The organism is Deinococcus arcticus (assembly GCF_003028415.1).
In the GTDB taxonomy this organism is placed as follows: Bacteria; Deinococcota; Deinococci; order Deinococcales; family Deinococcaceae; genus Deinococcus; species Deinococcus arcticus.
Window position 1 is genome coordinate 1 of record NZ_PYSV01000011.1, and the last position, 112,060, is coordinate 112,060.

Annotated in this window: 107 protein-coding genes and 3 tRNA genes (1 of these 110 cut by a window edge); 47 read left to right on the forward strand and 63 right to left on the reverse strand. The window is 66.8% G+C overall.

The features are described 5' to 3' along the window. Positions 1–487: 487 nt before the first annotated feature. Together prfB and C8263_RS11740 are read left to right on the forward strand one after the other, a co-directional pair. Positions 488–1,583 (forward strand): peptide chain release factor 2 gene (gene prfB / locus C8263_RS11735; RefSeq protein WP_107138322.1). Its coding sequence is split into 2 segments (ribosomal slippage): positions 488–532 and positions 534–1,583, totalling 1,095 coding nucleotides; the frame shifts between segments, so codons are not numbered across the junction. 110 nt (positions 1,584–1,693) lie between these two features. After that, positions 1,694–2,677: a serine/threonine-protein kinase gene (locus tag C8263_RS11740; protein ID WP_107138323.1), complete on the forward strand. Its 984-nt coding sequence runs from the start codon at positions 1,694–1,696 to the stop codon at positions 2,675–2,677. A 6-nt stretch (positions 2,678–2,683) separates the two neighbouring features. Here C8263_RS11740 and C8263_RS11745 read toward each other — a convergent pair whose 3' ends face one another. Together C8263_RS11745 and C8263_RS11750 are read right to left on the reverse strand one after the other, a co-directional pair. Beyond that, complete coding sequence (locus C8263_RS11745) at positions 2,684–3,628, reverse strand: GNAT family N-acetyltransferase (protein ID WP_107138324.1); 945 nt, start codon at positions 3,626–3,628, stop codon at positions 2,684–2,686. Next, a complete protein-coding gene (locus C8263_RS11750) occupies positions 3,625–4,143 on the reverse strand; it encodes a hypothetical protein (protein WP_107138325.1) in 519 nt (172 codons plus the stop codon). The genes C8263_RS11745 and C8263_RS11750 overlap by 4 nt, the downstream gene beginning before the upstream one ends. A 142-nt stretch (positions 4,144–4,285) precedes the next feature. On the opposite strand from C8263_RS11750, the gene rpsF reads away from it, so the two are divergent. The 5 genes from rpsF (at position 4,286) to C8263_RS11775 (ending at position 7,129) form a co-directional block, all read left to right on the forward strand. After that, positions 4,286–4,594: a 30S ribosomal protein S6 gene (gene rpsF, locus C8263_RS11755; protein ID WP_107138326.1), complete on the forward strand. Its 309-nt coding sequence runs from the start codon at positions 4,286–4,288 to the stop codon at positions 4,592–4,594. Between the two features lie 122 nt (positions 4,595–4,716). Then, positions 4,717–5,613 (forward strand): single-stranded DNA-binding protein, encoded by an 897-nt coding sequence (locus C8263_RS11760; protein ID WP_107138327.1) that lies wholly within the window; start codon positions 4,717–4,719, stop codon positions 5,611–5,613. Positions 5,614–5,765: 152 nt separating this feature from the next. Then, positions 5,766–6,041 (forward strand): 30S ribosomal protein S18, encoded by a 276-nt coding sequence (rpsR, locus tag C8263_RS11765; RefSeq protein ID WP_107138328.1) that lies wholly within the window; start codon positions 5,766–5,768, stop codon positions 6,039–6,041. Between the two features lie 11 nt (positions 6,042–6,052). Continuing rightward, positions 6,053–6,493: a 50S ribosomal protein L9 gene (gene rplI / locus C8263_RS11770; protein ID WP_107138329.1), complete on the forward strand. Its 441-nt coding sequence runs from the start codon at positions 6,053–6,055 to the stop codon at positions 6,491–6,493. Positions 6,494–6,607: 114 nt separating this feature from the next. Then, entirely contained in the window at positions 6,608–7,129 is a 522-nt protein-coding gene (locus tag C8263_RS11775; RefSeq protein ID WP_107138330.1) for a DUF4384 domain-containing protein, read from the forward strand. A gap of 13 nt (positions 7,130–7,142) precedes the next feature. Here the strand turns inward: C8263_RS11775 and C8263_RS11780 are convergent, their stop codons facing one another. Further along, a complete protein-coding gene (locus tag C8263_RS11780) occupies positions 7,143–7,982 on the reverse strand; it encodes a DUF1963 domain-containing protein (RefSeq protein WP_107138331.1) in 840 nt (279 codons plus the stop codon). 180 nt (positions 7,983–8,162) lie between these two features. On the opposite strand from C8263_RS11780, the gene rny reads away from it, so the two are divergent. Continuing rightward, positions 8,163–9,860 carry a ribonuclease Y gene (gene rny / locus C8263_RS11785; protein WP_107138332.1) on the forward strand — a complete coding sequence of 566 codons (1,698 nt, stop codon included), beginning with the start codon at positions 8,163–8,165 and terminating at the stop codon, positions 9,858–9,860. A 376-nt stretch (positions 9,861–10,236) separates the two neighbouring features. Here rny and C8263_RS11790 read toward each other — a convergent pair whose 3' ends face one another. Genes C8263_RS11790 through C8263_RS11800 form a run of 3 tightly spaced genes read right to left on the reverse strand, consistent with a single transcriptional unit; the run spans position 10,237 to position 12,040 of the window. Next, positions 10,237–10,926, reverse strand: coding sequence for a tRNA (adenine(22)-N(1))-methyltransferase TrmK (locus C8263_RS11790; RefSeq protein WP_199188394.1), 690 nt, complete (start codon positions 10,924–10,926; stop codon positions 10,237–10,239). Continuing rightward, on the reverse strand, positions 10,923–11,471 hold the full coding sequence (locus tag C8263_RS11795) for a YqhA family protein (protein ID WP_107138334.1): 549 nt from the start codon (positions 11,469–11,471) through the stop codon (positions 10,923–10,925). The genes C8263_RS11790 and C8263_RS11795 overlap by 4 nt, the downstream gene beginning before the upstream one ends. After that, entirely contained in the window at positions 11,468–12,040 is a 573-nt protein-coding gene (locus tag C8263_RS11800) for an MOSC domain-containing protein (protein ID WP_107138335.1), read from the reverse strand. The genes C8263_RS11795 and C8263_RS11800 overlap by 4 nt, the downstream gene beginning before the upstream one ends. A 192-nt stretch (positions 12,041–12,232) precedes the next feature. On the opposite strand from C8263_RS11800, the gene tyrS reads away from it, so the two are divergent. After that, positions 12,233–13,480, forward strand: coding sequence for a tyrosine--tRNA ligase (gene tyrS, locus C8263_RS11805; RefSeq protein WP_107138336.1), 1,248 nt, complete (start codon positions 12,233–12,235; stop codon positions 13,478–13,480). Between the two features lie 487 nt (positions 13,481–13,967). On the opposite strand, the gene pyk is transcribed toward tyrS, so the two are convergent. From pyk to C8263_RS11875, 14 genes are all read right to left on the reverse strand, one after another. After that, complete coding sequence (gene pyk, locus C8263_RS11810) at positions 13,968–15,410, reverse strand: pyruvate kinase (protein WP_107138446.1); 1,443 nt, start codon at positions 15,408–15,410, stop codon at positions 13,968–13,970. Positions 15,411–15,486: 76 nt separating this feature from the next. Beyond that, on the reverse strand, positions 15,487–16,755 hold the full coding sequence (gene eno / locus C8263_RS11815) for a phosphopyruvate hydratase (protein WP_107138337.1): 1,269 nt from the start codon (positions 16,753–16,755) through the stop codon (positions 15,487–15,489). A gap of 140 nt (positions 16,756–16,895) precedes the next feature. Next, the gene (gene dnaN / locus C8263_RS11820; RefSeq protein WP_107138338.1) at positions 16,896–17,978 is read right to left on the reverse strand and encodes a DNA polymerase III subunit beta; all 1,083 of its coding nucleotides are present in this window, start codon (positions 17,976–17,978) and stop codon (positions 16,896–16,898) included. 360 nt (positions 17,979–18,338) lie between these two features. Further along, a complete protein-coding gene (gene dnaA, locus C8263_RS11825) occupies positions 18,339–19,712 on the reverse strand; it encodes a chromosomal replication initiator protein DnaA (RefSeq protein WP_107138447.1) in 1,374 nt (457 codons plus the stop codon). A gap of 87 nt (positions 19,713–19,799) precedes the next feature. Further along, positions 19,800–20,771 carry an NAD-dependent epimerase/dehydratase family protein gene (locus C8263_RS11830; protein WP_107138339.1) on the reverse strand — a complete coding sequence of 324 codons (972 nt, stop codon included), beginning with the start codon at positions 20,769–20,771 and terminating at the stop codon, positions 19,800–19,802. Between the two features lie 57 nt (positions 20,772–20,828). Further along, a complete protein-coding gene (gene dprA / locus C8263_RS11835) occupies positions 20,829–21,956 on the reverse strand; it encodes a DNA-processing protein DprA (RefSeq protein WP_408608057.1) in 1,128 nt (375 codons plus the stop codon). 55 nt (positions 21,957–22,011) lie between these two features. Then, a complete protein-coding gene (locus C8263_RS11840; protein WP_107138341.1) occupies positions 22,012–23,421 on the reverse strand; it encodes a sensor histidine kinase in 1,410 nt (469 codons plus the stop codon). A 150-nt stretch (positions 23,422–23,571) separates the two neighbouring features. Then, complete coding sequence (locus C8263_RS11845) at positions 23,572–24,231, reverse strand: response regulator transcription factor (RefSeq protein WP_107138342.1); 660 nt, start codon at positions 24,229–24,231, stop codon at positions 23,572–23,574. Positions 24,232–24,345: 114 nt separating this feature from the next. Continuing rightward, a complete protein-coding gene (locus C8263_RS11850) occupies positions 24,346–24,735 on the reverse strand; it encodes a hypothetical protein (protein ID WP_107138343.1) in 390 nt (129 codons plus the stop codon). 200 nt (positions 24,736–24,935) lie between these two features. Further along, positions 24,936–26,474, reverse strand: a complete 1,539-nt coding sequence (locus C8263_RS11855) for a dihydrolipoamide acetyltransferase family protein (protein ID WP_107138344.1) — start codon at positions 26,472–26,474, stop codon at positions 24,936–24,938. Positions 26,475–26,544: 70 nt separating this feature from the next. Then, positions 26,545–26,787, reverse strand: a complete 243-nt coding sequence (locus C8263_RS11860) for a hypothetical protein (protein ID WP_107138345.1) — start codon at positions 26,785–26,787, stop codon at positions 26,545–26,547. A 1-nt stretch (position 26,788) separates the two neighbouring features. Then, positions 26,789–27,808, reverse strand: a complete 1,020-nt coding sequence (locus C8263_RS11865) for an alpha-ketoacid dehydrogenase subunit beta (RefSeq protein WP_107138346.1) — start codon at positions 27,806–27,808, stop codon at positions 26,789–26,791. After that, positions 27,805–28,914 carry a thiamine pyrophosphate-dependent dehydrogenase E1 component subunit alpha gene (locus tag C8263_RS11870; RefSeq protein WP_107138347.1) on the reverse strand — a complete coding sequence of 370 codons (1,110 nt, stop codon included), beginning with the start codon at positions 28,912–28,914 and terminating at the stop codon, positions 27,805–27,807. Before C8263_RS11870 ends, C8263_RS11865 begins: the two co-directional genes overlap by 4 nt. A 397-nt stretch (positions 28,915–29,311) precedes the next feature. Next, complete coding sequence (locus tag C8263_RS11875) at positions 29,312–30,913, reverse strand: aminotransferase class V-fold PLP-dependent enzyme (RefSeq protein ID WP_107138348.1); 1,602 nt, start codon at positions 30,911–30,913, stop codon at positions 29,312–29,314. Between the two features lie 98 nt (positions 30,914–31,011). On the opposite strand from C8263_RS11875, the gene mnmG reads away from it, so the two are divergent. From mnmG to C8263_RS11900, 5 genes are all read left to right on the forward strand, one after another. After that, positions 31,012–32,817 (forward strand): tRNA uridine-5-carboxymethylaminomethyl(34) synthesis enzyme MnmG, encoded by a 1,806-nt coding sequence (gene mnmG, locus C8263_RS11880; protein ID WP_107138349.1) that lies wholly within the window; start codon positions 31,012–31,014, stop codon positions 32,815–32,817. 106 nt (positions 32,818–32,923) lie between these two features. Further along, positions 32,924–33,244, forward strand: a complete 321-nt coding sequence (locus C8263_RS11885; RefSeq protein ID WP_199188388.1) for a hypothetical protein — start codon at positions 32,924–32,926, stop codon at positions 33,242–33,244. Then, a complete protein-coding gene (gene rsmG, locus C8263_RS11890; RefSeq protein ID WP_107138351.1) occupies positions 33,241–33,975 on the forward strand; it encodes a 16S rRNA (guanine(527)-N(7))-methyltransferase RsmG in 735 nt (244 codons plus the stop codon). The genes C8263_RS11885 and rsmG overlap by 4 nt, the downstream gene beginning before the upstream one ends. A gap of 37 nt (positions 33,976–34,012) precedes the next feature. Beyond that, positions 34,013–34,762, forward strand: a complete 750-nt coding sequence (locus C8263_RS11895) for a ParA family protein (RefSeq protein WP_107138352.1) — start codon at positions 34,013–34,015, stop codon at positions 34,760–34,762. After that, positions 34,746–35,591, forward strand: a complete 846-nt coding sequence (locus C8263_RS11900; RefSeq protein ID WP_107138353.1) for a ParB/RepB/Spo0J family partition protein — start codon at positions 34,746–34,748, stop codon at positions 35,589–35,591. Before C8263_RS11895 ends, C8263_RS11900 begins: the two co-directional genes overlap by 17 nt. A 58-nt stretch (positions 35,592–35,649) precedes the next feature. On the opposite strand, the gene C8263_RS11905 is transcribed toward C8263_RS11900, so the two are convergent. The 10 genes from C8263_RS11905 to C8263_RS11950 form a co-directional block, all read right to left on the reverse strand. After that, on the reverse strand, positions 35,650–37,029 hold the full coding sequence (locus tag C8263_RS11905) for a VanW family protein (RefSeq protein WP_107138354.1): 1,380 nt from the start codon (positions 37,027–37,029) through the stop codon (positions 35,650–35,652). Between the two features lie 147 nt (positions 37,030–37,176). Beyond that, on the reverse strand, positions 37,177–38,178 hold the full coding sequence (locus C8263_RS11910) for a YpdA family putative bacillithiol disulfide reductase (protein ID WP_107138448.1): 1,002 nt from the start codon (positions 38,176–38,178) through the stop codon (positions 37,177–37,179). A gap of 28 nt (positions 38,179–38,206) precedes the next feature. Next, entirely contained in the window at positions 38,207–38,731 is a 525-nt protein-coding gene (locus C8263_RS11915) for a dihydrofolate reductase (protein WP_107138355.1), read from the reverse strand. Further along, positions 38,728–38,970, reverse strand: coding sequence for a deaminase (locus C8263_RS11920; protein ID WP_199188389.1), 243 nt, complete (start codon positions 38,968–38,970; stop codon positions 38,728–38,730). The genes C8263_RS11915 and C8263_RS11920 overlap by 4 nt, the downstream gene beginning before the upstream one ends. Beyond that, entirely contained in the window at positions 38,954–39,370 is a 417-nt protein-coding gene (locus C8263_RS11925; protein WP_107138357.1) for a deaminase, read from the reverse strand. Before C8263_RS11925 ends, C8263_RS11920 begins: the two co-directional genes overlap by 17 nt. Further along, complete coding sequence (locus C8263_RS11930; protein WP_107138358.1) at positions 39,294–40,418, reverse strand: GIY-YIG nuclease family protein; 1,125 nt, start codon at positions 40,416–40,418, stop codon at positions 39,294–39,296. The genes C8263_RS11925 and C8263_RS11930 overlap by 77 nt, the downstream gene beginning before the upstream one ends. 4 nt (positions 40,419–40,422) lie before the next feature. Then, positions 40,423–40,545 carry a hypothetical protein gene (locus C8263_RS19825; RefSeq protein WP_269845137.1) on the reverse strand — a complete coding sequence of 41 codons (123 nt, stop codon included), beginning with the start codon at positions 40,543–40,545 and terminating at the stop codon, positions 40,423–40,425. A gap of 149 nt (positions 40,546–40,694) precedes the next feature. After that, a complete protein-coding gene (locus C8263_RS11940; protein ID WP_107138359.1) occupies positions 40,695–41,522 on the reverse strand; it encodes an NUMOD3 domain-containing DNA-binding protein in 828 nt (275 codons plus the stop codon). 49 nt (positions 41,523–41,571) lie between these two features. Further along, positions 41,572–42,366, reverse strand: a complete 795-nt coding sequence (locus C8263_RS11945; RefSeq protein WP_107138360.1) for a thymidylate synthase — start codon at positions 42,364–42,366, stop codon at positions 41,572–41,574. Positions 42,367–42,508: 142 nt separating this feature from the next. Then, entirely contained in the window at positions 42,509–42,727 is a 219-nt protein-coding gene (locus tag C8263_RS11950) for a hypothetical protein (RefSeq protein WP_107138361.1), read from the reverse strand. 358 nt (positions 42,728–43,085) lie between these two features. On the opposite strand from C8263_RS11950, the gene fumC reads away from it, so the two are divergent. Further along, positions 43,086–44,480 carry a class II fumarate hydratase gene (gene fumC, locus C8263_RS11955; protein ID WP_107138362.1) on the forward strand — a complete coding sequence of 465 codons (1,395 nt, stop codon included), beginning with the start codon at positions 43,086–43,088 and terminating at the stop codon, positions 44,478–44,480. A gap of 96 nt (positions 44,481–44,576) precedes the next feature. After that, positions 44,577–44,897 (forward strand): hypothetical protein, encoded by a 321-nt coding sequence (locus C8263_RS11960; protein WP_107138363.1) that lies wholly within the window; start codon positions 44,577–44,579, stop codon positions 44,895–44,897. A 3-nt stretch (positions 44,898–44,900) separates the two neighbouring features. Here the strand turns inward: C8263_RS11960 and C8263_RS11965 are convergent, their stop codons facing one another. From C8263_RS11965 to C8263_RS11975, 3 genes are all read right to left on the reverse strand, one after another. Then, complete coding sequence (locus tag C8263_RS11965; protein ID WP_107138364.1) at positions 44,901–45,221, reverse strand: hypothetical protein; 321 nt, start codon at positions 45,219–45,221, stop codon at positions 44,901–44,903. Beyond that, positions 45,218–45,841 carry a hypothetical protein gene (locus tag C8263_RS11970; RefSeq protein ID WP_107138365.1) on the reverse strand — a complete coding sequence of 208 codons (624 nt, stop codon included), beginning with the start codon at positions 45,839–45,841 and terminating at the stop codon, positions 45,218–45,220. The genes C8263_RS11965 and C8263_RS11970 overlap by 4 nt, the downstream gene beginning before the upstream one ends. An 81-nt stretch (positions 45,842–45,922) precedes the next feature. Then, entirely contained in the window at positions 45,923–48,469 is a 2,547-nt protein-coding gene (locus C8263_RS11975) for an AfsR/SARP family transcriptional regulator (RefSeq protein ID WP_107138366.1), read from the reverse strand. Between the two features lie 237 nt (positions 48,470–48,706). On the opposite strand from C8263_RS11975, the gene C8263_RS11980 reads away from it, so the two are divergent. Next, complete coding sequence (locus tag C8263_RS11980) at positions 48,707–50,878, forward strand: hypothetical protein (protein WP_107138367.1); 2,172 nt, start codon at positions 48,707–48,709, stop codon at positions 50,876–50,878. Between the two features lie 392 nt (positions 50,879–51,270). Here the strand turns inward: C8263_RS11980 and C8263_RS11985 are convergent, their stop codons facing one another. After that, a complete protein-coding gene (locus C8263_RS11985; RefSeq protein ID WP_107138368.1) occupies positions 51,271–52,083 on the reverse strand; it encodes a phospholipase A2 in 813 nt (270 codons plus the stop codon). A gap of 164 nt (positions 52,084–52,247) precedes the next feature. Between C8263_RS11985 and C8263_RS11990 the strand changes: the two genes are divergently transcribed. After that, the gene (locus C8263_RS11990) at positions 52,248–52,436 is read left to right on the forward strand and encodes a hypothetical protein (protein ID WP_107138369.1); all 189 of its coding nucleotides are present in this window, start codon (positions 52,248–52,250) and stop codon (positions 52,434–52,436) included. 4 nt (positions 52,437–52,440) lie between these two features. Next, complete coding sequence (locus C8263_RS11995; protein WP_107138370.1) at positions 52,441–53,166, forward strand: monofunctional DNA glycosylase; 726 nt, start codon at positions 52,441–52,443, stop codon at positions 53,164–53,166. Positions 53,167–53,498: 332 nt separating this feature from the next. On the opposite strand, the gene C8263_RS12000 is transcribed toward C8263_RS11995, so the two are convergent. The 3 genes from C8263_RS12000 to def are packed head-to-tail and all read right to left on the reverse strand — an operon-like array spanning position 53,499 to position 55,727. Beyond that, positions 53,499–54,113 carry a hypothetical protein gene (locus tag C8263_RS12000; RefSeq protein WP_107138371.1) on the reverse strand — a complete coding sequence of 205 codons (615 nt, stop codon included), beginning with the start codon at positions 54,111–54,113 and terminating at the stop codon, positions 53,499–53,501. Positions 54,114–54,129: 16 nt separating this feature from the next. After that, entirely contained in the window at positions 54,130–55,083 is a 954-nt protein-coding gene (fmt, locus tag C8263_RS12005; RefSeq protein ID WP_107138372.1) for a methionyl-tRNA formyltransferase, read from the reverse strand. After that, positions 55,080–55,727 carry a peptide deformylase gene (gene def / locus C8263_RS12010; RefSeq protein WP_199188390.1) on the reverse strand — a complete coding sequence of 216 codons (648 nt, stop codon included), beginning with the start codon at positions 55,725–55,727 and terminating at the stop codon, positions 55,080–55,082. Before def ends, fmt begins: the two co-directional genes overlap by 4 nt. A 783-nt stretch (positions 55,728–56,510) precedes the next feature. Here def and C8263_RS12015 point away from each other — a divergent pair. Together C8263_RS12015 and surE are read left to right on the forward strand one after the other, a co-directional pair. After that, positions 56,511–56,705, forward strand: coding sequence for a hypothetical protein (locus C8263_RS12015; protein ID WP_107138374.1), 195 nt, complete (start codon positions 56,511–56,513; stop codon positions 56,703–56,705). Positions 56,706–56,915: 210 nt separating this feature from the next. Next, positions 56,916–57,707, forward strand: coding sequence for a 5'/3'-nucleotidase SurE (surE, locus tag C8263_RS12020; RefSeq protein WP_107138375.1), 792 nt, complete (start codon positions 56,916–56,918; stop codon positions 57,705–57,707). A 16-nt stretch (positions 57,708–57,723) separates the two neighbouring features. Here the strand turns inward: surE and C8263_RS12025 are convergent, their stop codons facing one another. Further along, positions 57,724–58,335 (reverse strand): DUF1989 domain-containing protein, encoded by a 612-nt coding sequence (locus C8263_RS12025; RefSeq protein ID WP_107138376.1) that lies wholly within the window; start codon positions 58,333–58,335, stop codon positions 57,724–57,726. Between the two features lie 76 nt (positions 58,336–58,411). Next, positions 58,412–59,215 (reverse strand): guanitoxin biosynthesis heme-dependent pre-guanitoxin N-hydroxylase GntA, encoded by an 804-nt coding sequence (gene gntA / locus C8263_RS12030; protein ID WP_107138377.1) that lies wholly within the window; start codon positions 59,213–59,215, stop codon positions 58,412–58,414. A gap of 496 nt (positions 59,216–59,711) precedes the next feature. Between gntA and C8263_RS19305 the strand changes: the two genes are divergently transcribed. Beyond that, positions 59,712–59,867, forward strand: coding sequence for a hypothetical protein (locus C8263_RS19305; RefSeq protein WP_158263792.1), 156 nt, complete (start codon positions 59,712–59,714; stop codon positions 59,865–59,867). 150 nt (positions 59,868–60,017) lie between these two features. Here the strand turns inward: C8263_RS19305 and C8263_RS12035 are convergent, their stop codons facing one another. The 4 genes from C8263_RS12035 to C8263_RS12050 form a co-directional block, all read right to left on the reverse strand. After that, positions 60,018–61,316 carry a permease prefix domain 1-containing protein gene (locus C8263_RS12035; protein WP_107138378.1) on the reverse strand — a complete coding sequence of 433 codons (1,299 nt, stop codon included), beginning with the start codon at positions 61,314–61,316 and terminating at the stop codon, positions 60,018–60,020. Beyond that, on the reverse strand, positions 61,313–61,642 hold the full coding sequence (locus C8263_RS12040; RefSeq protein ID WP_107138379.1) for a PadR family transcriptional regulator: 330 nt from the start codon (positions 61,640–61,642) through the stop codon (positions 61,313–61,315). Before C8263_RS12040 ends, C8263_RS12035 begins: the two co-directional genes overlap by 4 nt. A gap of 155 nt (positions 61,643–61,797) precedes the next feature. After that, entirely contained in the window at positions 61,798–62,034 is a 237-nt protein-coding gene (locus C8263_RS12045; RefSeq protein WP_107138380.1) for an antibiotic biosynthesis monooxygenase family protein, read from the reverse strand. Beyond that, a complete protein-coding gene (locus C8263_RS12050; protein ID WP_233218787.1) occupies positions 62,031–62,870 on the reverse strand; it encodes a M23 family metallopeptidase in 840 nt (279 codons plus the stop codon). The genes C8263_RS12045 and C8263_RS12050 overlap by 4 nt, the downstream gene beginning before the upstream one ends. Positions 62,871–62,936: 66 nt before the next feature. Here C8263_RS12050 and truA point away from each other — a divergent pair, with 66 nt between their 5' ends. Next, a complete protein-coding gene (gene truA, locus C8263_RS12055) occupies positions 62,937–63,761 on the forward strand; it encodes a tRNA pseudouridine(38-40) synthase TruA (protein WP_107138381.1) in 825 nt (274 codons plus the stop codon). Here the strand turns inward: truA and C8263_RS12060 are convergent. After that, positions 63,731–64,390: a class I SAM-dependent methyltransferase gene (locus tag C8263_RS12060; protein WP_107138382.1), complete on the reverse strand. Its 660-nt coding sequence runs from the start codon at positions 64,388–64,390 to the stop codon at positions 63,731–63,733. The two genes, truA and C8263_RS12060, sit on opposite strands and share 31 nt — an antisense overlap. A gap of 102 nt (positions 64,391–64,492) precedes the next feature. Here C8263_RS12060 and C8263_RS12065 point away from each other — a divergent pair, with 102 nt between their 5' ends. The 4 genes from C8263_RS12065 (at position 64,493) to C8263_RS18935 (ending at position 68,380) form a co-directional block, all read left to right on the forward strand. After that, positions 64,493–65,023, forward strand: coding sequence for a hypothetical protein (locus tag C8263_RS12065; RefSeq protein WP_107138383.1), 531 nt, complete (start codon positions 64,493–64,495; stop codon positions 65,021–65,023). Positions 65,024–65,421: 398 nt separating this feature from the next. After that, complete coding sequence (locus C8263_RS12070; RefSeq protein ID WP_107138384.1) at positions 65,422–65,691, forward strand: hypothetical protein; 270 nt, start codon at positions 65,422–65,424, stop codon at positions 65,689–65,691. Positions 65,692–65,780: 89 nt separating this feature from the next. After that, positions 65,781–67,730, forward strand: a complete 1,950-nt coding sequence (locus C8263_RS12075; RefSeq protein WP_107138385.1) for a GmrSD restriction endonuclease domain-containing protein — start codon at positions 65,781–65,783, stop codon at positions 67,728–67,730. Between the two features lie 164 nt (positions 67,731–67,894). Further along, positions 67,895–68,380 (forward strand): ribonuclease H family protein, encoded by a 486-nt coding sequence (locus C8263_RS18935; RefSeq protein ID WP_146160665.1) that lies wholly within the window; start codon positions 67,895–67,897, stop codon positions 68,378–68,380. A 92-nt stretch (positions 68,381–68,472) separates the two neighbouring features. Here C8263_RS18935 and C8263_RS12080 read toward each other — a convergent pair whose 3' ends face one another. Together C8263_RS12080 and C8263_RS18940 are read right to left on the reverse strand one after the other, a co-directional pair. Continuing rightward, positions 68,473–68,787, reverse strand: coding sequence for a hypothetical protein (locus C8263_RS12080; RefSeq protein ID WP_146160666.1), 315 nt, complete (start codon positions 68,785–68,787; stop codon positions 68,473–68,475). An 11-nt stretch (positions 68,788–68,798) separates the two neighbouring features. Further along, positions 68,799–69,101 (reverse strand): hypothetical protein, encoded by a 303-nt coding sequence (locus C8263_RS18940; protein WP_146160667.1) that lies wholly within the window; start codon positions 69,099–69,101, stop codon positions 68,799–68,801. A 487-nt stretch (positions 69,102–69,588) separates the two neighbouring features. Here C8263_RS18940 and C8263_RS12090 point away from each other — a divergent pair, with 487 nt between their 5' ends. From C8263_RS12090 to C8263_RS18945, 8 genes are all read left to right on the forward strand, one after another. Further along, complete coding sequence (locus tag C8263_RS12090) at positions 69,589–72,930, forward strand: helicase-related protein (protein WP_107138388.1); 3,342 nt, start codon at positions 69,589–69,591, stop codon at positions 72,928–72,930. Beyond that, positions 72,927–74,114: a phospholipase D-like domain-containing protein gene (locus C8263_RS12095; protein ID WP_107138389.1), complete on the forward strand. Its 1,188-nt coding sequence runs from the start codon at positions 72,927–72,929 to the stop codon at positions 74,112–74,114. The genes C8263_RS12090 and C8263_RS12095 overlap by 4 nt, the downstream gene beginning before the upstream one ends. Positions 74,115–74,136: 22 nt before the next feature. After that, on the forward strand, positions 74,137–75,840 hold the full coding sequence (locus tag C8263_RS12100) for an ATP-binding protein (RefSeq protein ID WP_107138390.1): 1,704 nt from the start codon (positions 74,137–74,139) through the stop codon (positions 75,838–75,840). Between the two features lie 296 nt (positions 75,841–76,136). After that, the gene (locus tag C8263_RS12105) at positions 76,137–76,430 is read left to right on the forward strand and encodes a hypothetical protein (RefSeq protein WP_107138391.1); all 294 of its coding nucleotides are present in this window, start codon (positions 76,137–76,139) and stop codon (positions 76,428–76,430) included. A 130-nt stretch (positions 76,431–76,560) separates the two neighbouring features. Continuing rightward, complete coding sequence (locus tag C8263_RS12110) at positions 76,561–79,350, forward strand: DUF1156 domain-containing protein (protein WP_107138392.1); 2,790 nt, start codon at positions 76,561–76,563, stop codon at positions 79,348–79,350. After that, positions 79,347–82,586, forward strand: coding sequence for a DUF499 family protein (locus C8263_RS12115; RefSeq protein ID WP_107138393.1), 3,240 nt, complete (start codon positions 79,347–79,349; stop codon positions 82,584–82,586). The genes C8263_RS12110 and C8263_RS12115 overlap by 4 nt, the downstream gene beginning before the upstream one ends. Positions 82,587–82,883: 297 nt before the next feature. Further along, on the forward strand, positions 82,884–84,323 hold the full coding sequence (locus C8263_RS12120) for a hypothetical protein (protein WP_146160668.1): 1,440 nt from the start codon (positions 82,884–82,886) through the stop codon (positions 84,321–84,323). Between the two features lie 708 nt (positions 84,324–85,031). Then, entirely contained in the window at positions 85,032–85,580 is a 549-nt protein-coding gene (locus tag C8263_RS18945) for a helix-turn-helix domain-containing protein (protein ID WP_146160669.1), read from the forward strand. A gap of 498 nt (positions 85,581–86,078) precedes the next feature. Here the strand turns inward: C8263_RS18945 and C8263_RS12135 are convergent, their stop codons facing one another. The 7 genes from C8263_RS12135 to C8263_RS12165 form a co-directional block, all read right to left on the reverse strand. Further along, positions 86,079–86,999: a tyrosine-type recombinase/integrase gene (locus C8263_RS12135; RefSeq protein ID WP_158263793.1), complete on the reverse strand. Its 921-nt coding sequence runs from the start codon at positions 86,997–86,999 to the stop codon at positions 86,079–86,081. 168 nt (positions 87,000–87,167) lie between these two features. Beyond that, positions 87,168–87,243 (reverse strand) — tRNA-Phe (locus C8263_RS12140). A gap of 5 nt (positions 87,244–87,248) precedes the next feature. Further along, a tRNA-Asp gene (locus C8263_RS12145) sits at positions 87,249–87,324 on the reverse strand. 76 nt (positions 87,325–87,400) lie between these two features. Then, a complete protein-coding gene (locus tag C8263_RS12150; protein WP_107138398.1) occupies positions 87,401–88,162 on the reverse strand; it encodes a metallophosphoesterase in 762 nt (253 codons plus the stop codon). A 202-nt stretch (positions 88,163–88,364) separates the two neighbouring features. Then, positions 88,365–88,964, reverse strand: a complete 600-nt coding sequence (locus C8263_RS12155) for a single-stranded DNA-binding protein (protein ID WP_107138399.1) — start codon at positions 88,962–88,964, stop codon at positions 88,365–88,367. Between the two features lie 51 nt (positions 88,965–89,015). Further along, complete coding sequence (locus C8263_RS12160; protein ID WP_107138400.1) at positions 89,016–91,382, reverse strand: penicillin acylase family protein; 2,367 nt, start codon at positions 91,380–91,382, stop codon at positions 89,016–89,018. Positions 91,383–91,466: 84 nt separating this feature from the next. Next, positions 91,467–91,844: a hypothetical protein gene (locus tag C8263_RS12165; protein WP_107138401.1), complete on the reverse strand. Its 378-nt coding sequence runs from the start codon at positions 91,842–91,844 to the stop codon at positions 91,467–91,469. 222 nt (positions 91,845–92,066) lie between these two features. Between C8263_RS12165 and C8263_RS12170 the strand changes: the two genes are divergently transcribed. Then, positions 92,067–93,209: an MFS transporter gene (locus C8263_RS12170; protein ID WP_107138402.1), complete on the forward strand. Its 1,143-nt coding sequence runs from the start codon at positions 92,067–92,069 to the stop codon at positions 93,207–93,209. Positions 93,210–93,255: 46 nt separating this feature from the next. On the opposite strand, the gene C8263_RS12175 is transcribed toward C8263_RS12170, so the two are convergent. Genes C8263_RS12175 through C8263_RS12195 form a run of 5 tightly spaced genes read right to left on the reverse strand, consistent with a single transcriptional unit; the run spans position 93,256 to position 98,030 of the window. Next, positions 93,256–94,110 (reverse strand): 4-(cytidine 5'-diphospho)-2-C-methyl-D-erythritol kinase, encoded by an 855-nt coding sequence (locus C8263_RS12175; protein WP_107138403.1) that lies wholly within the window; start codon positions 94,108–94,110, stop codon positions 93,256–93,258. Beyond that, entirely contained in the window at positions 94,107–94,769 is a 663-nt protein-coding gene (gene ispD / locus C8263_RS12180; RefSeq protein WP_107138404.1) for a 2-C-methyl-D-erythritol 4-phosphate cytidylyltransferase, read from the reverse strand. Before ispD ends, C8263_RS12175 begins: the two co-directional genes overlap by 4 nt. Further along, positions 94,766–95,332 (reverse strand): UbiX family flavin prenyltransferase, encoded by a 567-nt coding sequence (locus C8263_RS12185; RefSeq protein WP_107138405.1) that lies wholly within the window; start codon positions 95,330–95,332, stop codon positions 94,766–94,768. Before C8263_RS12185 ends, ispD begins: the two co-directional genes overlap by 4 nt. Then, positions 95,329–97,446, reverse strand: a complete 2,118-nt coding sequence (locus C8263_RS12190; RefSeq protein WP_233218788.1) for a hypothetical protein — start codon at positions 97,444–97,446, stop codon at positions 95,329–95,331. Before C8263_RS12190 ends, C8263_RS12185 begins: the two co-directional genes overlap by 4 nt. Then, entirely contained in the window at positions 97,443–98,030 is a 588-nt protein-coding gene (locus C8263_RS12195) for a glycerol-3-phosphate acyltransferase (RefSeq protein ID WP_107138406.1), read from the reverse strand. The genes C8263_RS12190 and C8263_RS12195 overlap by 4 nt, the downstream gene beginning before the upstream one ends. Before the next feature lie 43 nt (positions 98,031–98,073). On the opposite strand from C8263_RS12195, the gene C8263_RS12200 reads away from it, so the two are divergent. The 9 genes from C8263_RS12200 (at position 98,074) to C8263_RS12235 (ending at position 105,492) form a co-directional block, all read left to right on the forward strand. Further along, on the forward strand, positions 98,074–98,814 hold the full coding sequence (locus C8263_RS12200; protein ID WP_107138407.1) for a HesA/MoeB/ThiF family protein: 741 nt from the start codon (positions 98,074–98,076) through the stop codon (positions 98,812–98,814). Positions 98,815–98,980: 166 nt separating this feature from the next. Continuing rightward, the gene (locus C8263_RS12205; RefSeq protein WP_107138408.1) at positions 98,981–99,379 is read left to right on the forward strand and encodes an HU family DNA-binding protein; all 399 of its coding nucleotides are present in this window, start codon (positions 98,981–98,983) and stop codon (positions 99,377–99,379) included. Positions 99,380–99,504: 125 nt separating this feature from the next. Further along, positions 99,505–99,735 (forward strand): hypothetical protein, encoded by a 231-nt coding sequence (locus C8263_RS18950; protein WP_146160670.1) that lies wholly within the window; start codon positions 99,505–99,507, stop codon positions 99,733–99,735. Positions 99,736–99,885: 150 nt separating this feature from the next. Beyond that, positions 99,886–100,317 carry a hypothetical protein gene (locus C8263_RS12210; protein WP_107138409.1) on the forward strand — a complete coding sequence of 144 codons (432 nt, stop codon included), beginning with the start codon at positions 99,886–99,888 and terminating at the stop codon, positions 100,315–100,317. A gap of 80 nt (positions 100,318–100,397) precedes the next feature. Continuing rightward, the gene (gene gmk / locus C8263_RS12215) at positions 100,398–101,114 is read left to right on the forward strand and encodes a guanylate kinase (RefSeq protein WP_107138410.1); all 717 of its coding nucleotides are present in this window, start codon (positions 100,398–100,400) and stop codon (positions 101,112–101,114) included. Positions 101,115–101,165: 51 nt separating this feature from the next. Further along, positions 101,166–101,690: a macro domain-containing protein gene (locus C8263_RS12220; protein ID WP_107138411.1), complete on the forward strand. Its 525-nt coding sequence runs from the start codon at positions 101,166–101,168 to the stop codon at positions 101,688–101,690. 694 nt (positions 101,691–102,384) lie between these two features. Next, on the forward strand, positions 102,385–103,080 hold the full coding sequence (gene ddrC / locus C8263_RS12225) for a DNA damage response protein DdrC (protein ID WP_107138412.1): 696 nt from the start codon (positions 102,385–102,387) through the stop codon (positions 103,078–103,080). 274 nt (positions 103,081–103,354) lie between these two features. Continuing rightward, entirely contained in the window at positions 103,355–104,401 is a 1,047-nt protein-coding gene (locus tag C8263_RS12230) for an LptF/LptG family permease (protein ID WP_107138413.1), read from the forward strand. Next, positions 104,398–105,492: an LptF/LptG family permease gene (locus C8263_RS12235; RefSeq protein ID WP_107138414.1), complete on the forward strand. Its 1,095-nt coding sequence runs from the start codon at positions 104,398–104,400 to the stop codon at positions 105,490–105,492. Before C8263_RS12230 ends, C8263_RS12235 begins: the two co-directional genes overlap by 4 nt. Here the strand turns inward: C8263_RS12235 and C8263_RS12240 are convergent. Further along, positions 105,476–105,856: a winged helix-turn-helix transcriptional regulator gene (locus tag C8263_RS12240; RefSeq protein ID WP_233218789.1), complete on the reverse strand. Its 381-nt coding sequence runs from the start codon at positions 105,854–105,856 to the stop codon at positions 105,476–105,478. The two genes, C8263_RS12235 and C8263_RS12240, sit on opposite strands and share 17 nt — an antisense overlap. Before the next feature lie 143 nt (positions 105,857–105,999). Here C8263_RS12240 and C8263_RS12245 point away from each other — a divergent pair, with 143 nt between their 5' ends. Together C8263_RS12245 and C8263_RS12250 are read left to right on the forward strand one after the other, a co-directional pair. Beyond that, positions 106,000–106,620, forward strand: coding sequence for an NAD(P)-dependent oxidoreductase (locus C8263_RS12245; protein ID WP_107138415.1), 621 nt, complete (start codon positions 106,000–106,002; stop codon positions 106,618–106,620). A gap of 21 nt (positions 106,621–106,641) precedes the next feature. Continuing rightward, the gene (locus C8263_RS12250) at positions 106,642–107,607 is read left to right on the forward strand and encodes an NADP-dependent oxidoreductase (RefSeq protein WP_107138416.1); all 966 of its coding nucleotides are present in this window, start codon (positions 106,642–106,644) and stop codon (positions 107,605–107,607) included. 132 nt (positions 107,608–107,739) lie between these two features. Here the strand turns inward: C8263_RS12250 and C8263_RS12255 are convergent, their stop codons facing one another. The 4 genes from C8263_RS12255 to pta form a co-directional block, all read right to left on the reverse strand. Beyond that, positions 107,740–108,522 carry a hypothetical protein gene (locus C8263_RS12255; RefSeq protein ID WP_107138417.1) on the reverse strand — a complete coding sequence of 261 codons (783 nt, stop codon included), beginning with the start codon at positions 108,520–108,522 and terminating at the stop codon, positions 107,740–107,742. Beyond that, complete coding sequence (locus tag C8263_RS12260) at positions 108,519–109,778, reverse strand: SDR family NAD(P)-dependent oxidoreductase (protein ID WP_107138418.1); 1,260 nt, start codon at positions 109,776–109,778, stop codon at positions 108,519–108,521. Before C8263_RS12260 ends, C8263_RS12255 begins: the two co-directional genes overlap by 4 nt. Before the next feature lie 214 nt (positions 109,779–109,992). Next, positions 109,993–110,064, reverse strand: a tRNA-Ala gene (locus C8263_RS12270). Positions 110,065–110,072: 8 nt separating this feature from the next. Further along, positions 110,073–112,060 carry the 3' portion of a phosphate acetyltransferase gene (gene pta, locus C8263_RS12275; protein ID WP_107138419.1) on the reverse strand. 118 nt of this gene lie beyond the right edge of the window, so 1,988 of the gene's 2,106 nt are visible here — the last part of the coding sequence; the start codon falls outside the window, past its right edge; the stop codon is at positions 110,073–110,075.

The following is a 112,060-nucleotide window of genomic DNA, read 5'->3' on the forward strand; positions in this document are numbered from 1 at the left end:
CCGCCAGCGTTCACCCTGAGCCAGGATCAAACTCTCCAAGAAATGGTTATCACTGACCGAAGTCAATTGATACAGTCTGATGCCTCGCTTGCGCTTGGCTTGCCCTCTCGGGCTTCTTTTCGCAGTCCGCGAGCGGACTGCTCTTCGTGAATCTGGAGACATCCGGGGGGATGTCTGCTCACACGATCCTGTCGGATCGCCCTGTACGCTCTTCTTCTGCCTTGTCATGCACCTCGCCTCGCTTGAGGCTCAGAAAAGATACAGGGCTTTCCTGAACTTGTCAACACCTCAGGCTTGCGCCGCGCTTGGCCTTCGCCCGAGCCACCATTCCGCGGCTTCCCAACCGCACCTTCGTCAGAGGCTGGCGGTCTTTATCTCACCCTTCTGATTCAGAGGCCAGGGTCCTGGCGAACGTTTGGCTTCTATACTGGGCTCTTGAAACCCGCCCCCCGGCCAACGGGACCAGGGCGGAAGGGAGGCACGCCACATGCAGGAACTGCTCGAAAAACTGGCGTCGCTCCGGGAGTACCTTTGACATTCCCGGCAAAACGCGGCGCCTGAACGAATTAGACCGAGAACTCAGCGACCCGGAACTCTGGAACGACGCCGCGCGCGCCCGCAAGGTCACGCAGGAAGCCGGCACCTTACGGCGGGTGGTCGAGAGTTACAGCACCCTGAGCTCCGACGCCCAGGGCCTCTCGGAAATGCTGGAGATGGCCAGCGCTGAGGAACGCGAGATGCTGCAAGAAGAGCAGCAGTCACTGGAAACGCGCGTGGACGAGCTGTACAAGGAAACGCTCTTTACCATGAAGCACGCCGAGACCGCCGCCATCGTGCGGGTGAAAAGCGGCGCGGGCGGCACCGAGTCCATGGACTGGGCCGGCATGCTCTCGCGGATGTACATGCGCTGGGCCGAGCGCCGGGGCTTCAAGGTCGAGATGATTGACCAGGTGGACGGCGACCAGGCGGGCGTGGTCAGCAGCGAATTCATCATTCGCGGCGAAAAGGCGTTTGGCATGATGGCCCCCGAACACGGGGTTCACCGGCTGGTGCGGGTGTCGCCCTTCGATTCCAACAACCGCCGCCACACCTCGTTTGCTTCGGTGGACGTGGTGCCGGAGGTGCCGGAAGAGGAGATCAACATTCACATTCCCGACTCCGACCTGCGCCGCGACGTGTTCCGCTCGCAGGGCGCGGGTGGGCAGGGCGTGAACACCACCGACTCGGCCGTGCGCCTGACCCACTTGCCCACCGGGATTGCCGTGGCTTCGCAGCAGACCCGTTCTCAGATCAAGAACCACGAGATCGCCCTGCAGATTCTCAAGCAGCGCCTTTACGACATTGAGATGCGCAAGCGGGAAGAGGAAGAAGCCCGGGCGCGCGGTGAGCAGAAGAAGATTGAGTGGGGCTCGCAGATCCGCTCGTATGTGCTGGACAAGCAGTACATCAAGGATCACCGCACGGGCGTGATGAAACACAACCCCGACGACGTTCTGGACGGCGATCTGGCCGACCTGCAGTGGGCGGGCCTGGAGTGGCTGGCCGGCAAACGGGTGGCCGAGGACAGCGCCGAGGACGAATAATTCTGGTCAAGCCTCTCGGCCGGCTTTGCAAGGGCGCTCGTCAGACGGGCGCCCTTTGCGCTAAGGTGCAGCCATCAACCTTGCAGGCCACTGGAGTGCCCCACCTGCCCATGTCTGAAGACCGCACCATTCCTGGCTACACCCTGCACCGTGTGATCGGGCGCGGGAACACTTCCCTGGTCTGGCTGGCCACCGACGCGCGTAAGAAAGAAGTGGCCCTGAAGGTGCCGCTGCCCGAAACACTGCGCGTGCAGGAGGCCGCCGAGCGCTTTGGCAACGAGGTGCGCCTGACCCTGAAGTTCCGCCACCCTCACATCGTGCCGGGCTATGCGGGCACGGCCTTTGGGCCCAAAGCCTTTCTGGCCATTCCCTATTACCCACGCGGCGCGCTCAGCGACCTGCTGCCCCAGCTGCCCGGCGGCACCCTGCCGCTGCCCGACGCCCTGAGAATCCTGGCTGACGTGGCCTCGGCGCTTACCTATCTTCACCATCAGGGCGCGGTGCATCAGGACGTCAAGCCGCAGAACGTGTATGTAAATGAGGAGGGGCGCGCGGCCCTGGCTGACCTGGGCAGCGCCTATTTCACGGCGCAGGGGGGGCAGACCAGCGGCAGCCCCTTTTACATGTCCCCGGAGATTTACCACGGCGAGAGCAGCAGCGCCGCCAGCGACGTGTACAGCCTGGGCATCATGATGTATGAGCTGCTGGGCGGCGAGCGCCCCTACCACGGCCACACCTACGAGGAACTGATGGTGGCGCACCTGACCCGCTTTCCCCCGCCGCTGCTGAGCCTGAACCCCAGCGTGTCGCGCCGCGTGGCCCGGCTGGCCGAACTGGCCCTGGCCAAGCGGCCCCACGACCGCCCTACGGCCGACGCAGTCCGCCGGGCCCTGCTGAGTGCGCTGGGCGAAACCCCCGCCGACGAGGTGTACGAGGACCCTGAGGGGGCCCAGGAAACTGCGCCTGTCTCTGCCCGGCAAATGGGCCGCCACGGGCCACAGGCCGAGGGGCGCCCCACAGAGGCGACCCCCACCCCGGAGGCCCCCGGCCCCAGCAAGGAGAGCCGCTGGAGCCTGTTCAAACGGCGGAAGTAACGCGGGTCATAGCGTGAAATGCACCTCGAAGCGGCCAGTGCGGGACTGATACCCCAGGCGCTGGTTCACGGCCAGCATGGGGGCGTTGCCGGAATGGTTGTTGGTGCGCAGCATGGGAAAGCCGGCCGCCTGTGCCCGGGCAATCACCTGCAGTTTGAGCGGCAGGGCCAGGCCGCGCCCCCGCGCTTCGGGCGCCGTCGCCGTCAGACTGTTGTAGCCAAAGTTCTGGCGGTGAAACCCTTCCAGAATGGAGGTGCCGAGCCACTCGCCCTGCGGGCCCACCGCCAGCACCCACCAGTCGGGGCGGGCCACTGCGTTTAACCGGAGCAGCCGCCTCACCTCGGCCAGGGGCCAGCGGGGATGGCCGCGCAGGTCGGGCGTTTCGGTCAGGCGGTCGGCCACAAAGTTTACAAACCGCTCAACCTCTTCCTCTCCGGCCCCTCCAAGGTCCTTGAAAGTCACCCCCTGCGCCGCAGCCTGATCCAGCCTGGATTGAAACGGCGCCGCGTCAAAGGTCGTGAGGTCCAGCTCCGAGGCAAAGCGGTGCACCCTCGTCACCGCGCCGCGCCGCGTCCCCCAGGCCAGGGAACCGGGATCATCGTCGGCCACATCCAGCGTCAGACCGCTGGCCTGCGCTTCTCGCCCGGCCTGCACCACATCGGCCCACAGCTGCCGCCCGGCGCCCTGCTGGCGCAAGCGGGGCTCCACGACCACCTGAGCCTGCAGGAAGCCGGGCGGCGCGAAGGCAAAGGTCTGAAGCTGCGAGGCGCCTACCGCCTCACCAGCCGCGTCCACCAGTAGACGGCGGCGCAGCGTGTGGGTGGGATCACGCCGGGCGTCCGTCGCCTGAATGCCCTCAGCCGTCACCCCCGGGCGGCTGCACGACCACAGCGCAGCCAGAGCGGGAAAGTCCTCAGGTGTGACTGGCCGCAGGCTCCAGCCCGCGCTCAAAGCAGCTCCTTGACCAGCTGCCGGATGGCCCCCAGGTGATAGGCCACGTGGGCCACGCCGCCCGTCAGTCCGCCGGTGGCGTCCCCGGTTACGGGCTGGTCCTGCTGGCTGTGTGTAAACGCCACCAGGGCGTCATAGGCGGCGCGCACCCGCTGGCGCTGCGCGGCCCAGCCCGCCTCATCCACCTGCACCGGCTGAAAGCTGCCCTGCCAGTCAAAGGGACCCCGGTCACTGTCGCGTTCCCAGCGCACGATCACCTCCATGTGAAAGGCGGTGTGGGCGGTGTGCGCGGCCACGGTGGTGCCCAGAACCTCGCGGCTGGCCTGCTCGGCGTTCAGGGCCTCCAGCGTGGCCAGCAGGCCGTGGTTGCCGCTGCCGTCGGCACCCGTGCCGTCCAGAAAGGCGGTGGGTTGGCCGGGCCGCCCGCCCTCCACCGTTTCACGCAGAATGTCCAGGATGCCGTCTAAGGGGTGCTGGGCAGGCGGTGCGGTCTGGGCCTCCGGGGTCTGGGTCATGCCCCAGCCTAAGGGCCGTGTGGAGCCAGAGCCTATCCGCCGCGCGGCTCTGGTCAGCGCGGGTTCCGTCTGGTATGCTTGCCAATTGCGCTGCCCGGCGAGGCCCGAGCCTGCCAGAGAGCGGCGACAGAGGAGGTGAACCATGAACCAGTACGACCTGAACCTGATCCTGAACCCCAACCTCAGCGCGGAGCAGGTGGGCATCGAGAAGGACTACATCGAAACCACCCTGAAAAGTGCGGGCGCGGAAATCAGCACCCTGGACGAGCCCGGCAACCGCCGCCTCGCCTACGCCGTGAACAAGGACCGCGAGGGCTACTACCTGATGTACACCATCAAGGCCGCCGGCAACCCCGAAAAGGACATTGCCAGCACCCTGCGTCTGCGCGACCACGTGCGCCGCGTCCTGGTGGTCAAGGACCGCCCGGAGTGGAAGACCAAGAAAGCCTGAGCGTTTTACGCCATTGACGTAAAAGCTTGGGCTTGTTATCGTATGGTCAACCCGCAAGGGCCAAGACAGCCAGCCAGACCTAAACCCCAGTACTGTTCGCCAGCAAGCAAGGAGACCCTGTTATGGCCCGAGGCATGAACCACGTTTACCTGATCGGCGCACTCGCCCGCGATCCCGAACTGCGGTACACCCCCAGCGGCACCGCCGTGTTTGAAGCCACCGTGGCCGGTGAAGACCACATCGTGGGCAACGACGGCCGCGAACGTAAACTCCCCTGGTATCACCGCGTGTCCATTCTGGGCAAGCCCGCCGAGTGGCAGGCCGAGCGCAACCTCAAGGGCGGCGACGCCGTGCTGGTTGAAGGCAGCCTGGAATACAGCCAGTGGGAAGCGCCCGAGGGCGGCAAACGCAGCATGGTGCGCGTCAAGGCGCTGCGCATGGAACAGCTCGGCACCCAGCCTGAACTGGTCCAGGACGCCGGAGGCGGCGTTCGCATGGGCAGCGGCATGAACGAAGTGGTGCTCATCGGCAATGTCACCCGTGACCCCGAACTGCGCTACACCCCCGCCGGCGACGCCGTGCTTGGACTCGGCCTGGCCGTGAACGAGACCTGGAACGACCGTCAGGGGCAGAAGCAGGAAAAGACCCACTGGATTGACGTAACGCTGTGGCGTGAGCTGGCCGAGAGCATGAAGGACCTGCGCAAGGGCGACCCTGTGCTGGTGCGCGGCCGACTGGTGAACGAAGCGTGGACCGACCGCGATGGCAACAAACGCAACTCGACCAAAGTAGAGGCGACGCGAGTCGAAGCCCTGTCCCGAGGCGCGGCCAGCCCCACTTCCGGGTATGCCGCAGCCACCCCCGCCGGACCTCGCACGCAGACCGCGAGCAGTGCGGCGCGCCCGCAGAGCGCTGGCTCACAGCGCCCCGCAGCGAACACGGGGAACCGTTCGGGCGGCTTGGATATTGATCAAGGTCTCGACGACTTCCCGCCGGATGAGGAAGACCTGCCGTTTTAAGGCACGCCTGAGGGCGTGATGTCTAAGGGTTAAAAGGTCCAAGCGGCTAAGAAAATCCAGTTTCTGTGTTTCTTAGACCCTTTGACTCTTTGACCCTTAGACCCCCACAGAGCGGCCCCTTTCTCGCCGGCAGCTTTAGAGGAATCCCCACAATGACCCAGGCAAACAACGCCGAGCGCAAGCCGCGCGGCAAGGGGCCCAAGCGCCCCCGCAAGCCCAAGGTGGACCCGTTCTCCATTGGGGAACTGGAAATCACCGACTACAAAGACGTGAAGATGCTGCGCCGGTTCGTTTCGGACACCGGCAAGATTCTTCCCCGCCGCCGCACCGGCCTCTCGGCCAAGCACCAGCGCCGCATTGCGCAGACGATTAAAATCGCCCGCCAGCTGGCCCTGCTGCCCTACACCGAGAAACTGGTCCGGAAGTAAGGAGAATACCGATGCAAGTTATTCTTCTTGAACCCGGCAAGCTGGGCAAAACCGGCGACGTCGTGAACGTCAAAGACGGTTACGCCCGCAACTGGCTGATTCCCCAGGGCATCGCCGCGCCCGCCACCAGCTCGAACATGAAGAGCCTGGAAGCGCGCGTGCGTGCCCGCCAGAAGATCCTGGCTGCCGAAAAGGCCAGCGCCGAGGACCTCGCCAGCCGCCTGAACGGTGTGGCCGTGGAACTCAGCGTGCGTGCCGGCGAAGGCAAGATCTACGGCGCCGTGACCCACGCCGACGTGGCTGGCGCCCTGGACCAGCTGGGCTTTGACGTGGACAAGCGCCGCATTGACATGCCGAAGACCGTCAAGGAAATCGGCGAGTACGACATCGCTTACCGCGCCCATCCCGAAGTGACCATTCCCATGAAGCTCGTGGTGCACGCCACGAAGTAAAGACTGTTCAGTCTTTGGCCCCCGCTGAGTAGGCGGGGGTTTTTGCATGGGCCACAGGTGCATTGGCCATAGGTGCGGTCTCGCGCCAGTGCCAGAGTATCTATCCTGAGCCAGATGCGTTCCTTCCTGCTTGTCGTGTTCCTTGGTGCCGTCCTGACCGCCTGTACCCCACCCACTGCGCCCACCCCCGACCCGGCCCGGGACCCCAGTGCGTCAGTGCTTCCGGCCACGCCGCGTGTGGGGCAGAATCTGACCTTTGATCTGCAGGCCAACGGGATGCAGGGCCACGTGGCCCTGTTCGTGGAGGCCCCGGATGGCTCGGTGCAGCAGCTGTTGCCCAACCGCCTGCCGGGCGGGGCGGTGGAGCTGGCCCACAGCGGCCGCACCAGCTTCCCTGCGGCCGACAGCGCCTTCCGACTGGTGGCTTCTGCACCCACTGGGGACCATCAGGTGCTTGTCTACCTCAGCGCCGCGCCCCTGAATCTGGCGGGCATCAGTGCCTATGCCAATGCCAACTCGGCCTTTGCCACGGTGCAGACGCAGGGGGCGGGCGCGCTGGTGACCACGCTGCTCCCCAAGCTCACGGCGCAGAATCCTGGCCGTGCCGGTCTAGGCACCTTTACCGTGCTGCCCTGAGCGCCCGGCAGAGTCAATCCACGCTCAGCTCATAGTGGGCCCGGTGGAAATGCCGGGCCCGCAGATCGCTGCGGCGCAGGATGAACTCCGGGGTGTAGATGTGATTGTCGCCGGTATCCTCCAGCACGTCGTCGCCCAGGTGCGCGACAGACCACAGGCGCAGGAGGTTCACCACCGGATCATGCAGGGTCCAGTCGCAGAGCTCCCTGGGCAATGCACTCTCGGCCCAGGACAGGTACGAGGCCCGGTCCACGTGACCGAACAGAGTCACGCCGCCAAACTCAAATGCCCCGGATTGACTCAATTGAGCCCACAGCCCGCGAAAACGGTCGTGCTCTTCCCCACCCAGGCCACTGGGAACGGACAGGTCCACAAGACTGAGGGTGCGGCGGGCAAGCACCTGTCGGGGCCGGTAGGCGTAGCCGCCTGGAGGCAGGCTGGGTCGCCGCTGCAGCCCGTCCAACTGGGGCCACCACTCAACAATCAACTGCTCATCTGGGTGAAACAGCCAGAAAAACGACAGCAGGCCGTGCGGCGGCTCGTCGTCGTCGGGCGTGCGGCCCGGTAACTGGTCGAGCCGCAACTGGCACAGAAAACGCAGGGGTCCCCCAGCGGGGCTGCGGGGCCATGTCCAGCCCGGGGGCACATCCGGCTGCCCGCCGAATTTGCTGTGGGCGACTGGAAGCTGTTCATCCGGGACTTCTTCAAATTCCAGGTGATAGCAGGGGCGCACTGCCTGGTGCAGCGCTGCCTCAGTGGGGGTGCCAGGGGGCTGCCCCATCTGGGCCAGTTGCTGCCGAATCCAGACATGAACTTCAGCGAGGGACGCGGCGGCTGGAAGCCTGTGGACCATGCGGCAGGCTACTCCTGGCGCGCCTCTCTCCCCTGCCGGACCTTTGGAGCTACACTGCGTGGCGAACGTTCCTCCCAAAGTTCAGCAGCGGCAGGCGGCGTTCGCTTTTCATCACCCTATGCGGGGCGCGGCCAGCCCAAGGCCCACGCGCCCCATGCAACACACCGAAAGGAGCGCACCATGACGATGATCTGGGTCATTGTGGCGCTGCTGCTCGGATTGGTCGGGGGCTTTCTGGGGGGACAGACACGCGGCGCGCGCAGGCGGGCCGAGGTGGATGACCGACTTCAGCAAGAAGCCCTGCAGGAAGCGCAGCGCATCCGCGCGCAGGCCGAAGAGGCCGCGCGGGCGCTGCGGGCAGAGGCCGACCAGGCCAGGCAGGAGGCCACGCGACGAACGCAGGAAGCCGCGCAACGCGAAGAGCAGCTCACCCGCCAGGGCGCGCAGCTGGACGCCCAGCGCGAACAGGTGCTGGGACTGCGCACGCAACTGGAAACCGAGCGCACCCAGGCCAAGCAGGAGGTGGCCCGCGAGCGCGAGGCCCTGGCCACCGACCGCCAGGAAACCCGGCGAGAGCGCGAGGAACTCAAGCGCGAGATTGAGCGCCTCAACCGCCGCGCCGAGCAACTGGACGCCCGGGGCGAGAAGCTCGACACCTTAGAAGAGCGTCTGGAAGACCGCAGCCGCGCCCTGGGCACCCAGGAAACCGAGCTGGCCGAGCGGGGCCGCCTCGTGGACCTGCGGCTGTACGAGGTGGCCAACCTGTCGCCCGAAGCGGCCCGCGCCGAGATTCTGGAACGGCTGGAGGCCGAACTGGAAGAGGAAAAGGCCATCCGCATCAAGGCCATGCAGGAGCGCGCCACAGCGGAGGCGCGGCGCACCGCGCGCCATGTCGTGGCCCAGGCCATTCAGCGCAGCGCTTCGGAAACGAGTGCTGCGCTGAGCGTTTCGGTGGTGCCCATTCCCAATGACGCCATGAAGGGCCGCCTGATTGGCCGTGAGGGACGCAACATCCGCGCCTTTGAGGCCCTGACCGGTGTGGACCTGATTATTGACGACACCCCAGAGGCGGTGATTCTGTCCAGCTTCAACCCGGTGCGCCGCGAGGTGGCCCGGCATGTGCTGGACGCCCTGGTGGCCGACGGCCGCATTCACCCCACGCGCATTGAGGAGATGGTTCACAAGGCGCAGGACGAGATGAAAACCTACATGCACACCCAGGGCGAGGAAGCGGCCATTGAGGCGGGCGTGATGGGAGTCAAGCCGGGGCTGGTGCAGTTGCTGGGCCGCATGTATTTCCGCACCAGCTACGGCCAGAATGTCCTGAAGCACTCCATTCAGGTGGCGCACCTGACCGGTATCATGGCGGGCGAACTGGGCCTGGACGCCGCCCTGGCGCGGCGCGCGGGCCTGATGCACGACGTGGGCAAGAGCATTGACCGTGAGATTGACGGCACACATGTGGAAATCGGCATCAACCTCGCCAAACGCTTTGGCGAGCCGCCCGAGGTGATTGACGCCATTGCCCACCACCACGACCCCGAAAACGGCCAGACGCTGTATTCGGTGCTGGTGGCCGCCGCCGACGCGATCAGCGCGGCCCGCCCCGGCGCGCGGCGTGAGGAACTGGAATCCTATGTGCGCCGCCTGGAACAGCTGGAACAGATTGCCGTGTCGTTTCCTGGCGTGCAGCAGGCGTACGCCATTCAGGCCGGGCGCGAGGTGCGCGTGATCGTGCAGCCGGAAAAGGTCACCGATGCCCAGGCCACCCTGCTGGCCCGCGAGATTGCCGGCCGGGTGGAGCAGGATATGGAATACCCCGGTCAGGTGCAGGTGACTGTGGTGCGCGAAAGCCGCGCGGTGGAAGTGGCGCGGTAGAGGAAGCAGGACGCGGGGGGCAGTGCGCAGGAAGAGCGCCTGCCCCCACCTCTGTTTTACTTGCAGCGCGGTCTTTTAAGCATCCATGCGCATAAGTTGACATGGCCTGTATTCTGGGCTATCCTGTTTTCATCACCGCCAAAGAAGGCGGCTTTTTTATTGCCTCCTGGATTTGTGGGCACCCTGGGCAAAGGTGGGCCGCCCGCCGCAGGGGTGGACCCCATGCGGGCTCTGAGGCTATGCACGCCCTCCTGTGAACCGCAGCGAGATCATGCGTTCCAGACAGGGTTTTCCCGGTCGCCCGGCTGGGCTTGACCCGGGCTGCATACCGCGCTATCTTGTTCTTATCACCGCCGACGAAGGCGGGTTTTTTGTTTCAGAGCCCCTGCAACCACGCCCAGGCGGCCAGGGCCATCTCCAGCTCGGTCTGGGCGACGCGGCCCGGGGCGGCCAGGGGGGTCAGGCGGCGGAGGTCAGCCTGCACCTGGGCACGCAACAAGGGGTCTTGACCCCGCAGGAGGGCCGGGCCATAGCGCAGCGCGGCTGCCTCGGGCAGGCCGTCGTAGGCCGGGTCCGGGCCGGGTGCGCGGTCCAGGCGCAGTACCGGGTAGGCCCAGTAGCCGGGCACCAGCAGATCGGCGCGCAGGTGGTAGCCAGCGGCCCGGGCCCAGCGGCGCAGGGATTCGGCGCTGTCGTTGGGCTGCAGCACCAGGGTGGGCGGCAGGCGCCCCGGCTCGCGCCGCAGCATCCCCAGGATGGTGAAGGCGCCCATTCCTGTGACGCTCGCGCTGGCCACCTCGCCGGGGGCCAGGGGAGCAAAGCCGTCGCCCGCGCGCACCTCCAGCTGGCCCGCCAGCCCGGCGCGCGCCACGTTCTGCCGGGCGTGGGCCAGGGGGCCGGGATTCAGTTCCACGATCACACCGCGCTGGATGCGGCCCGCGCGCAGCAGCCGGATGGGCAGCTTGGCATGGTCGCTGCCAATATCAGCGTGAACATCGGCCCGCACCTGGGCCAGAACGGCTTCCAGGCGGGCGTCCAGTGCGGGTCCATCGGCTGCCCGGGTCACGCGGGCGGCTCCCCGGGGGGCGCGGCAGACCGGCCGCCCTGCCGGGTGAGAATGACCGAGTAGGCCCCCACAGCCAGAATCACGGCGGCGATGGCCAGCCCGTACGCCAGGATGTCGCCGCCGGTCCATTTCAGCGCCACGCTGAAGAAATTCACACCCAGCGCCAGAATCACAATCCCGATCAGTTTCTGCTTGAGATCGTCGAAGGAATCAATGTGCAGCCAGGGGGGCACGTTCTGCAGCCGGCCCACAAACAGCGCCTGCAGGCCAAACGAGATGATCAGCAGCGCCATGCCGATCAGGAGGGTGTCGGCCTGTTCCACCGCCGCCACGATCAGGCTTTTGGTGGTGTCGGGCTCGCCCAGCCGGGTGAATGCCGCGCGAATGGTCACGTACGCCTGGGCGATGGCCGCCACGAACAGCGCCAGACTGAAGGCAAAGGAACTCAGCACCCCCAGTTCCACGATCAGCCGGGCGAAACCGAAAGCCCCAGCCAGAGTGACGCGGCGGGCGGGGCCCAGCCGGGCAGGAGGCCGGGCCTTCATTCCGGGCCCCCGGAGAGCAGGGGCCGCACCTCGTCGCCCTCGCGGATCCAGCCACCGCGAATGACCCGGGCCGTCAGGCCGCCGTGGCCGCGGACCGCGTTGTAGCCGCCCGGCCCCAGCATTTCTTCCATGCGCGAGCAGGGGTGGCACTCGCCTGTGCCCTCCAGCACCACCTCGCCCACCTGAAAGCGGGCGTCTTTGAGGGCCAGGAGGGGCAGGCCGCTGACCACGAGGTTGCGCCGCAGCAGGTCCGGGGTCACCTGCGCGCGGCCACACAGCGCGGCGATCACCGGCAGGTGCTCGGCCTGAATGAGGGTGACCTGCCGCCGACCCGGGCCACCGGGGACGGGCGGCGCCGCGCCGGGCTGGGCGGCTTCACCCACCTCGCCGGTCAGAGCGGTCAGGCGGGGCGGGGCCCCCTTGCCGTGGTCGCCAATCAGGCCCACCAGCGGGTGCGCCTCCACCTGCGCCCAGCGCACCACAGGCACCCGGCGGGCGGGGCGCAGGCCAAGCCACTCCACCCGGCCCGGCTGCGGGAAGGTGGCGCGCAGTTCGTGGATGGTCTTCACGCCCTGAATGCTACCTGCACAGACCGGGGGCCGCCGGGTGCAGCGCGGGCCTCTGCTATGCTGCGGGGCATGAGGCGTCTGACCCGACGTGCGTATCTGCCCCGCCGCAAGGTGGGGGTCAGCTAGCCTGAAATCCAATCCTGAAGCGGCGAACTTGTCACGAGTTCGCCGCTTTCTTCCTGGGGGTCCTTCATGAATGAAATTCGGCGGAATGTACCGGTGGACGAGCAACTGCAGATCCTGAGGCGCGGCGTGGTGGACCTGGTGTCTGAAGACGACCTGCGCCGCAAACTGGAGCGCAGCCTGGAGACCGGCGTGCCCCTGCGCGTGAAGCTGGGCGCCGACCCCACCCGACCGGACCTGCACCTGGGCCACGCGGTGATTCTGCGCAAGATGCGGCAGTTTCAGGATCTGGGCCACAAGGTGATCATGCTGATTGGCGACTTTACCGCCATGATCGGCGACCCCAGCGGCAAGAGCAAAACGCGCCCACCGCTGACCCTGGAACAGACCCGCCAGAACGCCGGCAGCTACCTGGAACAGTGCCGGCTGGTGCTGCGCCAGGAGCCTGAAGTGCTGGAAATTCGCTACAACGGCGAGTGGCTCGAACCCATGGGTTACGCCGATGTGATCCGGCTGGCCAGCCGCTACACGGTCGCGCGCATCATGGAGCGCGACGATTTCAAAAAGCGCTTTGAGGGCGGCGTGCCCATCGCCATGCACGAACTGCTTTACCCGCTGACCCAGGGCTATGACTCGGTGGCGCTGGAAGCGGACGTGGAGCTGGGCGGCACGGACCAGCTGTTCAACAATCTTGTGGGCCGGGCGCTGCAGCGCGACTACAGCCAGGAACCGCAGGTGGTCATGACCCTGCCGCTGCTGGTGGGCCTGGACGGCACGGAAAAGATGTCCAAGAGCCTGGACAACTACATTGGCCTGACCGACGAGCCGCACGCCATGTTCGCGGGGCTGATGAAGGTGCCCGATCCCCTGCTGGACAACTACTTCACCCTGCTCACCGACCTGAGGCGCGAGCGCATTGATGAGCTGCTGGCCGGACATCCGGTGGCCGCTCACCGTGAACTGGCCCGCGAGGTGGTGCGCGCCTTTTACCCGGACGCGGACCTGGACGCGGCCGAAGCGCGCTTCAGGGCCGTGGCCAGGGGCGGCATCCCCGAGAACCTCCCCGAGGTCACGGTGCCGGGCAGTGAACTGGGCGAGGACGGGCGCGTCAGCATGGCAAAACTGGTGGTGCTGGCTGGACTGGAGCCCAGCAACGGCGCCGCGCGCAAGCTGATGCAGAACCGGGGCCTGAAGCTCAACGGTGAGCCCTTCACCGACCCCCAGGGTGCCCTGAGCCGGGACCAGCTCTCGGCAGAGGGCGGCGCGGTGCTTCAGAAGGGCAAGGACAAGTTCGCGCGCCTGCGCCTGGGGTCCTAGGCCACCCCGGCCCTTCATGGGGCCTTCATGGACCTGTCAGCGGCCCGGCGCGCAGCCCGCGCAACAGGGCCGCGCCCGGAAGTTATACACAGGGCGTTGTGGAGAACTCCGAGGGGCTGTGGACAACGCCCTGCACGCGCAAAAGCCTGTAGGCAGCAGTGGACTTATCCACAGGAAGAGTGTGGAAAAACCCCGTGCCTGTGGATAAAAAGGTGACGCCGCCCTGACACAACCGGGCCTGAATCAGACGGCCGGCGCCGTCTGAGAACAATCCGGAGGTTGAACGTGGCCTGCGCTCAGGCCAACAAGAACTGAAGGGGCCGCTTGCTGGCCCCTCCAGTCTTTGTTGCCTGCTGAAGGTATACGGGACTCCTCTAATGGCAAAGCATAGTGGCAGGAGCGCAAATATGCTTTTCCATCGCCTTAGTCCCGTGTTTTCTCGTGTTCGCTCCGCTCAGGTTCGCCTTCGGCTCACCTGAGGCCTATATCAGAAGCGCAGCTGGTCCTCGCGCAGGCGCTCCACGCGCAGCATGTTGGTGGTGCCGCGCACGCCGAAGGGCACGCCCGCCGTGATCACGTAGCGGTCGCCCACATCGGCCAGGCCACTGCGGCGCAGTTCGTCGTTGGCAATGCGCACCATGTCGTCGGTGTTGCGCGGGTCTTCGCTGAGCACCGGCACCACGCCCCACGACAGGGCCAGCTGATTGCGGGTCTGTTCGTTGGGGGTCAGCGCCAGAATGGCCAGCGGGGGGCGGTTCTTGGCAATGCGTGAGGCCGCGCCGCCCGTGCTGGTGAACGTCACAATGGCCGGCGAATCCAGCTTCTCGCCAATGTTGCAGGCAGCGGAGGCAATCGCGTCCTGGGCCAGTTCGGTGTCAATCACCAGCTGGCGCTGCAGCATCTTGTAATGCTCGCTGTCCTCGGCTTCATGGGCAATGCGGGCCATCATGGCCACCGATTCCACCGGATACAGGCCCGCCGCCGACTCGGCCGAGAGCATCACGGCGTCGGTGCCGTCGTAAATGGCGTTGGCCACATCCGAGGCCTCGGCGCGGGTGGGCCGGGGCAGGTTGATCATGCTCTCCAGCATCTGGGTCGCGGTGATCACCGGCTTGCCCGCTTCCCGGCACAGGCGAATCAGGCGCTTCTGGATGGTGGGCACCTGCTCGGGGCGCATCTCCACGCCCAGGTCGCCGCGCGCCACCATTACGCCGTCCACCTCTTTCAGAATGTCCTCGAAACGGTCCACGGCCTGGGGCTTTTCGATCTTGGCCATCAGCTTGGCGCGGCTGCCAAAGCGCGACAGGTAGTGCCGGGCCAGCAGCAGATCATCGCGTGAACGCACGAAGCTCAGGGCCACCCAGTCCACGCCCAGTTCGGCGCCGAACTCCATGTCCTGCACGTCCTTTTCAGACAGCGCCGGCACGCTCAGGTCCGCCTCGGGCACGTTGATGCCCTTGTTGTTCTTCAGCACGCCGCCGATCACCACCTTGGTGATCACGTCCTGGCCGCGCACGCTCTCCACCTGCAGGGCCATGTTGCCGTCGTCCAGCAGGAGTGCCATCCCTTGCCGCACGTCATGCACCAGGCCCTTGTAGGTACTGGAGACCCGCTCGGCGTCCCCCTCAATGTCGTCCATGGTGATGGTGAAGGTATCGCCGGGGCTGAGGGTCACGGCGCCGTCCTTGAAGCGGCCCACGCGGATCTTCGGGCCCTGCAGGTCTTGCAGGATGCCGATGGCCACACCCTTTTTCTCGGCCAGTTCACGCACCATCTGCACGGTCTGGCGGTGGTCTTCGCGGTCGCCGTGGCTGAAGTTCATGCGCACCACGTTCATGCCCGCGTCAATCATGCGGCCCAGTACCTCGGGCGAACGGCTGGCGGGGCCCACGGTGGCCACGATCTTGGTGGCGCGGTCAATGTCTTTCATGTGCATGGTGGAATCCTTTCCATGAGGCCAGTGGCAGCGGGCGGCGGAGATGGCCCCCACCGCCCGCTCACAGGATTTAGCGCAGCGCCTTGCGGCCCGGATAGACCGCGCGGTCGCCCAGGCTGTCTTCAATGCGCAGCAGCTGGTTGTATTTGGCAATGCGGTCCGAGCGGCTGGCCGAGCCCGTTTTGATCTGCCCGGCGTTGGTGGCCACCGCAAGGTCCGCGATGAAGTGGTCTTCAGACTCGCCGCTGCGGTGCGAGATCACGGTGCCGTAATGGTGTCGCTTGGCCAGCTCAATGGCGTCCATGCTCTCGGTCAGGGACCCAATCTGGTTGACCTTCACCAGAATGGCGTTGCCCACCCCCGTGTCAATGCCGCGCTGCAGGCGCTCGGGGTTGGTCACGAACAGGTCGTCCCCCACCAGCTGCACCTGCCCCCCAATCCGGGCAGTCAGGGCGGCCCAGCCGTCCCAGTCGTCCTCGGCCAGACCGTCTTCAATGCTGACAATCGGGTAGCGGCTGGCCCAGTCGGCCCAGAAGTCCACCATCTCGGCGGTGGAGAGGCTGCGCCCCTCGCTCTCCAGGTGGTACTGGCCGTCCTTGTACAGCTCGGTCACGGCGGGGTCCAGTGCGATGGCGATGTCCTTGCCGGGCTCGTAACCGGCCTTCTCGATAGCTTCAAGCAGCACGTTCAGCGCTTCCTCGTTGCTTTTCAGGTCCGGGGCGAAGCCGCCCTCGTCGCCCACGTTGGTGTTGTAGCCCTTGCTGGCCAGCACCTTTTTCAGAGTGTGGAAGGTCTCGGCGCCGTAGCGCAGCGCCTCGCGGAAGGTCGGCGCGCCCACCGGCATCACCATGAATTCCTGAAAGTCCACCGAGTTGTCGGCGTGCGCCCCGCCGTTGATGAGGTTCATCATGGGCACCGGCAGCGTCCTGGCGTTGCTGCCGCCCAGGTAGCGGTACAGGGGAATGTTCAACTCGGCCGCCGCTGCGCGCGCCGTGGCGAGGCTGACAGCCAGAATGGCGTTGCCGCCCAGCTGGCCCTTGTTGGGGGTGCCGTCCACGGCCATCAGGGCAGCGTCAATGGCGGCCTGCTCGCTGGCCTCCAGGCCCACCACGGCGGGCCCCAGCGCCTCGTTGACGTTCTTCACGGCCGTCCGCACGCCCTTGCCCAGGTAGCGGCTGCCGCCGTCACGCAGTTCCAGCGCCTCGTGGGTGCCGGTGCTGGCCCCGCTGGGCACGATGGCGCGGCCCAACAGGCCACTGTCGAGGTGAACTTCAGCTTCCACGGTGGGGTTCCCGCGCGAGTCCAGGACTTCACGGGCGATCACTTTCTGAATCTTCATTCCTGTTTTCCTCCCCAATTCACGGCCCTTCCGCCGGGCGGAAGGTGTACTTCAGACACTATAAGCGGGGGCGGCGGGTGCCGGATAAACCCGGTCTAACGTTCCCGGGGACATGGCCAGCGCCGCCCCGGAAACGGCCCTTAAACGCGCAGCGTGACCATAACCGCCATGTACCCCCCACCGCCCGCCGCGCGGAAGATGGCGGGGCTGGTAGAGCCCGAGAACAGCAGTTCGGCTTCCCCCTCGATGGGGCCCAGGGCGTCGAGTACATGCCGGGCGTTGAAGGCCAGGCTCATGGCCGGTTCGGTGCCGCCCTGCACCACGTCCAGGGTGTCCTGGGCGCGGCCATAGTCCCCCTCAGCGGCCAGGCGCAGCTTGCCTTCAGACACCAGAAATTCCACCCGGTTGTTGGCGTTCTTGTCAGCCAGCACGGCCACGCGGTTCACGGCTTCTTTCAGCGCAGTGGCGGGCAGCGTCACCTGGAGCTTGATTTCCTTGGGAATCACGCGTTCGTAATCCGGGAAGTCGCCGTCCAGCAGCTTCAGGTTCATGCGCACGCGGTCGGTGGTCACGCTCAGCAGACCCTCGCCGTAGGTGAAACGGGCCTCGCCGTCCTTGAGCACGCGGATCAGCTCGTCCACGCTGCGCGCCGGGATGATCAGGTTGCGGCCGTCTCCGCTGGCCGGAAAGTCACGAATGGCCACCCGGTACCCGTCCGAGGCCACCACGCGCGCACTCTCGGGGCGGTGCTCCAGCTTGATGCCCCGGAACACGGCCTGAAACGCCTCGTTGCTGGCGGCGTAGCGCACGCTGGCAAAGGCGCGGGCCAGTTCGCCCGCGTCCAGGCTCACATCGGCCTGGGCAGGGAAACTCAGGGGCGGGTAGGCGTCGGTGTCGCCGGTCTGCAGCTTGAAGTCCGATCCACCGGAGCGCACGGACAATTCCTGTCCGCTGAGTTCCAGTTCCACCAGCTCGCCGCCCAGGTTGCGCACAATCTGCGCGAACAGGTGGGCCGGCACCACGAAGTTGCGGGGGGATTTCACCTCGGCGGGCACAAAACAGGAGAGGTCAATTTCCAGGTTTGTACCGCTCAGGGTCAGGCCCGCCTCACTGGCCTCCACCTTCAGGGACGTGAGCAGGGGGTTACTGCTGCGACTGGGGATCACCCGCTCCAGCAGGCCCAGGCCCTCGCTCAGAATTTTTTTGGTGACTTGTACGTTCATGCCTTGCCTCACTGTCTGGTCCCTATCTTTTTCCTGTTTTTAAACTTAAAAAAGATAGTAGTAGTAGTAATAGGGCCTGTGGAAACTGTGGAAAAGTGCCCTAGGGGTGCGCCCAGCGCCACTTTGCCCTGTGGACAAAAATGTGGATAACTGGCACTTTCCTGTGGAAAACCTGTGGATAACTTTGGGGGTTATCCACAGCCTCCCGAAAGGGCCCAGTTATCCACAAAGTTATCCACAGAAAAAACGGGGTTATCCACAGGTTATCCACAGGTTTATCCACAGCTTGTGAAACCGTGCACACCGTTTTGGAACGGATTTTGGAACATATTCTGAACAGGGCAGAAGAAGTAGCGACCATTATGCCTCTGCCTCTTCATCATCCAAGCCCTGCATCCGGCGGCGCAGGGTGTCCACTGAGCCAGTCAGTTCGGCGTCTTTGCCCAGTGCCTCCGTGACCTTGCTGATGGCGTGCATCACGGTGGAGTGGTCTCGCCCAAAAAATTGCCCAATCTCGGGGAGCGAGTGGTCGGTCAGCTCACGGATCAGGTACTGGGCCACCTGCCGGGCCGTGACCACCTCGCGCACGCGCCCGGCGCCGCGAATCACCTCGGCAGGCATGTTGTAGTGCACGGCCACCTGCCGCAGCACGTCCATCATCTCCACCTTGACTTCCTGCGGGGCAAAGACGTTGCTCAGGGCCTTGGCGGCCACCGCGCGCGAAAAGGGCACGTTGTTCAGGCTGGAAAAAGCCACCACCCGCATCAGGGCACCTTCAAGTTCACGGATGTTGCTGGTGACCTGCCGGGCGATGAGTTCCAGCACTTCCTGCGGAATGTTGATGCGGTTGTGCTCGGCATTCATCTTCAGGATCGCCACCCGCGTCTCGAATTCCGGGGACTGGATGTCGGTGATCAGGCCCCATTCAAAGCGGCTGCGCAGACGCCCTTCCAGGGTCTGGATATCCTTGGGCGGCCGGTCCGAACTCAGGATGATCTGCTTGTGGTTCTCGTACAGCGCGTTGAAGGTGTGGAAGAACTCCTCCTGCGTGCGCTCCTTGCCGGCCAGGAACTGAATATCGTCCACCAGCAGCAGGTCCACCGAGCGGTAGCGGTTGCGAAACAGCGTCATCTTGTCGTCGCGGATGGCGTTGATCAGGTCGTTGGTGAACGACTCGGTGGAGACGTATTCAATGCGCTTGCCCGGAAACCGCTCGGTCATGTAGTGGCCCACGGCGTGCATCAGGTGGGTCTTGCCCAGGCCCACGTCCCCGTAGATAAAGAGGGGGTTGTACGCCTTGCCCGGCGACTCGGCCACCGCCAGGGCGGCGGCGTGCGCGAGGTTGTTGTTGGGCCCCACCACGAAGTTCTCGAAGGTGTACTTGGGATTGAGCACCTTGCGGTTTTCCGGCAGAGGGGTGCTGGGCGCCCGGCCCGTGTGAATGGGGGGCGCGGGCGGCGGGTCGGTGGGCAGCAGCAGGGCGTCTTGCGCGGCGGGCAGCACCTGAAAGGTGACCTGTGGGTTCTGCGCGCCCAGTGAGCGCAGCGCGTCTTCCAGCAGTTCCAGGTAGTGCTTGCGAAACCACTCCTGGGCAAACGAGTTGCGCACGCCCAGCACCAGCGAGCCTTCCTGCACGCCCAGGTTTTTGACCGGCGCGAACCAAGTGTGGTACTCGACTTCCGAAATGTTCTTGCGGACGTACCCCAGCACGTCCGCCCAGATTTCCTGCGAGATAAGGCGCACCTCCCTTGCGGCACTCTTGATGCGCCGGCCAGCATAGCACCCGCGCTTTCGCTTCTCTCTGGAGAAAGGCCGGAGGGCTCAGTTCTCTCTTTCTCGGTTCTCGCGCAGCACCTCCGCCTCGCGTTCGGGAGTCAGGGCGTACGTCAGGGCCGCCGACTGGCTCCAGGCCCGGGTGTCACAGGCGGTTCCCTCAGGGGGCGTGAGGGTCAGGCCAGCGGCAATGGCCCGCTCGGCGCTGATGTCCATCAGGCCCCCCTGAGGCGCATGTTCGGGAATGAACAGCGGTAATTCGGCAAAGCCCAGGTGCCAGTGCTCCAGCGCGTCCTGACCTATCCACACCGGCTGCGCTATGCCCAGCACCCGCGCGAACTCGGCCCAGCTCAGGCGGGGCCCGGCGAGGTTGAACACGCCGCCGATCCCCTGCTCAATCACCCGCACGGTAAAGCGGGCGAGGTCCCGCGCGTCAATCACCTGCACGTGGTCGGTGCCGTCGCCGGGCAGCAGGGTCTCCCCTCCCCTGCTCGCCCGGTCGGGCCAGTACGGGTAGCGGGCGGTGTGGTCGTAGGGCCCCGCCACGATCTGGGGCCGCAGGAGGGTGGCCCGCTCGCCGTAGGCCGCCTGCACGAGCTGTTCACAGGTGACCTTGAGGGGACCGTAGGTCTCGCCGGTGATCTCGGTGACGGCCTCGGCGGCGGGGGGCAGCAGGGGGTCGTCCTCGCGCACGGGGTGCCGGTCCGGCTCAGCGTAAACGCTGGCAGTACTGATGAACACGTAGCGCCCCACCTGGGTCTGCAGGGCCTCGGCGCTGGCGCGCACCTGCCCGGGCGTGTACCCGCTGACATCCACGCAGGCGGCCCAGCTGCGCCCGGCCAGGGCGCTCAGGCCCGCCGCGCCAGCATTGCGGTCTCCCTGCAGGCGCTCCACCTCGGCCGGCAGCTCATCGCGGCTCTGACCACGCGTGAGCACGCTGACCCGGTGCCCGGCTGCCAGCAACGCCAGCACGATGTGCCGCCCCACAAACTTGGTGCCGCCCAGAACCAGAATGTCCATGCGGCCATCCTGGCATCTGGGAGGGCCGGGCGTCGAACCTCAGACGGAAGGGCCGGCTCAGCGGCGCACCCACCGCCCGCCCACCTCCTGGGTCAGGCCCAGCAGGTGCAGCAGCACCAGGGCCGTCTGCAACTCGGGCAGCGGCAGGCGCGTGATGGCCTGCAGGTCGTCCAGGGTGCGGGGTTCGTGCAGCGCGGCCAACACCTGGGCCTGTTCGGGGGGCAGGTCTGGCTGGGGGGCGGGTGGGGCGGCGCCCCAGCCCAATTCGTTCAGCACGTCGGCGGCGTTCTCGGTCAGCACTGCGCCGTCGCGCAGCAGCTGGTGGGGGCCGGCGGCCCGGGGATCGCCCGCGCGGCCCGGCACCGCGAACACGGTGCGGCCACATTCCAGGGCGTGGGTGGCGGTAATCAGTGAGCCGGACCGGCGCTCGCCTTCTACCACCACCGTGCCGGCCGACAGCGCCGCAATCAGTCGGTTGCGCACCGGAAAGAGGTGCTGGGCCGGCCGGGTGCCCAGTGGCGACTCGCTGATCAGGGTCAGCTGCGCGGCCAGGGCGCGGTTCTCACCCGGGTAAATCACGTCCACCGCGCTGCCCAGTACCCCGATGCTCAGGCCCCCCGCCCCCACGGCCGCCTCGTGGGCCGCCGTATCAATGCCGCGCGCCAGGCCGCTGACCACCACCACGCCCGCGCGGGCCAGGTCGGCGGCCAGCATGCGGGTAAAGGCCGCCGCGTGGGGACTGGCGGCCCGCGTGCCCACCATGCCAATCGCCCGGGGTACCTCGGGCAGCTCTGGCAGGCTGCCGCGTACCCACAGCACGGCCGGCGGGTCGCCCAGGGCGTTCAGGGCGGCCGGGTAACCCGGCAGGCCACGAAACAGCAGCGTCACTCCTTCCACCTGGGTACGCGTCAACTCGGCCTGGGCGCGGGTGCGGGCCTGCCCCTGGGTCTGGGTGCCGGTCAGGGCGGCCACACTGCGGCTGTCCAGGCCTGGAACCTCGCGCAGGGCACGCGGCGGGGCCTGCAGGGCCGCCAGCGCGCTGCCGAAGTGGCGCCGCAACTCTTCAATCCGGCGCGGCCCCAGCTGGGTGGTGAAGCGCAGGGCCAGCAGTGCCAGCCGCTCATCGGCCAGAGGGGCCGGCGCGGGGTCAAACAGAGGGGGGCCAGGCAGCGTGGGGCCAGTCACCGGGTCAGCATACGGGGCCTGGGGCCGCGCAGCAGGCGAACTTGCCCGGGGCCGTTCAGGAGACTGCTGGCACGGGGTCTTCCTCGACGGCTTCGTCCTCTTCATCACCCAGGGCAGCCCCGGGAATGGTCAGGGTGAACAGGGCGCCGCCGCGGGGGTGGGTGGTGCCGCTCAGTTCGCCGCCGTGCAACCGGGCAATCTGGCGGGCCACGCTGAGCCCCAGGCCGCTGCTGCCTGCGCCGCTCACGAAGGGCTCGAAAATGCGCTCGCCCAGGTCGTCGGGCAGGCCGGGGCCACTGTCATGCACGGTGAAGGTCAGCCGCTCGGGGCTCTCAGCCAGGGTCAGGGTCACGGTGCCGGCGGCCCCGGCGGCCCGGCGGCCGTTGGCCAGCAGGTTGCGCAGCGCCTGGGTCAGGCGGTCAGGGTCGCAGAGAATGCCGCCGCCCCAGTCGCCCACAAAGGTGGTTCCAGGCACCAGCCGGTCCAGCCGGCCCTGCAAGGTGCGCGCCGGAATGTAGTGCCACGCCAGTTTCAGTTCCAGCTGACCGCGCGCCAGCTGCATCAGGTCCTGGGTGGTGAAGGTCAGTTCATCGGCCACCAGGGCGGCGCGGGCCACCTCGGGGTCGTGGGTGCGTTCCTCGGCACGCTGCAGGCTGGCTTTCAGAACGGTGAGCGGCGCGCCCAGTTCATGCACGATCTGGCCCAGCAGCTGCTTTTCCCGGGCCTGCCCGGCTTCGATGCGCACCAGCAGGCGGTTGATGGCGGCCAGCAGACGGTGCACCTCATCTTCGCGCCCGGGCAGCGGCAGCGTCTCCAGGCTGTGGGTGGGGTCAATGCGGTCAGCGAGGTTGGCGGCACTCTCCAGGCCGGCCAGGGCCCGCCGCCCCACGAACCAGCCGGTCAGCAGCAGCACGGCCGGCGAGACGATCAGCGCCAGCAGCAGGGCACTCAGGGCACTCTGGCGGGCCGCCAGCAGGTCATCTTCGGGCAGGCCCACCCACAGGGTGCCGAAGTTGCCCGCCTTGCGCTTGACCACGCGCACCGTGGTGTTCTGTACCGGCACCCGCGACAGGTCGCCAAAGGGGTAGGGGGAATCAATGTATTCGCGCAGCGCGGAACTGGCGCTGCTCACCTGGCCGTCAAAGCCAATCAGCATCGTGTAGGCGCTGGCGCTGCCTGCCGCCCGCCCCAGGCTGCCCGGATCGCTGAAGGCCTGGGCCAGGGTGTCGGCGCGCTCGTTCAGGCGGTCCACGAACTGCCGCTCCATACTGCCCAGCAGCAGCGTGACCACCCCCAGCGTAATCAGGGTGATGAGGCCCAGGGCCAGCAGACTGTAGGTCAGGGCCAGCCGGAAGCGCAGGGAGTGGCGCCACGCCACGCGCGCCGAGTGCAGCCCCGCACCCGGGGTCAGGCGGGCGGCCCGGCGCCATCCACGCGGAAGGGAACCGGGCCGCTGCGGCGTCATGCCCTCACGCCTCATACGGACTGCCGTCCATTTCCAGAACATCCGGGAAAGAGCCGGATGTTCCCCCAATTCCCGGAAATCCGCATTTGTTCCTTCTCCCTCCGGTCGAAAAAATTCCGTAATGTGTTACGGAATCTTTCGGAATCCGTATCAGACCTGCAGCACGTAGCCGACATTGCGGATCGTGCGGATGCGCAGGTCACTGCCCGCATGTTCCAGCTTCTTGCGCAGTTGCGAGATGCGCACCTCAACGGAGTTGCTGTTCGGCGTTTCCCAGCCGTACAGGTGAGACTCAATGTCTGCCCGGGAAAACACGCGCTCGGGGGTTCGCATCATCAGTTCCAGAATGCGGGCCTCGTGCTCGGTGAGGTTCACGTGCTTGTCGCCCACCGTCAGCAGCAGCGAACTGGTGCTGAGGCTGGTGTTGCCCAGATTCACGCCGGTGCCAGCCGCCGTGCGCCGCAGCAGCGCGGTGATGCGCGCGTCCAGTTCGGGCATGGCAAAGGGCTTGGTCAGGTAGTCGTCGGCGCCGGCATTCAGGCCCGCCACCCGCTCCTGCACCCCACTGCGCGCCGAGAGTACCAGCACGGGCGTACTGGAATACTGCCGCAGCGCCGATACAAGGTCCAGGCCGTCGCCGTCGGGCAGATTCAGGTCCAGCAAGATCAGCTGGGCGGTGTGGGTGCCCAGCCACGCCTGGGCGTCCCTGAGCGTGGCCGCGTGCTGCACCTGATAATCGGCCGACAGGTATTCCTTGAGCAGCGGCCCGAGGTGCGGGTCGTCTTCCACAATGAGGATCTGAGCCAGCATGCGTCTCCTTCGGGCCCCTGCTGCGCTTGGCAGCGGCGCCCTTTGGTCCTGTGATCGTAATGCCGCCGTGGTGCGCTGCGCTTGAGCAAACCTGCGCGCTTTGTTGGCCCAGCGTTATTTATTCGGGTTGCCGGTGTTACGCAGGCCCGGCAGGCTGACCGGCTGCCCGGCGCGCTGCAATCCCACCGACAGCTTGAAGGGCGTCAGCAACCGGGCCAGGGACACGCCGCCTTCCAGCAGCAACTGGCCGTCGTTCAGGGTGCCGGTATAGCGGCTTTTCAGGCCCCCAAAAGCGCCCCGGGCGCGCTCGTCCTCGCTGGGGGCGAACAGCACCACCACGGGCCCGTCGTAATCGTCCACCAGCCGCACGGTCATGCGCCCGCCGCTGCTCTCACCGCTGCCCAGCTTGATGTTCATCTCGCGGTCCCACACGATCAGCTGCAGGGCCCCGGCGGGCGCGGTCAGGGTCAGGAGGGTCAGCAGGGCAATGAGCAGTCTGGTCATGGTGTTCGGGGGACTCCGTGTGTGGTCTGGGGGTGGGGGGTTGGCCCGGCGCCCACGGGTGAGCTGGGCTTATGACTACCCAGCGTACCCTGTTCGCCTGACGCGCGGCTGAAGTTCGGGCCACATTGCTGAGCGGCCACATCGCTGAACGCGGCCTGCCCCAGTGTTCAGGCAGGCCGCGCACAGAATCCTGACGGACCCTACATCGCTTCCAGCATCAGGCGGTCGGGGTTTTCCAGCAGGCGAATGACCTCCTTGCAGAAGCGCGCGGCCTCGGCGCCGTCCACGAGGCGGTGGTCAAAGGACAGCGAGAGGTACATCATGTGCGCCACCACGATCTCGTCGTACTCGTTGACAATGGGGCGCTTCTGGATGGAATGCACGCCCAGAATGGCGGCGTCGGGCACGTTGATGATGGGGAACGAGAACAGCGCGCCGATAGACCCGATGTTCGTGACGCTGAAGGTGCTGCCTGCCAGTTCGTCGGCCTGCAGCTTGCCCGCCTGGGCGCGGCCCGCCAGATCGGTGACCTCGCGCGCCAGATCAAAGACGCTCTTGTGATTCACGTCTTTCAGCACCGGCACCGTAAGGCCCGCATCGGTGGCCACCGCCATGCCGATGTTGTAGTAACGCTTGTGCACGATCTCCTGCGTGGCCTCGTCAAAGGAGGTGTTCAGGCTGGGGAACTTGCGCAGGGCCACCGCCACGGCCTTGAAGATAAAGGGCAGGTACGAGAGCTTGACCCCAGCGGCGGCGGCGTCCGCCTTGACCCGGCTACGGAACTCGACCAGTTTGCTGAGGTTCACCTCGTCCACCGTCAGGGTACGCACGGTGTAGAGGTGAGAAGCCACCATCTGGTTGCTGATGGCCCGGCGCATGCCGCGCAGGGGCGCGCGCTCTTCCAGGTGCTCGTAGCCCTTGGGCGTGCGGTACTGCACCGGGGGCACGGTCATGCCGCCGCTCCCTGCTTTCTGGGCGGGAGCCGGCGCGGCGGCCTGTGCCGCAGCCGGCTGGGGGGCCGCTGCCTGGGGCGCGGGGGCCGCCTGTCCCTGCTGGCTGTGGGCCAGCACGTCCGAGACGCGGATGCGGCCGTTGGGGCCGCTGCCGGGCACCTGGGTCAGGTCCAGGCCCAGTTCGCGGGCCAGCTGCCGCGCGGCGGGCACAGCCAGCACCCGGCCATCGGCGCGGCCGGCGGGGGCGGGCTCGCGGTTCAGAATGCTGCCCACGCCGCCCGTGTAGGTGCCCGGCGCGCCGCTGCCCGCCAGATTCTCGCCGGCCCGGTTGGTCAGGCCCTGCACCTGAATCTTCTCGTCCGAGGCAAAGGCCTTGAAGAGACTGGTGGAATCGTCGTCGGCGCCTTTTTTCAGGTGCCCGGCTTCCACGATGCTGCCCACCTGCTCGCGCTCCTCCTGGGCCTGGGGGGGCAGGGCGCTGCCGGGGGCGGCCGGGCTGCCCGCGCTGTTCTGAATGCCCTGAGCCGGGCTGGGGGCACTTGCCGCGCTCCCCCCCTCGTCAATCAGGGCAATGGCGGCGTGCACCGCCACCACGTCACCCTCGCCGGCCAGGCGCTTGTGCAGCACGCCGGCCACCGGGCTGGGCAGTTCCACCGTTACCTTGTCGGTCATCACTTCGCACAGGGGCTGTTCCAGGGCGATGGTGTCGCCCTCCTGGACCAGCCACTTCAGGATTTCGCCCTCCACCACACTTTCAGCCAGTTCGGGCAGCAGCACTTCTTTCATGGAATACCTCGTCGGTTGGGAAACTTGATTGGCTCGGCGCTCAGCCGGGGCAGGCGGCCTGGACGGGTCCTCAGCGCAGCACCAGGGCGCGCAGGAGGCCGTAGATCAGCAGCACCAGGGCCAGCACCTGAATCCAGCGCTCGCCCTGGGCATAGACCCAGGCGCTCAGCCCCAGCAGCGCGAACAGGCCGCCAATGGCCACACTCTGCCAGGGTTCGGCCAGCCGCCCCACCAGGGCGTACAGGCCAAACCCGATCAGCAGCCCCAGGGTGCCCAGCAGCGGGCGCAGGAAATCAGGCTTCACGGCCCCCATCTTAATAGTTCAGCGCCTGCACGCAGGCCGCCACGATGCGGTTGGGGCCTGGCAGATACACCTTGTCCTGCACGTAGGGATACGGCGTATCGAAGCCCGCCACCTGCCCCACGGGCGCGGTCAGGAAGTCGAAGGCCTGCTCCTGAATCACGTAGGCCACCTCGCCCATGAAATTCGAGATGCGCGGCGCCTCGCTGACCAGCACGGCGCGGCCGGTCTTCTGCACGCTGCTCAGCACGCGGTCGCGGTCCCAGGGCACCAGCGAGCGCAGGTCGATGACCTCCACGCTGACCCCCTCGGCGCCCAGCGCGTCGGCGGCCTTTTCCAGGTCGGGCATCACGCCGCCGTAGCCGATCAGGCTGAGGTCGGTGCCCTCACGGCGCACGGCGGCCTCGCCCAGCTTGACCACGTAATCGTGGTCCGGCACCTCGCCCTTGGCGGCGCGGTAGAGCCGTTTGGGCTCAAAGTAAATGACCGGGTCCTCGCCGCGCAGCGCGGCCTTGAGCAGCCCCTTGGCGTCGTAGGGGGTGCTGGGCATGACCACCTTCAGGCCCGGGGTGTGGGTGTAGTAGCTTTCGGGGCTCTGGCTGTGGTGGTGCCCGCCCTTCACGCCGCCGCCCGAGGGTGTACGGATCACCATGGGCGCCGTGAACTGCCCCGCGCTGCGGTAGCGGATCTTGGCGGCCTGGGAAATGATCTGGTCAAAGCCCGGGCCCATGTAGTCGGCAAACTGAATCTCGGCAATGGGGCGCAGGCCGCGCACGGCCATGCCCACGGCGGCGCCCACGATGCTGGCCTCGCTCAGGGGCGTATCGAACACGCGCTGCTTGCCAAAGCGCTCCTGCAGGCCGGCGGTGGCCATGAACACGCCGCCGCGCGCGCCCACGTCCTCGCCGAACAGCACCACGCGGCTGTCGCGCTCCATCTCCTCGGCAATCGCCTCGGTCACGGCCTGGATGAGGTTGATGGTCCGCTTTCCACTCACGGCACTCTTCTCCTGACGGTCCTGGGTGGCGGTCATGCGCGCCCCCCGCCCTGCTCGGCGCGCAGGAAGGCTTCCTGCTGGCGCAGGTGGTCCGGCACGTCCGCGTAGACGTCTTCAAAGATGATGCGCCAGTCGGGCTGCCCGGTGGCCTCGGCACGCAGCACCTGCTCGTCCACCTCGCGGTGGGTCCTGGCAATCAGCTCGGCGCGTTCCTCGGCGCTGACCGGGTGGCCCAACTTCTCCAGCAGCTTCTCCACGCGCGTGATGGGATCGCGGCCCAGCCACTCCTCCACTTCCTCGCGGGTGCGGTAGTGCTTCTCGGCGTCGGCGTCGGCGTTGGAGTGAGAGCCCACGCGGTAGGTCAGGCACTCCACCAGCGCGGGGCCCTGCCCGGCCCGCACCCCCTCGGCCACCGCCGTCATGACCTCCATGACCGCCACGATGTCGTTGCCGTCCACGTAGTAGCCGGGCATGCCATACGCCTTGGCCTTGATATGGATGGTCTCGCTGGCCGTCTGCTCGCGGATGGACGTGCTGATGGCCCACTGGTTGTTCTCACAGACGAACAGGGCCGGGGCCTGCGCCGCGCCCGCCATGTTCAGGCCTGCGTGCCAGTCGCCCTCGCTGGTGGCGCCGTCCCCGAAGGTGCAGACCGTGATCTCGTCCACGCCCAGGTACTTCTGCGCCATGGCGTTGCCGGCGGCCGGCGGCACCTGCGAGGCAATAGAGCTGGAAATGGACACGAAGTTCTGCGCCTGCGCGGCAAAGTGGTGCGGCATCTGGCGGCCCCGGCAGGTGTCAGAGTTGGTGCCCAGACACTGGCTGATCAGCTCGAACATGGGCACGCCCATGGCCAGCCCCAGCGTGTGGTCGCGGTAGTACGGCCACACCCAGTCGTGCCCCACGCGAATGGAGCGCGCCAGGCCCACCTGGGTGGCTTCCATGCCGCTGGACTGCGCGTAGAAGGTGGTGCGGCCCTGGCGCAGCAGGGTAATCAGCTTGCGGTCGAACTCGCGGGCCTGAAGCATCAGGCGGTGCAGTTCGCGCAGCAGCTCCGGCGTGTACCGCGCCGGCAGCGGCTGCACAGGGGTCCCGTCTTCCGCGACGTAGCGGATGGGTTCCGGCGTGAAGGGTTGAATCATGACCTGGGGCCTCCTGGCGTCGGGGCGGGCGCGGGTGTTACCCTGGCCCCCACCCAAACGGAAATCTGTCTAGCAAACGCTCGTTAGGTATTTTAGACCCTTTGACCGTGAGGGAAGGCCGGGCGCCAGGAAGGTGGGCGGGCGCAGGCTGGTCGCCAACGACGGGAAGATTGGATTTCGTCCGTGTAGCAGAGACAGCCCGGAGATGGGGCCAAGGGGTGTGAAGTTGGGAGCGGCAGCTGTAGAGGTCGCAACTGCGCCAGATTGCTGGCTCACCCTGCCGAGAGGCATGCTGCTCTGAAAGCTCCCCTCAACCGTTGAGCTGCTTTCTTTCCCAATCAGGGCAGGAGCCTTCTTCACGCTGCGTCGCCTCTTTCTCGCGGCCCACCCTGTCCCCTCAATGCACGAAGAACACCAGATCGGCGGGGACGTGGGGCGGGATCGGTCTCCCCTCCCCCATCGGGGCGAGCCCCTTGGCCAGAGCGTGGGCCTGGGCCAGATACTCGGCATACGGCACAGGGCCCGTGGCCTGCGCCGGCCGCTCTGCCCCGAACAGGTCCAGCGGCGCGCGGTCGGCCAGGTGGTGCCACGCGCCCGTGGTCCAGTCAAAGCTGTAGAGCGGGACGAAGCGTTCGCCGTATTCGGCCACGAATTCCAGCGCCGACAGCAAAAAGTCCACCTCTTCATCGGTGGCCCAGGGCGCCAGATTCAGGCGGGTCCAGCCGGGCTTGACGCCATCCACATGGTCCAGCACGCACTGCAGGTAGCGTTCGCTGGTCTGGTCGTCCACATTCAGGAGGGCGTGGCCGTAAGGTCCGGCGCAGGCGCAGCCCCCCCGGGCCTGAATACCGAACAGGTCGTTGAGCAGCCGCACCACCAGCCGGGGGTGCAGCTGCCGCCCGTCCGAGGTGAGGGTGAGAAAGGACAGAAAGGCCAGCCGGGGGGCGTCCAGATTGCCCAGCAGGCGCAGGCGGGGGTTGGGGCGCAGCCGGGCCAGGGCGCGGCCAAACAGCTCGTGTTCGCGCGCGGTCATCGCCGCCGGGCCCAGGGCCGCTTTCACCCCAAAGGCCAGGGCGGTGCGAATCTTGCCCAGGATGGCGGGGGTGCCGGCGTCCTCGCGCGCCTCAATGTCATCTATGTAGATCTGCCGGGTGCGGTTGACAAAGCTGACGGTGCCGCCGCCCGCCGTGCTGGGCACGGTCAGGCGGTACAGCTCCTGGCGGAAACACAGCAGGCCCGGTGTGCCGGGGCCGCCCACGAACTTGTGGGGGCTCAGGAACACGGCGTCGTAGCCGTCGGGCTTGCCCGGCTTCATGTCGATGGCCACATAGGGCGCGCTGGCGGCAAAGTCGAAAAAGGCGTAGGCGCCGTGGGCGTGCAGGATGCGGGCCACCGTGCGGGTATCGGTGAGCAGGCCGGTGACATTGCTGGCCGCGCTGAACGAGCCGATCTTGGGGCGCCCGGCGTACCGGGGGTCTTTCAGCGCGCGCACCAGGGCGTCCAGGTCCAGGTTGCCCCGCTCGCACAGCGGCAGCTCCACCACCTCGGCCAGGGTTTCGCGCCAGCTGATCTCGTTGCTGTGGTGCTCGTAGGGGCCGACGAACACCACTGGGCGGTCACGCTCTGGCAGTGCCGCCAGCAGAGTCTGGCGGTGGTGGGCGCTGGCGGCAATCCCCAGGATGTCCTGCATGCGCCGCACCGCCGCCGTGCTGCCCGACCCGCAGAACACCACCTTGCAGCCCTCGTCGCCGCCCAGCTGCGCGCGGATGTAGTTGGTGGCCTGGTGGGTGAGGTGGGTGCAGTGGGCGCCGGTGGCGCTGTCTTCAGTGTGGGTGTTGGCGTACAGCGGCAGGGCCAGCGAAGCCACCCGCTCCTCCACGCTGCGCAGCGCCCGGCCCGAGGCCACATAATCGGCGTAGGTGAGGCGCCGCGCCCCGAACGGGGTACGAATCACGGTGTCTCCTCCGATCAGGTCGGCGCGCAGCGTGGCAAAGTCCATACCCCATGGTAGGAGCCCAGCCCCCCCGCCCTCAATGCCCCTGATCAGCGAAACGGATCACCCTGCGCCGCGTACAGGCCCGGTACACTGCGGCCCTGATGAGCGGCTGGAATGTACTGGTGATTGGCGGGGGCCACGCGGGCCTGGAAGCGGCGTGGGCAGCCGCCAAATATGCCCGGGTGGCGCTGCTGATTGGCAATCCGGCCACGGTGGGCCGCATGCCCTGCAACCCGGCCGTGGGCGGCCCGGGCAAGAGCCAGCTGGTGTTTGAGGTGCAGGCGATGGGCGGCCTGATGGGGCGGCTGGCCGATGACACGGCCATTCACACCCGGGTGCTGAACGCCAGCAAGGGCCCGGCGGTGCAGTCCCTGCGGGTGCAGAACGAGCGCGACGCCTACGCCGAGCGCGCCCAGGATGTGATCTTCGGCCACCCGGGCATTGAAATTCTGCGCGGCGAGGCTGCCGATCTGGAGAGCGACGGGCGCGGCGGCTGGTTCGTGGTGACCACCGATGGCCGCCGGTTGAGCGCGCGCTCGGTGGTGCTTGCCGCCGGCACCTTCATGCGCGGCGTGACGTGGTACGGGCGCCAGTCGCGGGCCGAGGGCCGCCAGGGTGAACCGCCGTCGCGCTTTCTGTCGGCGCCGCTGGCCCTCGCCGGGCACGTGCTCAAGCGGTATAAAACCGGCACACCCCCCCGGGTGCGCGCCGACGCGGTGGACTTCGCGGCCCTGCTGGAAATTCCGGCTGACCCCCAGCCGCGTGGTTTTACCGGCACCCCCGGCCCCCGCGCCGCCGAATCGCCCACGTGGCAAACCCACACCACCCCGGAAACGCACCGCCTGATTCAGGAGAACCTGCACGAGTCGCCCATGTTTGCCGGCGACATCGAGGGTCTGGGGCCGCGCTACTGCCCCAGCATTGAGGACAAGGTGGTGCGTTTTGCCCACCACGACCGCCACCTGCTGTTTGTGGAGCCCGACGGCGTGCAGACCAGCGAGGTGTACCTGCAGGGCTTCAGTTCCTCGCTGCCGCCACACCTGCAAGACGCCCTGGTGCGCACCCTGCCCGGCTTTGAGCGCGCCGTGATTCAGCGCTACGCCTACGCTGTGGAGTACGACGTGGTGGACTCGCAGGAACTCACCCTGAATCTGGAATCGAAGCTGCTGCCAGGCGTCTTTACTGCTGGCCAGATCAACGGGACCAGCGGGTACGAGGAAGCGGCGGCGCAGGGGCTGGTGGCCGGCACAGCGGCGGCCCGCCGCGCTCTGGGGGAAGAGGAAGTGTTGATTGGCCGCGAAACGGGCTATCTGGGCGTGTTGCTGGACGAACTGGTGTTCAAGGGCAGCAACGAGCCCTATCGCATGATGACCAGCCGCGTAGAGCACCGCCTGCTGGTGCGCCAGGACAACGCCGACGAGCGGATGACGCCGCTGGCCCATGAACTGGGACTGGTGGACAGCGCTGAACTGGAACGTGTGCAGGCCAAATACGCCCGGGTACAGGCTGGGGTGAACGCGCTGGAAGGGCAGCGCGTGCAGGGCCAGACCGGGGATGCGTGGCTGCGCCGCCCCGAGTTCTCGCTGGCGGATGTGGAGGCGCTGGGGGTGACGCTGCCGGTCCTGTCGGCAGCCGAACGCGAAGCGGTGGAAATCCGCGTGAAATACGCCGGCTACATTCGCCGCGCGGCCCAGCAACTGCGCGCCGAGGACCGTTCGCGCGAGCTGAGTCTGGCAGGCGTGGATTTTGCTGCTGTGCCGGCCCTGTCCAATGAGGCCCGAGAGAAACTGGGCCGGGCCCAGCCACGCACCGTGGATCAGGCCAGCCGCATCTCGGGGGTGCGCCACGCCGACATCAGCGCGCTGCTCGTGCATCTGAAAGGACAGGCTGTTTCACGGGAAACCTGACGGTGAAACAAGGCGGTGGTTGAAGACCGGGGCGCATGCCCTGGTTTTTTCTTGACGCCAGTTCTGTTTCACGGGAAACTTGACGGTGAAACAAGGAGGAACAGCTGTGAACGCATTTGAACAGGGCCTGCTGGTGGGCGTCCTGATTGGCGAGGGCCACTTTGGTGGCGACGGCAAACAACCCCAGGTGACCCTGCGGATGCACACCCGGCACCAGCGGCTGTTTGAAACCCTGCTGCGGCTATGTCCCGGCTCCAAGCTCTACGGGCCGTATGCCCACGGGGGCCGGCAGTATTTTCAGTGGATGGCGCGCGGACAGGTGCTGCGCGAAACGGTGTTGCCGCTACTGGACAGCCTGCCGCTGGAGGAACTGGATGAGCATGTACACGAGAGGTATCAGGACATGAAAACGAGGTACGGACTATGACGCCGGAAGGCGAAGCGCTGCTGCGGCGGGGCGCGGCTGAACTGGGGCTGCAGGTGGACGCCCAGATTCCTGCGTTTGTACAGCTGATGGCCCTGTTGCAGGAGGCCAACCGCAAGGTCAATCTGACTGCGCTGAAAACCGAGACCGACATTGTGCTCAAGCATTTTGTGGATTCGCTGAGCTGTCTGCGCGGTGAGCATCTGGACGGCGCGCAGCAGGTACTGGACCTGGGCACGGGCGCGGGGTTTCCTGCCCTGCCGCTGGCACTGCTGCGCCCAGAGATTCCCTTCGTGCCACTGGATTCCATTCGCAAGAAGATTGACTTTGTGCGCGCGGCAGCCGAGGCACTGGGGCTGAACAATGTGCAGCCGCAGGTGGGCCGCGCCGAGACCCTGGGGCGCGACCCGGCGCACCGTGAAAGCTACGACCGCGTGGTGTGCCGCGCGGTGGCGGCGCTGCCGGTGCTGGCCGAACTGGCACTGCCCCTGCTGAAGCCCGGGGGGCGGCTGGTGGCCCAGAAAGGCCCCATCAGCGAAGAGGAGTTGCAAGCAGGGCGCCGCGCCGCTGGTGAACTGGGGGGCCGGGTGACCGAGGTGGACGCCTTTACCCTGCCTGTGCTGGGCGACGCCCGCACCCTGATCGTGGTGGAGAAGGTGGGCCGCACGCCGAAGAAGTACCCCCGGCGCGAGGGCGTGCCGGCCGCGCAGCCGCTATTCTGGGCGGCACGGTGAACAGGATGCAGACGGCGAACAACGCGCGGGGCCCGGAATGAAGGTCCTGGGCGTCGTGAATCAGAAGGGGGGGGTGGGCAAGACCACCACCGCCGTGAACCTGGGGGCGTATCTGGCGGCGGGTGGCAAGCGCGTGCTGCTGCTGGACATGGATCCCCAGGGCAACGCCACGAGTGGCCTGGGCGAACGTGGGGCCACCCAGGGGCTGTACGAGGCGCTGGGAGAACCGGCCCGCGCTGGGGAATTTACCCGTGAGACAGCGCAGAAGGGCCTCTTTCTGCTGCCCGCCACGCCCGATCTGGCAGGGGCTGGCGTGGAACTGGCCGAGGACCCCGACGCCCTGACACGGCTGCTGGCCTCCATTCAGGGCTACGACGTGGTCCTCATTGATGCGCCGCCCAGCCTGGGTCCCCTGACGGTCAACGTGCTGGCCGCCGCCGACGCGCTGCTGATTCCGCTGCAGGCCGAGTACTACGCGCTGGAGGGGCTGGCTGGCCTGATGGAAACGGTGGAGCGGGTGCAGGGCGGCCTGAACCCCCGCCTGAAGGTGCTGGGCGTGGTGCTCACCATGTTTGACGGCCGGACCAATCTCTCGCAGGAGGTGGAGAGCATGGTGCGCGCCCATTTTGGGGAACTGGTGTTCTGGTCGGTGGTGCCGCGCAACGTGCGCCTGTCCGAGGCGCCCAGCTTTGCCAAACCCATCAACGCCTTTGCGCCGCTGTCGTCGGGCGCGGCGGCCTACAAGCGCCTGAGCGAGGAGGTGATGCAGCGTGTCGAAAAAATCTAGCCTGGGCCGTGGCCTGGACGCGCTGCTGGGCAAGCCTGCCGAGGCCGGGAAAGCAGAGGGGCCGCAGGTGCAGACCCTGGCGCTGGACCGGATTGTGCAGGCGGCGTACCAGCCCCGGCAGGTCTTTGCCGCCGAGGGACTGGCAGAACTGGCGCAGAGCATCCGAGACAAGGGCGTGTTGCAGCCGCTGCTGGTGCGCCCCCGCGCTGAGCACTTCGAGATCGTGGCCGGAGAGCGCCGCTGGCGGGCCAGTCAGCTGGCCGGACTGAGCGAGGTGCCGGTGATCATTCGCGATCTGGGGGACCGCGAGGCGCTGGAAATTGCCATCGTGGAAAACCTGCAGCGCGAGGACCTGGGCCCCCTGGAGGAGGCGCGCGCCTACCAGGCCCTGCAGGAACAGGGGCTGAACCAGGAAGGTGTGGCGCAGGCGGTGGGCAAGAGCCGCTCGGCGGTGGCCAACGCCCTGCGCCTGCTGACGCTGCCCGAGGCCGCCCTGCGCGCCCTGGACGCCGGGCAGATCAGTGCCGGGCACGCCCGCGCCATCCTGGCCCAGCCCGAAGGCGACCGCGCCTGGGCGCTGGACCAGATCACGGCGCGCAGCCTCAGCGTGCGCGAGGCCGAGGCCCTGAAGCGCGAGAAGCGTGCCGGCAGCGAGCCCATCAAGGTGAACCCGCCGCGCGCTTTCCGGCAGCTGGAACTGGATCTGAGCCGCCGCACCGGCACCCGCGTGCGCATTACCGGCGAGGATAAGGGCCGCGTGGAGCTGAATTACGGCTCACGCGAGGAACTCGACCGCATCCTGAACCTGCTGGGCTACGCCGAGGAGTAGAGGAACACACGGAAGGGGGCGAGCCCGGTGCGGCTCGCCCCCTCTGGCCTGCTGTGTTTTACCGGGTGCCCACCAGGAAAATGTTCGGCCAGGGGCGGTAGGTGCTTTTCAGAGTGTCCTGCTTGAACACCACGCCGCCGCGCACAAATTTGCGCGTGACCTCAATCACGGCGCCCGGCGCGGCCCAGTCTACCTGCTGGCGCTGCCCGGCATTCAGGCTGGCGTCGCGGATGATACGGTCCGGGGGCGGCGGGGTGGTGCTGAGGGTGCGGGGGGCGTCAATCTGCACCGTGAAGTCGCGCGCCTTGCCGAAGACGCTGATGCTCAGGCGGGCTTCCTCATCGTTCCACTCGCTCTGGAACCACAGGGCGCCGCCGGTGTCGTTGGCAAATTTCAGGTCCAGGCTGGGCTGGTAGATGGTGGCGTCCAGGCCCTGGGGGTCGTAGTAGCGCACCTGATACGAGTGGTTGCGGCGCTCCAGGATGGGCAGGCCCGCGCTGTACAGGGTGCGGAACACCGTGGTGCTGACCTGGCAGATGCCGCCGCCAATGCCGTTGGCGGTGCGCTCGCCCGAGATGACCAGACCAGTCACGAAGCCCGCCCGGAGGTTGATGGGCCCCACCATCTGGTTGAACGACACGGTTTTGCCCTCAAACAGCACGTCCCGGAACCGGCTGGCCCCCACGTGGATGTTCTTCACGCGGGCGTCGCTGGAGCCGTAGTAGTTCGTCTCGCCCGTGCCCAGGTGCGCGGTGATGCCGCGCGACAGGAAGTAGCTCAGGGTGCGCCCCGGTGCCGTCTGGCTGCCCAGGGCCACGTTCACCTTCACGCCCTTGGGGTCTTTCAGCGCGGCCAGCAGATTGGCGCGGGTCTTGTCCAGGTTTACCTTGAGGCCGTTGCGCTGCACCACGGCCCAGCCGTTCCACAGCTGCTCAAAGCGGGCGTCCTGTGGGGTGGTGGGCAGGGCCCTCAGGAAGGTCTGCAGATCGGCGTCCAGGCTCTGGGTGATGACGCCGCGCTGCCGCAGGACCGCCACCCGCTTGCCCGGAATGGTGAGGGTGCGGGTAAAGGGCACGGTGGTTTTCTTGCCGTCCACCAGCGCCGGCCACGCGGCGCTCACGGTGATCAGCAGCGGCGCCGTGATCTTCGCGGCGGGCGTGGTCACCCTGGGCGTGGGTGGGGTGGGGGCCGGCTGCGCCGGAGGAGCCGGGACCGGCTCGGGCGGCGTGGGCGCAGGGTCGGCGGGTGGGGCCGGGGGTTCGGGGGTGGGCTGGGTGGGCGGCGCCGGGTCAGGCGGCAGCGGCGCTGGCGGCACCGGCGGAATCGCCGGCACGGTTTGCGCCGGGGGCTGGGGCGGAGCCGTCTGGGCCGGAGCGCTGGGGACGGCCGCCAGCAGCAGGGCGCTCAGCACGCACGTGCGCCGAAAGGGGCTGAACATGGCGCGAGTATTTCACGCCCCTTCACCAGTCCGGTGAAGGCGAATCTTCACGCACAGGGGAGAGGTGGGGGCAGGAGCGGCGGCAGCAAAAGCGCCGGGAACCCTTGCCCCGGCGCTGGTGAAGGTTTCTGACGGGGTCTGTGGGCCTCAGCCCAGGGCCAGATGCCCGGTGCCCGCCAGCTGGCGCTCGATCTCGGCCACGGCGGCCACGGCGTGGTGGCGGCCATTCTCAATGAACACCTGATTCGTTTTGCCCGCAAAGCCCGCGCTGCCCACCACGAACAGCCCAGGCACGCTGCTCTGATAATGCTCGTCCAGCACGAGGCACTCGTCGGGGTGCTGCGCCAGCCCCAGGCCCGACAGGAAGGACAGGTCCGGGCGGTAGCCGGTCAGGGCGAAGGTGAAGTGGGTGGGCAGGGCCCAGGTGGTGCCGTCCGCGCGCTGCACGACCACATGTTCGGGGTGAATCTCGACCACCTGCGACTCAAAGTGCGCCGCGATGCTGCCCTCCTTGATGCGGTTTTCCAGATCCGGGCGCACCCAGTACTTGATCGTGGATTTCAGTTCCGGGGCGCGCACGACCATGGTGACGTTCACGCCGCTGCGCCACAGGTCCAGTGCGGCGTCGGCGGCGCTGTTGCCCGCGCCAATCACGGTGACATTCAGGCCCATGAACGGGTGGGCTTCGGTGTAGTAGTGGCTGACGTTCTCCGAGTGCTCGCCGGGAATGCCCAGAACATGCGGGTTGTCGTAGTAGCCAGTGGCCACCACCACCCGCCGCGCCTCAACCACACCGGGCGTGCCGTCGCGCCGCTCCACGGCCAGCGTGAAGCCCGCCGGCGCGGCGTGCACCCGCGTCACCTCGGTGTATGGCTCCACGTTCAGCGCCTCGCGCTGGGCCACCAGCCGGTAGTACATCAGCGCGTCGCGGCGATCCGGCTTGTCATGGCCGGTCACCATGGGGTGATTACCAATTTCCAGCTCGGGGGCCGTGGTGAAAAAGGTCATGTAGGTGGGGTACTCGAAAATGGCGTTCACCACGCAGCCCTTTTCCAGCACCACGTAACTCAGGCCCGCGCGCTTGCAGGCAATGGCGGCGGCCAGCCCCACCGGCCCGGCCCCAACAATGGCAACGTCTACCAGACTCATGTCCGGCATTGTGCCAGCCTGGGCCGCTTCAGGACTGCAGGCGCGGCACGGTAGAGCCGGCCCGGACCAGCGTCTGGAACGTGAGGTCGTGCGGGTTGCGCTCGTCGGCGGGCCGCACTGTCTCCTGCGTCACCTGCCACCCGGCCGGCAGCTCGGGAAAGAAGGTGTCGCCCTGCACTTCGGCGTGCACCAGGGTCAGCTCAATGCGGCTCAGCTGCGGCAGGTAGAGGCGGTAAACCTCCTCCCCGCCGATGATCGCCACGCGGGGCGCGTCTCTGGCCGCCGCCAGGGCCTCTTCGGGGGTGTGGACCACCGTGGCCCCGGGTGCCGTGAGTGCGCGGTTCCGTGTGAGCACGATGTTGGCCCGGCCCGGCAGCGCCCGGCCCCCCAGCGAATCCCAGACCTTGCGGCCCATCACGTTCGGCACCCCCAGGCTGTGCCGCCGGAAGTGCGCCAGATCGGCGGGCAAGCGCCAGGGCAGGGTGCCGCCCTTGCCAATCACCCGCCCCGGCGTCATGGCCACGATGGCGAACAGTTCCGGCGCGGAACTCACGGTGCCGTCCCGGCGGACTGCACCTCAATGCCCGCCGCCCGCAGAATGGCCTCGCCGCTAGGGAGGCCAGCCCCCACCCGCACCGTCTCGCGGTAATTGATTTCATACAGGACGCGGCTGATCCGGCGGGAATTGACAATCAGGCGAGCACAGGCGGCGCAGGGTTCGTGGGTGACATATAGGGTATGGCCCTCGCGGTTCCAGCTGGCGGCCAGCAGGGCATTACGAGAGATGAACAACCTCCACCCCGCCTTCCACCAGCTCATTGATTCCTGTGTTGTCACGGTAGGCCGTGCCATAGACCACCCGTTTGATCGGGACATTCAAAATCAAGGCGGCGCACACCGCGCAGGGTGAGTGGGTGACGTAAAGGGTGTACGACTTTTCACCTTGCCAGGATGCGCGCGCCAGCGCATTCATTTCAGCGTGTGCGCATCCTGATTTTCCTGGCTCATCTGAAAGCCGTACATTGGGCCGGCCACGCCCACGCCCGTTGATGCCGATAGAAATGATGGAGCCGTTTGCCTGGTCAACCACCACAGCGCCGACTTTGAGCGCGGGATCATGAGAATGACTGGCGAACAACTGCGCGGTCTGCAGGTAAGTTCTGTCCCACTCCTGCTGTTTCTTGGTCGTCATAGATACACCTCCAGCGGTGATGATGATTTCTCCTGCCCCTGGCCACTTCGACAAGGGTGGGTGCGTTCAGACCGTGCTGCGCGGCGAACCCCGAAAGGTTGGCTGTGCGGTGGACCTCGCCCGTTGGACTCGTCAGAAGGTAGCGCCTGACCTTGCCCCGGCCACGCCTGGGAACCAGCAGGTCGGATTCGCCCTGATAATCATTCTTCCAGCGGATCACCCAACCCCCGCAGTGGGCATTTCGGCGGGCGGCGACGTTGCGCAGCCCTTCTTCGCTCAACCCCGTCTGCCGGGCGAAGGCGGCGAGGCCCACACCCTCAAGGGTCCTTCCATCCGGCGCGCGGGCGATAAAAGCTTTCTGATTGCGCCACCCCCTGGGATTGGTGGGCAGGACGGGCAGGCTTCCGGTGCGGCGGCCCAGACCAGAACGCGACGGTCGGAGCTCTTCCACCCTCCACCCTTTGAAGTCTTTCTTGCTGCTGTGACCACGGGCGAGAGCCAGCATTCGAGTAGAAGACAGACCCCGCTCTTTGCAAAAGCGCGTCATGCCCTCCACTTCCATCACCTCGCCGGCTGGCGAAGTCACGCGGTACAAGCCGCTGTTGCGCTTTCGAATGACGTCTTTCTGGGCGGGATCGGCAAAGCGCCGCTTTTGGGCCTCGCGGTGTTTGGCCCTGAAGACGGGGTCGGCATAGGCCGCGATGACCCGCTGCCGCATCGCCTCGACCACTTCCGGCCGGTGCTTGGTGCCCAGCGGACTGCGCGCCGTAGGAGAGGAGTTGTATTTCTCGGCCTCAGGCGTGGAGTCGAGGTATGTCTGCTCCAGCGCGAGCAGCTCCGGGGTAGCGCACTGCTCCAGCACGCGCCACTCAAAAGTCAGGGGGCCATATTTTTTCCAGGCTCTTTGCAGCTGGACGGCGTGGTGGGTGCCATCCTGAAGCTGCTTCCTGTGCAGCCTCCAGCGGCTGGCAATATCCACAGCACTTCCGATATAAACTTTCCCACTTTCCCGGTGGACGATGGCGTAAATCCCGCTGACCTTCGCCATAGGCTTATTGCCCACCGCAGGCCGAATGAATAAGGCCGCTGTCCACCTGGACCTTGGTGTCCGCGCTGCGGGTGGCCCACAGCCGGGCGGTGGCGAGGCCCAGATCGTCAAAGGTAGGGCGTTTCACACCGCCACCGGGGCCTTGATGGCGGGCAAAAAATTCTGTGGAGATGCTCGGTGGTCCATACTGGTCAACTTTTTCCTCGCTCTGTGTGGTTCAACTTTCCCATACGCTTTACGGTCTCGGCCCACCGTGGGCCGCAAGATGGGGCGCCGTCAAGACGCTGACTGCTCTGCCTGGCCCTGCGGGGCGGTTGCAGCGTAGGAGTAGGCGTACTTCGGGGATTTAATGCGGTAAATCACCAGAGCAGACGGAATACCCAGGTGACGAGCCGCGTCCTTGACTGAGCGGTACTGCAGGCCGTCTGCCACAACGGCCCGAACGTTCGTTGGTTGGCTGCCACATCGGCCTGCTGCCAGCTTGTCCTTGGTGGCCTGGCTGTGACTTTTGCCATAGAAAGGATTCTTCTGCCCAAGCCGTGCTGAGGCGATCTTGAAGAGTTTCGCCCGTGTTGTGGCGGAACGCTTGAGCCCAAAGCTGGGATGCTCCACGCCGCGCTTGACCATGCGCCGTATGGTTTCGGACATCTGCCGCCGTGACGCTTCTGTATGTCGGCGGCCATACATCCCGTTCTGTTCTCCAGCCCGGCCATACAGGCGCACACGTTCCTGGAGGGTCAGGCTGGCCATCCGGCGCCGCGCCCCTTCGCTTCGGCGGGCAAGGATCTGCTCACGCTCAGGATGCTGCGAGACCAGGTCGCCGCCACCTGAGAAGCGGCTCACGTTATACGGCCGCTCGTCACCACTTTGCAGCCGCGCGGTTTCAAGTTGAATTGCTGCTTCAAGATCACATTCGGCCACCGCGACAAACTCGAATGCCTCCTCACCATATTTGGTCCAGGCGCGTCGGAGATAGAGGCGATGATGGCGTCCATGTCCGAGTTTGTAACGATGCTGATTGAAACGCATTCGAAAGCATTCTGCACGTCCAATGTAGTATTTGCCGTTTACTGTATTTCGAATCTCGTAGATTCCACCGCTCATGGGCCTCCAACACGCAGAGCCTGTGTTCCGCCGATGCAGACTGAAGTGCTTAAACAGAAACCGCCATCTTGATATGTGAGTGCGAGACGTAGTTCTCTAGGCGGAAGTCCTCATAGCGAAATGCAAACAGGTCTTTGACGTCTGGATTCAGCCACATCGTCGGCAGTGGGTGGGGTTCTCTTGCCAGCTGAAGCCGAATCTGGTCCAAGTGATTGAGATAGATGTGCGCGTCGCCGGAAGTGTGGATAAATTCGCCGGGTTTCAGCCCGCAGACCTGAGCAACCATCAGGGTCAGCAGCGCGTAGGACGCGATGTTGAAGGGCAAACCAAGTCCGCAATCAACAGATCTCTGGTACAGCTGGCAGCTCAGGCGGCCGTCCGCCACATAGAACTGAAACAGAGCGTGGCAGGGGGGCAGCGCCATCTGGTCAATCTGCGCCACGTTCCAGGCTGAGACGATGAGGCGGCGGGAGTCGGGATTGGTTTTGATCTGCTGCACCACCTGAGCAATCTGGTCAATGTGGCCCCCGTCTGGTGCAGGCCAGCTTCTCCATTGCACCCCGTAGACGGGCCCCAGTTCGCCGTGCGTGTCGGCCCACTCGTCCCAGATGCTCACGCCGTTCTCTTGCAAATAGGCCACGTTCGAGTCGCCCCTCAGGAACCACAGCAGCTCGTAAATCACGCTTTTCAGGTGCACCTTTTTTGTGGTGACCAGCGGAAAGCCTTCCTGCAGGTCAAAGCGCATCTGGTGGCCAAACACGGAAAGGGTGCCGGTGCCGGTGCGGTCGGTTTTGGGGGTGCCAGAGTCCAGCACGTGTTGCAGCAGGTCGAGATACTGGCGCATTGGCTTCACTTTAGAGGGCCGCCCGGCGCAGGGCGTGAAGCGGCGCTGGACAGCCAGACGAGCGTAGGTCGTGGCAGGGTGGACACTTCATATTTGTCCATCACATAGAACTGGACCACCGTATGGCGGTCCAGTTACGACATCAGGCAATGAAGTTGGCCATCATCTCTTGGAGGAGCTGCTTGCCTCCCAACCCAGCTAGGAAGCCCAGTAGCAGACCGAAGGCCATGAGAGCGGCGGCCTCCCGACTGTTGTTCTCCAGCAAGCGGAACAGGGCATCTATGGGCAGTTGAATGCCCAAGGCGACCAGAGTGAAGGCAAAAGCGATGAGGGCGAAAACAGCGAGCTGGATGGAATCCATCGTAAATTCTTCCTTGAATGGCTATCCCCAGTGAGGGGTGAGGTAAACTCACTGGGAACGGCTGAGGCCAGCGCCCGAGAGGGCACAGGAAAGAGGCTGTTTGCGCGAAGGGGCGACTTCATGCTGTGGCGGCTGGGTCGTCCTTCTCTTTTGCTCGTTGAGCCTGCAATGGAGGGTCCAGATCTCCGGAATAAACGTCAGGGGAAGCCTTGCAGCTAGGCGCTCCTGCTCACCTGAGGTCACTGTACATGCACCCGACAATTGGGGCGTGAAGAGGCGCTGGACAGCCGGGGCCGTCCACCTTCCGCCCCTCGTTCCCCCACCCGTAACAGCCCCCGCCCCGTACACTCAGCCCTGTATGACGACCTACCGCAAAGAGTCGGACACCATGGGCACGCTGGATGTGGACGCCAGCCGCTACTGGGGCGCGCAGACCGAGCGCTCCATTCACAATTTCCCCATTGGCCGCGACACGTTTGTCTGGGGCCGCCCGATCATCCGGGCCCTGGGCATTCTGAAAAAGGGCGCCGCGCAGGCCAATGCCGAGCTGGGCGAACTGCCGCGCGAGGTGGCCGATCTGATCGTGCAGGCGGCCGATGAGGTAATTGCGGGCCGCTTGGACGAGCACTTTCCCCTGGTGGTGTTCCAGACGGGCAGCGGCACCCAGAGCAACATGAACGCCAACGAGGTGATTTCCAACCGCGCCATTGAAATTGCGGGCGGCGAGATGGGCAGCAAAAAGCCTGTGCACCCCAACGACCACGTGAACCGGGGCCAGAGCAGCAACGACACCTTTCCCACCGCCATGCACATTGCCGTGGTACTGGAACTGAATGAGCGGCTGTACGGCGCCGTGGGCCAGCTGCGGGCCACGCTGGACGCCAAGGCCAGGGAGCACGCCGGGCTGGTGAAGGTGGGCCGCACCCACCTGCAGGACGCCACGCCCATCACCCTGGGCCAGGAAATCGGCGGCTGGGTGGCGCAGCTGGACTACGCGCTGGCGGAAGTGAAACACGCCGAGCAGGGCCTGTACGACCTCGCCATCGGCGGCACGGCGGTGGGCACCGGCCTGAACGCGCACCCGCAGTTCGGGGACCTTGCGGCGCAGAAGTACCGTGAGGAAACCGGTTACCCCTTCCGCAGCGCCGAGAACAAGTTCGCGGCCCTCTCGGCCCACGACGCCCTGGTGCAGACCAGCGCGGCCCTGCGCACCCTGAGCGGCGCCCTGATGAAGATGGCCAACGACGTGCGCTGGCTGGCCAGTGGGCCGCGCAACGGCATTGGCGAGATCACCATTCCGGAAAACGAGCCCGGCAGCTCCATCATGCCCGGCAAGGTGAACCCCACGCAGAGCGAGGCCCTGACCATGGTGGCCACCCGCGTGTTCGGCAACGACGCCACCGTGGCCTTTGCCGGCTCGCAGGGCAACTTTCAGCTGAACGTGTTCAAGCCCGTGATGGTACACGCGGTGCTGGAAAGCATTCGCCTGATTGCCGACGCCAGCCTCGCCTTCAACGACAACTGCGCCGTGGGCATTGAACCCAACCTTGAGAAGATCGAGCACAACCTGGGCATCAACCTGATGCAGGTGACGGCGCTGAACAAGCACATCGGCTACGACAAGGCCGCCGCCATTGCCAAGAAGGCGCACAAGGACGGCAGCAGCCTGAAAGAGGCCGCGCTGGCCCTGGGGTACGTGACCGAAGACGAGTTCACGCAGTGGGTCGTGCCGCTGGACATGACGCACAGCTGAGCTGAAGCACTGGTCTGGGGGCCGCGCCTGTTGTGGGGGCGCGGCCCCCAGTCACTTTGGGCAACGGGCGCCCGCCGGGCCGCGTAAGGTCACGGTATGAACACCAACATCAACACAGGCGCTGGCTTTGAAGTGGCCCTGCTGGCCGCCGGGGCCATCTTCGCCTACGGCGTGTGGATGGGGCGGCGCGACCTGGGCTTCCGCGCCGCGCTGGGCGTGCTGGGGGCCAGCCTCTGGAGCCTGCTCCCCGTGGGACTGTGGTTCCTGAGCGCTGGGGGGCGGTCGACCCCCGGCGGTGCGCTGCCCTTCCTGATTGGCCTGAGCTGGGTGTTGTCTTTCGCCCTGAGCTTTTTGCCGGTGTACGTGGCGGTCAACTGGCTGGAGGTGATTCGCTGGGAAACGCGGCCACGCGAGTAACCTTCACTCCGCCAGCGCCTCGCAGGTGGCTTCGGCCACCCGCCGGAAGTGGCCCTGCACCCCTTCCAGCCGGGCGCGGCAGGTCACGGTGGCGGGGAGGTTCAGGCCAGCGGTCAGGGCGTCCAGGGCCGCCAGATCGTCCAGCGCCACATGCTCGCGTTGCCACGCGCGGCGCAACTGGTTCACCAGATGCAGGGCCTGGGCGCGCTGCCCGGCGGTCCAGGTGCTCGTGAGGTCATGGGCGGCAAAGGTGCCGTGCAGTTCGTCCAGCAGGCCGCCCACGCTGGGGGCCAGCGCCTGCCACTGGGCGCGGGCGGGGTTCATGGCTGGTCGCGCAGGGCCCACAGGGTCAGCACCTGGGTGCCCAGAGGCAGGGGGTCGGCCACGTGGTCGCTGCGCAACATGCGCCACCCGGGGCCAAACTCGTCCGTGCACTGTTCATGGCCCTGGGCCTCGGTCTGCACGGCCCCGGCCGGCACAGGCTTGGTAAAGGCAATGCGCCCGCCCGTCCAGACGTTGTGGGCCGTGCCGGGTGAAAAGGGCGGCGAGGACAGGATGAGGGGCGGCACCAGCGCCGGGCGGTTTTTGCTGACGTGATCAAAACAGGTCACGGGCAGTTCTTCCAGCAGCGGTGCTCGCTGCAGGTTCACCTCCCACAGGGTGCGGCCACTGCTGCGCGCCTCGGCCGCCACGGCCTGTGGCGCGGCCCACTCGGGGGCGGCCTCAGGGTTCAGACCCTCGCTGCCCGACGCCAGCAGGTCGGCCGGCGGGATCTGCCACACCCAGCCGGCCTGCACCGTGATGCTGGGGCGCCCGCACGACGGGCAGATGTCCTCGTTCAGGGTGCGCAGGCCAGCAGGCTGGGGAACAGGGGCCACGCCGCCGCAGGAGGCGAGCAGGCCAGCGAGGGTCAGGGGCAGCAGGGCACGCAGGGTCTGGGTCATGGGGGGTCCTCTGGGGTGCAGGATGCCGCGTGCCCAGGGAACGATCAGGGAACGCTGGGGGAGGGAACCCGGGAAATAAGCTCAGCGCGCCGCCTGTGGCAGCAGGGCCTGAAAGGCGGGTGGGAGCCCCTCGCCGTATTCCTCGCGCAGCACCCGGGCGTAGGTGTGCAGGGCCTGGCGAACCGCTGCGTCGTCGCTCTGGGCCTGCAGAGCCAGAATCAGGCCCTCGTGGGCGGGGCACAGCAGGGGGTCGGCGCCCAGCAGGGCGCGGCAGGTCTGGGCCGCCTGGGGCGGGGCAGAGGCCGCCGCCTGGGCCAGCAGCGCCGCCACCGCGCGCTGGGCCTGCGCCTGCCTGTAATGGGCGACCCATTCGCTGTCTACGCCCGGCAGGAAGGGCTTCAGGGCGCCCAGGTCTGGAGGTGCCTGCAGGTCCAGCATCACCGTCAGGGCCCCGTCCAGGCGGTAGCGGCCATCGGCGTAGGGCAGCGGGTCCAGGCCAGCGGGCAGGTGCTCGCGCAGCGCGGCGCGCAGGCGGCGCACCGTCACCCGGAAGTATTCAATGTGCCGCTCCTCGGCCGAGCCGTCCCACAGCGCCGTGACCAGTTCGTCGCGCGAGCCCGAACCGTGCAGGGCCAGCCACACCAGCAGTTCGCGCGCCTTGGCCAGCCCCAGCTTGACCGGCTGCCCGTTCACGGCGGCGCGGCAGTCGCCCAGCGTGGTCAGGCTCAGGCGGTAGGGAGCAGGGTCGGCGGCAGGCGCCGGCACCTGGGGAGCGGGGGCCGGCCGCGCAGCGTCCCGCAGCACCTCGGCCAGGGCCCCGGTCAGGCCGCTGCCCTGGGGGTCTATGCCAGCTTCCTGCGCGGCCTGCAGCGCCCGGCGCAGCGTGGCCTCGGCGCTGTCTTTCTGGCCCAGGCGCCCCTGCACGGTGCCCAGCAGGCGCAGGCGGCGCACCTGGGCCACGGCGGCCCCGGCGGGCAGCCGCCCTTCCAGCGCGCCCAGCGTCACAGCCAGCACCTCGCTGGCGGCCCCGCCCTGCACTGAAAGGTCCAGTTCGTCCAGGTGCACGGCCGCCGCCCGGCCCTGCCAGCCCAGCGCCTCGTAGGCGGCGCGGGCCTGGGCCAGGGCCTGCGCGGCCTCCTGCGCGGGGCGGGTGCGGCGCCACACCAGCGCGCGCAGTTGCCACGCCTCGGCCTGCCGCACCGGGTCGGCGCCTGCCCGCGCCCACGCCCAGAAGTCCTCGGCGGCCTGCTCGGCCTGGGCGCTGTGGCCCAGGCGCAGCGCGGCCTGTACAAACGGCCAGAACAGCGCGGGCACCGGCGGGCCGCCCAGGGCCAGCCCCTGCCGGGCCAGTTCGTACTGCGCGGCGGTGTCGCCCTGGCGCCCACGCACCATGGCCAGCGACGCCAGCCCCGAGGCGCTGAGGGCCCCCGCCCCGCGCAGGGCTTCCAGGGTGGCCTCGCCGCTGGGCGCCGCGCCCGTTTCAATCTGGGCCCAGGCCAGGCGCTCACGCAGGGCCGGGTTCAGCTGGTCCGGGGCAAAACGCTCCAGCAGCGCGCGGGTCAGGCGGTGTTCGCCCCGGTCGCGGTACAGCGGCACCAGGGTCTGGGCCAGCCGCAGGGCCTCTGCGGGGGCCCCGGCGTCCAGATACAGCGCGGCGGCCTGCTCGGCGTCGCCGCGCGCCTCGGTCTGTTCAGCGGCGGCGCGGCGGGCCCCGCGCGCCCGCGCCGGGTCACGGCCCAGCTCGGTGTTCAGGGCGCCGGTCAGCAGACGGTGCGGGCGGTAGGCGCCGCCCCCCAGCGGCGTGACCGGCAGCCCCGCGCGCTGCACCGCCTGCAGCCAGCCCGCCGACAACTCGGGGGCCAGCGCGGCGGCCCCGGCCTCGGTCCAGACCTCCAGTGGGGCCAGGGCGCACAGGTGCGCGCGCACCGGGGGCGGCAGGGTGCCCAGGGCGTCGTGCACCAGATCGTCCGCGCTGGCGTGGCGCGCTACGCCGTGGGCCGAGAGCGCCAGCCCGGCGGGCCAGCCGCCCAGGTGGGCCAGTTCAGGTGCGGCCACGGCGCTGCCGCGCTCGCTCAGGTACGCTGCGCTCTCTTCAGGACTGAAGGCCAGGTCGGTGGCGTCCAGCACCAGGGCCCGGCCCTCGGCCAGCCGCCGGGCCAGGCGCAGGCCGGCGGTGCTGTAGGTGCTGAGCAGCAGGCGGTGCCCCTCTTCCAGCCGGTCGGCCAGATCGGCCAGCCAGGCGCGCTGGGGGTCGTCGTCCACGTTGTCCACGATCAGGTCCACGCCCTCGTTCAGGGCGTCCAGGCCAGCGGCCAGCCCCTCGGCCAGCGCGCCCGGCGGCGTGCGCGGATCGGGGCTGTGCAGGGCCGAGAGTTCCGGCAGCCCCGAGGCGAGGCGGGCGCTGAGGGTGGCGGGCCCCTCCTGGGCGCTGGCCCGGCACCACGCCACGCGGCGCGGGGTGGCGCGGGCGTACTGCGCCAGCAGCGTGGTCTTGCCGTACCCCGCCGGAGCCGCCAGCACGATCAGCGGCACGTCCACCGTATCGGACAGCTGCAGCAGCAGCCCGGTGCGGGGCCGCTCGAACCGCGCGGCGCGCGGCACCGCCGAACGTCTGGGCAGGGGGGTCATGGGTGGGGGCAGTCTACCGCGCGCCCGGTCTGGGCCGGGTCAGGGGCGGGCCCCAGCGCGCCTGTGTCCTGCGCGCACCCGGGGCGGCGTTCCCTGGGCGGCGCTCCCACGATTCCCTAAGCGTTCCACCCCCCCGGGCCACGCTGAAGGCATGAAACCGGCGCCCTGGTGGCCCCTGGGTTTCCCCTTCACCGTTCGCCCCCCGCTCTGCGCCCCCCTTCCCCCTGAGGTCCTGCCATGAAACACCTGTCCCTGCCCGTCCTGTCCCTGTCCCTTCTGCTCGCCGCCTGTGGGTCCCAGCCGGCGCCCACCCCCACGGCCACGGCGACCGCCGCGGGCCCCGCCCTGCAGAAGCCTGCCGATCTGGCTCTGGCGGCCGGACGGGCCCGCAACCTCAGCACCCTGAATGTCAGCGAGGCGTGGCGCGGCATGACGTGGCGGGTGCTGGACGCCGAGGGCGACGTGGTGCGGGTGGGCGCCGACGAGGCCACCAACCCCTACCAGGGCGACACGGCCGCCACCGCCGAGCTGCCCCTGCTGTGCCTGAACGCCGATGGCCGCCCGGCCCCCGAGAGCCTGAAGCTGGACTTCTACAACGGCTGGGCGGGCGGCGAGGTGCGCCTGACCCCACCTGTAGCCGGCAGCACCCTGACGTCCCGCGCAGTGGCCGATCTGCTGTGCGCCACCGAATTCGGGCAGGGCTGGCGCATGGCCGAATTCCATGATGGGCAGGCCGACGGCCAGAAGGGCGGCTGGCGCTTCTATGCCAACGGCGCCCTGAACCCCGAGAGCCGCTTCTGGGTGGCCATTGACGACCAGAATGCCAACCCCTGGAATTCCGACGGCGTGCGCCCCGACGCCGTGGTGCCCGACACCACCCGGGTGCTGGGTGCCCAGGACCGCAGCGGGCTCCTGAAAGCCTCTGAAGACGGCCGCGAACTGGTGTTCCGCAGCGACAGCCCGCTGCTGGCCACGCTGAAAGAAGGCATGGTGCTGGCCAGCCGCCCCACCGGGGCCGCCCCGGCCGGGTTGCTGGGCCGCGTGAAGGCCATTGAGGTGCAGGGCGAGACGACCACCGTGTACACCGGCGAGGTCACGCTGGAAGAGGTCATTCAGGACGGCGATCTGGACGCGGCGGTGGCGCTGGACGAGGGCAACATTGATTACGAGAAGTCCGGCGAGATGATCCGGGCGCAGCGGGCCCAGAGCCAGGGGAACCTGGGCGCCCAGCGCGATTTCCGCCTCTTTACCTTCAACAGGTCGCCTTTCTGCCTCTACGACCACGCGCAACGCGACCTGAGCTGCGACGACGGCGCCGCGGGCGGTCTGCGCAGCCGCGTGCCAAGCACCAACTACGCCACCTTCGACGGCCAGCTGAATGCCCAGGCCGACGCCTTTATCAATGTCAGCATCCGCTGGTTCAGCCTGCGGCACTTTGACGCCGGGGTGAAGCTCACGCAGTCGGCCCGCGCCGTTGTGGAAGCCAAGGGCTCGTACAGCTGGAACGAGGCCAGGGACCTGAGCCAGTGGCAGGTGGTGTTCTCGCCCATCACCTTCATGATCGGGCCGGTGCCGGTGGTGATCACGCCCATTCTGGTGCCCACGGTGGGCACGAACGGCCAGATCAGCGCCACGCTGCGCTACGAGGTCTCGCAGAGCTTCAATGGCCGCTACGGCGTGGAATACAACCGGGGCAACGGCTGGAGCGGCATCAGCCAGCACAGCGCGAATGTGAACAGCCAGCCCGCCACGGTCAGCGGCACCGGCCATGCCCACGCCTACGTGGGGGCCAAGGGCATTCTGGCGCTCTACAGCGCGTCCACCAGCGGCCCGCAGGTGTTCGTGCATGCCAAGCCCTTCGCTGAGGCCGATGCCCGCGCCACCGTCGTGGTGGGCCAAGGCGCCAGCTTCGAGATCTGCCCGGCGGTGGGCGTGCGCGCCGATGCCGGGGTGGCCTTTCCCCTGATCACCTCCAGCACGTGGCAGGCGCAGGTGCTGGACTGGAAGCGCCCCCTGCCCTGCTGGACCGGCGGCCAGCCCGGTCCCAGCAACCCCGGCACGCCCTACACCGATCTGAACCTGAACTTCACCAGCGTGACGGGCGACGTGGAGGTGGACAAGATTGACCCGGTCAGCGGCGCGGTCACCCGCATCGGCAATCTGGGCGGCAACGGGACCCTGAACATCGTGAACGACCTGAACGCTACGGGCGACACGATCATCCGCGTCAGCAGCATCTCGCGCCGCTCCTCGGGCATTTTCGGCAGCTACCGGCGCAACATCGATCTGGCCGTGACCGCTGGTGGGCGCACGGTGTACGATCCCGCCGGCACCGGCTGCACCAGCTGCCACTCCGCGGAGGTCTACCGCTTCACCGTGAACAAGGCCAGCGGCACGATTCGCTGGTAAGCCACCGACGAACGACCCAGCTGTTGCCCCACCCCCGGTTCCCAGCGAGCCGGGGGCGGTTGTCTGTGGGGTCAGGCGGCTGGGGCGCGGCGTCTGTGTGGTGCGGGCAGGGAAGGAAGGAGCTGGGGGCCAGGGTCCCCTGGGGTCAGCGGGCCCCCGTGGTGCCCAGCTCCCGCCGCACCTTTTCGGGCTCCCGGTGCAGGGAGCACACCGACGTGGGCGAGAACCCGCAGGCGTTCTGTCTGACACTGGGCTGCGGCCTGCGCCGGCGGGGGGGCTGGGGCAGGGCGGTCTGGAACCCCGCGCAGGCCCAGCAACGCCGCTGCCCGACCTGAGCCCACAGCAAAGGCGGCCACGGAACACGAGGTCCTGTGGCCGCCGGGCAGGGCTGCTTATTCTTCCCAGGTGAAGTTCCAGACTGCCCAGCTCGACCCACCGTAGGACCGCACCGCCGAGGCGAAGGTCCTGGCCCAGTTGTTGCACGAACCGCGCACGATCCAGGCCTTGCCAGCGCAGATGTCCAGCATGTTGCTGAGAAACAGGTCGTCTACCTCGCGGCGCAGCGAAACGTGGTCCACCTGATCGCGCTGGCCGCTGGCCACCTGCGCCTCGTTGGCCAGGCGGGGAATGTTGCGGTAGGCGAAGTCGTGCAGGCGGCAGGCCGGGCCAAAGGTCTGGCTGTACAGCGCGGTCATGCCCAGGGTCAGGATGTTGGTCAGCGTGGTGGTGGAGCACCCGTCCTGGCTCCAGTTCAGGCCCGCGTGGGGCGTGGCCTGGGCCTGCACCGCCGCCCAGTCGGTGGGGGTCTGGTCTACCAGGGCCTTTTGCGCGGGGTAGTGCTGGGCGCGCGCCTGGTCCAGCGCGCTGGCGCTGCCCCGGGTCAGGTTCACGGCAAAGGCGGCCCGCGCGTCAATGGTGGCCACCTGCGCCAGGGTCCAGTAGCGGTAGAACGAGGTGCCCCCGCCGCCCGGATCCACCGGGCACTCAATGGCGAAGGGATCGCAGCTGGGGTCCTCGGGAACGATGAACTGCGGCTGTACGGTGGGCGCCCTTGGTGCTGCGGAGGTGGGTGCCGGGGCAGCGGTCTCTGGGGGCGCCGCGCCCCCGCAGGCAGCCAGGCTCAGCGCCAGCGTGAGGGCGCCAGCGGCGCGGCGAAGGGGTGCGGTCTGCGCCGCAAGGCGGGGAAAGAACAGCAGGTCGGCCATGGGTCTCCGGTGCGGGCCGCGTGAACTTCGCTGCCGCGAGTCGGCCCGCAGACAGGGGCAGTGTGGCCCGCCGCCCGGGAACGTCCAGGGAACGCCCCCCGGGGTAAACCTTCCTTTATTCCCCTCTTGTGTGGGCGCCGGGGCCCGGCGCGCAAGCTGGGCCCATGACCGACTCCAAGACCAGCTACGACCCCGCCAACCAGACCCCCGCCGAGGGCGGCTCGCCGCAGGGCCAGGGTGAAAGCCAGGGGCAGGCGCCCAACGTGGACCCCGCCGCCAAGTCTGGCCCCGCCGAGGGTGGCCGCGAAGAGATTGAGGACAGCGAGGCCCCCGAAGCCGCCGGCCGCTCCTGAGGCCATGACGCCCGAGCCCACCCTGAATGCGGCCCGCCCGGAGAACGAGCGGGCCGAACTGCTGGTCTGGATGAAAGAGCAGGTGCGGGAAGCCTACGGTGAGAAGCCACTTTCTCCACGCCGGGACCCCCTGCACGAACTGATCAGCACCATCCTCTCGCAGCGCACGAACTGGCGCGACGAGGACGCCGCCTACCAGGAACTGCGCACCCTGGGCGACTGGGACGCCATTATTGCCGCTCCCACCGAGCAGGTGGCCCACGCCATTCGCCGCAGCAACTACCCCGAGAGCAAGGCGCCGCGCATTCAGCAGACCCTGGTGGCCATCCGCGATTCACCGGGCGGCTACAACCTGGATTTTCTGAGGGAGCTGCCGGTGAAAGACGCCCTGAGCTGGCTGACCGACCTGCCTGGGGTGGGGGTCAAGACCGCCAGTCTGGTGCTGCTGTTCAATTACGCGCGCCCGGTGTTTCCGGTGGACACCCATGTGCACCGCGTCACCACCCGGGTGGGGGCGATTCCCAAGATGGGCGAGCAGGCGGCGCACAGGGCGCTGCTGAAGCTGCTGCCACCGGACCCGCCCTTTCTGTACGAGCTGCACATCAACCTGCTCACGCATGGGCAGCGGGTGTGTTCGTGGCATCACCCGAAATGCAGGGTGTGTGTGCTGCGGGCGCGGTGTGATGCGTTTGCGGTATTTGGGGAACGGGTGCCGAGTTGGAAGGGGTAAGGCGGGGGCGTTTGCTACGGGAGCCCCACCCCCCAGCCCCGGAGGGGCAGGGGGAGCAGACGTTCGCACTGGGCAAGAGTTTTTACTGACGTTGGCGGACTTGCCCTCTCCGGTCATGTGTCCGGCTCCGACGCCATCTTCCGCCCCACCGCAATGGCCCGCGCGCTGCGCGCACGACGGCCTCGTCTGGACCCGGGCGGTAAGGGGGCTCGCGGTCTTGGTGCCAACCAGAAGGTTCTCCTTTTCAAAAGTCCAGAGAAAAAAGCCGAGGGCATGGAAGCCACTCGCCCTCTTCTTTTCCCACAACCGACAACCCACTCCCCACAACCGCCTTACCCCCTTTCCCGCTCGCGCAGCACCAGCTGCACCAGACCCAGCAGCACCAGTTCGCTGTCCCCGGTGTCGTCGGGGCGCAGGGTGTCCACAGTGAAGCGGCGCGAGAACAGGCTGCGTTTCTTGTGCACGCGGTAGCGGGGCTGCCCAGCGGCGTCTGAGACGGTGTAGGTGGGGTTCACCAGATAGTCAAAGCCCATGGCAATCAGGTCACCAATCAGGGGAATCGCTCCAATCAGGCCCTCCAGCACGTTCAGCCAGGGGTGATCATCGCGAATGGTAAAGCGCAGGTCGCCTTCCGGGCCCAGCAGTTCGTATACGGCGCCCCACAGGGTCCGCATGCCCTGGGCCTGCAGCGCGCCCACAGGTGTGCCGTCCACGCGGCGAATCAGGCGCCGGGCCTTCCAGTCCAGGGCGCCGGCCAGAAAGCCCTCGGCGCGGATGCCGTGGGTCTGCTGGGTGCGGGCCTCATCGGCGTACACGCGCACCTCGTCGCGCACGCTGAAGGTCTTTTCCTTGACCACTGCTGCCAGCGCGCCCGAGGCGTCGGTCACCCGCAGTTCGGTCAGCAGACTGAATTTGAAGGTCAGGGTCAGGGGAAACTGAAGGCTCACGCCCCAGGGTACGGGGTCAGGGCCCAGCCGGTTGCCACAGGTCAAAGCGGGTGCCGGGCCGCACCCCGGCCGCCTGGGCCCACAGCGCGGCAGGCTGGGCCTTGCGGGCCTCGGGCTGCACGGTGGCCACGGTCACGGCACCCTCGCCGCAGGCCACGGTCAGGCCGCCTTCATCCACGCGCAGCACCTCGCCGGGCTGGCCCTGGCCGCCTTCCTGGACCCGCAGCCCCCCCAGCTTCAGGCGCGCGCCGCCCAGAAAGGCGGTGGTCTGCGGCCACGCCGCCACGCCCCGGAACCGGTTCACCACGGCTCCGGCGCTGTCGGCCCAGCGCACAAAGCCGTCTTCCTTGACCAGCATGGGCGCGTGGGTGGCCTGTGCGTGGTCCTGCGGGACAGGGGAGAGGCGCCCCAGTTCGGCCAGGGCCTGCACGATCAGGCGCGCGGCCTGGGTGCTCAGGGCGTCCGCCAGTTCTGCGCTCGTCCAGTGCGGGGCGATGGGCAGCGCCTCCTGCAGCAGGACGGGGCCGGTGTCCATGCCCTCGTCGGTCTGCATGATGGTCGTGCCGGTGACGGTCTCGCCGCGAATCAGGGCCCACTGAATGGGTGCCGCGCCCCGGTAGGCGGGCAGCAGGCTGGTGTGGGTGTTCAGAAACCCGAAGCGGGGCACGGCCAGCAGGGAGCCCGGCAGCAGCTTGCCGTAAGCGCAGGTGACCGCCACATCTGCCCCCGAGTCCCGCAGCTGCGTTTCAAAGGCCGCGTTGTTCCGCAGTTTCCGGGGCTGGGCCAGTGGCAGCTCCAGCCCGGCGGCGTGGGCGGCCACCGGGGGCGGGGTGAGCTTCAGGCCCCGGCCCACGGGCTTGTCGGGCTGGGCCACCACCAGCACCACCTCGAACTGGGCGCGGATGGCCTCCAGCACCGGCAGCGCAAAGGCGGGCGAGCCGAAAAAGGCCACGCGGGGCCGGAGGCTCAACGCCCTTCCCCGGCGCTCAGCGGGCCCTGCGCCAGCCGGTTCAGAAACGCCTTGGATTTCTGTTGCAGCGCCAGGAGCTCCTTGCGGTAGTCCTCGGTCACCTCGGCGGGCAGGCGGTCCAGAAACAGCACGCCGTCCAGGTGATCGGTTTCGTGCTGAAACACCCGCGCCAGATAATCGTCGGCCTCCAGCACGCGGGCCACGCCGTCCAGATCGGTGTAGCTCACCTGCACGGCGCGGGCGCGGGCCACGCCTTCCTCGTAGATGCCCGGAATGCTCAGGCAGCCTTCCTGGTACGAGCGGTCCTTTTTCTTGTCGGTGACGCGCAGCACCGGGTTGAGCATCACGTACTCGCGCAGCACCCGGGACTTCAGGGGCTCGTCGCCGCCCTCTTCCTCGTCGTCCTCGTACTCCACGGCCACAAACAGGCGCACCGGCAGGCCAATCTGGGGCGCGGCCAGCCCCACGCCCCGGGCTTCAAACATGGTTTCCAGCATGGTGTCGGCCACCTGCCGCACCGTCTGGGGGGAAAAGCCGGGCACCGTCAGCCGGTCGGTGTGCTGCAGCGGCTTGGCCTTGCGGCGCAGCACCGGGTCGCCGTACAGGCGCAGCGGGTACACGCGGGGGGAAGAAGCGTCAGTCACAATGCTCTGTTTTACCAGACGCCGCCACCGGAAAAAGAGGCCGCAGAGGCCAGACGAGGGGCGCCCAGGGGGCAGGAAACAGTGAAGTGGCCCTCACACCCGCCGGTCCTGGCAGGCCTGCCGGCTGAACTCTGAACTCTCCCCACACGAACCCTGATACGGACGCTCATGGAAGCATGACGGCCTGGCGGCCACCCAGTCCATGCTGACGCTGGATGACCTGATCGCCGCCCCGGTTGCCCCTGCACGCGCTGATCGCCTTTCCTGTCGCCACCGCCGCCGAATGGGCGGGCGCCGAGGCTGGGTTCTGGACCGCTGCTGCGCAGAACCCCGGTCCGGCAAGGCGTGGCTGGGCCGCGTGCGCTTTGAGGCGGAGAACCTGTCTGGCAGGCAGCAGGCTTCGGTGCCGCCGTCCCCCTGGACCCCGACGACCGGAGTAGTTCGGCTCAGCTGCGCGTGGCCGAACAGTTAAGTAGCTCGCTGTTGATCTTTAGATCAACTGAGCGGAGCGAGTCTCGAAAAAAGTATGTTGCACCGGGAGTGGAGACTTTGCGGTGCTCTCCTGCAAAGTCGTAACGTGAGGTGCAACGTACTTAGAGGTGGCTGGGCAGCAGCGGTGGCCAGGCCGGCGCAGGGCTGCGCACAGGTGGGGGCCCCTGGCACCCGTTTCCGCTGCGTGGCGGGCTGTGTAGAGGGGTGTCAGAGTTCAGAGAGAAGGGATGTGAATAATGTTGGTTACTTAAAAAGACCTTCATGTTCGCATGCGGGGCCGGGGGAGTACGTATGGATGGCTCGGGCAAGTCTCTGACCGCTGTTTCTTTTACCCACCAGGATCTGATTCAGGATGAGCACGGCGGCTGGTTTCACCTGCCCACCCTGCGCGCGCTGCACGCAGCCGGGCGCTTGGCACCCGACAGTGCGGGCTACGTTCTGCTGCTGCACGACGCGGCGCTGAACCGGCCACGCCTGATTTCCTGAGCCTCTTACAGTCGCTCGCTGTTGAGCTGTAGATCAGGCGAGCGGTGAAAACGATGCGCCGTACCGGGAATGGCAGCCTTTCGGCACTCTTCTGAACCGGTACAAGGGGAGCGGCGAAACCCTTGGCCCTGGGGCCGCCCGGACCGCTGCGCCTGTTCCCCCAGCGGTTCGGTGGAGGCCGCCGGGCCCCGCCATGCTCTAGCCTGCGGCATGGACGACTCTCCGCGAATTCCAGGCCGCCAGACCGTGCTGGTGGCCAACGACGACGGCATTTTCAGCCCCGGCATCAAGGCCCTGGGCCAGGCCATGGCCACCTTTGCCCACGTGATTGTAAGTGCGCCAGACGTGGAACAGAGCGCTGTGGGCCACGGCATCACCATTCGCCGCCCGCTGCGCTTCAAGCACACGGCCGCCGCTGGCTTTGGTGAGATCCCCGCCTACCGGGTGGACGGCACGCCCGCCGACTGCGTGGTGCTGGGCGCCCACCTGACCGGGCGGCCCGACCTGGTGGTCAGCGGCATCAATCTGGGTCCCAACCTGGGCGACGACCTGACCCATTCCGGCACCGTGGCGGCGGCCATTGAGGGCATGACCCTGGGCCTGCCCGCCATTGCCTTCAGCCAGCAGGCCACCCCCGGCGGCGAGTACGATTTCCAGGCCAGCGCCGCCTACGCCGCGCGGCTGGCCCAGGCGGTACTGGCGCGGGGGCTGCCGCCACGCACGCTGCTGAACGTGAATTTTCCCCACGGCACCCCGCGCGGCGTGCGGGTCACGCGGGTGGGCGAACACCGCTGGGAAGACACCATCGTCACGCGCGCCGACCCCGAGGGCCGCGATTACCACTGGGTGGCGGGCACCAGCCGCGCCGCCGATGCCCACGACGAGACCACCGACTACGGCGCGGTGCAGGCGGGGTACATCAGCGTGTCCCCGGTGCGCATTGACCTGACCGCGCGCGACCTGCTGGCCGAGGTGCAGGGGTATCTGCCGGACCTGAAGTGAGGTACAGGGATTGGCTTTACCCCCGGTCCTGGCCTCTGATGATCTGGTAGTCAATGGGCTTGAAGGTGCCGTTGTTGCTGCCCTCGGCCGAGCAGGCGGTCAGGCCCACCACAAGGTCCATCTCGGCGCGCAGTTCCAGGCGTTGCCCGGCGCGCGACAGGGGCGGGGCGATCACCACGCGCCCGCGCTCGTCCACGCGCACGTTCATGAAGATGTTCAGCGTGGTGGGAATCTGGTCCGGGGCAATGCCGTAGGGCGCGAAGGCCGCCACCAGATTGCCAAAGCAGCTGGGGTGCCCCTCGGCGGTGCCGGGCGGGTACAGGATCTCGAAGGTCTCGGTGGAGCACGGGGTCAACAGAAAGTCGTGCTGGCCCACATCGTCGCGCAGCAGGGTGAACATGGGGCGGCTGCGGTTGCTGTACAGCACATGCCCGGTGGTCAGGTAGATGGTTTCGTTGTAGTCAAAGGTGCGCCCTGAGGACAGCCATTCCTCGCGGCCCTCGGCGGCAAAGGCCATCAGGTCGGCCACCTGTTCGCCCTGTGGGTCAATGACCACCAGTACGTCGCCGCGCCGCAGTTCAAAACCGGCGCCAGTCTGGGGGGGAATACGCTGGGTGGAAACGGTCATGGCCCTAGCCTATCCGGCTGCTCGCCCGTGACGGCGTGCGCGGCGACAGTCGGGGCTGCCTGGGTCACGGCGAAGCTCAACTGTGGCCGAACGGGCAGCGGCCCTTCGGTGCCTGGGCTTGCGGAGCCTGGGGAAAGGGCGCGGTCCAGTCGGCCTCCACGGCGCGGCCGGAATACTGCCGGGCCTCCGTGACCTCGCCGTGGTTGGCCAAGTTGGGGTTGAGGCTGCCCTGCAGTTTCAGTTCACGCGCGCGGATGGTCTCCTGCATTCGCCCGTAGCGGCCGGAATCGCGCAGCGCCTGAAACTGACGGTGGGCGTTGAACACCAGCGCCGGAAACGGCAGGGTGCGGGCCATGCGGCTGCTGCCTGGGTGCAGGCCAATGATGAAAAAGGCCCGCCCTGCAAACGAAAAGCCAAAACGGGGGTCACGCGGATCAGCGCTGACCTCGGGGCTGTAGGGCGCCGTGTCCAGGCGGTGCAGGGCGCGCAGCAGCGCCCACAGCTGGGCTTCAAACGCTTCCTCGGACTCCGGGGCCCCGCCGAAGGTGGCAATCATGCTGGTAAAGTCCGACCCCATGCGGTCCTGGTCAGTCACGAACCGCGCCAGATCCTGGGCCAGGGCGGCGGTGGTGGCCGCCTCGGTCAGGTCGCCGTAGCAGCCCAGTGCGTAGCAGCTGGTGTTCACTGAGGCGCGCGCCGCCACACAGGAAAAGCTGGGGGCCAGCACGGCCTCTCGCAGCGCCGTGTGCCGCGCCTGGACCTCTGGGGTGACGGGGCCGCCGGTGGGCTGGGGCTCGCCGCTGCAGATCAGGTGGTAGCTGCTGGCAAAAGGGGAAGAGGGGGGCCGCCGAACCGGCTGGCGGGAAAGAAGCTGGGTCATGGGGGTGGCCTCCTGGGGCAGTCACAGGGCGCGCCGTGCGCCGTCAGGAGGTCACCCTAGGGAGGCCGGGGGCGGCCATCAGGAAGAAATACCCGAATCTGGGCGACGTCTAAATGCCCGGCCAAGTCTGCCTCAAGCGCTGCTCTGGACCGCCAGGGGTGGCGCTGAGGAAGCTGAGAAGTTGGGCAAGGCCGAAGGCGGGGTGCGCTGCGCCGGCTAGGGCAGGCCGCGCTGGCAACGGTCGCTCAGGATATCGGCCTGTGCCCCCAGGCGTTCCTGCGCCTGATCGGAGGTGCCCGGGGCCACGGGGGCCTGCCCGATCTGGCCAGGGCCCACCAGCACGAAGTGTGCTGCCAGAGCAGCCTGGAAGGGCGCAGGGGTGCTGTTCCATCGCCAGAGTCCCGTCTTTTCTCTCATTCGCTCTGCTGGGCAGCTCTACGGGTCCACCCACTCCCCCTCGCCCTCGGCTCGCCGGAGTCCCGTATAAGCTGCTGGCATGAGGTCCTTTTTTCGGGCGTATACCGAGCTGGTGGCTCAGCACCCACACCTGTCGCGCCTGCTGCTGCCCCTGCTGGTGATCGGGGCGGCCAGTGCCATTTTCCTGGCTGGACGGGCTGCCGGTGAGTTTCTGTATTTCGTCACCCACCCCTGAGCCACAGGTCGAATTTTCGGGTGAGGCAAGGAGTGGGCGCCGGTCTACACGACCTGCGCCAGCTATGCAGAGGCGGCCGGGTCCGGGGTGCCGCCGAACGCCACGCGGCCCAGCAGAGCCGTCAGGAGGAGCGTTCCGTCAGGCTTGGCCTCACGGCGCCGTGTTCACGCGCACTTGAGCGGCAGGCACCGGCGTGAAGGTCAGCTGGCGCAGGTCGGTGCCGTTCACGCGGTAGACGAGCAGCGCCCGCTGGCCTTGCTGGCTGGCGAACAGCAACTCGGGCAGGGTGCTGACCACGCGCGCAAAGCCAGTGTCCTGGCCCTGGGCCAGCGGCGCCGGCAGCTGGCCATTCTGCACAGGATTCAGGGTCAGAGTGTACAGGCGCCCACTGGGGGCGGCACTGCGCACGAACGCGGCGTTGCTGAGGGTGGCATACAGAGCGCCGTCCGGGGCCTGGACAAGCAGGCGGTGGCCAGCCGGGTCGGGCGTCAGGGTGGCGGGCGTGACCCCCAGGGCGGTGCCCATTTGACCGGGCACCCGGGGCAGATGCGGGCTGAGCTGGTCGTACATGATCCGGGCGTACAGGTCGGTGGCCAGGACCGGGGCCGCTGGACTGCCCAGCTGCAGGCGGGCCGGGCCAACGGTCAGGGTGGGGTTGCGCAGCCCCGTGATCTGCAGCGGGACCGTGAGGCTCTGCTTGAGGGCGTACACCAGCGCCGCGCCGCTCACATAGGTGTCGGCCCCCACCTGCTGGGTCTGGTACGACAGGTCCAGCACCTGCCGGGGCGACTCGCCGGGAAAGGTCAACTCGACCTGCCGCTGATCGGCCAGGGGCGTCACCGTCACGCCGGCCGCCCGCAGGGCCGCGTAGACATCGGCCAGGCGCAGCAGATTGGCGGCGTAGGTGGGCGGCTGCGCCTGACGGCAATCCTCGGCCAGCGCCGCCTCGCCGTTCGGCGCCGCCAGGGTGCGGCGCAGGTAAGCGGCGTGGGCGGGCTCTACGCGCCCCAGCACGCTGGCCTGCAACTGCGCGCGCCCGGCCGGGGTGGCCTGCAGCCGCTGGGCGGTGGCCGCCGTGGCGCCGGGCACCAGCCGCACATACAGTTCTTCCAGCGTGCAGGCGGGGCCCATGCGGGGGTCCAGGATGGCCTGCACCGTGCCCACCTGCGCGGCGGCCTGCAGGCTCAGCAGCCCGGCAATGCCCAGGGCCAGGGTGCCCCGCACGGCGGCGGGCAGGCTGTGCACGCGGCTCAGCTCCAGGGCAATGGCGCCGGGGTGGCCCAGGTCGCGCAGGGCGGCCTGCTCGGCGGCTTCAGGGCTCAGGCCGCACAGCCGGTGGCGGTACACCTTGTCTTCCACAGCGCCGCGCAGTTCCTGCTGGACGTCGCGTTTCTTCTGGCCCCACAGGCCGCGCGTGGCCCGGCGCACAAACTGGTCCGTGGCGCTCATGCCAGACCGCCAATCACGCCGCGCACGGCGCGGGCAAACTGCTCGTAGCGTTCCCGCTGGGCGCGCAGTTCGGTCTGGCCGCTGGGCGTCAGGGTGTACACCTTTACCGGACTGCCGCCCCGGGGCAGCACCTGAAACTCGCCGCGCAGAAAGCCCTGCTTTTCCAGGCGGTGCAGCGCAGGGTACAGGGTGCCCTCGCGCAGGGCAAAGTACCCGTCGGTGGCGGCCTGCACGTCGGCAATAATCTGGCCGCCGTAGCGGGGGCCATGTTCCAGACTGGCCAGGAGAAGAAGGTCGAGGTGGCCTTTGAGTTGCTGCGCGTCCATGGGGCTCCTTTTCGGGGCCACCGGGGTGACCTCGTTTGGCGATGTACTGACATCGTAAACCGAGGATCATCGGAAAGCAAGGGCGGGTGGGGAGGGAGGTGCCGGCTGAAGCTTGCGGGCAAGGCAGGCTGTCTTGCCCCCGCCCAGCTGCCGACTCAGCGGTGGTCAAGCACCTGAAAGGTCCAGGCACGTACCCCGGCCGGCACGGCCAGCGGCGGCACCTCTGTGGTCCAGCGGCTGGCCACCAGACTCAGCTCCGGCTGGGCCGGGCTGAGCAGCAATTCAGCGCCCAGAAAGCCCGGTTGCCCCGGCAGGCTCTCCAGAAAGGCGTGCAGGGCGGCGCGGCTGGACAGGCCCTGGCGCCCCTCGGCGTAATGCACCCAGGCGCTCATGGATAGAAGCTCAGGGGGTCGCGCGGGGTCCAGTTCTCGCCCGGCCCCCAGCGCAGGTAGGTGCCGAAATGCAGGTGCGGCCCGGTGCTGCGCCCGGTGTTGCCCACCCGCCCCACCAGTTGGCCCTGCACCACCTGTTCTCCGGCGCGCACCAGTGTGGCGCTGAGGTGGGCGTAACGGGTGATCCAGCCGCCGCCGTGCTCCAGCACCACCGTCCAGCCCCAGCCCCGGGCAAAGTCCGCGCGGGCCTCCAGCACCCGGCCAGCCCGCGCCGCCACCACCGGCGTGCCCACCGGCGCGCTGATGTCTATGCCGTAATGCATCTCGTGCTGGCCCAGCAGTTCCCGCTCGCCGTAGCCGCTGCTGACGCTGTGGTGGCCCGTGACCGGCCACAGCCACAGGCCCCGGCCGCCGGCGGTGCTGGCGGTGCGGATGGTGGCGCCGCCCGTGGCTGGGCGGGCCACCGGCGCCGCACCCCCACGCGCCGGAATCTGCAGGGTGGCCCCGGCCCATACGGCCCGCCCGCCCCGGTACTGCGGGTTGGCCTGCAGCAGCGCCCCCAGGCTCACCCCGGCGCGCGCCGCAATGCTGCTCAGGTTCTCGCCCGGGGCCACCACGTAGCGGCGCCCGGGGGTGGGCCGCTCCGGCACGGTCAGCACCCAGCCGGCCTGCAGCGCGCCGCCGCGCAGCCGGGGGTTGCTGGCCTGCAGTTGCGCCGGGCTCAGCCCGTGGCGCGCGGCGATGCCGCCCAGGGTGTCACCCGGCTTCACGCGGTAGGACGCGGCGCTGGTCACCGTGCCCAGCAGAAGCAGACCAACCATGAAGAAACGCTTCACGCCGCGTAGCATAGGTCTCATGCCCGCCGCGCACCGTGAGAAAGCCCGCGCTTCACAGGGCCCCTCATGACCCACCCGCTCCCCACCTCGCCTCTGCGCTTCCAGCCCCCGGACGGCTGCCAGCGCCTGCGCCTGACGGTGGCCTGGGACGGCGCGCCTTACGCCGGTTGGCAGGCCCAGGCCAATGCCCCCAGTGTGCAGGACACCCTGCACGCGGCCTTTGCGCGGCTGGGGCCCGCGCCTTTTCGCCCGGTCGCTGCTGGCCGCACGGACGCGGGCGTCCACGCCGAGGCCATGCCGGTGCATGTGGACCTGCCCGCCGACTTCCGCGTGCCGCCAGCGCGGCTGGCGCGCGCCCTGAACGCGTGGTTGCCCCCCACGGTGGCGGTGCTGGACGCGGCCCCGGCCCCCCCCGGCTTCCACGCCCGGTTTTCCTGCCTGGAGCGGCGCTACGTGTACCGGCTGTGGTGCGCGCCGCAGCGCCATCCGCTGTGGGCGGGCCGGGCGCTGCATGTGCCGCAGCCGCTGGACATGGCCGCCATGAACGCCGCCGCGCAGGCCCTGACCGGCACACACGACTTCGCTGCCTTCGCCACCCAGGAAGACCGCCAGACCGTGCGCGAACTGCGCGCCCTGACGGTGGTGCCGGGCCCCGGGGCAAACGGAGACGGGATCTGGGCCATTCATGTGCACGGCGAGAGTTTCCTGCGCCACATGGTGCGCGGGCTGGTGGGCACGCTGCTACTGGCCGGGCAGGGCAAACTGGACCCGGCCGGGGTGGCGGCCATTCTGCGCAGCCGCCAGCGCGCGCAGGCAGGCGCGAATGTGGCGCCGGACGGCCTGTATTTTGCGGGCGCCCTTTACCCGGGCGACCCGGCCAGCACCACATAGCGTTCCTCGCGGTAGGGCAGGCCCTGGGGCCCGGCCTGCTGGTCCCAGTCAGGCAGGCGCCCGGATTCCTGCATCCAGTCGCAGCGCGTGGCCCAGGCCTCGCGGGTGGGCACGCGCGCCTGCACGCTCACCTGCCATTCGCCCAGCACCGGCCAGCCCACGGCGGCCAGTCGCTGCGGCACCTGCGGCACATGCAGCCGGGGCCCCACGTACAGAAAGCGGGCGCCGGGCGCCGCCAGTTCAGGCAGGCGCAGGATGACACTGGTGGGCCCCCGCCGCGACACGATCAGATCAAAGGGGCCGCCCAGTGCCGCCGGAATGTCCCCCTTGCCGTTCCAGGCCACAAACTCGGCACCCGGCGCCTTTGCCCGCGCCTGGGCCAGAAAGGCCGGGGCGAAATCGTAGCCCACCCAGCGCGCTGCCTGGGGGCCAAAGCGCGCGGCGTCCGGGCCATGGCCGCAGCCGGCGTCCAGCACGTGCGTTTGCGGGGTCAGCAGGTCGGCCAGCAGCAGGTCAAAGGACAGTTCTGGGTCAGGGCCGTCCAGGGTCCGGGGCCAGGGGTGGCAGTACTCGCCGCGTTCACGGGCCAGGCGGGCGTACCACGCGCGGGAATGGGGCTGGTCAGTCATCGGGTCACCGTAGCGTCGGCTTCGGCTCGGCCACATCCGCCATGAAGCCCAGCCGGGGGAAGCGCTCACCCTGCCGCGTGGGCCGCCACTTAGCCTCGGCCCATGGCTGAACCCGTGGTGTTTCCTGGCCCCCGCCCCCCAAAAGACGGCCTTCAGCCGCCCTGGCGCGGTGGGCTGGTGGGCTGCGGCGCCCTGAGTGCCGCCACCCTGCTGCGGGTGCAAGCCGGGCGCCAGGGCCTGAATTTGCCCGCCCGCGATGAGCTGGCCCGGGAACTGGCCGTGTGGCAGGGGGCCTTCGCCGTGCCCCTGACCGGCGGCTGGCGGGCCACCTGGCCGTGGCGCTGGCTGGGCGGCCTGAACGGCTATCTGGCGGCGGGGGGCCTGCCCCTGCGCGCCCGGGGCCTGTGGGGCGTGCACCGGGGCCCCGTGCTGGAACGGCATCTGGCGCGGCTGTTTGCGGCCGGGGTGCCGGTGGTGGGCCTGGAATTCAGCCTCCGGCAACAGCATTACGGGGTGCTGCGTGCCTATCAGCCGGGCGGCGACCTGCGCGCGGTCCTGAATGCCAACGGCGAACCGCTGATCCTGAGCCCCCGCGTGGGGGTGGGCGGCGTGTTCTGGGTGGAGCCGCGCTGACGCAGAGGTCTTCACAGGGCAAGCCAGCCAGCCCCACAGCAAAAAGCCCCACCGCGAGGGGTAGGGACTTTCTGTGGTGGCCAGGGCCGGACTTGAACCGGCGACCCAACGATTTTCAGCAGATGTTCGCTCTACCACCTTCGCAAAAGCCGTCCAGAACAGTATAAATCTGTTTCCTGCACCTGTCAAAGTCGGTTTGGAGCACACGACTACGCTTCAGTCATATCGGTGAGAATGATATCCCAGAGCGGGTTTTGGGGCCCTAAGAATACAGCACACAAGAGATTGTTTACCCATTGCGGTGGGAAACCCCGTATAGAACGTCAAATCTCGTTACGCATCCCTTTGCGTCCCTGGTCACCCTCTGGTGAGTCAGGGCTTTTCCTTTGGAGGAACATATGCACTACGTCGATATCGAGCTCGTTCGCACTCGCCTCTTGAATACAGAAGTTCCCTCTGGGGTTTGCAAAGAGTATCTCCAACTCCTCTCCAGCTTGAATGCCCTGAGCCTCCTGCTGACCCCAGCTATGGACGCCGATGAGGATGAAGCAGGGGGAGAGACACTGATGCGCCTCTTCCAGAGCCATATGAGTCGCCGAGAGGCCTTGGAGGTTGAGTACCCAGAACTGGGCGTCCTGGTTAGGCCGGGAGGGTGGCAGGGCAATTAATGACCTGAGGGCAGCCGAAGCGAGGTTGGCTGCCCTGTTCACCTTTATGGCCTCCCTCAGAAGGCATTGGGGCTATGGTAGCCATACCCATGAAAATCGCCGACATCCTGAGTCAGATAGACATGAATACGGTGGCCCTTCCAGAGTTCCAACGTGGCTATGTCTGGAATCGTGACCAGGTGCGTGGGCTCATGCGCTCGCTCTACTACAGATATCCGGTCGGTGGATTGCTGACCTGGAAGACGAAAGGGGAAGCAACCGCAACCAGGGGGACACAGGTTTCAAGCGGCACCACTGTAAGTCTCCTCCTAGATGGCCAGCAGCGAATGACAAGCTTGTACGGCGTCATGCGGGGGAAGCCACCTAAGTTTTTCGATGGCAATGCAAAAGCGTTTACTGGACTCTATTTTAACCTTGATACTGAAGAGTTTGAATTTTATGCTCCTCAAAAAATGCAGAACAATCCTATTTGGCTGAATGTCACTGAGCTTTATGTAGATGGTGGGAAGCTAGGCAGCCTAGGAGGTCTACTTTTTTCCACGATGCCCGAAAAAGCACCTCAATATTTCGAGAGAGCCAGTCGCCTAAGGAATATCGGTGATATTGATATTCATATTGAAGAAATCATCGGAGAAGACAAAACAATTGAGGTTGTTGTCGATATCTTCAACAAGGTCAACAGCGGGGGAACTAAGTTGTCCAGTGGTGACCTTGCTCTGGCTAAAGTGTGCGCAGAGTGGCCAGAAGCACGAGAGGAAATGCAAAAGGCCCTTCAAGAGTGGGCTAAGGCTGGCTTCCATTTCAAGCTGGACTGGTTGATGCGTGTTATCAACGCAGTTGTGACTGGCGACGCGTACTTCTCGGCGCTTTCCAGCGTCTCCTCGGAGCAATTCAAGCAGGGGCTGGCCGATGCAAAAAAAGCGGTCAACAGGCTCTTGAACCTCATCAACTCTTACCTCGGACTTGACAGCGACCAAGTCCTGGGCAGTCGATACTCCTTTCCTCTGATGGCGCGGTATGTACACGTGCGCGGCAAAGACTTTAACAACGGCGTAGAGCAGCAGGCACTTCTCTACTGGTACATCCATACATTCCTCTGGGGCCGATACGCGGGCTCAACGGAAAGTGTCCTGGCCCGCGACCTGAACCTCATCTCCAACCCCAATGGAGCCCTGGACCGCCTGATTGCCGACCTTCAACGTGACCGTGGGGACCTGCAGCTCAAGGCGGCTGATTTTGAGGGTGCCACCAAAGGTGCCCGGTTCTACCCGTTGCTGTACATGATGACTCGCGTGAGTCACGCACGTGACTGGGGCAATGGTGTGGAGCTAAGAAACGCCCTGCTGGGCAATCTGAGCCAATTGCAAGTTCATCATGTCTTTCCGCAGGCCCAACTCAAAAAAGCTGGCTACAACCGCCAGCAGGTCAATGCCCTCGCGAATTTCACGTTCCTGACTCAGGACACAAATCTGGAGATATCCGATGCGCTGCCCAAAGAATACCTGCCAATCTATGAGGCGAAGCATCCAGGTGTCCTGGAATCGCACTGGATGCCCCTGGATGCTGCCCTCTGGTCCCTGGACCAGTACCCAGCGTTTCTGGCTAAGCGCCGCGAGCTCTTGGCACAGGCGGCAAATAAGTTCTTGAAGAGCCTGGTCGGCGGCACCATCACTGCACCATCAGAGACGCCGGAGGACTCTCTCCCTACGGGCGGGGCTATTGTTGACGACTCTGAAATCAATGTTCTGAACGAAGTAAATGCTTGGCTGAACGCTCTTCAACTGCCTGAAGGAGATTCCAGATACGAGTTGACCTCCGAACAGGGTGAGGTGCTCGCCACACTCGACCTCGCATGGCCTAATGGCCTTCAGGAAGGTCTGAGCCAGCCAGTCGCGCTCTTGTTGGACGAGACCGATGAGACGCACTCAGCAGTCAACCAGGCCGGCTATCTCTACTTCACCGACGTAAGCTCATTTAAGGCGTACGTCGAAAGGAACGTCTTGGCAGTGGAGCACGGCTCGGCTGTCAGTTCAAACTAGGCGAGGGAAGCAGGTGGTGGCCATGTGCGACATGCCGACGACGCCAGACGGCCACCACGAATTGGAGCCGGACAACACGTATCAGGAACGAGTCCATCATAAAGCTGCTGACATAGACTGACGTGCAGAGCGAGAAAGCCTTACGGTAAGCATCAGAGGTATCCATGGTCACTGAGGTCGTCCTAAAAACGGCAAACATGAAAGCTGGGAGTTGGGGCGACCCCATCTGGATTGCAGAGCTGCAACGAGGAGAAAGCAAAGGGCAGATTCACAGCCCCTCCTTAGCCACACATATGCGTCTTCTTCCTGAAGCCCTCCTTGAAGCGCTCAAGTACGCAAAAGAGCACTGGCCAGATGACGTTGTGCTTGTGCACTGCCGTAACGAGTACGTCGTCCTGGGAATGGTGGCCTGGAGGTTTAACTGGGCTAGTAACGGGTGGCTCAAAGCGGATGGTTCGCCGTTAGAGCACCAAGACTTATGGCCTCAGCTCCATGACCTTGCCAAAGATTTGACGGTCCTCTTCGCCGATGCCCACCTCTATAAGAACCGCGCGACAACATCAAGAAGCTCTACCGTTGCGAAGCACTTCAACCAACATGACGCTCTACTTCGGAAACTGGAGCTTGGACCATACTCCCCATTATTTTGAAGGGTTGAATGCTGCCGGTTGCTGTTGGAGCGCCAGCACTGATGCTGTTTGGGAAGACGAGAGTCAGGATGCGCCTGACTCTCACTCTGTTGTTAAGACACGAGTTTTAACAAGGCCTCTTGCACTTCTCGCAGGGGCTCTAGGACCAAGCTTTCCCAATCATCCAGTTCCTCTTCGCTGCGTGCGTGCAGTTCCAGGAGTTGGTCGTAGGCCTCCAGCAATTTCTGGCTCCGTGCCGTATCAGGGTTAGCGATGTCGTCAGTTCGGCGTTCTAGCTTCTCCAGGCGTCGGGTGAGTTGGTCGTGTCTAGTGTCCTTGAGAGCCAAATAAGCCTCAGCCTCGACCTGCACTTCATTCAACATGGAAAGCTTCTCGCGCAGACGGTTGCGGAGGTCAATCAGTGTCATGTTGACGGCCATCAGAAGAGGGGCACGTCTTCGTGAGCTGTGGCGGCGGCAGCTGTCTCAGTACCCGTTGTCGTCACCAGCAGCACTTGCGCCAACTGCTTCTGTAGTTCTGCAACGGTTTCACAGGTCATCTTTGTGATGAGCAAGTCCTCGCGCTCAGCTCCAAAGTGACAGGGCGCATTGATGTCTCCAGCCAGTGCGGTTGCAAGAACTTCGGCTTCAAGAGTTCGCTCATCAGCTTTGAGATAGCTTTCGAGCAAACCAAGAAGATTGATGATTTCTGGGACGAGTGCATCGATATTAGGCGCGGACATGGGTTCCTCCTGCGGCATCTGTAGGGCGAGTCCAAGGACTCTTGGCGATGAACTTGCGCCAGGATGCTCAGGAGCGTGAATTTCGCCAACCGCACCCGGTGTCTCAGGTGGGAAAAAGGACATGGGGTTGTCCGAAGTCAGGCGGTGAGCCTTTACAGCTCACACTCCAGCATCGCGGTCTGTAGTGGGCAGCCCGGCGCGCTTACTGGGTTATCAACGCTTCTCCACTCCGTGTCCCAACTCGGTGGTCTCTACGTTGTCCTGCTTCGGCCTTACCATTCGGCAAACTATCCGGGGCTTACGGATGGCACGTCGTGGGACAATTCCAGCGCCATCTCCGATTGAACATAAATAATCGTGTGCTGCCTGACCGTTGTCAAGACCCCCAACGCCCCTTCTGCGATGGCAATCTTTTCGTCTGAGAGCCACTTTTCAGCGTTTAGGATGGGCGGTAACGCGTGCTTCTTTGCGCTCATGAGGTCTCTCCATGACAACGTATGACCGTCTGCTGGACCGTCCACTTCGTTCCCCTATTTTTCCTGAGCCTGTGCGGGTCATCCGAGTCGAGAAAGCTGGAATGCGCCAGAAGGTCATCGCCGCAGGCCTGACCACCCAACGTATCCACCAGCGCATGCTCGACGCTGCCTCAATGGACAGCTTGATGGCGTTGGTGGCCGAATTGAAAACGGATTTCCAGGGTGACCCGGAGCTGTTCGCTCTGGGCGTTGAGGCCCGGCGCATTCAGCTAGGCTACACCTTCGACCCCTTCTTCGCCGTGTCGGCGAGCCGGATTGACCCGCTTCCCCACCAGCTGGAAGCGGTGTACGGCGTTCTGCTCAAACGGCCCCGGATTCGCTTCCTGCTGGCTGATGACCCAGGCGCCGGCAAGACGGTCATGGGCGGCCTGCTCCTCAAGGAGTTGGGGTATCGCAAACTGCTGGGCCGGGTGCTGATTGTCACCCCGGCGAACCTCACGGACCAGTGGCGACGCGAAATGCGCGACAAGTTTGGCGAGACTTTTAAGGTCATTAACCGGGATGTGGCTGGGCTGGCCTACGGCGAGAATCCCTGGGAAAGCGAAGACCTGGTGGTTACCAGCGTGGACTTCGCCAAACGCGAGGCCAATCTCGAACATCTGCGCCGTGTCCACTGGGACATGGTCATCGTGGATGAAGCCCACCGCCTGTCCGCGACTAAGTACGGTTCGGAAATCAAGCGCTCGCAGCGTTACAAGCTAGGCGAAGTGCTCTCGCAAACGAGCGCCCACATGCTCCTGTTGACGGCCACACCTCACCAGGGCGACAACGAGAAGTTTCGGTTGCTCCTCGACCTCTTGGAGCCTGACCTTTTTGCCACCACACGTCTTCTGGAAGAGGCCGCAGCGCGGGGGGAAAACCCCATCATGCTGCGCCGCCTGAAAGAAGACATGACGGACTTCGACGGCAAGCCCCTCTTTCCTCCGCGCTATGTTCATACCCCTCAGTTCAAGCTTTCCCCCAGTGAACGTGCTCTCTACGAGCATGTGACGGACTACGTCACCAAGCACTTCCGCAAAGCCTGGGATGACCGCAAGCGCAACGTGGGCCTGGCCATGACGGTGCTACAACGGCGACTGGCCAGCAGTTCGTATGCCATCAGCCGCTCGCTGGAAAACCGGCTGAAACGGCTCGAAGCCCTGAAGGATGACGTCAACAACCTAGCGGATGACCCGTATCTGGGTTACACCGAGGACGAGCTCGAAGACCTGCCTGAAGAGGAGCGCTGGGAGCTGGAAGACCGCCTTGCCGAGCGCCTTACCCTGGCCCGCAATCTGCCTCAGCTGGAGGCTGAAATCCGGGAGTTGGAGTCGCTGAGCCGCGAAGCCCGCCTTCTGGCGAAGCTGGAGCAGGACCGCAAGTTGCAGGAACTTCTACGGGTGCTGACCAGCCTGGGCAGCGAGAAGCTTTTGGTGTTTACCGAGCACAAGGACACGCTGACCTTCCTGGTCGGTGTGCTGAATAAGCAGGGCTACGCGGTGACCCATATTGACGGCAGCATGGGCCTGGAAGAGCGTGTGAGTCGGGAGCGGGAATTCCGGGATTCAGCCCAGGTCATGGTGGCCACCGAAGCCGCAGGCGAAGGCATCAATCTTCAGTTCTGCTCGGTCATGGTCAACTACGACCTCCCCTGGAATCCCACCCGTCTGGAACAGCGCATGGGCCGCATTCACCGCTACGGGCAAAAGCTTGAGGTTCATATTCACAACTTGGTCGCCGAAGGGACCCGTGAAGGTGACGTGCTGGCCCTCGTCTTGCAGAAGCTGGAAGTGATGCGCGAGCAACTCGGCAGTGACCGCGTGTATGACGTGGTCGGAGAGTTGCTGGGGGACGTGGACCTTGAAAAGTTGATGCAGGAGATGATGCTGGGCCGCAAGAGTCTGGCCGAAATCCAGGCGATGGTGGAGGCTCGTCTGTCGCCTGACCGTGTCAACTACCTGAAGGAAGTCACGCTAGAGGCACTGGCCAAGCGGGACGTGGACCTCTCCCGCCTCCGCGCCGACCGGGAGCACAGTGAGCTGACCCGCATCCAACCGGAGTACACCTCCCGCTTCTTCATTCAGGCGCTGACCAAACTGGGTGGCGAGGTCACAGCGCGGCAGGACAACCTGTACCGCATGCGGGTGCCCTATGAGTTGCGCTCCAAGGGCCACAACGTCAAGAGCGAGTACGCCAAGACGACCTTCGACAAGCGGGCGGCCTACGACGCGGACTTCCTCGCACCAGGGCACCCCCTATTCGACCTGGTCCTCCAGGAGACACTGGCCTTGGCCCAGCCCGTCATGCGGCAGGGGGCAACATTTGAGCTCGATGGCCTGTCGAAAGACGCTGTGATGGGTTTCTACGAGTTGGCGGTGGTAGATGGCCGGGGAACGACTGCTTCGCAGCGGCTCTTTGCGGTTCAGCACCAGCCTGACGCTGACGCATTGCCAACACTGGTTTCTCCAAGGCTGCTCGTGGACGCGTTGCCCTCAACGCCCGAACATGCGCCTGACAGCGAGGCTCTTCAGGACCGGCTCGAAGGATGGCTGCTGGACACTCAGCTCGAAACCTATGAGGAAGAAGTGCGCGGCGAGCGGCTCCGGGAGGTTGACATCCGGAGGCGTTACGGCAGCCGCAGTCTGGACCACCTCATCAGGGAGTCCACCCGAAAACTCACCCAGCACAAGCTCAAAGGCGCGCAGGGCGAGGACATGAAACTGCCTATCGGCCAGGAGGAACGCCGTCTGCGTGTTCTCCAGGAGCGTCAGAGGAGCTTCGAAGCCGAACTGGAGCAGGAAAGCCAGCTTATTCCTGAACCCGCGCAACTGCTCGCCCTGGCCCTCCTGCGGCCCCTCAAACCAGTCGAGCAGGGGCTTCCCAAAGAGGACGACCCTGACGTCCGGAAAGCGGTGGAACTTGCCGGCATGCGCGTGACTGAAGAGTATGAACGGCAGCAGGGCCGTGTCCCCGCCGACGTGAGCGCAGAGAACGTGGGCTATGACATCCGCAGTGCCGGACCACAGGCCAATGCCGATGGCAAGTCACAAGAGGTGCGGTTTATCGAGGTCAAGGGCCGGGCGGGCGTTGGACCGGTCGTCCTCACCCCGAACGAATGGATTACTGCGGGCCGCTTAGGAGACGCCTATTTCCTGTATGTCGTGACCCAGGCGCTCAGCACACACCCACAGCTGACCATTGTCCAGAACCCGGCCGCCAAACTCACGCCAGGACAGGAGGTCACGGTGTTGCACTACGTGATTTCCACCGACGAATGGCAGCGGGCCGGAGAGCAGACCGAGGAGCACGCATGAACGACCAGCAAAGCTTGTTCGACAGCGTGCTTGTTCCCGCAGGAGAAAAGCCCAACGCGTTCTCTTCGGTCCCAGACCTGATTCACCTAATCGAGGGCTGGCGGGCCACCCTGAATGACCTGGACGGTCCAGGTCGGCGCTGGCTGGTCACCCCCTGGCTCACCACTCGGCACGCCGACCTGCTCGGCAGCGTACAGAAGGGCGACCGTCTGCTCATCCGGGGACATGCCTCCGATTTCCTCACAGGCATGTCAGACCTGAGGGCCGTCAAGGCCTTCAAAGAGTGGGGTGTAGAGGTGCAGCGGCTGCCTGCCCTGCACGCCAAGGTGTACGCCCGCGAGGAGGCTGGCCAGGGGGTTCTGTGGCTCGGCAGCGCCAATCTCAGTAACCGGGGCGAGCACGGTACCCCACGCGGCGGTCAGGTGGAGGCCATGAGCGGTCCCCATCCCTTGACCTCCCAGGCGCTGACAAAACTGGAATCCTTGTGGCGTGACAGTTTGCCTCTCGACTTCACGACCATCCAGCGCGAGATTGACGAACTGGCCAAGGAACGTGAGCGCCTGAACGACCTGCTGGTTAATCATTCCGCTTCGGGCGTGCTCGCGGTGCGCCTCTCCTTCCGGCTGCTGACTGGGCAATACACGATGACCCCAGAATCTCTGGGTCACGCCAGCTCTCAGGCCCAGGCCAACCGCGTCAAGTACCCCAGTGTGGAGTACATCGACCCGGATATCTCTCAGCTGGCGCAGCAGTTCCAGAACTTTGTACGTCTCGAACGCCGCCGACTGAACAACCTGCTGGAGGCCGTTCCCGGCATTCGCGGCCTGTTTGTCCTCCGTGCAGAGGACATGGAACTTGTCAAAGAGTTCCTCGGCGAGGTGGAACAGCAAGCGCGCCTCCGCTTCGAAAAGCAGCTCAAAGCCGAGCAGGCACACCTTAGGGAGAACTTCGCCCACAGGTTCAGGGAGGCGTTCCGGCAGTTTCTGACGGAGAAGCGGCAACATGTCGCGCAAACGCCAGAGCAGGCCACGCTTCCTGCGCTGGAGGCGTTCGACGACTATCTGGCCCGCGACCCTTTCCGCATTAGTGCGCAGTTCTTCATTCCACTGGTGAATCAGGATGACCCTGACGATGGCCTCTTGCAGGCGATGCAGCAGGTCCGTGCCCGACAGCGGCTCCTCTGAGCGCCGGTTATCCTGAGTCCCAATGACCGAAGCTGAACTCCGGGACCTTATTGCAGGTGGCGAGACACTGCATGTCGAGTTCAAAAGCGATTCCCCGTCCCAGAAAAGCGGCCTGTCAGATGTGGACTTGCAGGAGGCCGTGGTGTGTCTGGCCAACGCCGAAGGTGGGCTTCTCGTGCTTGGGGTGGAGGACGATGGCACCATTACCGGCCTTCACCCTAGTCATCAGGGACGCCCGGCAAATGGCCTCAGCGGATTTTTGAGAAACGTTCTGCACGGCGCAAGCAGACCGGAAATTCGAGCAGAAATTGTGAACACCCACAACGGACCTGTGGCCGTCATTCACGTTGGCCAGGCTTCCGCGCTCGTCTCTACCAGCCAAGGCCGCATTTTGAAACGTCGTTTCGGTGCCTGGGGCGACCCGGAGTGCGCCATCATTTACCCTCACGAAATTCCGGCCTTGCTGGCGGTAAGGCGCCAGTACGACCACACTCAACAACCTGTGCGTGACCTGGGATTTGAGGCCCTGTCTCTGGCCGAACTTGACCGCATCCGCGGATTCGTGCGCCGGCAGCCACAGGCTGATAAGACCCTGCTGGAACTCGACAATCTGGCCCTGGCGGATGCTCTGAGCCTGGTTTACCGGGAAGGACAGAAGATTTATCCCACTGTGGCGGGTCTTCTGGTCGCTGGGAACATCACTGCCATCCGGGCCTATATCCCCGGGCATGAAGTTGGGTTCCAGCAACTGACAGCTGACCAGGACGTAACGGCCAACGACTTCTACCGTGAACCGCTTCTGCGTATCTGGGAGCTTTACGAGAACTTCTTCCTCAACCGCAATCCCCAGAAGGAACTGCGCCTAGGACTGGAGCGTATCGCAGTCCCACAGTATCCAGAGCGTGCTGTGCGGGAAGCCTTCGCCAACGCTCTGGTCCACCGAGATTACACCCTGCTGAATGCCGTGTACTTCCAGTTCAAGGGGGACAAGCTGACTATCTCTAGCCCAGGCGCTTTTATGGATGGCATCACCGTTCAGAACCTGCTGTACGTTCAGCCCAACCCGCGCAATCCACTCCTTGCTGATATTTTCAAACGTTTGGGCCTCGTGGAGCGCACTGGGCGTGGTGTGCCCAGGATTTTTGGAGATGTGCTGAGCTCAGGACGACCTGCCCCGCATTATCAGACAGACGGCGGCAGTGTCAGCGTAGCTATTCCTGGGGGCGAGGCCGATGTCCGATTCGTTGAGATGGTCATCCGCGCCCAGAACGAACACCAGACCATGGACTGGCGGCATCTGATGGTGATGCATCACCTCTCCAAGGCCAGGGAACTCTCTGCTCAGGAAGCCGCTCCTCTGGCAAACGTCGAGGAAGTTCAGACACGGAACATTCTGGAAGAGTTGCTCGATTGGGGGCTGGTGGAGCGTCGCCGTTCAGGACGGAATGCCACGTATCATCTGAGCGGCGCGGTATACCAGGAACTGAACCAGTTGGATGAGTATGAACGCCGCAAGCAGGCAGAAACCGATGCCGACGAGCAGTGGGTCATTAACCGCATCCGGGAGCGGGGTCGCGTTACACGCCGAGAAGTGATTCAAGACAACCGAATGGAGAAGGGCAAGGCCGAGTACCTACTTCAGCGCCTCCGCAACGAGCAGAAGATTGTGCTGGTCGGCCGTGGTCAAGCTGCCCACTATGTCCTTCCCGAAACGAATTCGGGTTGAATTCGGGTTCAATTCGGGTCCCCACCCCTGTGTGTCTGCCTGCGGGCCAATCTACCGGCTAGGATTTTAGCGTGTTGGCCGGGCACAGCCGGCAACCGGAAGTGCAGCAATTCCGGTTGGAATTCGGGTCAGGCTAGGCTGCCGGAGGGCTCTTCAAAGGCGAGAATTTACAGACTTTCGTCAACGAAATTTCTTGTTTCTGCCACCGACTGGCGACCAGTATCACGGCTTTAATCAATGAGTTTCTATCCCTTCGTAAGGAGATGGTAACTGCGTTACAAATAATTTGGCTGGGCATGAAGAACCTGAAAAACGTAGCGGCAGCCTTAGGCTTCCTCATCGGCGGCATCGCCCTTGGACAGGCACTCAGCTACGACTCCTTGACCTCGGCGGAGAGGAAGTCCAAGACGGATTATGTGGCTGAAGCAAGTGCCATTATCCGTGACTTCCGTACTCAGGTCATCATGGCGGACAGCGCACCGCAGGTCTCTCAGGTCTCCAACGAAGCCACGGCGCAGCTCATGTACATTCAGACCAAACAGAATGCCGAAATCATCCGGCTGCTAAACATCATCGCCAACAAAAAATAACAGAGTCAGTGGCGTCGCCCTCCTCAAACGATGTGCGTGATTTCCATTTTTAGTCACCCAAACACCCCCGATGGCCTCGGCTGCCACTGAGCAGAATTGTGCGCTCCACACCGCTATTCTGAACGAACTCATGGCATACAAGCGTCTTATTGAACACCGCCTCCCGCTGGCCGAGGTCAGCACTGAATCCGCCCGCGAGAAGAGCATCAGGCACGGTCACATCTCCACCTTGCACATCTGGTGGGCGCGTCGCCCGCTGGCGGCCAGCCGCGCTGCCGTGTTTGCCACGCTGGTGCCCGACACCGACGAGAACTACGAGCTGGTCAAGAAAATCGTCCCCTGGGAGGCCGTCAAAGAGGGTAACAACGAGGCCATTCTGGAAGCACGTCGCAAAGTGTTGGAGGCTAACGGCGGCGTTCCCCCCAAGGTCCTCGACCCGTTTGGCGGTGGTGGAGCCATTCCGCTGGAAGCCCTGCGTCTGGGCTGCGAGGTCTATTCGCTGGACCTGAACCCCGTCGCGCACATCATCCAGAAGGCTACCCTGGAGTTTCCGCAGAAGTACGGCCAGCCGAACAGTCGCCCTGTGCCCGAATACATCCGCGAGAAGGACCGGCAGGCTGCTGCAATGGCCACGAACAAGGTGAGCACGAAGAATAAGGGCAAGGCCACCCGCCAAATTGGGTTTGACTTCAGCAGCAGCGAGGGCGTGTGGGAACAGGCCTACAAAAAGGACCCACTGGCCACCGACGTGCGGTACTGGGGCGAATGGGTGATGGAGAAGGCCCGCGCCGAGTTGCAGGAGTTCTACCCTCCCGATGAGGATGGAAAGCTGCCAGTGGCGTACTTGTGGGCAAGGACAGTGACGTGTACCAACCCCGCCTGTCGAGCAGAAGTGCCGATGGTGCGGCAGTGGTGGTTAGCAAAGAAGACTGGAAAAAGCCTGGCCCTGAAGCCTATGGTCGACCATGAAGCAAGGCGCGTTGATTTCGCTGTTGTTGAAGTCGGAAAGGGCGAAACATGGCCGGATGAGGGGACGATGCAGCGTGACAACGCCAACTGTCTCGTCTGTGGAAGTATTGCCGATGGAAAGTACCTCCGCGCAGCGGGCAAAAAGTCAAAGTTCAACGAGCAAATGATTGGCGTAGTGCTGATTCAACCAGGTACTCAGGGAAAATTCTATAGGGCTGTCAGGCCTACTGACCAGGAAGCGTTTCTTAGAGCAGAGGAGAAGCTGGCTAGGCTTGCGGCAGATACGAAAGGTCAAAGCCCAAGCCTTATTCCAGATGAACCTATTATTGAATGGTCGGGAGTCTTTAACGCTCCCCTCTACGGTCTTAATACTTGGGGCAGCTTATATAACTCCCGCCAGATGCTTGCAATGGCTACATTCGCGAGGCTGACGCGGGAACTTCCTGGTGACTCAGAGAACCAAGAGTACTCTGATGCAGTCAGGACATATCTTGGAATCCTCGTAAGTAGGCTTTCAAATTACATAAGCAGCTTGACTCGATGGCAGCCGCAGGAGAACCAGCAAAAGGTTGGGAATGCTTTTTCTCGTCAAGCCTTACCTATGGTTTGGGATTACCCAGAAATGTGTCCATTGACAAAAGGAGCAGGCGATTGGGTCGGGGCAGTTGATTTCTCTGTCGAATTCCTGCAGACCACTGCAAAATCTTCAAGTTCTTCCGCGCATGTAATAAGAGGCACGGCGACAAAACTTCCCATAGACGACGAAAGTCTTGATGCTATTATTACAGACCCACCATATTATGATGCCGTTCCATACGCGGATTTATCAGACTACTTCTATGTTTGGTTAAAAAGGAGCCTGGGGCATATATATCCAGCTCACTTCAGAACACCAACAACTCCTAAGTCCCAGGAGGCTACTCAAAACATAATTCGCCACAATGGCAGCAGAGCAGAAGCAAAGACATACTTTGAGTCTACAATGGCAGCATCGTTTAAAGAAATGCATCGCGTGTTGAAGCCGGGAGGTGAAGCAACTATCGTATTTGCACATAAGTCCACAGATGCCTGGGATACGCTAATTAGCTCGCTAATTAAATCCGGTTTTCAGGTCGAGTCTTCATGGCCTTTACGCACTGAAGCGGCTAATCGGATGCGTGCCCAAGGGTCCGCTGCTCTTGCATCCTCCACCTTCCTCAATTGCACTAAACGCACCGCCGGTGGTGTAGGCTACTTCAACGACGTTCGCCGAGACATGATTGCTGCCATTCAACCTCAACTAGCTGAATTCTGGGAATCTGGCATTCGTGGGGCCGATTTCTTCATGTCTGCCATTGGGCCGGGTTTGGAAGCGTACAGCAAGCATGACGAAGTGCGCCGTATGAGTGGCGAAGTCGTGACTGTGGGTGAGTTTCTCGACGAGGTACGGAAAATTGTCATGGAGTTCGCGCTGGAACAGGTGCTGGGGGCCAGAAGTCTAGGCGCAGTTGACGCACCGACCCAGTTCGCGCTTCTGTCCCTCTGGGGCTACGGCCCAGAACTGCCGTCCGATGAGGCCCGCAAGTTGGCGCAGTCTGTGGGCATCGAACTGGGCGAAATTGCCGGACTCGTAACTATGAAGGGCGAAAAGGCGACCGTGCAGGGGATTAAAGCTCGCAGCAAGGACAAGAACCTCGGCCTGAGCAAACACGGCGAGAAGGTCCCAATGGTGGACGCCATGTACCGAGCCGTGGTCCTACTGGGCGGCGGGAGCCGACAGGCGGTGTCAGATTACCTGGGGGCTGTGGGCCATCTGAATGAAGAAGCCTTCTGGCAGACCATGCAGGCCCTGGCCGAAGTGCAGGAGGGCATAGATGACGGGCGGGCGCTGCACGAACTGCTGACCATCCGCGACAACCTGCCCAAGCCCAGCGGTGACGCGATGGATGGCCTGTTTGGAGTGAAAGCATGAGCAACGTGCAAGAAGCGTTCGGCAAGGCAGTCTTCAGCTACGCCGGGGCAGTGCGTGGATATGTCAGCAGCAAGCTCAAAGCCGAATACGGTGAGGGCAAGCCCTGGTTCGAGAAATTCATGGAATCGCTGTCGTTCCAAAAGCAGAACAACGTCAGGAACACCATCGAGGCCGGAAACGTTAAGGCCCCCGAAGACCTGATTGACGTGACCCACTTCAGCGACGTGATTCTGCGGCAGAAAGACATATTCAAGCCGCTGTTCGGCAACCAGCACAGCAAGGCGGTGACCTGGGCGCAGGAAATCGCCGACGTGCGACACGAATACAGCCACCAGAAACCCGTTTCGGACGACGACGCCTACCGGGCACTGGACAACATGGCCCGCCTGCTGGTGCTGATGGACGAGACCGACAAGGCGGCAGAGGTAAAGGCCTTGCGTGACGGCCTGCTGACGGGCGGCAAGGCGACCACCGTTTCGGCAGCAGCCCATGACCCGGCGCTCCAGCCGTGGTGGAAACACGCCCAGCCCCACGCTGACATTCGGAAGGGCCAGTTCGACGAGAACACCTTCGCGGCCAAGCTCGACGATGTAGTCCGCGACGACGGAAGTGCGCCGCTGGAATACCGCCGCGCCGACCTCTTCTTCAAAAAGACCTACCTGACCAAAGAACTTACGGCGGTGCTGGCTGACACCCTCAAGCGCCTTGCTGGGACGGGCGGGGAGTCGGTGGTGCAACTTCGTACGCCCTTCGGCGGCGGCAAGACGCACGCCCTGATTGCCCTGTACCACCTTGCCAAGCACCACGTTGACATCGAAGACGCCGACCGCGCTGCAATTCTGGGAGCTGCCAACCTGACCGAAGTACCCCGCGCCCGCGTGGCCGTGCTGGTGGGCACCCAGCTCGACCCTAATGGCCGCAGCGTGGACGGGTTGACGCTTCGCACACTCTGGGGCGAGATGGCCTACGGGCTGGGCGGCAAGGACGGCTACGAGCTGCTCAGGGCCGCCGACGAGTCGGGCATCTCACCCAGCAAGGACCGTCTGATTGAGCTGTTTCAGGTGGCACGCGGCAAGAAGAACAGCGTCCTGATTCTGATGGACGAGTTGCTGGTCTACCAGGTCAAGGCCGCTGGTAAGCGCGTGGAGGGCACCACGCTACAGGCGCAGACCTTCGCCTTCCTGCAAAGCCTGACCGAAGCGGTCGCGGGCGTGGAGGGCGTCGCGCTGGTCACCACCTTCCCGGAGTCCCACATTGAGTATTACGACCATCAGGAAGCGCCGGAAGTCTTCTCGCGCCTGGAGAAAATCTTCGGACGCGTGCAGGCCGTGCGCGTGCCGGTGCAGGGTGAGGAAATCTACGAGGTCATCCGACGCCGCCTCTTCGACTCCATAGACGAGAAAGCGGCGGAGCAGGTGGCAGGGGAATACAGCCGCCTCTTTGATGCCCATAAAGACGACCTGCCCCCGGAGGCCCGCAACGCCGGGTACCGCAAGAAGATGATGCGGGCCTTCCCTTTCCACCCCGAATTGATTGACCTGCTGTATGAACAGTGGGGCTCGATGCAGAGCTTCCAGAAGACGCGTGGTGTCCTGCGTCTCCTGGCCCGCGTCATCGAGCACGGTTACCTGTCTGGCGCGGCCCGCCCGCTTATCTCTCTGGGCGACGTTGGTCTGGAAGAGGGCGAAATGCAGAGTACCGTCACGCAGAGCCTTCAGGATGCCGAATGGCGGGGGGCATTGGCGAGTGACCTGAGCGCCCCCGGAGGCCGCTCCTACCAACTCGACAAGGAGCAGGGGGGCAATTATGCCCGCTTCCGGTTGAGCCAGACGGTGGCCAGCGCTGTGTTCATGGCCTCGCACTCCGGCAGTGACCGGAAGGGCATCACCAAGCCAGGGCTGAACCTCGCGCTGATGCACCCCGAAGGCATCACACCGATGCTGATTACTGATGCACTGGACCGGCTGAAAAATCGCCTCTACTACTTGCATGCCAACGGCAACTATGTGTTCCGTGCCCAGGCCAACCTGAACAGCGTGTTGGCCGACCGCACCGCCCAGGTCAAGCGCGAGCGAGCAATGGAGTTCGTGCGAGATGCAGCCCAGAAGGCTGTAGGCGGCTCGCTGTTCAAGCCCTTTGTCTGGCCGGAGAGTCACAAGGATGTACCCGATGGCACCGGGTTCAAGCTCGTTCTGCTCGGCCCCGACGCCACTGTGGAAGACCGAGAAGCCCGCGACCGGAAGCTCAGCGTCCTTCAGCAGAACTCAGGGGGCGGGCCACGCATCCACAAAAACACGCTGGTGTACCTCATTGGCAAAGGCGGTGACTTCAACAGGGCCATCGAAGCCGCCCGCACCTTACTTGCCTTGCAGGACATCGAAAAGGACCGCGCTCTAACGCTGAGCCCGGAGCAGAAAGCAGACCTCAAAGAACGCCTGGGCAAACAGACCGATACGGTGCCCAATCTGACCAAGGCGGCCTACACGGCCCTGTTCGTCCCAACTTCCAACGAGTCTGGTGAGGCCGTCTGGCGGGAGCTCGATATCACAGCTCATGCCAAGACCCGCCCCACACTGGAGGCGGCGGTAACGGACGTCCTGCGTCAGGAAGACATGCTCATCTCGGCCATTGACCCTGCGCTGCTCCTCCAGGGTCCATGGGGGCTCTGGCCCACCGACGAGTCTTATCTAGAACTGCACAAGCTCCGCGAATACTTCACCCGCCTGCCCCACCTGCCTTTCTTGGAGGCGGAAGTGGCACTTAAGGGAGCAATCGTACGCGGCATTCAGCAGGGTCTGTTCGAACTAGGCCAGTTCATCGGTTCAGACCCCAAGAACATCTGGGACCGTAAAAATCCTGTGGATGAGGGCAGCATCTTCTTCAGCGAGGCTTACCGTCTGGCAAGACCAGGCACGATTCCCCGGCCCACGCCGGTCAACCCAGACCCACCCATCATCGGCCCTGACCCTGGTCCAAAACCTCCTATCGCGCCACCTCCGCCCCCAACCAAACGTGGCGTCACCTACGTGCGCCTGAACTTGCCTGATGTGACGCTGACGCAGATGCCTGCACTGCTTGATGTCTTTAGTGCTCTCAAGGACGCCAAAGGGCAGGTACAGATGGAGGTCCGGTTGACGGCGAGCAACCCCGCCGGGCTCGACCAAGCCATGCTCGATTTAAGCGTCAAAGAACTTATTGACCAGCATGGGCTGAACGTGGACTGGCACCAGGAGTAAGCGTGGCATTGTACGGACGTGTCAAGAGGTGAGCGACTTACGTGCCCACTGTCCGCGTGAGACTGAGCCTGTTTTCTTCCTTCGTTTCACTTGACGCCCACTTATCCTGAAAGTAGCTCAGAAGAGAGCAATTCAATCCTGCCCAACAGCCGCGAGACCCCATGGGGTCTCGTGGTTTCGTTGTGGCCCTTTCAGGAGGCCCTGATGCCAAATTTGTTCGCCAGTTGGAAAACCACTCACCCCCTCACCGCGCCACTACACATAAGTCCTCGGCCTCTTCCTCCTTTCATCCGGCCTGTGGTTCACCTTCAGGGTGACTTGTCCGTGCAAGCCCAAACTGTTCTGGAGCATCTCCGGCGGGCCAACGCAGAACAGCTACGTCTCTTTCGGCAGGGACGCCGTCTCGTCAGGCGCATCCATGACCCAGAGACCAACCGGCACCGCCTAGAGCCGGTCAACGACCCAGTTCTGTTGTCTGGCGAAATCACCCAGCTGCTGAGATTTGAAAAGAATGGCCGGCCACTGGAGAGCCTGCCGAAAACGCTGGCATCGCATCTGATAGGCCTGGAAGTGGAGCAGTGGAAGCTGCCACAACTTCACGCCATTCGTCGGGTGCCGTTTTTTGACTCTAAGGGGAACTTAGTGCAGGAGAATGGCTATCATCCCAGCCTAGGCATCTGGCTGGACCTGGCTGGCCTGACCCTGCGCAATGTGCCCGCTCACCCCACTCCCAGTGAGCTGTCGGAAGCCAAACAGAAAATTGAGGAATTGCTGGTCGACTTCCCCTTCAGCAATGAGGCCTCCAAGGCAAATACCATTGCGCTGCTGATGCTGCGAAGCGTGCGCCTCATGGTCAACGGCCCTGTTCCACTCATCTTGAATTCGGCCTCCATGCCGGGCAGCGGCAAAACGGCGTTGGCACAGCTTCCAGGCGTTCTCTATGACGGTGAGGTGCCAGGAGTCATGCCAGAGCCTCCACGGGACGACGACGAGCTCACCAAGCGCATCATCGGCGTCCTTCAAGTCGGGCAGGAACTGGCCATCTTCGACAACGTCAATCGGAAACTGGAATCCGCCGTTCTGGCCGGACTGGCGACCAGTTCCACCTTCAGCGGCCGGGCACTGTATCAGCAGGAGCCCCTGACCCTGCCGAACAGAACACAGTGGATGTTCACTGCCAACAATCCGGTGATGTCCAAAGAGTTCGAGCGTCGTTTTTTATTGGTGCGTCTGGATGCCGGGGTAGAGAATCCACAGAACCGCTCCTTCCGTCATCCCAACCTGCACCAGTGGGCCAGTGACCACCGCGCGGAGTTGCTCTGGGCCCTCCTGGTTCTGGTGAGGGGCTGGCAGGCTGCCGGCAGCAAGGCAGGTCAGGTTCTCGAAGGGGGTATGCGACGCTTCTGCGAAGTCCTGGGCGGCATAACCGTGTTTCTCGGCTATGGTCCCGTCTTCGCCAACAGAGAGGAGCTGACCGAGCAGGCTGGCGGCGACGACCATGAACTGCATGATGCTTTGGAGAGCTGGTATACCGCCTTCTCAACGCGCACAGTGACCGCGACAGAACTTGGCGGCCTGTGGCAGAAGGAAGGGCTTCAGCCCGCAGGTCTGAACGGCTTTACCCATGTCCATGTGGGGCGCTATATGGGGACCCTCCGGGGTGTGGTCCTGGGCCCCTACCGGGTCAATATCGAGAAGAGCGGGCGGAACACCCGGTATCGCCTGACTCTGGTCTAACCCAGTCCCGCCTGGTCCCGCGCTCCTTTTGCGCTCTCAACAACAAAAGCGGGAGGTGGGAGGTCATGACATCATCTTTTTCCGAAAGCTTAACCAGGAGAAAAATAGTGTTAGAGGCTTGTCCTCCTCCCGTCGCGGTTGTAACGGTTAGGCCTGCGCCGTAGGGCTGCTTCCTGATGCCACAACGATGATTCGTTCCCCACCAAAAAGGCTGCCACATGGCTGTAAGGCGCCCTACGAAGGTCATCCCCCTGCCCCAAGTCAGGAATCCCCCCAACAGGGCTCGCCCGCAGGGTTGTAGGGCCCCCCTGGCACACCGACGAGCGTCATAGAGGCACCAACAGAAAGCGGGGGCAGACCTGAAGAACCCTATCTGCCTCCAATGGCTTCCCCGTCAACTGGAACAGCGGCTTCGCCGTGCCGCTTCGCGGCAGGATTGCTCTTGAAGCAAGCGGCTTGGCCAGTTTCGGTGTGGAGTCGCAAAGGGCCGGGCAACTGGGGTGCTGATGAACCCAGAAGGCCCTCACCACGTCGCTGGGGCTCCATGTGGTGTGTTCTCGTGCCTGTTTCCTTCTTGGGCCTGACCCTGCAGGCATTCTCTTCCTCTGTGAACTGATTTCTTTCGATTCGACTCTTCTTCTCTCCGTTTATCCGCCCCCTGACCGCCCGGCATGCCGTGGGCGGATTCCTTTTTCTGGAGGTTTCATTATGTCTACTCCCGTTGACCTTCCCGCCTTCGTGGCTGCCCATGCGGCCGGGCAGAAGAATCAAGCATTGGCTCGGCAGTTTGGCCTGAGTGTCAGCACCGTCAAGCGACTGAAGCAGAAGCTTGGTCTTGGCAACAATGACCCACGCAATACTCTGGGCCGCTTAGGCGAGCGTCTGCTTGAGCAAGCCCTGAAAGCCCAGGGCTTCGCAGTCACTATCATGGCCGAAGGACATGCTTTCGACCTTCTGGTGGAAGGACAACGCCTGGAGGTGAAGACTTCGGCGACCCTGAAGGGCAACAGCTGCCGCTTCCGGCTGAACGAACGCCGCAGTTCCAATCACGCCGCGTACCGCTACGACAAGGCCTACCAGCGGGATGCCGACGTTCTGGCTCTGGTGGTCATAGAGGAAGGGGCGCTCAAACAGCTGTACCTGTTGCCGGTCGCACTCTGGCAACCCAGCATCAAGGTTCTGCCGGAGTCACCTTTTTGCCCTTACGCGCTTTACCGGAACGTGACGCATCTCCTCCAGAGACCTCTGGCCGCGTGATGGGGAACCGCCAGAAGGGCAAGGCCCACGCCAGGGTGTCCACGATGAAGTCCAGGCGCTCACGGCTCAGGGTCATTTCCCATACGGGGCTCTCGCCGCCTGGTGTCCTCAGGCTCGCTCGAAGCCCAACAACCGCCCAACCATCTCCCGCCAACACCATCTCTACCCCGCCCTCTGCAATAGCCTTCCGCCAGTGTGAAAGGTTGGCCCGCACACCCGCTGGGTGACCCGCCTGAAAGTCCGGCTCGTTCCAGAGGCGTTTGAGCTTGGGGTTGAGGGGGTCATTGTCCAATTCGGTCATGACCTCCTCCAGTCGGCTGGTGGCTATCCAGAGCAGGAGTGTGGTGGCAGCCTGCAGACCAACGGACGCTTCGTTGGAAATCCCGAATGGATGCTCTTCACGCCAACGGATGTGATTCAAATTGCGCTTCAGAGCCAGGGTCGTGAATCGCAGGCGCTGCTCTTCACTGAAGTGGCCCTCCTTCGTGTCGCGCCTACTCATCGGCGGCCTCCTCCTTGCGACGCGGCCATTCGGTCGGCCGGGGACACCTGGGCATGCACCCGCGAGAGGTCTTCCGGCAGCAGGTTCACGTACCGGCGGGTCATATCCAGCGTGGCGTGACCCATGACGTGCTGGAGGGTAAACACGTCCCCACCATTTCGCAGATAGTTCACTGCAAATGAGCGCCGGAACGCGTGTGGGGCGGCGTGCGCCCTGGGAATCTTTGCCCGCTGTGCCAGGTCGGCCAGCACCTGGGCCACGCCGGAGCGAGACAGGGACTCCCCGGTTCGGCCCAGGAACACATGGTCCACGAAAGGGAACCTGGGCTTGCGGCTCTTGCGCAGGTACCGGTCAAGGGCCTGCGAAGCCATCAGCCCCAACGGCACGATGCGCTCCTTGTTGCCTTTTCCGATGACCCGCAGGTGCCCTTCGGCGAAGTGCAGGTCGCCCATCCTCAGGCCAGCCACCTCAGCCAGTCGCAGGCCTGTATCGAACAACGTCACGACAATGGCGGTTTCCCGGTCTCGGAAATGGCTCTTTCGGGCCACTTCCAGGAGGCGGCGGTACTCCTCCTTGGAGAGCGTCACCATGAGCCGGTGCGGCTGCTTGACCCGCTCCAGCCGAACGGTCGGATTCTTCTCCAGCAGTTCGTCTTTGACTGCCCAGCCAAAGGCCCCTTTGAGGGCCCGGTAATGGGCGTCAATGCCACCTTCCTTCAAGCCGCTCTCTTCCAGATACTCCATGAAGCCCCGAAGGTCTCCAATGCGCACTGCCTCGGCCTGCAAGGAGTGACCTTCCCGCTCCAGATAGGCCCGCAGCTTGCGGGCAGTGGCGTCGTAGTACCGGAGGGTCTCCAGGCTGCGTTTGCGGAGCTTCAGGTGGCGGGCGTGCCGGGTCCAGAGTTCGTCGAGGTGCATAGGTGACTCCTTTCGACGGCCTCTTGTGCTGGGCAGGGGACGGTGGGGGTTCGAAATCGTCTGCTGGCAAAGTTTGACCTGGAGCGCCGACGATTGTTGGAATCCCACCTCACTCATCCTTCCTGAGCCAAAACGAAAAAGCCCGTCTATGACGGGCTTTTTCTAAGGTGGTGGCCAGGGCCGGACTTGAACCGGCGACCCAACGATTTTCAGTCGTTTGCTCTACCAGCTGAGCTACCTAGCCTTCCTTGGCGGTCCGGACGGGATTTGAACCCGCGACCTTCTGCGTGACAGGCAGATATGCTAACCGCTACACTACCGGACCAGTCGCCTTGAAAGGGCTGCAAAAGCAGCGGGGTTAAGGATACCGGCGCACCCCCGCCTTGTCAACGCACGCGGGCCTAGAACGGCGCGGCGCGGACATTCTGCACGGGGTTGGCCTGGCCAGGGTCCAGCATCAGTTCCAGATATTCGCGTCCCTGCAGGGCGTCAATCATGGCAAAGGGGTGGTCTTCGGGGAGCAGAATGCCGCCTTCCATCTGGGTGTGGCCGTACACGCCGAAGCTCAGGCCCGCCATGCGCACGTACTCTGGCGAATCCCGGTACCAGCGCTTGGCGCTGTGGTCGGCATAGAACAGGTCGTCGTAGTGGGCGTGGGCCGGCAGGGGCGAGACGTGGGCAAACTGCACGCCCCCCACGCGCACTTCGCGGGGAAAGGTGCGCATCCAGGCGGCCAGATGGTCCGGCAGGTGCAGGCCACCGTGTTCAGGGTCGAATTCGGCGTGAATCAGGCCGCCGCTGGTGCCCAGCATGTAACTGGTGTTCAGCACCGCGTCGTCGTGGTTGCCCAGAATGATGTGAATGGCGTGCGGCGCCGCGGCCTGGTACGCCTTGAGGCGCTCAAGGTGCTTGACCTGTTCGCGCGCGGCCACAAACAGGTGGTCGGGATTGCGCGGGTCAAAGCGGGGCACGCCCGTCAGGCGGCTGTATTCACGCTCATTTTTGGGATGCACCAGATCCCCGATCAGGACCACCTGATACAGTCCGGCCTGCACCGGCGGCGTGGGCTGCCCGCCGCCGTCCACACAGCTCGCGGCGCGCAGTGCGGCCCACAGCGTGTCGAAATCGGCGTGCACGTCACCGAAAGCCAGGAACTTGCGCATTGCCCCCAGCATAGCGGCTGGGCCGCCGGGTGGGCCGCTTCCCCGGGCCCACCCGCCCAGCCAGGGCCGGCTGACGGCCTCGCCCCTTCCCGGTCAACGGCTCAGCAGAGCGCCGACACAGATCCAGTCCTGGCCCGGGGCCCTTCTTGCGCGCCCCGCTTCGCTGGGTTCTCGGTTGATCTCGAACCCAGCCGCCAGAGCCCTAGCCCTTGAGCAGCGCGTGCAGCTCCTTGTAGATGGCCCGGCTTTCTTCCAGGGTCTCGCCGTAGCCGCGCATCAGGATGCGGGCGGCGTCCCCGCCCCTTCCAGCCACCTTCAGCTGCTCCAGCAGGTCCTCAATGTGGCGCCGGGCCTTGTCCATCTGGGGATCGCGGGGGGGCTCTGGAGGCAGGGCGCGCGAGGCGGCGGCGCGAGGTGCCGGGGTCTCGGTTTCCAGCTCGGAGGTATTGGCGCCGTCCTCGGGGTCGTATTCCACCCACAGCGGCTCGCTGCTGGGCTGCACGCCGTAGGTGCGCGCCAGATCGGCCAGGGCCGCCAGCTTGGCGTCGGCCAGGGTGTGGGCGGTGGCCAGCCCCTCGCGCGCCGCGCCCAGCACACTCAGGCGCGCGCGCACGATGGGCGGCTCCGGGTGGTCGCAGGCCCAGGTCAGGCTCCAGCCGGGGTCAATGGCGTCCAGTTGCGGGGCCAGCACATCCAGGTCGGGGGTCAGGGTCACGCGGGCCTGGTCGCCCCGCACGCTCAGGGTGGCCCAGGCGGTCATGCTGGCGCGAAGTGCCTCGCGCACGCGGTGAGGTTCTGCCATGCGGGCAGTCTACCCACTGCGCGGCCGGCGCGGCGTGTCCAGGGCGGTCCCTCAGGGCTGCAGCGTCAGCACCCGCGTGCGGCCCCAGTCGCCGGGCTGGGTGCTCATGGGCAGGTACTCGCCCGCAATCCAGCGCCTCATCTGGTCGCTGGCGTGCGGGGCCAGCGGACTGCCCGCCTGTCCCAGGCTGCCGATGTACAGGCTGCGGTCGGGCGCGGCGAGGTCCACAATCTGGCGGTAGCTGGCGCCGTGGGTCTGGCGGAAGGTGCCGTGTTCAGGGCGGGCCACGTTCACCGTGTTCGTGCCGCCCGGGGTGGGGGCCGCGTGGTTAAACAGCCACGCCAGGGCGCTCACCTTGCCAAACGCCCGGTGGTTGCTGGCCACCTGATGCAGCTGGCCGTAGGTCCAGCTGGTCATGTCGTTCCCCAGGCGCGTGCGCAGGTCAGCCAGAGCGGCGTCCAGGCTGCGGGTCAGCAGGGCGGCGCAGTTGCCCCGGCCCTGCACGGCGCACAGTTCGCCCTGCTGCTGCAGCTGCCGCAGCACCGAGAGGCTGTTCATGACCGTGTCCTGGCCCAGTTCGTCGCGCGCCATCTCCTGCAGCGCCATCAGCCACGCCTCGAACAGCAGCCCCGCGCGGGTCTCCACGGTCAGGCGGCCGTCCCAGGCGCGCAGCTCGGCCAGGGCGCGCCGGGCGTCGTCGCTGCCGGGGGCGGTGGCCAGCAGCAGGGAGCGGAAATCGCGCCACACGAGGCTCTGGGTGTCCAGCTGCGCGGCCTTCATGTCCTGCAGGCTCAGCTTGGGTCTGGTCCCCAGCAGCTCGGTGATGCGCTCGGCGCGGTAGGGCTCGGCCCAGTTGCGCGCGTTGCCCAGGTTGAAAGGGTACCCCTGGGGCACCACCTGGTTATTGGCGGTGATCACCAGCCCGTCGGCGGGGTTGTACACGTGTGGCAGCTGCGCGAAGGGAATAAAGCCCTGCCACTCGCGCGTGCCGTCGCCAGAGACTGGCAGGCTGCCGTCCCAGCCGGCGCGAATGGGCACGCGGCCGGGGGCGTAGTAGCCGGTGTTGCCGTCCACATCGGCGTACACAAAGCTCTGGCTGGGGGCCACGTAGCGCGACAGGGCCCGGGTGAAGTCGCCCCAGTTCTGGGCGTAGTTCAGGCCCAGAAAGGCGTCCATGGTGGTGTCGCGTGGTTGCAGGGCCGTCCATTTCAGGGCCACGCGCGGGCCCAGGTCGGCGGCTCCGGCGTCACTGATGATGGGCCCATGCGCACTTTCGCGCACGGTGAGGGTGACGTCCGGCTGCCCCTTGACCCGGATGGTTTCGGTGCGGGTGCGCAGCGGGGTGCCCTCCGGCTCGATGTACAGGTCCTGCACATCGGGGTTCACGTTGGTGACCCCCCAGGCCACGCGGTCGTTGCGCCCGATCACGATGGCGGGCAGGCCCGGAATGCTGGCGCCGATGGACTTCAACTGACTGCCCTGCAGGTCGGCCAGATACCACAGCATGGGCGCCGTGAGCGACAGGTGGGGATCGTCGGCCAGCAGCGGTTTGCCGCTGACGGTGCGCTGGCCGGACACCACCCAGTTGTTGCTGCCCTTGCCCGGCACCGCCTGCAGCCCCAGTTCGCGCGCGGCGGCGAGGTGGGCGCGCAGGGCCGCCAGGGTGGCGTCTGGGAGCGCCGGGGCAGCTGAGGTGGGGGCCGCGCGCCTCGTGCGCTCAGGCAGCTCATCGGCGCTGAGGATGGTGGGCGCACCCGCCGGATAGGGCGCGGTGACCTGATCCAGGCCGCCTTCGCCCAGGCGCTGCACCACGCGGGCGTTCAGCACCTCTTCGTCATAATTGCCGCCCAGGTCAAAGGCCATCAGTTTGCTCCACGACAGGCTGTCCACCTCCTGCCAGGGTTCGGGGGTGTAGCCCAGAATGCGGAATTCGGGGGCCACCTTGCCCTGGGCCTGCGCGGCGTTCACGCCCGCCGTGTAGGCGCGGATCAGGCGGCGCGTGCGGGGCTCCAGGGCCGGCAGCGCCGAGAGGGCCGCGCGCTGAAAGCCCCAGGTGCGCAGAAAGCGGTCCTGCGCCAGGGCCGGCTCGCCCAGCACCTCCGCGAGGCGGCCCTGGGCCACGCGGCGCTGAAAGTCCATCTGCCACGCGCGGTCCTGCCAGTGCACGAAGCCCAGGGCAAACACTGCGTCCTCGTCGCTCTGGGCGCGGATATGCGGCACACCCCAGGCGTCGCGGGTGACCGCCACCGGTGCCCCCAGGCCCGGGGCACTCAGCGTACCGGCCGTTCGCGGCTCAGAGGTGGCGCGCAGCCACATGTACGCGCCCCCGCCTGCCGCGCCCAGCAGCCCCAGTGTGACCAGCAGCCCCAGCGCTGCCCGCTTGCCCCAAGAGGGGCGCCTCCTGCCCAGTGTCGTCATGTGATGTGCGCGCAGCATAGCGAAGTTCGCGCCGCCCCCCGGTGGGTGGGGGCGGCGCGGCGGGCACAGGCTGGAACGCGCGGCCTAGAACTCTTCGTGAATCAGCGCGGCGTTGGCCTGGACGCAGCGCTCGTGCAGCGGCAGGCGCTCGGCCAGCATCAGCAGCGCGTGAACATCGGTGTGCGACAGCCCCGAGCGGAAACTGGCGGCCACCGGGGTGGTAAAGCAGGGCTGCGGCTCGGGCAGGGTGCAGTCCAGCACGCAGAACTCAAAGGCGCTGTCCTCGGGGCGCGACATCTGGCGGGTCACGGCGGCGCCGTAGCCGTTGGCAAAGCGGAACACCAGCAGTTCAGCGCCGGGCAGCGTGTGGCGCTCAGGCAGGGCCGTGACCTGCGGAAAGGCCGCTGCGGGCACAAACAGCAGTGGATTGATGGAAAACCCGGTCGGGTCATGCAGAGTCATGGTTGAATCCGCCTCCTTTTGCTGGCCCCGTCGCGGGAACCGCACACCGTCAAGTCTGGGTAATCTTGCGCCGCGCAACTGACAGGGGCCTTACGGGAAGCAAGGTCAAGGCCGCCCGAAGGGACCGGCGGGCCGAACATGAGCGCGGCGCGGGGCCCAACCAGACCCCCAGCGGTGTGCTCCGCGCTCCAGCCCCGGGCGCCCCCGGGTACAATCGGCGCGATGCTCTGGCGGCGGCCCCTGACCATGTTGCGGCTGCTGCTCCTGCTGGCCCTGAGCGAGACGGTGCGCGCCGCGCTGTTCGTGGGGGTGCTGCCCCTGGCGGGCCCGCAGCTGGGCCTGGGCGCCGCCGTGATTGGCCTGATGGCCGGGGTGCACTACCTGGCCGACGCGCTGGGGCGCGGGCCCGCCGGGGTTCTCGTGGCGCGCGTGGGCCTGGGCCCCAGCCTGCTGACCGGCGCCCTGCTGGGGGGCCTGACCCTGGCACTGGTTCGCCAGGGGCCCAGCGCGCCGGCCGCTGTGCTGGCGTGTGCGCTGTGGGGGCTGGGCACGGCCGCGCTGTGGCCCGCCGTCATGAGCGCCTCGCAGGCGCTGGCCCACCCGGCACGCACCGCCCGCGCCCTGACGGTGACCAACCTGACGGCCGTGCCCGCTGTGCTCACCGGCGCGCTGGTGGCCGGACCCCTGATGCAGGACTGGCCCCAGGCGGTGTGGACCGGGCTGCTGCTGCTGCAGGGCGCCGCCGCTGCCCTGGCCCTGAGCCTGTGGCGCGCCGCCGTGCCGCTGCGCCCGGTGCCGGTGCCCTGGCGCGAGTGGCGCCCGGTGGCCGCGCTGCTGCCCACCGCCTTTGTGCAGACCCTGGCGCCGGGGCTGCTGGTGACCACCCTGTACCCCATGCTGGCGCACCTGGGGCTGGGCCTGGGGGACCTGCTGCTGCCCGGCGCCCTGACCGGGGCCCTGATTGGCGCCAGCGCCGCGCTGCTGGGCCGCGTGGCCGACCGCGACCACCCGCGCCGGGCGCTGCTGCCGGGGCTGGCGCTGCTGACAGGCGGCTTTGCCGTGGCGGCCCTGACCGGCGCCCAGTTTCTCTGGGGCCTGGCGGCGCTGGCGGGCGTGGGCTTCGGCGCCTTTCTGACCGGCTGGAACGGGCTGGTGGCCCGCACCCTGCCGCAGGGGCAGCGCGCGGCTGCCTGGGGCGCCGTCATGACCGCCGAGGCTCTGGGCGCCGCCGCCGGCCCCATGCTGGGCGGCGCCGCGTGGCAGCTGTGGGGCGTGGCCGGGGTGTTCGGGCTGGGCACGCTGGCGTTTGGCGGGGCGCTGCTGTATGTGGCGGGGCAGGGGGGGGCCGTAAGCCATGAGCCATGAGCCATGAGCCATGAGCCATTTTCTCGCGGCGCTCAGCGCCAGAGCGCTACAGCGTGCAGGCGGCGGTGATCCACCAGCCGGGGTGGGCGCGGCTCAGGGCCTGGGCGGCCTCGTGGGCGTGGGCGTCGTCGCGGGCCAGGGCAAAGCAGGTGCTGCCCGAACCGCTCATGAGGGGAGAGTGCAGCCCGGCGGTGCCCAGGGCCTGCAGCGCCGCGCGGATGGGAGCGTGGCGGGCGGCCACAGGGCCTTGCAGGGTATTGAGGTAGGGCACCGGGCGGCCGTTGGACAGGGCGGCCACAATCGCCTCAACGTCCAGGGCGGTGGTAAAGGCTTCCTCGGCGTCCAGCCAGCGGTAGGCGTCGCGCGCACTGACCTCTACCCCGGGGTTCACCAGCACCAGGGCCGTGCGCGGCACCGGAATGGGCGACAGAATCTCGCCGGTGCCGGCCGCCGTGGCCGCGTGGCCCAGCAGAAAGAACGGCACGTCGGCGCCCAGGCGCCGGGCCAGGGGAGCAAGCGCCACCCCGGCCGGGTACAGCCGTGCCAGGGCCATCAGGGTGGTGGCGGCGTCGCTGCTGCCGCCCCCCAGCCCCGAGGCCAGCGGCAGGCGTTTGTGCAGGGTGATGGCCGCGCCCGTGCTTACCCCAGCGGCATCCAGATAGGCGCGCGCCGCGCGGTACACCAGATTGCGCTCGTCGGTGGGCAGCTCGGCGCCCTCCACGCGCAGGCTCAGGGTGGGGGCCGGAGCCAGTTCCAGGTCGTCGCCCACGTTCAGCGGCACCATCAGGGAATGCAGGTCGTGGTAGCCGTCGGCGCGCTGCGAGCGCACGCTCAGGCCCAGGTTGACCTTGGCGGGCGCGAAGTACGTGACAGGAGCCGTAGAGGCGGGGCCGGTCGTCATGGGCCCTCAGCATCCCACACCGGGGCCAGGGCCTGGGCCAGGGCGAGGTCGCCGGGGGTGGTCACCTTGAACAGCCGCGCGTCGCCGGGCACCAGGGCCACCGCGTGTCCCAGCCGCGCCACCAGCCCCGCGTCGTCGGTGGCACTCTGGCCTGCGCGTGCCGCCGCCTCGTGGGCGCGCAGCAGCAGTTCGCGCCCGAAGGCCTGGGGGGTCTGCACCGCCCACAGGCCCTCGCGCGGCACGAGGTGGCCCCACTGAGGGGGCCCGGCGGCCCCGGCCTGCACCAGGGTGTCGGCCACCGGCAGGGCCGCTGTGGCCGCGCCCCCCGTCTGGGCCGCCTGGCACAGCGCGGCAATCACGCGGGCGGGCAGGAAGGGCCGGGCCGCGTCGTGCACCAGCACCACGTCCGCGTCGGTGGCGCGCAGCAGGGCGTGCACGGTGGCCTGCCGGGTGGCGCCGCCGGTGATGGCGCGCGCGGGCAGGTCCGGGGGCAGGGCGTGGCCGTCGGGGAGCGCCACGAGCACCTCGGCCACATGGGGGGCCAGCGCGGCGACGCTGCGCGCCAGCAGCGAGCGCCCGGCCACGGTCACGAACGCCTTGGGCCCCAGGCCCAGCCGGGTGCCGCTGCCCGCCGCCGGAATCAGGGCGGCCACCTTCATGCTTCGTTCTCGCGCCAGCGCCGGAAGCCCGGTACGTCCAGCCGGAACTGGTCGAGCACCCGCGCGGTCACGAAATGCAGCAGCTCCCCGACATCCTGCGGGGCGTGGTAGAAGCCGGGGCTGGCGGTCATCACGGTGGCCCCGGCGTCATGGGCGGCCAGCAGGTTCACCAGCATGGGGCGCGGCAGCGGGTCCTCGCGCACCACCAGCACCAGCGGGCGGCGCTCTTTCAGGGTCACGTGCGCCGCGCGGGTCAGCAGGGTGTCGGCAAAGCCGTGCGCCACCTTGGCCAGGGTGCCCGCGCTGCAGGGAATCAGCAGCATGCCGTCGGTGCGGAAAGAGCCGCTGGCCACGCTGGCCGCCAGGTCGCGGTCCTCGTGAACCTGCGTGGCCTGGGCGGTCAGGTCCGGCAGCTGCGGCCCGGCGCCCTCGGCGGTCATCACCCGCTTGGCGCCGCTGCTGACCACAAGGTGCGTCTCCACGTTCAGGGCGCGCAGGGCCTGCAGGGCCGAGAGGGCATACGGCATGCCACTGCCGCCTGAAACCCCCACCACCAGCCTCATGCGCCGCTCGCTTCGCGCCTGCGGCGGCGGGCGTGGCGCAGTTCGGCGGCCACAAAGGCCAGCAGGTTCAGGGCATACACCAGCACCAGCCCTGCCACCAGGGCCGTGCGGGTGCCTTCCAGGGTCAGGCCCGGCAGGTCCGGCACCGCCACCAGCCCGGTGGCGGGAAACAGCGCCGAGAGCAGCGCGCCCCAGGCCAGCAGCAGCACGCTGCCCCAGGGACTGTCCAGCAGCGAGGACCCCGGCAGCAGCAGCGCCAGCGCGCGGTAGGCCAGGGGCCGCGCCTGCGCGGGGGCCGGGACCGAGGCCGGCAGCAGCAGGGCCAGCGCCAGCAGCGCCGCCAGCACCCCCGAGCCCAGCAGCGCCAGCCCCAGGCGCGGCGAACCCCCGCCCGAGGGATCCAGCAGCGACAGCGGCTCGCGCAGGGCGCCGCGCAGGGTCACGCTCAGGTCGCCGGTCACGGCGCGGGTGAGGCGGCGCTGGTCCGGGTAGCACAGCCGGGGCACGCCGGGACGGTAGGTGCGCTGAAAGGCCGCCTCGGGGGTGCCCGGGTTCAGGCCCAGGTTAAAGGCGGCGGCTTCCAGGTCAGGCCGGGCCGACAGGGCGGCGCGGTAGAGCTCCCGGGCCTGGGGTTCGTCGCCGCGCGTCTGGGCAATCACGCCCAGATTGTTGCGCACGCAAGGATCGGTGTCGGCGGCGGCGTACACCTCACGGGCCTGGGCGTCCTCGCCGTCGAGCTGCGCGCTGAGTCCGGCCAGCAGCGCGGCGTCGGGACCGGGGCGCAGCGCCAGCGCCGAGAGCTGGGCCCCGCCCCAGCCGCCCCCGTAGGTACCGCTGGCCAGGGCCGGCGAGCGCAGCCCGGCGCCCGCGAGGTTGGCCCAGTGCAGCCCGCCAGTCACCACCAGCAGGCTCAGGGCCAGCAGAAACAGGGTCAGGCGCTCGCCGGGGCTGGCGTAGGCCACGAACACCCGCCGCGCGCGCGACAGGGGGTGGCGCAGCCACGAGCGGTAGCGGCCCCCCAGCGCCGCCGTGTCCTGCGCCTGGGGCCGCCACGCCCGCACCGCCACCGCCAGCAGCCCCGAGAGCAGCGCTGCGCCCAGCCCCAGCATGGCCAGCCGCGCGGCGTCGCGCACCCCGCGCAGACCCTCGGGGCCCAGGTTGTACAGGGTGCCCGCGCGCAGCGAACGCGAGAACTGCCGCCACTCGCCCGCCTCGCCCTCGCGGCCCTGCGCTTCCAGGGCCTGGGCGTAGCGGGCGTACAGCGCCTCGCCGCCTTCAAAGCGGGGGTGCAGTTCACGCAGGTAGGCCATCCACACGCCCGCGCGGGCCAAGCGCCGCTGGTCCAGCAGGGTGCTCACGTAGCCGGCCGGGTCGCCGTAGGCTTTCAGCGCCCCCCGGCTGACGGTCACCGCCGGGTCAATGCCGCGCGCCGCCGCGTCGCGCCGCGCGCGGTCCAGGGCCAGATCGGCGGCCGAGGGAAAGCCGGCGCTGTCCAGCCGCGCGGCCAGCGCCACCCAGGCGGGAAAGGGAAGGGTGCCCCCCAGGGCGCGGCGCACGGCGCTCAGGGCGGCGTAGGCGTCGGCGCGCACAGCCCGGGCCTCACGCACCGCCAGAAAGGGGTTCAGCGGGTCCAGCGCGGCGGCGCGGCCCAGTTCGCCTGCCGGGGTGGTGTCGGCCACGCGCGCCAGCCAGCCGCTTACCTCGGGCACAGGTGGGGGCACCACCCGCTCCTGCACGCTCAGGCCGCTGGCCGGGTCCAGCGTGAAGCGCTCGGTCAGGCCGGCCAGCTCGGTGCTCACGCGCACCACCCCGCCCGAGGCGTCCAGCGAGGTGACCACGCCGCTCAGGTCGGCGCGGGCCACAGCCACGCCGCCCGCGCCCAGTTCATAGACGGCGGGGCCGGCGCCCAGCAGCACCCGCCCCTCCAGCTCCAGCGGCCCGGTCAGCGGCCCCCACGAGGCCGGAAAGGTGCGCTGCCAGCGGGGGCCGGTGCCCTCAGGCTCCACGGTCAGGGTGCGGCCACTCAGGGTGGCGGTGGCCTGCACGCTGCTGCCCAGCAGGGCCAGCAGCAGGCCGGCGCGCGCCAGCACCCGGCAGGCCAGCGCCCGCTTCACGCGCGCTCCGGGCGCCCGGGGCGGGCCAGCAGGTGGGCGCTGCGCACGGCCATCACCACGCCGCCCGCCAGCAGTTCGAGCAGGCCGCCGTAGCGCGTGGCCAGCAGCAGGCCCACCGGCAGGGCCACCACCGTGGCGGCCGGCACCGCGTTCAGGCCCACGCGGCGCTGCAGTGTGGCGCGGTACAGCGGAATAAACAGCAGCGCCGTGCCCAGGGTGCCCAGCAGGGTCAGCGGGGCCAGCACCAGCAGCGCGCCCAGCAGCGGCGCAATGCCCCCGCCCCCCCGAAAGCCGAAGAACAGGGGGTAGCAGTGTCCCGCCACCACGGCGCCCATGGCCAGCCAGCCCCAGTCGGGGGCCAGGGCGCGGGACAGCAGGGCGGCCAGCACCCCCTTGGCGATGTCCAGGGCCGTGACCAGCACGGCGGCGCGGCGGCCATATTGCCGGAAGGTGCCGCTGCCGCCCGGCAGATCCCGGTCGCGGATATCAGCGCCCCGGGCGCGCGAATACAGCACCCCGGCCACCAGGGACCCCAGCAGGTACGCGGCGAGGGCCACAAACACGGGCGCGGCGGTAGGGGGCATACGGCGGCCATTCTAGCGGGGCGCGCCCTCTAGACTCGGCGCCATGAGCGCCCTGCCCGACCGCCCCCTGAGCCGCGCCGAACTGCGCCGCTACAGCCGCGCGCTGCTGGTCCCCGAATGGCAGGAGGCCGGTGCCCAGGCCCGTGTGGGGGCCGCCCGGGTGGTGGTGGTGGGGGCCGGCGGCCTGGGCAGCCCGGTGATTGCGGCGCTCTCAGGCGCCGGGGTGGGTCAACTGGTCATTGCCGAGGGCGACACCGTGGACCTCAGCAACCTGCACCGCCAGAGCCTGTACACCACCCCGGATGTGGGCGCCCCCAAGGCCGAGCGCGCCGCCGCCCGCGCCCAGCAGCTCAATCCCCAGGTGCGCGTGCGCGTGGCTCCACCGGTGGACGACCGCACGCTGCCGGGGCTGCTCTCAGACGCCGCGCTGCTGATTGACGCCACCGACAACTTCGAGACGCGCTACCGCATTGCCGACGCCTGCACCGCCCTGGGACGCGAATGGGTGTGGGGCGCGGCCAGCGGCACCTCCGGCATGGTCAGCGTGTTTGGCCCGGCCCTGGGCCTGCGCGACGTGTTTCCCGAACCCGGCGACGCGGCCTCGTGCGACGAGGCGGGGGTGCTGGGGCCCGTGCCCGGCGTGGTGGGCGCCCTGATGGCCCTGGAGGCCCTGAAGGTCCTGGGCGGGGTGGGCGAGCCCCTGCGCGGGCGCCTGTGGACCTTTGACGCCCTGAGCGGGCACACGCGGGTCCTGCGGCTGGGCCCAGCCCGCGCGGCCCGGTAAGCCGGGCAGGAACAGCCGGATGACCCGGGGCCCAGTTCACCCCCCCGCGCCCCCTTTATTCCCCCTGAAGACCCACGCCCAGGGCGGCTTGACGGCGCGGGCCGGTGTGTTACTGTGCGCCTGAGCCGACAATCCAGCTCGACTTCAGTTCTCGGAGGTTCTTCTCATGACCAAGAGCACCAAGTCCGCCGCGAAGCAGCCCGCCCGCAGCGCCGCCCGCACCGGCACGTCCGGCCGCCGGGGCGCCACCGACGCCGCCCGGGGCACGGACGCCGCGCGCGCCGACAGCGGCAAGATCGCCAAGACCCAGATTATTGACATGGTGGCCGAGCGCACCTCGCTGAACAAGAAACAGGCGGGCGACGCGGTGGCGACCATGCTCGACTGCGTGGTGTCGGCCCTGCGTTCCGGCCAGAGCGTGGGCCTGCCCGGCCTGGGCACCCTGAGCATTGCCCAGACGGCCGAACGCAGCGGCGTGCGCCCGGGCACCTCCGAGCGCATCACCATTCCGGCCGGCCGCAAGGTGCGCTTCAAGGTGGCCACCACCCTCAAGGGCAGCCTGTAAGGGTTCGTAGAACAGTTTTTAAGGCAGCGGCGCTGATTGGGCGCCGCTGTTTTTCATGGTCTGACGGTGCACAGTAAAGAAGGACGTGTGTGGGGTAAGAGCAGGCCGCGTGATCAAAGACAGCGTTGAAGCTGGTGGGTGCGGTGCAGGCCACGGGGAACAGTCTGCAGCTCGGCGGCCTGTCCTTGATTGAAGAAGGAAGGGGCCAAAAGAAAATGGGTGAAAAGCAGCAGCGTTGTGTGGCAAAAAATGGCAACAAGCTGCTGCCCCAATTCTGTTCTGTGCCTGTACAAGGCAAGTCAGCCGGAACTTGGGGTGTAGAGTTGCCCGGCAAGATCATCTGGCGCCCCTGTTGAGGTTGAAGGGGGTGCGGCGCAGCGATGCCCTTGAGGTCACACGCCCTTTTCACCTGAACTCCCTTTTGACCTGAATGGGGAAGAAGGTTGAAAAAGCAGGCTTTACAATGAAGCGGGCAGGCGGTCATACTCCTTTGAAGGAGGCGCGATATGGCTTACAAGAAACTCAGTGAACAGGTGCAGGAACTCAGTAACCCCCAGCGCAGCGATACGTTTATCAAGCTGTTCCGTGAAGCGGTGCGGCAGGGCAAATTCGACGCGGCGTACATGCCCGAGCGCTTCACCATGCCCAAGCAGTTCAGCCGCCGTGGCAGTGAAGGCACCTACGAGCGTGACACGCGCGAGATGCTCTTTGAACAGAGCAAGGAATTCGACGCGTGGTTTGAAGAAACCAACCGCGCCCTGGCCTCGGCCCGGCGCGGCGGCAACATCAAGCCCAGCGTGGAAGCCATTGAAGCGGGCCTGGTGGATTTCAGGACCATGGCCGAAGAAACCCGGCGCAAGATGCAGGCCAGCTACGAAAAGGGGCAGGCCCTGGGCAAAAGCCGCTCCAAGAGCAGCGGCAAGGGCAAGAAGAAATAACGTTGCTGTACGCTCGGGCGGCCTCCTCTCGTGGGGGCCGCCTGTTCTCTTTGGCCGGGCGCATTGGGTATGGTGGCGGGATGACCGCTGGCCTTCCTTCTGACATGCCCCTGAGCACCCCACCGCGCCGGGGCCTCCTTCTGGTGATGACCGGCGCGTCGGGTGTGGGCAAGGGCACCCTGCGCGAGCGCTGGCTGGCCGGGCAGAACGTGTTTTACAGCACCTCCTGGACCACCCGTGAGGCCCGCCCCGGCGAGGAACACGGCGTGCATTACGTGTTCGTGACCCCCGACGACTTCGAGACCAAGGCGCGCGGCGGCGGTTTTCTGGAACACGCGGCGTTTGTGGGCAACCGTTACGGCACGCCCATTGAGCCCATCGAGGCGGCGCTGTCGCGCGGGCAGGACGTCATTCTGGAAATTGAGGTGGAGGGGGCCATGCAGGTCAAGGCCCGCATGGGAGAAGAGGCCATCCTGATTTTCATCATGCCGCCCAGCCTCTCGGAACTGCGCCGCCGCCTGGAAGGGCGCGCCACCGAGACCCCCGAGCGCATTGAAAAGCGCCTGATCCGCGCGCGTGAAGAGATCCGCGAGGCCCACGAGTTCCGCTATGTGGTGGTCAATGACGATCTGGACCGCGCCGTGGAGGACCTGCACGCCATTCAGCGCGCCGAGCGGGCCCGCCAGCGCCCCGAAACCGAGTGGACCGAGGAAGACCGCGAAGCCCGGGTGCGGGCCGACACCCTGCGCAGCTACACCCTCACCGACGCCCAGCTTGATGAGGTCGCCACCCACTGAACGCGGCCAGCCCGGTGACCACGCACTTTTTCCATCACAGGAGGGCCTTTCATGCCACTGGAACTGATCCAAGGCGATATCGCCGCGCAGACCACCTGCGCCGTGGTGACGGCCGCAAACAAGGAACTGATGGGCGGCGGGGGCGTGGACGGCGTGATTCACCGCGCCGCTGGCCCCGAGCTGCTGCGGGCCATTCGCCAGATTGGCGGCGCGCCCACCGGCACAGCGGTCATCACGCCCGCCTTTGACCTGTCCCGGCAGGGCGTGCGGCACGTTCTTCATGCCGTGGGGCCCATCTGGCGTGGCGGGCACTCAGGCGAGGCTGCGCAGCTGGCCAGCGCTTACCGCCACAGCCTGGAACTGGCCGCCGCGCACGGGTGCAGTAGCGTGGCGTTTCCGGCCATCAGCACCGGGGTCTACGGCTATCCGCTGGAACAGGCCGCCGAGGTCAGCCTGCGGGCAATCACCGCGTTTCTGGAGGACCACCCCGAGTTGCAGGTGCGCGTGGTGCTGCACGGTGCCGGCCCGCTGAATGTCTTTCGCCGGGCGCTGGCGCGGCTGGCACCGCCTGCATAAACTTGACGCCCCCCGGATACCGCGCTATAGTTCTGGACATCACCGCCCAGAGAGGCGGCTTTTTTTTATTGTCACCCATGGCCAGGCTATTTGCCGGGCCAGCTCGGGACGCGCAGAGTGCAGGCCGTGTGCGGCTGTCTGCTCCTTCAGATCGCCGCTTATGCCTTGTGGGGTGGGCTGCATGGCCAGGAACAACCTGGGCCGCCGTGCAGACCAGTTGGACGGGGGAGAGAAGGGCATCTAAGGACGTTGCACCTCACGTTGCGAATTTTCAGGAGAGCACCGAACAGTCTCCACTCCCGGTGCAACGTCCTTTTTTCGATACTCGCTCTGCTGCGCAGCTGTTCCAGCCCGCTCGGTTGATCTAAAGATCAACAGCGAGCGACTTAAATCCAGCCCCCATCTTGGCTTGCCCACAGGCTCAGGTCAGGGCGATGGCAGCTGTCACTGGCAGCGCTCCTTGCGGCTGCTCTCTCTTGCCGGCTGGACCGGAACAGCAGGTCCATGAACAGCGCCTTCGATTCTGGAAGGGGCGAAACCGGGGGCGAGAGTCTATGACGCCGTGAATGAGTTCTGATGGTGAATGACTCTGCGGAAAATATCGTCTGAGCCGGTGTTCCTGATCTCCAAAAACCTTCCTTATTCCTCATCAGGTCATTATGTTTTTAGCAGAAAATGTGCTAAACTCTTGGAGATGAAAAACGCTCCGCTGACCCTTGACTTTGGCACCGTCCGGCTGCCCATCAGCGCGGACGGATTCCTGCACGCTCCCTCGGCCCTGGGGCACCTGGGCCTGACCGAAGACCGCTGTGAAGCCACCCTCGCTGCCCTGAAGGTGGAGACCGACACCCGCGACTACGGCGCCGGCCCCGAACGGGCCCTCTCCATTCCCGAATTCACCCGGCTGGCGTTCACGCTGGACACCCCGCAGGCCCGGCGCTGGCGCAAGCGGGCCCAGGATCTGCTGACCCGCGCCCTGCAGGGCGACGTGCGCCTGTCGGCCCAGATTGCCGAGCGCAACCCCGACCCCGAAGCGCGGCGCTGGCTGGCCGCCCGCCTGGAAAGCACCCAGGCCCGGCGCGAACTGATGAGCACCGTGGCGCGCCACGGCGGCCAGGGCCCGGTGTTCGGGCAGCTGGGCAGCATCAGCAACCGCAGCGTGCTGGGCACCAACAGCGCGGCCATCCGCCGCGAGCGCGGGGTCAAGCAGACCCGAGACGGCCTGAGTGCCACCGAGCTGCTGCGCCTGGCCTACCTGGACACCGCCACCGCCCGCGCCATTCAGGAACGCGGCGCCCACGGCAACGACGCCATTCTGAAGCTGCACGAGCATGTGGCCCGCCGCGAGCGCCAGGGCTGGGAAACGCCGCTGCCTACGCAGGCGAGCTAGGCGGGGGCCGATGGCGGAAAGCAGATGGCAGATGGCTGAACACAGGCCGTCTGCCTTCTCTTTTGTCTGGTGGTCGGGCCGGTGGTCAAGCGGGGCATGGGTGGCATGTCGTCTGGGACGCAGGTCACGCTCCACCCTCTGCAGGCCCCGCTAAGAATGGAAAAACAGCGTGTTGGTCCTCCTGTCTCTGCAAGGTCTTCGCTTTTGCCATCTGCCATAGACCATCCGCCATCTGCCGCCCTTTCCCTCATCCAGGCCCGCTAGAATCCAGCACGTGCCGCCCCTCCTGATTCGCCTCGTCCTGGCCGAGGTCACGCGCTGGTATGCGGCGGGCGTGGCACTGTTTCTGTCGCTGCAGATGATCGACGCCCTGAGCAGCACGGTGGCCAAGTTGCTGCAGTTCCGCCCGCCCGTGGACAAAGCCGCCCTGGCCTTTCTGAGCATCGCGCCGGGCATTCTGAACAAGAGTCTGGTGCTGGCGGTGCCGTTTGCCATCCTGCTGGCCTTTTCGCGGATGCAGCGCGACAGCGAACTCAAGGCGATCAGCGCCGGGGGGGTGCCGCCGCTGCGGCTGGTGTGGCCGCTCGCGCTGCCCTTCGTGCTGGTGGCGGCGCTGGCCTACGTGAACGGCGACCGCATCGTGCCGTCCAATCTGGCCCGCTGGGACACCGCCTGGTTCAACATCTACAATATTCCACTGCCGCTGCAGACGCAGAAAAAGTACACCTATGCCCCGCCCGGCGCGCTGTACTACGCGGGCAGCGTGATCAGCACCGGCGACGGCACCACCGCGCAGCTGCAGGGCGTGATGGTGCAGCGGGGCGGCGAAATCCTGACCGCCAGCAGCGGCACCTGGGACAGCAGGGCCCGCACCTGGACGCTGCTCAGCCCCTGGCGCGCCCGTCCGGGGCAGCCGCCGCAGCTGCTGAACAAGCCGCTGACCGTGCCGCAGACCGACACCCTGCGCCCCCCGCCCGCCAAGGCCGAGCAGACCACCACCCCCGACCTGCGCGCGCGCGCCGCCGATCCCCAGGTGCTGCCTGCCGATCAGCGCGAGGCGGCGTTTCAGATTGTCCGCCGCATGGCCGACCCGCTGACCGCCGTGGTGTTCGCCCTGGCGGCCGGGGCCCTGGGGCTGCTGCTGCGCAACCGCGCCGCCGCCTTTGCCGCCGTGCTGGTGTTTCTGGTGAGCTTCTACGTGCTGTGGACCACAGTGCCGGGGCTGGCGCGCGCCGGGGCGCTGTCGCCCGCGCTGGCGGCGTGGCTGCCCAATCTGGCCTTCGTGCTGCTGGCCGCCGCCCTGGCCTGGAGGCTGCGGTGAAGACCTTTGAACGCTACGTGCTCTCGGAAATCCTGCCGTTTCTGGCTGGGGGGGTGGCGGCCGTGATCACGCTGCTGCTGCTGGCCAGCCTGGAAGGCATTATTGCGCCGCTGCTGGCCAAGGGCGCCAACCCGGTGCTGGTGGCGCGGGTGCTGGCCCTGAGCGTGCCTGAAGCCACCGCCCGCGCCCTGCCCATCGCCCTGATGTTCGCGGTGCTGCTGGGCCTGTCGCGCCTGGCGGCCGACAGCGAGATCAAGAGCGCGGTGGCCTCGGGCATTCCGGCCGCGCGGCTGTTCCGCCCGGTGCTGGGCCTGGGGGCCGCTGTGGCCGTGCTGGCCTTTGCGCTGGGCGAGGGGCTGGTGCCGCGCGCCCGGGTGGAAGCGCGCGCCGTGCAGCGCCAGATTGTGCTGGACAATCCCCGGGTGCTGGGCCTGGGGCAGAACGTGGTGCTGCGCGACACCCTGAACCGCGCCATCAGCGTGGGTGAGGTGCGCCCGGGCGGCGAGCTGCGCGACCTGCGCATCGTGACGATGGTGGACGGCACCCTGCCCAGCGAGGTCATCACGGCCGCCGCCGGCCGCCTGCGCCCCGGAACCAACGTGCTGGAACTGCGCCAGGGCCAGCGCGTGACCTACCAGAACGGCGATCCTCGGCCCTCGACCATCCTCAGCTTCAAGCAGGGCCGCCTGCCCCTGCAGGACACCGGCACCGACCTGGGGGGCCAGCCCCAGACCGCCCAGCCCATCTACGATCCCCTGCCCGTGCTCTGGAGCCGCACGCAGACCTACCGCCAGCAGAAGATCAGCGCGCCGGCGGATTTTACGGCCCTGCACCAGAAGTTCGCCGGGCCGCTGGCAGCCCTGGCGCTGGCCTTTTTTGCCGTGACACTGGCGGTGTATTCCTTTCGCAGCGGGCGCGACCTGGGGCTGGTGTGGGCGCTGCTGCTGACCTTTGCCTACTACGCCACCTACAGCGTGTTCCGCGTGATGGGCGAGAACGGCGCGGTACCCGGCGCCGTGGCGGCCTACGCGCCGGACGTGATCGCAGTGGTGGCGGGCGCAGGGCTGCTGTGGCTTACCTCGCGCCGCTGAGGGGCGCGCTCGCCGCTTCAGGGACTTCTGCCCCGGCGGGTGGAGTCCAGCGGCTTCCCCAGCGTGCCATCGCCGCAATGATCTCGCCCAGGCTCTGGCCCTGTTCGGTCAGGGCATACTCCACCCGGGGGGGCACCTCGGCGTAGACGGTACGGGTGACCAGTCCCTGCGCTTCGAGCTGGCGCAGCCGCTCGGTCAGGGTTTTGGGCGACACGCGGCCCAGGGTGCGTTTCAGGTCGCTGAAGCGCCGCGTGCCGCCCAGCAGGTCGCGCAGAATCAGGGTGGTCCACTTGCCGCCAATCACCTGCATGGTGCGCTCCACGCCACATTCGGGGCGGCTCACCATCGCCTGACCGTATTTCATGCCCGCAGCGTAACTGTTCCCAGAGGGAAGCGTCAGGGTTTCCAAAACCATACTGGCTTTTCTTTGTGCTCCTGCTTCCGCTCGGGGGGCTTTGTTTTCTAGCCTGGGCCCATGACCCCCACTGCTGTTTGCCGAGGCCCCCTATGAAGCTGGCCCTGCTGGGCGCGACTGGCCGCACCGGCCGCCTGCTGCTGGATCAGGCGCTGGCCCGGGGCCACGAGGTGCAGGCCCTGGCCCGCCGCCCCGAAGTGCTGAGCACCCGCCCTGGCCTAAGCGTGGTGGCCGGTCGCCTGCAGGACGAGGCCGCCGTGCAGGCCGCGCTGCGCGGCGCCGACGCCGTGTTGAGTGCCCTGGGACCGGTCAAGGGCGACGCAGCCGGCGTGATGACCCAGGCCGCCCAGGTGCTGGTGCGCCGGATGCCAGAGGCCGGTGTGCGCCGGGTGGTCACGCTGACCGGGGCCGGGGTGCCGTTCCCCGGGGACGTGCCGGGCCCGGTGGACCACCTCTTCCGCACGCTGCTGAAGGTGCTGCAGGGTGACGTGCTGCGTGACGCGGCGGAACACGTGCGCCTGCTGAGCACCTCGGACCTGGACTGGACCGTGGTGCGCGCGCCCATGCTGACCGACGGGCCGGCGGGGCCGGTGCGCTCCGGGCCGGTGGGCCGTACCGGCCCCCGCGTGCCGCGCGCCAGTGTGGCCGCCTTCATGCTGGACGCCGCCGAGCAGGGCACCCTGTTGCGTCAGGCCCCCGCCGTCAGTGCGTAGCCCAGCGGCAGGGCGGAGGCCGTGAGGGCTGCCCGGCTGCGCCACTTCGGCGGCCCCGAGGTGCTGCGCGTGGAAGAGGTGCCCTGGCCCGCGCCCGGGGGCGACGAGGTGCTGGTGCGCGTGGCGGCCAGCAGTGTGAACGCCACCGATCTGGCGCTGCGGGCCGGTGGCCTGGGGCCCCTGGCGGCCCGGCAGTTGCCCCTGACCGTGGGCTTTGACGTGTGCGGCGAGGTGGTGGCCTGCGGCCCGCGCGTGACCGCCTTCCGGCCCGGCGAGCGGGTGTACGCCCTGCTGGGCCTGCGAGCGGGTGGCAGCGCCGAGTACGTGACGGTGCGCCAGGGCCGCGCGGCGCTGGCCCCCCGGATGGTGCCGGCGGTGCAGGCGGCGGCGGTGCCCCTGGCAGCCCTGACCGCCCTGCAGGCCCTGCGCGCCCAGGGGGGGCTGCAGCCGCGCCGCACCGGCCAGCGACCCCGGGTGCTGGTGTACGGCGCGGCCGGGGGCATCGGCTCCTTTGCGGTGGGGCTGGCGCGCGTGCTGGGCGCCCTGGTCACCGGTGTGGCCCGCCCGGAAAAACACGCCTTCGTGCAGGCCATGGGCGCCGACGAGGTGCTGGCCCCCGCTGACCTGGACTGGGCGCAGACCGGGCCCTGGGACGTGGTGCTGGACACCCCGCCGGCCCTGAGCTTTGCAGCGGTGCGCCCGGCCCTGGGCGAGCGCGGCGTGCTGGTCAGCACCCGGCCGCTGCCCACGCGGCTGGGCGACGCGGCCGCCATGCTGCCCCGCCCGGGGCCCCACCCGCGCCTGGCCACCATGCACACCGCCGAGCGGGGGCTGGACCTGGCGTTTCTGGCCCGCCTGATTGAGGGCGGCGAGCTGCGTGTGCCGGTGGACCGGGTGTTTGCCCTGGACGACATTGCCGCCGCCCACCGCTACGCCGAGGGCGACGAGGTGCGCGGCAAGGTGGTGGTGGCGGTGGCCGAAGGGTAAGGACGTTGCACCTCACGTTACGACTTTGCAGGAGAGCACCGCAAAGTCTCCACTCCCGGTGCAACGTACTTTTTTCGATACTCGCTCCGCTCGGTTGATCTAAAGATCAACAGCGAGCTACTTAGCTGCCGCTCAGTAAGGGCCCTGTCCGCCTGCCTTCAGCGCGTAGTGCACCCGGCGCAGCGCCACCGCCTGCGCCCGCGAGAGGGGCAGGCCCCGGGCCAGCCGGTCCAGGGCGCGGGCGTGCAGGGCCAGCCGGTGTGGGGCGTCGGTGTCCAGGGTGGGCATGTACTCGAACGTGACCGCTGGCCCCAGAGCATCGACCAGGGCGTCCAGGCGTTCGAGCGACGGCGACTGGCGCCGCCCCCGGTGAATCAGCGCCTCGGCATAGCGGCGCACGTGGAACTTGTGGTCACTCTGCACCTGAAACCGCGCGTAGCCCAGGGCGCGGGCGTGGGTCAGGGCCATGCGGATGGCCTCGCGTTCGGCCAGCCCCTCGTGGCCCCGGGTATCACGCAGCACGGCCGCGTAGGGGGTTGCGCCCAGCAGGTAGCCCAGGCTCAGGGAACCGTCCCCCTTGTCGGCACTGCCATCGGTGCGGATGAGCACGGTGCCGGTGGCGTGCGGGTGATGCGTCTTCAGTGCATTCTGCGCCGCCGCGTCCAGGGGGTGCCCAGCCGCCAGCCGCGCCAGGGCCCCGGCCAGTGTAGCCGCCTGCCGGGCGCGGTCCTCTTCCCCTGCTCCTGGCACCAGCGCCCGGAAGTCCAGCGCCGCCGCGTGCCGGGCCGCCAGTGCGGCGGCGCCCAGGTTCACGGGGCCCGGCACACCGTAGGGCACCCCGTCCAGCACGTAGCCCGCGCCATCCGGGATCTCGGCCGCGCAGAGGGTGGCCCGCTGGTGGCGAGGGACGGTCACCAGGGCTGCACCCGGTAGTCTTTCAGGAACACGCCGGCCAGGGGCCGCCCAGGCTCGTTCAGGCCGCTGAACATGGGATCGCACAGCCGGGCCGCTGCGTCGTCCAGGTCCAGCGGCAGCCGGAAGCCCTGGGCCGCCATGCGCTCTTGCTGGGGATGCGGCTCCTGGTGCGATACCCAGCCGGGGTCCACGCTGGTCATGTAAATGCCCTCGCGCGCCAGCCGTGGCCCGCTGGTGCGGGTCAGCATGTTCAGCGCCGCCTTGGCCATGTTGGTGTGGGGGTGGCGGTCACTCTTGTCAGCCCGTGAAAACTGTCCCTCCACAGCGCTCACGTTCACGATAAAGCGCCGCTCGAACGGCGAGCGCCGCAGAAGAGGCAGCAGGCCGCTGCACAGCAGGTAGGGCGCGGTGGTGTTCACCAGCTGCACCTCTAGCAATTCGCGGGCCTCGACCTCCTCCAGCCGGGCCGTCCAGCTGTTGTGGGGGCGCAGGTCCAGGGCGTGACCATGCCGGTTCAGGGGCTCGGGTGGGGCGAACAGTGAAGGGGCAGCAGAACTGTCTGGCAAGCTGGGCGCAGGCCACGCGATCCTCAGGGCCAGCCGGGGACCGGGCAGGGCCTGCCGCTCCCCCTGCAGCAGCGCGGCATAGAAGCTGGGCGGCCGCGCGATGGTCTGCGCGGCGTTGTTGATCAGCAGGTCCAGGTGGGGCTGGGTGCGGCTCAGTTCCTCTATAAACGCCTGCACCGCGCGCAGATCCCGCAGGTCCAGGCCGTACAGGGTCAGCAGGCCCTGCCACTCGGCGGCGTCTGGCTCCTGGGTAAATCGCCGCGCTGCGTCCTGTGGAAAGCGGGTGGTCACGATGACCTGGGCCCCACTGCGTAGCAGCCGCAGGGCTGCCGCGTGCCCAATGTTTACCCGGCCACCGGTCAGCAGGGCCACCCGGCCGCTCAGGTCGGCGCGTGCATGCCGCTTGCGGTGGTTCAGCTGACCGCACGGGGCGCACAGGGCCGGATTGCCCGCGTCGGCCAGCCCAAAGGTTTGCCGGCACATGTAGCAGCGCCGCCCAGAGTCCGGCTTTGGCGGTGGGTGCCGGGCGGCCTCTTCTGCCTGCCGGGCGTGCTTGCGCCCCAGGCGATTCACACCAGCCACCAGCGTGCGGAAGGCGGGCTGATCATCGGCCAGGGCCGGATTGCGCAACACGGCTTGAAGCACGCGCTGCGCTGTTTGCCAGTCAAGGGGGGTCAGATCGGGGTCCATAGGTCAAAGAGAGGTGGAGGTGGACACCGCTTTATGAAAACGGGCCACCTCCGCTGTCCGGGACGGAATTGAACCGCCGACCTCCTGCGTGACAGGCAGGCACTCTTCCACTGAGCTACCGGACCTCTGCAGTGTAGCGGGCCCGGGTCGCCTGCGGCGCTCGTTTGCCCAAAAGGTGGGAGCCGCATCACCTTGGCAAGGTGGGCGGCCCCCGGCGTTCAGAGCGGACTCGAACCGCCGACCCCTCGCTTGCAAAGCGAGTGCTCTTCCCCTGAGCTACCGAACAGCTTCATTTTACCCCTGCCCCTCCACCTGCGTGGCCTGAATGGCGGTCAGGGCGATGGTGTACACGATGTCGTCCACCAGCGCGCCGCGTGAGAGGTCGTTCACGGGCTTGCGCAGGCCCTGAAGCATGGGGCCCACCGCCACCACGCCGGCGGCGCGCTGCACAGCCTTGTAGGTGGTGTTGCCGGTGTTCAGGTCCGGGAAGATAAACACGGTGGCGCGCCCGGCCACCGGACTGCCCGGGGCCTTTTGCTGGCCCACCGAGAGCACGCTGGCCGCGTCGTACTGCATGGGGCCGTCCACCACGAGGTCGGGCCGCCGCTCACGCACCAGCGCCGTGGCCGCCTTGACCTTCTCCACGTCCTCGCCACTGCCGGATTCTCCGGTGGAGTACGACAGCATGGCCACCCGGGGCGTAATTCCGAACGCGCGGGCGCTGTCGGCGCTCTGAATGGCAATATCGGCCAGCTCCTCGGCGCCCGGGTTGGGGTTGATGGCGGCGTCGCCGTACACCAGCACCTGTTCAGGCATCAGCATGAAGAACACCGAACTCACCAGCCCGGCGCCCGGCGCGGTCTTGATGAGTTGCAGCGCCGGGCGCACCGTGTTGGCGGTGGTGTGAATGGCGCCCGACACCAGCCCGTCTACCTCGCCCAGCGCCAGCATCATGGTGCCCAGCACCACGGTGTCTTCCAGCTGCGCCTCGGCCTGCGGGGCCGTCAGCCCCTTGTTCCTGCGCAGCTCAACCATGGGCGCCACGTACTGCTGGCGAATGCTTTCCGGGTCCAGGATCTCCAGACCCTCCGGTAAGGTCAGGCCCTGGCCCTCGGCCACCTGCCGCACCCGGTCGGGCTTGGCCAGCAGCACGCAGCGGGCAATGCCCTTTTCGGTGCAGCGAATGGCGGCCTTCACGGTGCGGGGCTCATCGCCCTCGGGCAGCACAATGCGTTTACCGGCCGCGCGCGCCTTCTGAATCAGCTCGTAGCGAAAGGCGCTGGGGGGCAGGCGCCGCTCGCCACTGCTGACCGGGGCCCGCAGGCGGGTGCCCAGCGGCACCGTATCCAGCCGGTCGGCGATGAACTCCAGAATGCGCTCCATGCGGCTCAGGTCGTCGTGCGGCACCCGCGCGTCCAGCCGCGAGAGGCGCGAAGCGGTCTGAAACGAATTCGTCTCCACCCGCAGCACCGGCAGCGTGCTGCCCAGCGCGGCGCGGCACAGCCGCTCAATAGAGGCTTCGGGCGCGCTGCCCGAGGTGAACATCAGCCCCGCCAGCGGCACCCCGCTGAGGTGCGACAGGGCAGCGGCCATGATCACGTCCTCGCGGTCCCCGGGCGTGACCACCAGGGCCCCGGGCACAAACAGGTGCGCCATCTTGGGGACCGTGCGCGCCGTGACCACGGTGCTCGTCACGCGGCGCAGGGTCGCCTCGCCCTCGTTGATCACCTCGGCCCCCAGGTGCCGGGCCACGTCCAGGGTGCGCGGGGCCGTGAGGTCGGCCGAACTGGACACCACGCCCAGCAGCGGCAATTCCCCGCTGGCCAGCACGCGGCTGCGCGAGCGCAGTTCGGCCATCAGGGTGCCGTAGTCCAGCGCGGGCGGCGCAAAATTCAGCACGTACCCGCTGAGGCCGCTGCCGTCACTGCGGCGGTAGCCCTGCGCGGTGATTTCCAGTTCGTCGGCCAGTTCCCCGGCGCCCACCCCGGCCAGGCTGGAGACCAGCACCGTATCAGCTTCCAGATTGCGCGCAAGGCTGGCATTCAGTGCCGAGGCGTAGGGGTTGCGCTCGGTCAGCGCCAGCCCCTCGGCCACCAGCACGTCGGCGCCGCCTGCTGTGGCCTCGCGTGCCAGGGCCACCACGCTTTCCATCAATTCTTCTTCCGCGCCGTGGCTCAGCTGTTCCTCGGCCAGGGTCAGGGCAATGGGGTCAGGCGTATTCAGGTGCGCCAGGGTGCGGGCGAAATGCACGCTGTCATCGGTGCGCGGCTCGTGCGTCTGGG

Excerpts from the sequence above, each read along its gene's own strand:
- C8263_RS11970 (WP_107138365.1), bottom strand. The coding sequence starts at position 45,841 with ATGACCCAGACCCTGCGTGCCCTGCTGCCCCTGACCCTCGCTGGCCTG.
- rpsR (WP_107138328.1), top strand. The coding sequence starts at position 5,766 with ATGACCCAGGCAAACAACGCCGAGCGCAAGCCGCGCGGCAAGGGGCCC.
- C8263_RS11760 (WP_107138327.1), top strand. The coding sequence starts at position 4,717 with ATGGCCCGAGGCATGAACCACGTTTACCTGATCGGCGCACTCGCCCGC.
- C8263_RS11960 (WP_107138363.1), top strand. The coding sequence starts at position 44,577 with ATGAACACCAACATCAACACAGGCGCTGGCTTTGAAGTGGCCCTGCTG.
- gmk (WP_107138410.1), top strand. The coding sequence starts at position 100,398 with ATGACCGCTGGCCTTCCTTCTGACATGCCCCTGAGCACCCCACCGCGC.
- mnmG (WP_107138349.1), top strand. The coding sequence starts at position 31,012 with ATGAGCGGCTGGAATGTACTGGTGATTGGCGGGGGCCACGCGGGCCTG.
- C8263_RS12165 (WP_107138401.1), bottom strand. The coding sequence starts at position 91,844 with ATGACTCTGCATGACCCGACCGGGTTTTCCATCAATCCACTGCTGTTT.
- C8263_RS12170 (WP_107138402.1), top strand. The coding sequence starts at position 92,067 with ATGCTCTGGCGGCGGCCCCTGACCATGTTGCGGCTGCTGCTCCTGCTG.
- fumC (WP_107138362.1), top strand. The coding sequence starts at position 43,086 with ATGACGACCTACCGCAAAGAGTCGGACACCATGGGCACGCTGGATGTG.
- C8263_RS12260 (WP_107138418.1), bottom strand. The coding sequence starts at position 109,778 with ATGGACCCCGATCTGACCCCCCTTGACTGGCAAACAGCGCAGCGCGTG.
- C8263_RS11850 (WP_107138343.1), bottom strand. The coding sequence starts at position 24,735 with ATGACCAGACTGCTCATTGCCCTGCTGACCCTCCTGACCCTGACCGCG.
- C8263_RS11795 (WP_107138334.1), bottom strand. The coding sequence starts at position 11,471 with ATGAAGGCCCGGCCTCCTGCCCGGCTGGGCCCCGCCCGCCGCGTCACT.
- C8263_RS11895 (WP_107138352.1), top strand. The coding sequence starts at position 34,013 with ATGAAGGTCCTGGGCGTCGTGAATCAGAAGGGGGGGGTGGGCAAGACC.
- C8263_RS11930 (WP_107138358.1), bottom strand. The coding sequence starts at position 40,418 with ATGGCGAAGGTCAGCGGGATTTACGCCATCGTCCACCGGGAAAGTGGG.
- C8263_RS11860 (WP_107138345.1), bottom strand. The coding sequence starts at position 26,787 with ATGGGGGCCGTGAAGCCTGATTTCCTGCGCCCGCTGCTGGGCACCCTG.
- C8263_RS11865 (WP_107138346.1), bottom strand. The coding sequence starts at position 27,808 with ATGACCGCCACCCAGGACCGTCAGGAGAAGAGTGCCGTGAGTGGAAAG.
- C8263_RS11875 (WP_107138348.1), bottom strand. The coding sequence starts at position 30,913 with ATGGACTTTGCCACGCTGCGCGCCGACCTGATCGGAGGAGACACCGTG.
- C8263_RS12160 (WP_107138400.1), bottom strand. The coding sequence starts at position 91,382 with ATGACGACACTGGGCAGGAGGCGCCCCTCTTGGGGCAAGCGGGCAGCG.
- C8263_RS11775 (WP_107138330.1), top strand. The coding sequence starts at position 6,608 with ATGCGTTCCTTCCTGCTTGTCGTGTTCCTTGGTGCCGTCCTGACCGCC.
- C8263_RS11870 (WP_107138347.1), bottom strand. The coding sequence starts at position 28,914 with ATGATTCAACCCTTCACGCCGGAACCCATCCGCTACGTCGCGGAAGAC.
- C8263_RS11740 (WP_107138323.1), top strand. The coding sequence starts at position 1,694 with ATGTCTGAAGACCGCACCATTCCTGGCTACACCCTGCACCGTGTGATC.
- C8263_RS12185 (WP_107138405.1), bottom strand. The coding sequence starts at position 95,332 with ATGAGGCTGGTGGTGGGGGTTTCAGGCGGCAGTGGCATGCCGTATGCC.
- C8263_RS12025 (WP_107138376.1), bottom strand. The coding sequence starts at position 58,335 with ATGACCGTTTCCACCCAGCGTATTCCCCCCCAGACTGGCGCCGGTTTT.
- dnaN (WP_107138338.1), bottom strand. The coding sequence starts at position 17,978 with ATGAACGTACAAGTCACCAAAAAAATTCTGAGCGAGGGCCTGGGCCTG.
- C8263_RS12065 (WP_107138383.1), top strand. The coding sequence starts at position 64,493 with ATGGCTGAACCCGTGGTGTTTCCTGGCCCCCGCCCCCCAAAAGACGGC.
- C8263_RS12175 (WP_107138403.1), bottom strand. The coding sequence starts at position 94,110 with ATGACGACCGGCCCCGCCTCTACGGCTCCTGTCACGTACTTCGCGCCC.
- C8263_RS18940 (WP_146160667.1), bottom strand. The coding sequence starts at position 69,101 with ATGTCCGCGCCTAATATCGATGCACTCGTCCCAGAAATCATCAATCTT.
- ddrC (WP_107138412.1), top strand. The coding sequence starts at position 102,385 with ATGAAAAACGCTCCGCTGACCCTTGACTTTGGCACCGTCCGGCTGCCC.
- C8263_RS12135 (WP_158263793.1), bottom strand. The coding sequence starts at position 86,999 with ATGCACCTCGACGAACTCTGGACCCGGCACGCCCGCCACCTGAAGCTC.
- surE (WP_107138375.1), top strand. The coding sequence starts at position 56,916 with ATGGACGACTCTCCGCGAATTCCAGGCCGCCAGACCGTGCTGGTGGCC.
- C8263_RS12070 (WP_107138384.1), top strand. The coding sequence starts at position 65,422 with ATGCACTACGTCGATATCGAGCTCGTTCGCACTCGCCTCTTGAATACA.
- C8263_RS12105 (WP_107138391.1), top strand. The coding sequence starts at position 76,137 with ATGAAGAACCTGAAAAACGTAGCGGCAGCCTTAGGCTTCCTCATCGGC.
- C8263_RS11845 (WP_107138342.1), bottom strand. The coding sequence starts at position 24,231 with ATGCTGGCTCAGATCCTCATTGTGGAAGACGACCCGCACCTCGGGCCG.
- C8263_RS12015 (WP_107138374.1), top strand. The coding sequence starts at position 56,511 with ATGGATGGCTCGGGCAAGTCTCTGACCGCTGTTTCTTTTACCCACCAG.
- C8263_RS12245 (WP_107138415.1), top strand. The coding sequence starts at position 106,000 with ATGAAGCTGGCCCTGCTGGGCGCGACTGGCCGCACCGGCCGCCTGCTG.
- C8263_RS11905 (WP_107138354.1), bottom strand. The coding sequence starts at position 37,029 with ATGTTCAGCCCCTTTCGGCGCACGTGCGTGCTGAGCGCCCTGCTGCTG.
- C8263_RS12240 (WP_233218789.1), bottom strand. The coding sequence starts at position 105,856 with ATGAAATACGGTCAGGCGATGGTGAGCCGCCCCGAATGTGGCGTGGAG.
- C8263_RS11980 (WP_107138367.1), top strand. The coding sequence starts at position 48,707 with ATGAAACACCTGTCCCTGCCCGTCCTGTCCCTGTCCCTTCTGCTCGCC.
- C8263_RS12060 (WP_107138382.1), bottom strand. The coding sequence starts at position 64,390 with ATGACTGACCAGCCCCATTCCCGCGCGTGGTACGCCCGCCTGGCCCGT.
- C8263_RS11830 (WP_107138339.1), bottom strand. The coding sequence starts at position 20,771 with ATGGACATTCTGGTTCTGGGCGGCACCAAGTTTGTGGGGCGGCACATC.
- C8263_RS18935 (WP_146160665.1), top strand. The coding sequence starts at position 67,895 with ATGGTCACTGAGGTCGTCCTAAAAACGGCAAACATGAAAGCTGGGAGT.
- C8263_RS11925 (WP_107138357.1), bottom strand. The coding sequence starts at position 39,370 with ATGACGACCAAGAAACAGCAGGAGTGGGACAGAACTTACCTGCAGACC.
- pyk (WP_107138446.1), bottom strand. The coding sequence starts at position 15,410 with ATGAAAGACATTGACCGCGCCACCAAGATCGTGGCCACCGTGGGCCCC.
- C8263_RS11910 (WP_107138448.1), bottom strand. The coding sequence starts at position 38,178 with ATGAGTCTGGTAGACGTTGCCATTGTTGGGGCCGGGCCGGTGGGGCTG.
- rplI (WP_107138329.1), top strand. The coding sequence starts at position 6,053 with ATGCAAGTTATTCTTCTTGAACCCGGCAAGCTGGGCAAAACCGGCGAC.
- C8263_RS12090 (WP_107138388.1), top strand. The coding sequence starts at position 69,589 with ATGACAACGTATGACCGTCTGCTGGACCGTCCACTTCGTTCCCCTATT.
- truA (WP_107138381.1), top strand. The coding sequence starts at position 62,937 with ATGACCCACCCGCTCCCCACCTCGCCTCTGCGCTTCCAGCCCCCGGAC.
- eno (WP_107138337.1), bottom strand. The coding sequence starts at position 16,755 with ATGAAGATTCAGAAAGTGATCGCCCGTGAAGTCCTGGACTCGCGCGGG.
- C8263_RS12040 (WP_107138379.1), bottom strand. The coding sequence starts at position 61,642 with ATGGACGCGCAGCAACTCAAAGGCCACCTCGACCTTCTTCTCCTGGCC.
- C8263_RS19305 (WP_158263792.1), top strand. The coding sequence starts at position 59,712 with ATGAGGTCCTTTTTTCGGGCGTATACCGAGCTGGTGGCTCAGCACCCA.
- C8263_RS12075 (WP_107138385.1), top strand. The coding sequence starts at position 65,781 with ATGAAAATCGCCGACATCCTGAGTCAGATAGACATGAATACGGTGGCC.
- C8263_RS11975 (WP_107138366.1), bottom strand. The coding sequence starts at position 48,469 with ATGACCCCCCTGCCCAGACGTTCGGCGGTGCCGCGCGCCGCGCGGTTC.
- C8263_RS11750 (WP_107138325.1), bottom strand. The coding sequence starts at position 4,143 with ATGACCCAGACCCCGGAGGCCCAGACCGCACCGCCTGCCCAGCACCCC.
- C8263_RS11940 (WP_107138359.1), bottom strand. The coding sequence starts at position 41,522 with ATGAGCGGTGGAATCTACGAGATTCGAAATACAGTAAACGGCAAATAC.
- tyrS (WP_107138336.1), top strand. The coding sequence starts at position 12,233 with ATGAATGAAATTCGGCGGAATGTACCGGTGGACGAGCAACTGCAGATC.
- rny (WP_107138332.1), top strand. The coding sequence starts at position 8,163 with ATGACGATGATCTGGGTCATTGTGGCGCTGCTGCTCGGATTGGTCGGG.
- C8263_RS12115 (WP_107138393.1), top strand. The coding sequence starts at position 79,347 with ATGAGCAACGTGCAAGAAGCGTTCGGCAAGGCAGTCTTCAGCTACGCC.
- C8263_RS12220 (WP_107138411.1), top strand. The coding sequence starts at position 101,166 with ATGCCACTGGAACTGATCCAAGGCGATATCGCCGCGCAGACCACCTGC.
- C8263_RS11840 (WP_107138341.1), bottom strand. The coding sequence starts at position 23,421 with ATGACGCCGCAGCGGCCCGGTTCCCTTCCGCGTGGATGGCGCCGGGCC.
- C8263_RS11950 (WP_107138361.1), bottom strand. The coding sequence starts at position 42,727 with ATGGATTCCATCCAGCTCGCTGTTTTCGCCCTCATCGCTTTTGCCTTC.
- C8263_RS11985 (WP_107138368.1), bottom strand. The coding sequence starts at position 52,083 with ATGGCCGACCTGCTGTTCTTTCCCCGCCTTGCGGCGCAGACCGCACCC.
- C8263_RS12080 (WP_146160666.1), bottom strand. The coding sequence starts at position 68,787 with ATGACACTGATTGACCTCCGCAACCGTCTGCGCGAGAAGCTTTCCATG.
- C8263_RS11990 (WP_107138369.1), top strand. The coding sequence starts at position 52,248 with ATGACCGACTCCAAGACCAGCTACGACCCCGCCAACCAGACCCCCGCC.
- C8263_RS12095 (WP_107138389.1), top strand. The coding sequence starts at position 72,927 with ATGAACGACCAGCAAAGCTTGTTCGACAGCGTGCTTGTTCCCGCAGGA.
- ispD (WP_107138404.1), bottom strand. The coding sequence starts at position 94,769 with ATGAAGGTGGCCGCCCTGATTCCGGCGGCGGGCAGCGGCACCCGGCTG.
- C8263_RS12195 (WP_107138406.1), bottom strand. The coding sequence starts at position 98,030 with ATGCCCCCTACCGCCGCGCCCGTGTTTGTGGCCCTCGCCGCGTACCTG.
- gntA (WP_107138377.1), bottom strand. The coding sequence starts at position 59,215 with ATGACCCAGCTTCTTTCCCGCCAGCCGGTTCGGCGGCCCCCCTCTTCC.
- rpsF (WP_107138326.1), top strand. The coding sequence starts at position 4,286 with ATGAACCAGTACGACCTGAACCTGATCCTGAACCCCAACCTCAGCGCG.
- C8263_RS12045 (WP_107138380.1), bottom strand. The coding sequence starts at position 62,034 with ATGAGCGCCTGGGTGCATTACGCCGAGGGGCGCCAGGGCCTGTCCAGC.
- C8263_RS12110 (WP_107138392.1), top strand. The coding sequence starts at position 76,561 with ATGGCATACAAGCGTCTTATTGAACACCGCCTCCCGCTGGCCGAGGTC.
- C8263_RS12200 (WP_107138407.1), top strand. The coding sequence starts at position 98,074 with ATGAGCGCCCTGCCCGACCGCCCCCTGAGCCGCGCCGAACTGCGCCGC.
- C8263_RS11855 (WP_107138344.1), bottom strand. The coding sequence starts at position 26,474 with ATGAAAGAAGTGCTGCTGCCCGAACTGGCTGAAAGTGTGGTGGAGGGC.
- C8263_RS12035 (WP_107138378.1), bottom strand. The coding sequence starts at position 61,316 with ATGAGCGCCACGGACCAGTTTGTGCGCCGGGCCACGCGCGGCCTGTGG.
- C8263_RS11945 (WP_107138360.1), bottom strand. The coding sequence starts at position 42,366 with ATGCGCCAGTATCTCGACCTGCTGCAACACGTGCTGGACTCTGGCACC.
- C8263_RS12205 (WP_107138408.1), top strand. The coding sequence starts at position 98,981 with ATGACCAAGAGCACCAAGTCCGCCGCGAAGCAGCCCGCCCGCAGCGCC.
- C8263_RS18945 (WP_146160669.1), top strand. The coding sequence starts at position 85,032 with ATGTCTACTCCCGTTGACCTTCCCGCCTTCGTGGCTGCCCATGCGGCC.
- C8263_RS12100 (WP_107138390.1), top strand. The coding sequence starts at position 74,137 with ATGACCGAAGCTGAACTCCGGGACCTTATTGCAGGTGGCGAGACACTG.
- C8263_RS11965 (WP_107138364.1), bottom strand. The coding sequence starts at position 45,221 with ATGAACCCCGCCCGCGCCCAGTGGCAGGCGCTGGCCCCCAGCGTGGGC.
- C8263_RS11780 (WP_107138331.1), bottom strand. The coding sequence starts at position 7,982 with ATGGTCCACAGGCTTCCAGCCGCCGCGTCCCTCGCTGAAGTTCATGTC.
- C8263_RS12210 (WP_107138409.1), top strand. The coding sequence starts at position 99,886 with ATGGCTTACAAGAAACTCAGTGAACAGGTGCAGGAACTCAGTAACCCC.
- C8263_RS12150 (WP_107138398.1), bottom strand. The coding sequence starts at position 88,162 with ATGCGCAAGTTCCTGGCTTTCGGTGACGTGCACGCCGATTTCGACACG.
- C8263_RS11995 (WP_107138370.1), top strand. The coding sequence starts at position 52,441 with ATGACGCCCGAGCCCACCCTGAATGCGGCCCGCCCGGAGAACGAGCGG.
- rsmG (WP_107138351.1), top strand. The coding sequence starts at position 33,241 with ATGACGCCGGAAGGCGAAGCGCTGCTGCGGCGGGGCGCGGCTGAACTG.
- C8263_RS12155 (WP_107138399.1), bottom strand. The coding sequence starts at position 88,964 with ATGGCAGAACCTCACCGCGTGCGCGAGGCACTTCGCGCCAGCATGACC.